Genomic DNA, 112,078 nt, shown 5'->3' on the forward strand with positions numbered 1-112,078 from the left:
AACGACCACTTCATCGACGACGACGAGCGACTGCGGGTGGCGATGGCTCGTCAGTGACGGGGTGGTGGTTCCGCGCCGGCGGACGACGGTCGTTCGTCCGCCGGCGCGGAGTGGTCAGGACTCTTCGTCCGCCTTCGGCTGAGCGGGGCGTCGGCGACCGGTGAGCACGACCACGAGCACGCCGAGCAGAGCGAGCACCACGATCCCGACGCCGATGCCGATCACCAGCGCGATGCTTCCGGAGCCCGAACTCGCGGTCGCCTCGGCGGCCGGGGCCGGACTCGACGTCGCGGCGCCGGTGCTCTGTCCACCCGCTGTGGCCGCACCCGCCGCGCACGCCGGCGGGCCGTCGCTGCCGGGCGCTTCCGCGGTCCCTGCCGGAGGCTGGTAGGTGAACGGGATGGTGCCGGACACGGTGTGCCCGTCCGCCGAGACGATCTGCCAGGTCACCGTGTACGCCCCCGGCGCACCGAGGGCCACCGGAGCCGTGACCGTGCGGTCGGCGATGGTCGGGCATCCGGTCTCGTAGTGACGGTTCGCGGCGTCGGTGACCTGCACCAGCGACGAGGAGCCGTCGCCGCTGAGATCGAGCACGCGGTCGTTGAACGTGAGGGATGCGCTCTCGAGCGGCGTCGACTGGGTGGAGCCGGCCGACGGCGTGCTCTGCACGAGGTAGTCGTGAGCGCTGGCGGCCGCGGCGGGGACGACCGCCAGCAGGCACGCCAGCGCGAAACCGGCAAGAGCGGACACGGCCGAGGGCCGCATCCGGGCGTGGGCTGTCCGGGTCACCCCGTCAGCCCCGCGGGCTCGTCGCCGCGCCGCGGCGCGTGAGGGCGAACACCGCCACGACCAGGGCGATCGCGCCCAGCGCGAGCCCGCCGATCCCGAGACCGATCGCGACGGCGTCGCTGGCCGCGGACGACGCCGTCGGCGCAGGCGCGGCCGGTGTACTCGTCATCAGCGGACCTGTGGCGCCGTCCTCCGCGGGCGGCGCGTCCGTGACGTAGAGGGTCGGGGCCGGGTGCTCCGGCTCTTTCCCGTCGGCGGGGGTCTTCTCATCCCAGTCCACGACCGTGCCGTCGGAGTAGGTCTGCTGGGTGGGCAGCAGGATGCTGCCGGTGTCGGGGACCGCCCCCGCCGAGATGACGAACTGCTGGAACTCGCCAGGTGCGACCTGCACGCCGGGGTCCGCCGTCCAGATCACCTTCACCGGCGCCTCCGTGATGGTGCCGTCATCCGTCTTCACCGGCTTCGCGAGCTTCTCGGTGACGACCTGGGTCGTCCAGCCGGTGAGCGGCTGGTAGGAGACGGAGGTGAACGGGGTCGCGGTGGGCAGATCCACCTCGAGTTTGACCGTGCCGGCGGTGGCGGACTCGGTCGGCACCTTGAAGGTGAGCGTGGCGTAGCTGCCGGGCTGAGCCTGGTCCGGGTTCACCCGGACGTGAGCGCTGGCGGCGAGCGGGAACGAGAGGGCGAGGGCGGCGGCGACCACGGTGGCGGCCGCGCCCGTGAGGAAACGCGTGTTCATGAGAAGGGTCCGATTCTCGACCGCGTGCTGCGGCCGGGTAGGCAGATGGGTGGGAGAACCGCGAGACGCGGCAGACCTCTGCCCGGCGGGGGAGCGGAGAGCTCAGGCCGGGCCCATCAGCGCCGGAGGACCCCGGTGCCGGAGACGCCCGAGCACGACCGTCCGATCGGGAAGGACCACCGGGACCGTCTCGACCCGCGCCTGCGCCACCGGCACGTCGACGACGGCGACCGCGGTCAGCAGTCGCCGCAGCGAGAAGGCGGTGAACTCGGAGACGGCGACGAACACGCGCTCGCCGTAGCGGAGCGCCGCGAGGGTGAGAAGGGCGGCGGCGGCGTGGGCCAGCCACATCCACGATCCGCTGAGCGGCATGGCGGGCATCGGCATGGCGGGTGCACCGTCCATCACCATGGTCAGGTGCGATCCGGGATGGAGGTGGCCGGTCGCTCCCGCGAAATGCGCGGACGGGCTCAACGAGAACAGCGCGTGGAACAGGAACTGGCTGAGCGCGACCGACGAGGCCGACCGCCACAGCGACGACCGCTTGCCGGCGAGGACGATGCAGCCGAGCCCAGAGAACACGAGGCTGAGCGTCAACGCCACCGCGCTCGGCGGCAGCCCTCCGCCCGCGACGTGGAACAGCGCGGCGACGAAGGTCGCGAAGCCGGCGGCGATGAGGCCGCGAGCCACACGTGCGCTGCGCGTAGACATGTCACTCCGTCGAAGGTGGGGGCAGGTCGAGTCTAGCCGTAGGGGTCCGGCGCCGCCCGCGGTGGTGGCTACGCCGCCGCCTGGGCCAGCGCCCAGTCGAGCGTCACGCCGAGGGCGGTCAGTACCGAGATGTGTCCCTCTCGCGGGCGGATCCAGAGCTCGGCGTCGGGGAGGCGTTCGAGGAGGGAGGCCGCGTGCTGGGGAGGGACGACACGATCGGAGTCGCCCTGCACGAGGAGGACCGGCGGCCGGACGGAACGCAGATCGAAGCCCCACGGCGAGACGTAGGCCAGGTCGTCGTCGGCCTCGCCTGCCGGGCCCTCCGCGGCCCCGGCGCCCGCGTCGGCGCCGAGCGGACCCCAGTCGGCATTCAGCGTGTCGTAGTCGCGCGGAGTGAATGACTCGGGATCGAACTCGGCGGTCTCGGCGTAGGCCAGCCGGGCCTCGCGACCGGAGAGGGCGGAGCGCAGACCGCCGGGGGACGCCATCCCGGAGAACCAGTCGGGGGAGCCGTCGAAGGGAGAGAGGCCGGCGAGCGTGACGATCGCGGCCACTCGCGCAGGGTCTAGGGCTCCCAGCGCGAGAGCGTGCGGGCCGCCCCCGGACGCGCCGACGGTGACGAACCGTTCCACGCCGAGGAGGTCGGCCACGGCGAGGATGTCGAGCGCCGCATCCGCGATCGAACGCCCAGGGCGGACGTCCGAGCCGGGATAGCCGGGCCGGGTGACGGAGAGCACGCGCATCCCGCGCGCCTCGGCGGCAGCGGCCACCGGCGCGATCACCGCGCCGGTCTGCGGGGTGCCGTGGTGCCAGACGAGCACCGGGGCATCCGGGGCGCCGCCCGTGTCGAAGAAGCGGAGCGCTCGGCCGTCGGCGGTGCGCACGTCCTGCCGGGTCACGCCTGCCAGCCGTCCAGCTCGGCGAGGAGTTCCGCCTTGCGGACGTCCGACGCGAACGACGCCTCGATCGAGGTGCGGGCGAACCGGCGGGCCTGATCCGCGGAGAGGCCCAGCGCATCCCGGACCGCGGCGAAGTTCTGCCCGACGTAGCCGCCGAAGTACGCGGGGTCGTCGGAGTTCACGGTGACGCGGACGCCCGCCGCATCCAGCCGGTGCAGGGGGTGGTCGCGGAGGTCCGGCGTCGCCTGCAGGCGAACGTTCGAGAGGGGGCACACGGTGAGCGGGATGCGCTCCTCCGCCAGCCGCGCGACGAGCTCCGGATCCTCGATCGAGCGGATGCCGTGGTCGATGCGCTCCGCGTGCAGCAGGTCGAGCGCCTCCCGCACGTACGCGGGCGGGCCCTCCTCGCCGGCGTGCGCGACCGCGTGCAGGCCGCGGGCGCGGGCGCGGGCGTAGACGCCCTCGAAGAGCGACGGCGGGTAGCCGACCTCGGCGGAGTCGAGTCCGACACCGACGATGCGGTCCGTGCGGCGGAGCCCGGCGGTCAGGGCCTCCTCGGCGGAGGCGACCGGCTGATCGCGCAGGAAGCAGAGGATGAGGCCACCGGACATCCCGACCTCGCGCTCGGCCTCATCCAAGGCGTCGCCGATGCCGTCCACGACGTCGTCGAACGCGACACCGCGCGAGGTGTGCGCCTGCGGGTCGAAGAACAGCTCGGCGTGACGGACGCCCTGCGCGTGCGCGCGGCGGAGGTAGCGGCGCGTCAGCTCCGCGAAGTCCTCGCGGGTGCGCAGCACGGCCATCGTCGCGTAATACAGGTCGAGGAACGACTGCAGGTCGTCGAAGTCGTACTGCGCCGACAGCTCCTCGACCGTCGCGTAGGGGAGGTCGATGCCGTTGCGGTCGGCGAGCTCGAACGCGAGCTCCGGCTCCAGCGTCCCTTCGATGTGGAGGTGCAGCTCGGCTTTCGGGAGGGAGTTCAGGGCGTCGTCGGTGAGGGCGTCGTCGGTCATGCTCCGATCCTCCCACCGACGGACGGGGTTGCGCCGCACGGATGACGCGGCGGGAGCGCGGGTCCCGTTAGCCTCGCGTCATGAGACGTCGTATCGCGCTTGCCTGCGTCGGCGTCGCGCTGGTCGTCGTCGGAGTCACCGACGCGCGCGGGATGCACGGAGCGGTCGCGGCCTTCGTCGGCGACGCGCTCTACGCCGCACTCATCGTGGTCGTGATCGCGTTCCTCTCTCCACGTGCGTCCGCAGTGGCTGTGGCCGTTGCCGCCTTCGCCGTGTGCGCCGCCGTCGAGCTGTTCCAGCTGACCGGGGTGCCCGCAGCTCTGGCGGACGCCGTTCCGGCCGTCGCGCTGGTGCTCGGCACGACCTTCCAGTGGACGGACCTGGTGGCGTACGCGATCGGCGCGGCGCTGGCGGGAGCGGTGGATGCGGTCAGCCGACGCGCAGCAGGATCTTCCCGCGGTGGGCCGACGACTCCATCCGCCGGTGCGCGGCCGCCGCATCCTCCAGCGGGAACACCGAGTCGATGACCGGGCGCACGCGGCCGTCGGCCAGCAGCGGCCACACGTTCGCACGCACGGCTGCGATGATCGCGACGCGCTCGGCGAGCGGCCGGGCGCGCAGCGTGGTGCCGTGGATGCTCGCGCGCTTCCGCATGAGCAGCCCCATGTCGACGGCGGCGGGAGTTCGATCGCGGACGGCGATGGACAGGATGCGGCCACCCGTCGTGAGAGCGTCCAGGTCGCGTGCGATGTACGCGCCGCCGACGATATCGAGCACCACATCCACTCCGCGTCCGTCGGTGAAGGCCCGAGCGGCCTCGACGAAGTCCTGCGTGCGGTAGTCGACCGCGGCGTGCGCGCCCACCTCGCGGCAGAACGCCGCCTTCTCCTCGCTGCCCGCCGTGGCGATGACGTCCGCGCCGAGTACGCGGCCCAGCTGGATGGCCATGGTCCCGATGCCGCTCGACCCGCCGTGGACGAGCAGGGCTTCGCCCGCGGCGAGCCGCCCGAGGTCGAAGACGTTCGACCAGACGGTTGCGGCGACCTCGGGCAGTCCGGCCGCCTCGACCAGGTCGACCGAGTCCGGCACGGGAAGGACCAGGCCGGCGTCGACCGTGACCAGCTCGGCGTAGCCGCCTCCCGGGAGCAGGGCGCAGACGCGGTCTCCGACGTGCCAGGCGTCGACGCCGTCTCCGAGCGCGTCCACGACGCCCGAGACCTCGAGCCCCGGCCAGTCGGGTGCGCCGGGCGGCGGGGGATAGTACCCGCGCCGCTGACTCAGATCGGCGCCGTTGAGCCCGGCGGCCGTGACGCGGATCCGGACCTCGCCGGCCGCGGGCACCGGGTCGGGCCGCTCGGCGAGGGTCAGCGCGTCCGCGTCTCCCGGCTCCGGCACGACGACGGCGCGCATCAGGCGCCCCTCGCAGGCTGGGTCGGCTCGACGCGGTCAGCGCGGCGGCCCAGCACATCCCGGATCCGCACCTTGCTCGAGTACTCGATCGATCCGTACCGGAACAGCCGGACGGCGATGCGCAGCACGATGACGGAGAGCACGAAGAGTTCGACGATGATGATGATCGCCTGCCACAGCGGTAGCGACCCGAAGGCGTTGAGGATCAGCGCCGTGATGGGGGCCGTGTACGGGAAGTACGCCAGCAACTGCACGATCGGCGAGTTCGGGGAGCTGATGGCGAAGCCCGACGCATACAGCGGGATGACGACGGCGAAGATCACCACGGAGAACACCGGCGCCGCATCCTTCGCTGTCGGCATGACGGCGCCGACGGCCACCAGCGTTCCGGTGAACAGGGCGAACCCGCCGATCAGGATGAGCGCGCCGACGATCATCTTCTGCGGATCGAACACGAGCCCGCTGAGGTCGAAGTTCGGCAATTGCAACTGATCGCGGAAGAACAGGTACCCGATGAGCATGGGCAGCGCGAACACCGCCAGCTGGATGATGCCGATTGCGAAGAGCGAGATGACCTTGCCGAGAAGCAGGTTCGTCGGGTTGATCGTCGTCAGGATCATCTCCGTGACGCGGTTCTCCTTCTCCTCCAGCGTGGAGTTGAGCATCTGGTTGCCGAGGAACACGATGACGATGAAGAAGGCGGCCAGGAACACGAGGGCCGGGAGGATCGCTTCGAAGCCTGGCGCCCGCTTGCCGTCGGCGAATGTCGTGGTCGAGGTCTTCACATCCCCGCGGAGCACGGCGACATCGGTCGGGCTGTCCAGCTTCTGCTCGACGCTCGCCGAGAGGAGCGACTCGGCGACGGCCGAGTACTTGCTGTTCTGGAAGACGCCGGAGTCCTCACCGTAGACGCGGACGGTCTGCTTCGCGGGATCGGCGGGGTAGGCGAAGTAGGCGGGCGTTCCGCCGATCTGGACCTCCTCGACCCCCTCCGCCTCGGAGGTGATCTGCGTGCCGCCGTACTGCTTCGCGATCGTCGCGTCGATGAGGCCGGAGTCGTCGGTGTAGAGGAACTCGAAGCGCGAGTTCTTCTGCTGGTCGGCGGTGTTCGCGGTCGACACGTTCGAGGCGATGATCAGGCCGCCGAGGCCGAAGACGAGGATCGGGATGATGAGGGTGATCGCCCAGAACCGCCGCTTCGTGATCGTGCGGCGGAACTCGAACGAGATGACGGTGCTCAGATTGTGGCGGGCCATGGTCAGTCCTCCTCGCGGCTCTCGGCGCCGTAGACCTCGACGAAGATGTCGTCGAGCGACTTCCGGGTGGGGGAGAAGCGGGAGACGGGAATGCCCGCATCCACGAGCCCTCGCAGGATCGCCGAGGGGTCGACGCCGTCCACGGCCTCCAGTTCGGCGTGGCCGCTCTCATCCGACAGGATGCGGTAGGCGGGCGAGTCGGGCAGGCGCTCGGTGTCGTGGTCGACCTGGACGATGGTGCCGCCGAACTGCTCCTGCACCTCCTCGACCGTGCCGTAGGCGCGCGCGCCGCCGTCTTTCAGCAGGATGACGCGGTCGCAGAGCCGCTCGACCTCCTCCATCTGGTGGGTCACCATCATGACGGTGGAGCCCGCGCGCTTCTGGTCGTCGATGATGTCCATCAGCAGACGGCGGTTCACCGGGTCGAAGCCCTTCGTCGGCTCGTCGAGGATGAGCAGCTCCGGATCGTTCATGATCGTCACGCCCAGCTGCACCTTCTGCTGCTGGCCGCCGGAGAGCTTGTCGAGCCGCACCTTCTCCTTGTCGCCGATCCCCACGCGTTCGAGATACGAGCGGGACCACCGCCTGGCCTGCTCGGCGCCGAGGCCCTTGAGTCGACCGAAGTAGACCATGACATCGATCACGGACTCCTTCTTGTAGAGCCCGCGCTCCTCCGGCAGGTAGCCGAGGCGCTCGCCGGCCTCCGGGCTGAACGGCTTGCCGTCGATGTGCAGGACGCCCGCCGTCGGCTGGTAGATGCCGAGCAGCGCGCGGATGGTGGTGGTCTTGCCGGAGCCGTTGCTGCCGAGGAACCCGAACGTCTCGCCGCGGTTGATGTCGAAGGACAGATCGCGGATCACCGTCGTACGCCCGAAGTCCATCCGGAAGTTCGCGATGTGGACCAGCGGCTCCGTCGTCGTGGGGGTCTGTGCGCTCATCGGGGTCAGCCTAGGGCAGCGGCCCGGCGTCGGCGAGCGCCTCGAGCAGCGCAGGATGCAGCAGGCCGTTCGAGGCGAGCGACGACCCGTTGCCCGGGCCGGGTGTGCCGTCCACCGACGTGAACGTGCCGCCCGCCTCCTCCACGATGGGGATGAGCGCGGCGAGGTCGTAGGTCTTCACGCCGAACTCGGCCACCGCATCCACCAGTCCCTCGGCCAGCAGCATGTACGACCACATGTCGCCGTACGCGCGGTCGCGCCAGATACGGCGGGTGAGGGCGATGAGGCGGTCGAGGTAGCCGGCTTCGTCCCACTGGGCGATGCTCTGGAAGCTGAGTGACGCGTGCTCGAGGTCGGCGACGCCGGAGACACGGATGCGGCGCGGCTCGGCGCCGGGCGCATCCGTCGTCCATGCCCCGCCGCCGGTCACCGCCCACCAGCGCCGGCCGAGCGCGGGGGAGCTGACGACGCCGACGCGTGGGACGCCGTCAACGGCGAGGGCGATCAGCGCGCCCCAGACCGGCACCCCGCGCAGATAGTTGGCGGTGCCGTCGATCGGGTCGATGATCCACTGACGGGTGGTGTCGCCCTCTGTTCCGTACTCCTCGCCGAGGATGCCGTCTTCCGGGCGCTCGGCGGCGATCGTCTCGCGGATGGCGCGCTCGACCGCGAGGTCGGCCTCCGTCACCGGCGAGCGGTCGGGCTTGGTCTCGACGTGCAGGTCGCGGTCGAGGAAATGCGTCAACGAGATGCGGTCGGCCTCTTCTGCGAGCCGGAGGGCGAGGTCGAGGTCGGCGGCGAGGGCGGTGGATGCGGTGTCGGGCACGATCCGAGCCTAGCGTCGCACCCTTGGCAGCCGGGGTGCCGGAGGGTACCTGTGGAAACATGCGAAAGATCGTGTACGCAGGCTCAACGTTCTATACCGGGGATGCGCTCGCGGAAGCGCTGATGGACTACGCGCGGGCACTCGCCCGGCACGATATCGCCGACACGATCTTCGTGCCGGGACGCACGATGCAGGGAGACACGGACAAGGTGGAGCTGCTCATCGGACCCGCGAGCCAGATCGTGAGCGAGCCGGTCGAGCTCATGGGGGTCGAGATCGAGGACGACGAGCTGGTCGCGCAGTTGCGGAGCCTGACCGCGCAGCTGGCACCGCGGAAGCCCACGGCCGAGCCGGCCGACGGCTCCGGTGACGGGCGCGACGGCCGTCCCTTCGACGACATGCTCTAAGGGGCCGCCCGCCCCGCGCACGACCGCGGCCTCCCGCCGAAGCTTGTTGCCCGGCGCCGCCTCCCAATACGCTCGCGGTAGCCCTGCGGGGCGGAGCGGAGGCACCATGCGTTTCATCCGGCGACCCGTGAGTGCGCGGGAGCGTGCCGCCGCCGCTGCCCCGGAACCCCCGATGCGCCGCAGCCCGTTCCTGTTCGGCTACCTGATCGCGCTCGGGGCCATCGGCGCGGTCGCGACCGGCTACATGCTGTACGGCCTGCGCTCGATCATCTTCTCGGTCTTCCTGGCGATGTTCGCGACCGTCGGACTCGATCCCCTCATCCGCTGGTTCCAGCGCCGCGGGATGCGCCGCGGCTGGGCCATCACCACCGTCATCCTCATCATCGTCGCCGTGCTGGTCGCGATCATCTGGGTGGTGGTGCCGCTCATCGTCCAGCAGATCTCGTTCCTGGCGGCGGCCGTCCCGCAGGAGATCACGAAGCTTCGCGCCGAGGGCTGGTTCGACACCGTCAACGACGCGAGCAACGGGGTGGTCGGGCAGGTCGTCTCGTGGATCTCCGAGCAGGTGCAGAACCCGCAGACGTGGGCGACCATCGGCAACGGGCTCGTCGGGTTCGGCCTGTCGGTGCTGAACGCGGTCACCACCGGCTTCTTCATCGCCATCCTCACCATCTACTTCATCGCCTCCTACGACTCCACCAAGCAGGCCGCGTACCGGCTGGTGCGCCGCTCGCACCGCGACCGGTTCGAGAGCTACGCCGAGCGCATCCTGCAGAACTTCGGCAAGTACCTGAGCGGGATGGTCGTGCTGGCGTTCTGCAACTCGGTCTTCAGCCTCATCCTGCTTCTCGCCACCGGTGTCCCCGGCGCATTCCTCATCGCGCTCGCCGCGTTCTTCATCACGCTCATCCCGCTCATCGGGACGGTGCTGACGACGGCCGTCATGTCGGTGCTCGCGTTCATCCACTCGCCGGTCAGCGGCGTGGTGGTGCTCGTGCTGATGCTCGTCTACATGCAGGTGGAGGCGTACATCCTCACGCCGCGGGTGATGGGGAAGGCGGTGCAGGTGCCCGGATCGGTCGTCCTGATCTCGGCGCTCGCCGGTTCGACGCTGTTCGGTCTGCCCGGAGCGCTCGTCGCCATCCCGATCTCGGCGGGCATCATCCTCATCATCAAAGAGGTCGTGATGCCCCGGAAGGAGCTCCGCTGAACCGAGCGATCCTCGATTGGCGAGAACCGCGAAACGGATGCTAATGTTGAGCCTCGGTTCGGGAAACCGGATCGGATGCGCCTCTAGCTCAATCGGCAGAGCAATTGACTCTTAATCAATGGGTTCAGGGTTCAAGTCCCTGGGGGCGCACCAACGGAAAGCCCGGTCACATGTAGCGTGCGGCCGGGCTTTCTCGTGTGTATTGCGCACCGCGCTCGCAACGCGGCCCTCACTCCGTCTTCGACGCGACCTGACGCAGTTCCAGGAGCGGGCAGCTGAACGGGTCCTTGTCTCCGAGGCCGACCTGGTTGATGTGGCGCGTGACGATCGCGTACGACTGCAGGAGACCCGTCTCGGTGTAGCGGGTGCCGTTCGCGTCGCAGAAGGCGCGGATCATCGGTGCGGCCCGACGCAGGTGCGGGCGCGGCATCGACGGGAAGAGGTGGTGCTCGATCTGGTAGTTGAGGCCGCCCATCAGGAAGTCGATGGTGCGTCCGCCGCGGATGTTGCGGCTCATCAGCACCTGCCGGCGGAGGAAGTCGAGCTTCATGTCGTGCGGCACCAGCGGCATCCCCTTATGGTTCGGCGCGAACGACATGCCCATGTAGAAGCCGAACAGTCCCAGCTGGACGCCGAGGAACGCGGCCGCCTTGCCCGGCGGGAGGACCAGGAGCACGAGGGCAAGGTATCCGAGGATGCGGACCGCGAGGAACGACACCTCCACGGCCCGGCGCCGCAGCTCACCGCGCGCGAACACCCGCCGGACGCTCGACGCGTGCAGCGACAGACCCTCGAGAAGCAGGATGGGGAAGAAGAACCAGCCCTGGTGTCCGATCAGCCAACGCACCGGCCGGGAGCGTTTCGCCGCCACCTGAGCCGGGGTGAACGACATCACCGGGAGCTCGATGTCGGGATCGGCGCCCTCCTGGTTGGGATTGGCGTGGTGGCGCGTGTGCTTGTGCTGCCACCAGCCGTAGCTCATCCCGACGAACAGGTCGCCGACGATGAGGCAGATCCAGTCGTTCCAGCGCCCGGACCGGAAGATCTGGCGATGGGCGGCGTCGTGGCCGAGGAAGGCGATCTGCGTGAAGACGAACGCGAACACCACGGCGGTGGCGAGCTGCCACCAGCTGTCGCCGATGATGACGAACGCGGCGATCATCGCCGCGGTGACGACGGGGACCAGGATGAGTTTGGTCCAGTAGTAGCCGTAGCGGCGGTGCAGGAGACCGGCCTCACGGACCATCGTCGCGAGTTCGGAGTAGCCCCCGTCGCGTGCGGTCGTACGTGCGGTGGTGGTGCGTATGCCCGTGGGCTGCAGGCCCGTCGAGCGTGGAGACAGTTGCGACATTGCGGGCCCCGAATCATTGCGAGTCGCGCCGGGGTCCTGGACGCTGTGACCGCGATTCTACGCCGCCCATCCCCGTTGTGGCGGTGTAGCGGCGACCTCTCAGGTGCGGTTGCGCTTGGCCAGCGTCGAGCGCCGCACCAGGCCGATCACCAGGGTCGCGATCACCAGCACGATGCCGATGATCCCCAGCCACAGCAGCCCCTTGATGGCGAAGCCGACGATCGCGAGGATCAGCCAGAGCACGATGAGGACGATGACCAGGATGAGCATGCCCCGAACGTACTCCGCGGGCGGCCGGAAGTAACCCTGTTCGGGAATCGCAGATACCTAGCGCGCTCCCAGAGACTCACGCTGCGCGAGGGCGAGGACCGTTGCGCGGATGACCAGGCCGGCCGTCGCACCGGACCAGACGGTCGGGTGGATGCCGTCGGCGGTCGTGCCCTCGATCCACCTGCCGTCGGGGGCGCGGACACTCGCCCAGGGGTCGACGAACGACCAGCCGGAGCGGGCGGCGAGCTCGCGGAGGCGGGCATTGAGCGCCGATGTCTGGGCGGGTGCCGCGTTCTTCGGAGCGACGGCGGACAGGATCTTCGTGCGCACGCCGGCCTTCGCGAAGATGGCGGTGATGTTCTGCAGGGTCCAGGCGGTCGGAACGGGATGGCTCCCGTCGCCGATGTCGTTCGTGCCGGCCATGACGACGATGACATCCGCGTCGACCGGCCGGGTCCCCGCCAGCAGCTGCGCCGTGTCGTCGCCCCAGTAGCGGAAGCCGCCGGCATCCACCACGCGGCCCGTCGCCGCGCTGCGCACCCACGACCACCCGGTCGGGGTGCCGACGCGGTCCGTGAAGGCTGTGATCGAGTCCCCGATGGCCGCCATGCGAATGGGAATGGACGGCCCGGCCGCCGCGGGTGTGCAGCAGACGAGGGCCAGCAGGATGGCGACGTTGGCGAGGATCCCGCGGGCGAAGCGCTTCTGGCCGCTTCCGCGTCGCATCGGGTCAGTCGAGTCCCGCGCCGACCGTCGCCGGGCCCGTTACCCGCGGACGCGCGACCAGGCGGTGGTGGAAGCGTCGCGCGAGCGGGCGCTCCAGAGCAAACCACGACACCGTCGCGGCGGCCACCGTGAGGGGGAGCGCCAGCAGGAGGGTGATGTTCGGGTCCGGGGCGAAGCGCACCTGGAGCAGCAGGATGATCGGGTAGTGCCACAGGTACATGCCGTAGGAGATGCGGCCCAGGTAGTCGAACGGCGGCAGCGAGAAGATCCGGGTGAGCAGCGAGCTCTGGTGCGTCACGAGGAAGGCGATGAGCGCGCAGGTCGCGATGCCGACCGCCGGGAGACCGATCGTGTAGTACAGGTAGACCTTCTTCTCGGCGCCGGCCACGTTGAATTCGGGGACGAGCACCGCGACCGCGGCGAGGTAGACGAGCGCCGGGCCCACTGCCCACGCGGAGACGCGGCGGAGGATGTTCCCGGCGCCCGCGTGGAACGCGACCGCCAGCAGGGCGCCCATCAGCAGCATGTCGACGCGGAAGGTGGTCGCGAACGTCTGGTACAGGTTGCTCGGGTCGAAGACGAGGAAGCGCGAGACCACGACCGCCAGCACCAGCACGCCGATGAGGATGGTGAGGGCGCGCAGCGGCCGGCGGAAGCGCAGCGCCAGGATGACCAGCAGCGGCCAGAGGATGTAGAACTGCTCCTCGACGGAGAGCGACCAGAGCGGTCCGAACGCGCCGAGCGCTCCGCTGTTGGTGATGACGATGAGCCAGTTGGAGAAGTAGAACAGCACGCCCGGCGTGGACGACAGGGTCGCCGGGGCGAGCGTCCCGAACCGGCCGGGGAGGAACAGTGCGATGGTGTCGACGACCAGGACGAGCAGCAGGAGCGCGGGAACCAGGCGGAGGATGCGGCGGCCCCAGAAGCGCAGCAGGTCGATGCGTCCCAGCTTCTCGTGCTCCCGGAGCAGCAGCGTCGTGATGAGGTAGCCGCTCAGGACGAAGAAGACGTCGACGCCGAATCCGCCGCCGTGCATCCACGAGACATGGGCGTGCGCTGCGATCACCGCGAGGACGGCGAAGCACCGGATCCCGTCGAGTCCCTTGATTCTCTGCACAGGCAGAGAGTCTAGGTCACGTGGGCTCAGCGGTCGCGCGCGATCACCGAGAAGTCCTTGTCGCCGAGGCCCGCATCCACCGCTCGCTGCAGCTCGGCGGCGACGAGGGCTGCCGCGGGGAGCGGGGTGTCGGCGGTGCCGATCATCAGGCGGAGATCCTTGGCGAGCAGGGAGGCGGAGAATTGGGTGTCGTCGAAGTCGCCCGACGCGACGACGGGTCCCTTCATGCCCGCGATCGGGGCGATCGTGGTCAGTGGCAGCATCGACAGCGCCTCGTCGGATGACAGGCCGCCGGCGGTGCCGAGCCGGAGGGATTCGCTGAGCGCCTCCATCGAGATCGCCAGCGCCAGGTTGGCGACCAGTTTGGCGGCGGCCGCCTTCTCCGGACGATCGAAGGTGCGGATCTTGTCGGGGTCGGCCCAGAGGGCCACGACGGTGCGGGCATCGCGGGCGGCGTCGTGCTCGCCGCCGATCAGCACCGCGAGACTCCCGGCACGTGCGGGCGCGAGCGAACCGACCACCGGCGAGTGGATGTAGCGCACGCCCGCATCCTCGGCCCACGCCGCGAAGTCGGTCGCGTCGGAGGGCGCGACGGTCGTGATGTCGATCCACAGCGCTCCCTCCGGGATCGGGAGGGACGGCTCGAGCACGGTCTCGCGGACGGCCTCCGGGCCGAACAGAACGGTGATGACGGCGTCCGCCCCCTCGACCGCTTCGGCGGCGGAGGACGCGATGCGAGCGCCCCGGCGTCCGACGGCTTCGGCCGGTCCGGGGGAGCGGTTCCACGCGGTGACGTGGTGACCGGCGTCGATGAGGTGGGTGACCAGCTCGCGGCCCATGCGGCCGAGCCCGAGGAAGGCGATGTCCATGGCATCCACTGTGCGCCTGAGACCGCGGGCGGGGAAGGGCCGGTCAGTCCCGCCGCGTGAGGGCGTCCCGTCGCTCGAGCAGGAACGCCCGCTCGGCGTCACCGCCGCACAGCGAGGCGGCGACGCCGTATTCGTGCGCGGCCTCGGCCGTCCGCCCGGCGCGCAGCAGGAGCCCGGCCCGCACGCCGTGGAGCAGGTAGAAGCCGGCGAGCGGTTCGCGCAGCGGGTCCAGCGCGGCCAGGCCCGTATCCGGTCCCTGCACCTCGGCTACGGCGACCGCACGGTTCAGCGCGACCACGGGCGTGGGGGAGGCGCGCAGCAGCTGGTCGTAGAGGGCGACGATCTGCGGCCAGTCCGTGTCCGCGGCCGTCGGGGCGTCGTCATGCACCGCTTGGATGGCCGCCTGCAGCTGATACGGACCCGGCCGCCCGCGCGCCAGGCATTTCCGGACTAGCTCGTGGCCCTCGGCGATCTGCTCCGCGTTCCAGCGGGACCGGTCCTGCTCGGGGAGCGGGACGAGAGCGCCCGCCGCGTCGACCCGGGCCGCTCGGCGCGCATCCACCAGCAGCAGCAGGGCGAGGAGGCCGAGCACCTCCTCCTCGTCCGGCAGCAGGGAACGCAGTTCGCGCGCCAGCCGGATCGCCTCCGTGCACAGCTCCTCCCGTACGAGCCGGTCGCCGGCGCTCGCTGCGTACCCCTCGCTGAACACGAGGTACACCACGGCCAGCACGGACCGTAGCCGGGCGGGGAGGTCGTCGGCGGAGGGGATGCGGTACGGGATGCGCGCGTCGCGGATCTTCGCCTTCGCGCGCGAGATGCGCTGCGCCATCGTCGGCTCGGGCACGAGGAACGCCCGGGCGATCTCGGCGGTGGTCAGCCCGCCGAGCAGGCGGAGGGTCAGGGCGACGCGGGCCTCCGGCGACAGGGCGGGATGGCAGCAGGTGAAGACGAGGCGGAGGCGGTCGTCGGCGATGGCGTCGGCGGGGTCGTCGGCATCCTCGTCGGCATCCGCATGGCCGTCGTCGGTCAGCTGCCGCAGCAGGGCCGCCTCGGCTTCCTTCTCGCGCCCGACCGCATCCCGTCGCAGCCGGTCGATCGCGCGGCGACGGGCCGTCGTGATGATCCAGCCGGCCGGTGCGGGTGGAATGCCGTCGCACGGCCAGCGCTCGGCGGCGACGGCGAAGGCGTCCTGCACCGCATCCTCTGCGCGGTCGAGGTCGCCGAAGACGCGGTACAGCACGGAGACGGCGCGGCCGTACTGTTCGCGGAACACCGACGTGATCGCGTCGGCGTCCGGCAGCGGAACCGTTGCACCGTTCTCCATCCCGGGTGCTCCCGTCACTCCGCGAAGGGCCGCACCTCGATCGGCAGCGTGGTGGCCAGCGCGAGCCGCCTGCCCCACTCGAGTGCCGCATCCAAGTCGGGCGCCTCCACGATCGTGAAGCCGCCGAGATGCTCCTTGCCTTCGGCGAACGGGCCGTCGGTGACCAGGACGTCGCCATCCTGCGGGCGCAGCACGGTGGAGGCGGAGATCGGGAGGAGGCCGTTCGAGAACACCCACGCGCCGGCGGCCCGGATGTCGGCGTTCAGGGCGTCGAGGTCGCGTCCGATGGCGGCGAGCACCTCGGGCGCCGGAGCTGCTCCATCCGGCTGGTAGACGCTGAGCAGGTACTGGGTCATTGTCGTGTTCCTCTCCGGAGCGCCGCTGAGGGGTGCGCTCTCACCGTCTACACGAACACCCTGCCGCATTCTCGACAGCGACGGCGGAATCCGCCGCCGTTCACGCGGTCGCGCGCCGGTGACGGTCCTCCGGCAGGAACAGCGCGGCGATCAGGCCGCCGACGCCGAGGATCGCCAGCACGGCCATCGCGGTGCCGTACGCCGCCCCGCCCGCGTCGATGTTGGCGACGAGGATGGTGCCGGCGATCGCCGTGCCGAGCGTCGATCCCAGGTTGGATACGCTCCGCGACAGCCCGGAGATCTCGCCCTGCGCCTTCTCGGGGAACGCCGATTGCACGACGTTCACCGACGGCGTGAGCATCAGTCCGAGCCCGGCGCCGATCAGGAACAGCCCGGGCACGAACGACCATTCCGTCGTGCTCACCGCCACCAGCCAGATCAGCAGCACCACCCCGGGGATGCAGAGCACGAACCCGGTCAGGATGAGACCCCGCTGCGAGAAGCGCTTCGCCAGCCTCCCGGCCACCAGCGATGTCAGGAGCAGTCCGACCGTCGCCGCGGTGAAGATGACGCCGGTCTCGATGGCGTTGTGACCGCGCACCACCTGGAGGTAGGCGGACACCGTGAACGACGTGCCCATCAGCAGCACCCACTGCAGGTTCTGGGTGATCAGCGCGATGTTCGACACCCGGTTCTTGAATAAGGCAGTGGAGAGCAGCACCTCTTTGCCCGCGCGCTCGCGGCTGCGCACCCACCAGAAGAAACCGGCGAGAATGACGATCCCGGCGAGGACGAGGGCGATCATCAGCGGGACGCTGGTGTCGGCCGCGAGGATGCCGAGCACCAGCACGAACAGTCCGAGGGCGGAGAGCACAGCGCCGACGACGTCGAACGGCCGGTCGGGGTCGGCAGGCACCGGGTCGGTCAGACGACGGCTGAGCAGCAGGATGATCACGATGATGAGCGCCTGGAACAGGAACGCAGCCCGCCAGCTGATCGCGCTGGTGATCAGGCCGCCGATCAGCGGACCGGCGGCGGCGCCGATGCCGCCGAGCGCGCTGATGATCCCGAACGCCCAGGCACGCGTCGCGATGTCCGGCAGGTAGAGGGTGGTCAGGATGTAGACCGGCGGGATCAGCAGCGCCGTCCCGATCCCCTCGAGGATGCTGTTGCCGAGGATGAGCGCCCACAGCCCGGGGGAGAGCGCGCTGATGATCGCGCCGATGCCGTAGACGATGAGCCCGAGGGTGAAGCAGCGTTTCCGGCCGATCTTGTCGGTCAGCTTGCCCGCCGGGATCATCAGGGCGGCCATGGTCAGCAGGAACAGCGTGATGCTGACCTGGATGCCCTGGACGGTCGTGTCGAGATCCTTCGACATGTCGTTGATCATCACGTTCATGTTCGAGCCCGCGAAGCTGCAGATGAACTGCGCGAGCGCGAGCGGCGCGATCAGGCGCCGGACCGATGCGTGCGAGACGCCGACGGCTGCTGCGGTCATGGTGACCTCCGATCGGGAGGGCGGACTCCGCCCGGATGCTAGCTCCGCGGGTGCGCCCTCGGGTAGACGGCAATCCACCGGAGCCGAAGATCTCTCTCGCCGGTCACGTGTCCGCGGGGTTACCATCCCGCCATCGACCGGAGGGGGCACATCATGGCCGCAACCGAGAACGCGTTCCCGGATATCGCCGACCACGGACTGATCGGCGACCTGCAGACGGTGGCCCTCGTCTCGACCGAGGGGTCGATCGACTGGTTCTGTGCACCGCGCTTCGACTCGCCGGCGGTCTTCTCGTCGCTGCTCGACCGCGAGAAGGGCGGCTTCTTCCGCATCCGGGCGGAGGACGACGGGATGCGGATCAAGCAGATGTACTTCCCGCAGACGGCCGTCCTCATCACCCGGTTCATGTGTCCGTCCGGAGTCGGCGAGGTGATCGACTTCATGCCCGTCGCCGACGAGCCCACCATCCCGAGCGACAACCGCATGGTGCTGCGCGGCATCCGGGTGGTCCGTGGCGAACTGGACTTCCACATCGAGTGCCGTCCGCGGTTCGACTTCGGTCGGCGTCACCACACGGCGAGCGCAGTCGACGGCGGCGTGGTGTTCGAGGGCGACGCGGTCCGCGCGTCCCTCACCGGGCTGACGGCGGATGAGCTGGGCGGCCTCGACCTCGCCGGTGGCGATGTGGATGCGACGGTCACGGTCTCCGCGGGAGAACTCCGGCTCTTCGTCTTCCAGACCGCGCCGGAGTCCGGAGCCGAGCCGCTCACCGCGGACGCCGGAGAGACGGCCTTCCGCGAGACCGTGGCGTTCTGGCGCGAGTGGCTTCAGCGCAGCACGTACGCGGGCCGCTGGCGCGAGTCGGTGGAGCGATCCGCCATGGTGCTGAAGCTGCTGCAGTACGCGCCGAGCGGCGGACTGGTCGCCGCGCCGACGGCCGCGCTACCCGAGCAGCTCGGGGGAGTGCGCAACTGGGACTACCGCTACACCTGGATCCGCGACGGCTCGTTCTCCGTCTTCTCGCTGCTCGCGCTCGGCTACACCGAGGAGGCGATCGCGTTCGCGCTGTGGGTCTCCGACCGGGTCGCCGAACAGGCCGGGGAGAGCTCGGGCCCGCTGAAGATCATGTACCGGATCGACGGTTCCTCCGACCTGGAAGAGCGCGAACTGGAGGACTTCGAGGGGTACGCGGGGTCGCGTCCGGTGAACATCGGCAACGGCGCCGCCGACCAGCTGCAGCTCGACATCTACGGGGAGGCGCTCGACGCGCTGTACGCCACCGAGCGCTACCGGCCGATCGGGCATCCCGGCTGGAGCAAGCTGTGCCGGATCCTCGACTGGCTGGTGGCGAACTGGGACCAGCCGGACGAGGGCGTCTGGGAGACGCGCGGCGGCCGCAAGGACTTCACGTACGGACGCATCATGTGCTGGGTCGCCTTCGACCGGGCCATCGCCATCGCCCGCGACCGGGGGCTGCCCGCTCCTCTCGAGGAGTGGCTCGAGGCGCGCGATGCCATCTACGAGCAGGTGTTCACCCGGTGCTGGAATCCGGACCGGCAGGCGTTCGTGCAGTACCCGGGCACCGACGTCGTGGATGCGATCACCCTGCTGATGCCGCTGGTCGGCATGATCTCGCCGCAGGACCCGATGTGGCTGTCGACGCTCGACGCCATTACCGAGGAGCTGGTGACCGACAGTCTGGTGTACCGCTACAACCCGGCCGCGTCGCCGGACGGCCTGCCCGGTGCGGAGGGGACCTTCTCGCTGTGCTCCTTCTTCTACGTGAACGCCTTGACGGATGCGGGCAGGATCGACGAGGCGCAGTACGCCTTCGAGAAGATGCTGACCTACGGCAACCACCTGGGGCTGTTCGCCGAGGAGATCGACCCGGCGGGGCTGCAGCTGGGCAACTTCCCGCAGGCGTTCACCCACCTCGCGCTGATCCGAGCGGCGATCACTCTGGACGCTGCGCTCGACCGGCAGCAGAAGCGAGAGGCGGCTCCTCCGGCCGGCCCGCGGGCGACCTCCGGCCGACCGCGCCGCTGACGCGCAGGTAGACGATGAGCCAGGCGAACACCACGACGCCGGCCACGAGCTCTGTCGCCGTGAGCACGTAGTAGCCGACGACGAAGAACAGCAGGACGGCGACGATCGTCGCGAAGAACACGTAACCGAGCACGAAGAACGCGATCGGAGCCTCCGGCAGTGCAGCCCGCACCCAGAAGACGACGAGCGAGAACACCAGCACCATCCCGACCGCCGACACGTTGTGCAACACCTGCGAGACGTTCAGCGGGAAGAGCCCGACCCCCGCGAGGAGCACCCCGATGAGGATGAGTCCGACGCGCACCCGAATGAGCGCGGCGCGTCGACGGTCGGCGACCGGATCACCCTCCGACACCGGGGCCAGGAAGCGCGTGTCCGTCGCGTAGCGCGCCATCGCCGTGACGATCACGCCGGCGATGATCAGGGTCAGGTTGAACGAGAGCGACGAGATCGACTGGGTCATGCCCAGGGCGCTCAGGTGCAGCATCCACCAGTGCGGGTCCGGGGCGCTGAGCATCGCCGTGAGGATGCCGACGATGACGAAGGCGGCGAGCACCGTGGACAGCCGCATCAGGCTCATGTTGACCGCCGACAGGAACACGGCGTACCCGGTGACGGCCGCCGCGGTCGCGGCGAGTGCGGATGCCGAGAGGAAGTACACCGTCGCGTCCTGGAAGCCGTCGGCGAGCACTGTTCCGAGCACCAGCCAGCCGAGGAGCGCGATGACGCCGTGCGCCACGGCGATGGCGATGGTGTCGAACACGTCGACCGGGGAGACGCCCGGCCGCCGCCGCTCGCCGGAGGCGGCGAACGGGGTGAGACCGTCGCGCATCCACAGCCTCCCGACCACGTACGCCAGGACGGCGACGATCCCGCCCGCGTACGCGACGAACTGGCCGACGGAGTCCGGTCCCGCGATCGGCAGGTCGCGACCCCAGAACAGCGGGAGCGCGACGATGCCCGCGAGGACGAACGCCGCGGCGCCCGCGACAATGGCGGCGCCCTCCGCCTTGAGCAGCGGAGTGCGCCGCATCTGCCCAACGGTGTCGCCCATGTCACCACCTCGCCGGCCGGGAACGCGCTCACTGTACCGCCGTGCGGAGCGCGGGCACCAGGCATCGTTCCCGCCGAGTGCGAGGTGCGGGACGCGGGCGTGACGTCAGTCGGACGAGGGCACCCGCTCTAGCAGCGCGACGCCGATCTTCGAGTCCGCCATGCCGTAGAACACCCAGTCGCGGCCGTCCACCGTCTCGATGGCGGTCGGGAACACGACATTGGGCACGATTCCGCTCCGCTCGTCCTCCGTCTCGGCCGAGAGCAGGGGCTCAGGGGTGCGGTCGAGCACCCGCCACGGCTCGTCGCCGTCGAGGATCATCGCGCCGGCGGCGTAGTTGACGTTCTTCTGCTGCGCGACCCCCGACTCCAGTCGGCCGGTGACACCGTGGTGGATGAGCAGCCAGCCTTCGGGGACCCGGCGCGGCGCCGGGCCCGCACCGATCTTGAGCTCCTCGAACGGGAACTCGGGACCCGCGAGGAACCGGTTCTGCCGCCAGCGCGCCAGCTCGCGCAGGTCGCTCTGCACGGCATCCACGGGGATGAACGCGATCCAGATGCTCGGACGGCTCTCGCCGGCTGGGGGATGCTCGCCCTCGCCCGGACGAATCTCGCCCAGATCCCACACCGGCCGGTGGAGCACGGCGAGGCTCGGCGTGCCGTCGGGCGCGGTGACCGGTTCGGGGAAGAACACGGTGTCCTTGTTGTGGAAGAGCGACAGGTCGATGCCGAGCTCGTCGTCGTACTCGAACGACACCGGGCCGAGCCGCCGCCAGGCGCGCAGGTCGTCGGAGATCGCGACGGCGGTGTGCGGGCCGAGCGGTCCGTAGGCGACGTACGTCATCACGTGCAGCCCGAGCGACGGGATGAACGTGATGCGCGGGTCCTCGACGCCCGCGTTCGATCGGCCGCGCTCGAAGGGGCGGTCCGGTTCGAGGACGACGCCCTGGCGTTCGACGGCGACCGGGACGCCGTCCTCCGTGATCACGCGGGCGAGGCCGACGCGCGAGACGTTGCCCTCGGCGACGAGACGCGGCAGCAGGTACAGGTCGCCGTCGGGGCCGCGGCCGGAGGCGGGGTTGAGCACCCCCTCCGCCTCGAGCGGGTCGCCGGCGACGGGTGTCATCACGACGCCCGCGCGCGAGAGCCGGTACGGGAACGCGCTCATGCGTCCACCTCCTTGTAGAAGTACAGTTCGCGGACCCCGGGCGGAGCATCCCATCCCTGGGCGAATGACCAGCGGTCGTCGAGCTTCTGGAGCCCGCCCCAGGCGAGCGAGCCGCCGCGGTTGAGCTCCAGCTGGGTGAACGGGTCGTCGAGCCGGTACAGCGCTTGCGCTGCGGCGAAGTCGCCGTCGGCGTCGGCGTAGAAGAAGTCGAGCACAAGCCGGTCGCCGTCGACGACGGCGCAGGCGACCTCGAACAGCGTGCCGGGGAGCGGCGACAGGTCGAGGTAGGGCTGCACCTCGAAGCGCCACTCGAGGCCGTCGGTCGAGCGTCCGATCGTGGGCCGGCCGCCGCATCCCTCGGACAGGAACATGAGGTACTCGCCGCCGATGCGCACCGCCCGGCCGTGCTCGTCGCGCGGGATGACGGCTCCCTTCGCCCAGTACTCCGACACCTCGTAGGGGACGACGAGGCCGCGCTTGGTCCAGTGCTCGAGGTCGTCCGAGACCGCGCTCATGATGTCGACGGCGACGGATCCGTCATCCCGTCGCCAGATCGCGTTGTAGAAGAGCACGTAGCCGGTGTCGAGGGCGTAGACCTTCGGGTCCTCGACACCGAGCGTCTCGTTCGCGAGCGTCGGATAGAGGATCGGGTTGGCGGGGGAGTCGTGCCACACGCCGTCCCGCCGGACCGCGTGACCGATCCGGCTGGCGGTCGACTCCTTGCGCGGCGACGCCCGGTAGAACAGGTGCACGTCGTCGCCCCGCTGGATCACGGTCGGGTTGAAGACCGAGTCGCTCGTCCATCCCACCCCGGTCGGGTCGTCCCACTGGCCCTCCGGGCGGAAGGTCAGCGCGTCGTCACGGACGAACGGCCCGATCGCCCAGTCCGGGCGCGCCGGGTAGTGCGCCGAGAACTGGTCGGTCGAGATGCGGTCGGTGAGGGCGTTGGTGTGCGCGAGCGCTTCGCGGTAGCTCGCCAGCAGGGCGTCGTGCTCCGCCGGTGCGGTGTGGACGGTGTCCATGGTCTCCCGTGGTTCGTTTCTGTGGATGGACGCGGTGGGTCAGCCCTTGACGGACGAGCCCAGATCGGTGGAGGTGAAGTAGCGCTGGAACACGATGAACAGGATGACGACGGGTGCGGCCAGCACGACGGCTCCGGAGAGGATCGCGCCGTACGGGTTCGCGGTGGACCCCGCGACCGTCGAGATGTAGTTCGCCAGCGAAACGGCCAGCGGCTGGAGGCTCGCCTCCTTCGTGATCAGGAACGGCCAGAGGAACTCGTTCCACGGGCCGATGAAGGTGAGCAGCAGCACCGTGACGAGAGCAGGTCGCACCAGGGGCAGCGCGATCCGCCAGAGCAGCCGGAACTCGCCGGCGCCATCCACGCGGGCGGCGTCGAACAGCTCCTTCGGGAGCTGCAGGAAGTACTGCCGGAAGATGAGCACGGCCGCCGAGTTGATCGCGAACGGCAGGATCATCCCGAGGTAGTTGTCGGCGAGCCCGTAGTTGCGTGCGATGAGCACGTACAGCGGGATCATCAGCAGCTGGAACGGGATGGTCTGCACCAGCAGCGCCAGGGCGAAGGTGACCCCGCGTCCGCGCCACTGCAGCACGGCGAGCGAGTACCCGGCCAGCACGCCGAACACGACCGTGCCCAGCAGCACGCCGCCGGTGAAGATCCCCGAGTTCACGAGGCCGGTCACCAGGTTGATGCGCGAGTTGATCTCGGCGTAGTTCTGCAGCGTCAGGTTTCCCGGGTTCGGGAAGGCGCCCGCGATCGTCGTGTCGGGGGCCGTCTGCAGCGACCCGACCAGCATGTAGTAGAAGGGGAACAGGAACGCGATGGCGCCGAGCGCCAGCACGATGCCCTGCAGGATCGTCTGCCCGCGGCTCAGCCGCCGCGGAGTCCCCAGGTCCCTCCGGCGCCGTTTCCGTGCCGGTGCGACGGCGCGCGGTGTGGTCTCCGTGGTCATGACTCGTTCCTCCCTCCGACGAAGCGGTTCTGCAGCCAGCCGATGATGAGCACCCCGATGACGAGGATGACCCCGATCGCGGAGGCGTATCCCGGGTGACCCTGCTGGATGCCCTGCTGATAGATCAGCAGCACCGGCGAGGCGGATCGTCCCTCCGGCCCGCCGCCACCGGTGAGCAGATAGGGCTCCGTGAACAGGTTCGCGCCGGTGATCGTCGCGAGCAGCAGCACCAGCACGGTCGCCGGACGCACGCCGGGCACAGTCACCGACATGAACTGCCGGATCTTGCCCGCGCCGTCGGTGGCGGCCGACTCGTACAGCTCGGTCGGCACGTTCTGCAGCGCCGCGAGGTACAGCAGGATGTAGAAGCCGAGACCCTTCCACGTGACGTAGATCGCGATGGAGGGCATGGCGAGGGCCGGGTTCGAGAGCCAGCTCGGGCTCGGCGCCAGCGGACCGAGGATCTGGTTGACGAGTCCGTTCTGGCCGAACAGGAACAGCCAGACGGCGATGGTCGCCACACTCGCTGTCACGTACGGCACGTAGTAGCTCACCCGCAGGAAGGTGCGGAACCGCACGATGCTGTTGAGCCCCGAGGCGAGCAGCAGCGACAGGATGACGGTGAGCGGCACGTTGATGATCAGGAAGATGCCGACGTTGACGAACGACTGCAGCACCTGGGGGTCGGTGAACGCCTGGATGTAGTTGTCGAACCCGACGAACGGGCGATCAACGTTCGCCCCGGGCGCCGCGAAGAAGTAGTCGAAGAACGACATGTACACCGCGAAGCACAGCGGGAACGCGAAGATCGCGAGCACGAAGACGAGGTACGGCGCGCTGAACAGCCAGCCGAGCGGATTGGCGCCCAGGATGCGCTGCACGAGCGGCGGCCGGTGCGTGCGCCCCGACCCGGCGGCGGGCGAGGCGCCCGCCGCCGGCCGTGCGGTGTCAGAACCGCGGACGGAGGTGCTCATGGCTACTTCTGGGCCTGGAGCTTGTCGATCTTGTCGGCTGCCGCCTTGAAGACGTCCTCCACCGATCCGCTGCCGTTCACGACCGCCTTCGTGTAGGCGTCACGCAGGGCCTGCATCTGCGCGATGGTGTTGGTGCCGGTCGGGTCGTCCACCGTGCGAGCGCTCTGCGCACCGAACTCCTTGTACGCGGGGTGCGACTCGAAGTACGACGCGTAGGTGGTGGCCAGGTCCTTGCGGATCGGCATCTGGCCGCTGACGTCGAGCAGCTTGCCGTCCTGCTCCTGGCTGGTCGCGAACTTCAGCACATCCCACGCCGTCCCCTGGTTCTTGCAGGAGGTGTACATGCCGATGTTCTTCGCGTCCGGGAAGGTGTAGGTCTCGTCGGCCGCCTTGCCGTCCTTGGTCGGGACGGGGACGGAGCCCCACTGGACCTTGTCGCCGTAGTACGCGATCGCCCACGGGCCGACGATGGCCATGGCGGACTTGCCGTCCTGGAACGCGTCGCCCTGGTACTGCTCCTTGCCGGCGAGCCCGTCGCTGTAGATGGTCTTCCAGAAGTTGGCGACATCCAGCGAGTCCTGGTCGGCGATGGTGGCCTTGCCGTCCTCGATGAAGGTCTTGCCACCGGTCTGGGCGGCGAGCAGCGGCAGGTAGTCGAAGTTCACCTGGAAGAACTCGCTCGTCGGAGCCGGGTAGATCGCGTACGGCGCTGCGCCGGACGACTTGATCTTCTGCGCGGCGGCCAGGAACTTGTCGTAGGTCGACAGGTCGGGCTTCTCGGGGTCGAGGCCGGCCTTCTGGAAGATGGCCTTGTTGTAGAAGATCATGACGGGGTTCTGCTTCCAGGGCATCTGGTAGTAGTCGCCGTCGGCCGACTTGTACTGGGCCGCGGCGTCACCGCTGCGGGCTTCGATGTACTTGTTGCCGTCCGGGAACTTCGACAGGTCGACGAGGCCGCCCTGCTTCTGCCACTGGCCGGTGGCGGCCGGAAGATTGTTGAACACCAGGCACGGCGTGGTTCCCGCGGTGATGGCGGCGCCGATGACCTCCTCGGTGCTCTTGCCGGCCGGCACCTCCTGCGCCTTGATCTTCTCCTTGGGGTGCGCGGAGTTCCAGGCCGAGACCATGGCCTTGCCCCACTGCACCTCCTGGGTGTTGTTCGAGTACCAGATGGTGATCGGGCCGTGCGCCTTCATGGCGTCCGTGCTGCCGCCTCCGCTCGAGCCGCACGCGGCCAGAGTGCCGGCGACGATGCCGGCCGTGATGAGGGAGATGGCGATCCTGCGCTTTCGCATGTCTCTGCCTTTCGGTGGGTGTGGGGGTGGGGTCGATCAGCCGGCCGACGGCGGGGCGGTGGAGGCGCGCACTACCAGCCGGGCGGGCGGCAGCGCGACGTCGCCGGGTTCGCCGTCCTCCACCAGCCGCAGCAGCGCGGTGGCGGCGGCGGTTCCCCAGCCGGCCGGGTCGTTGTCGAGGGTGGTGAGGGAGGGGTAGACGAACGACCCGATGTGCGAGCCGTCCAGTCCGGTGATGGAGAGCTCGGCCGGGAGGTCGAGCCCTCGCTCATGAGCGACGCCCATGCCCGCGATCGCCATCGGGTCGTTCCCGTAGACGATCGCGGTCGGGCGGTCCTCTGTCTCGAGCAGGGCCTTGGTGGCCTCGGCGCCCTGCTCGGGAGAGAAGTCTGTGGTGACGACGACGGGCGAGATCCCGGCCGCCGCCGCGGCGAGCTCGAAGCGCTCGCGCCTGCGGAGCCCGTGCAGCATCCGCTCGTCGCCCGAGACGTGGGCGATGCGGCGGTGCCCGAGCTGCACGAGGTGCCGGACGAGCTCGTCGATGCCGGAGTCGTAGTCACGGGTGATGACGGGGAAGGGGCTGCCGCCGGGCGGTTCGCCGAGCGACACGGCGTAGGAGCCGAGCCGCGAGATCAGCGGGATGCGTTCGTCCGCGGCCAAGAGGTCGGTGAGCAGGAACCCGTCGACGCGCTTGTCGGCGACGAGCCGCTCATACGCACGTTCCTCGGCAGCGCGGTCGGGCACGACGGTCAGCACGAGCACGTTGCCGCGTTCGGCGAGCACGGTCTCCACTCCCGCGATGAACGAGGCGAAGAACGGGTCCACCTCGATCGTGCGGGGTTCGCGCCGCAGCACCAGCCCGAGGGCGTAGGCGCGCCGGGTGCTGAGCCCGCGGGCGCCGGGATGCGGTGTCCAGCCGAGGTCGCGCGCGGTCTGCAGGATACGCTCCCGCGTCTCGCTCGCGACCCCCGGCCGGGCGTTCAGGGTCAGCGACACGAGCGACTTGCTGACGCCCGCGGCGCGGGCGACGTCGTTGATCGTGACGTTGGCCGGATTCATGCGGCGCTCACTTCGGGGTCACCGTGGTGAAGCCGCCGGGGAGGACCACGATGATGCCGTGGGCTCCGACGGTCTGCGTGCGGCTGACCTGGCGGCCGGACGAGTCGTAGCTGGTCGCGGTGACCGGGCCCGTCGCATCCAGCTTCTGCGGCACCGGCAGCTTCGTCGCGTTGATGTAGACGTCGAGGCTGCTGCTGCCCGCGAGCCCGAGGTGCGACACGACGGGCTGAACGAGCAGGGCGTCCAGCCGGGCGGTCCCGGAGACACGCGCGGTCACCGTCGTGGCCTGGGCGGGAACGGGGATGGGCAGGGTCTGCGGCAGCAGGAACACCGGGCTGGGCGCGATGCCCTGCTCACCGGGGCGGACGTTGTCGGTCCGGCCGAGGGGCAGGGTGAAGCGGCCGACCGAGGCGGTCCAGGAGGTCGTGCCCGCTCCGCCCGGGCCGAGGTCGGCGATCGGCAGGATGCGCGCCGCCGGGTGGCCCGTCGGAAGCGTGACCGTGACGGTGGAGCGGTCGGAGGCCTGCAGGTAGGCGCCGCCCGACCAGTTGGCCGAGCCCGTCCATGCCGACGGCGGCGTGACGGTGGTGACGGTGCCGGTCGTCGTGCCGGACTCCGCCTCGACCACCGTGAGGCCCTGCGTCGCGGTCGTGCGAGTGAGGGCGGTGGCGGCGCGGGCGATGGCGGGATGCGCATCCAGCGCGAGCATGCTCAGCTGGGTGTGGATGACCGACTCGGCTCCGCAGTTGCGGTTGACCGTGCCGTCGGCCGCGATGCCGTCGACGCAGACACCGGTCGCCGGGTCGTACGCCGGAACGCCGGCGCGGTTGGCCCCGAAGTACCAGGCGGCCTGCGCTCCGGCCAGCGCGGCGAGTCCGCCGGCGCCGGTCGCGTCGGCCGCGGCGACGAGTCCCTCGAGTCGCGAATCGACGCCGTAGGCGATCTGGGTGCGGTCGGCCGGGGTCGGCGTCCAGCCGTTGTCCGGTCCGCCGGTCGCGAGCAGTTGGGCGGTGAACTGGGCGAGGTCGGTGGTCGCACTGCGCTGCAGGGAGGCGTCGCCGAGGGTCGTGGACGCCGCGGTGAGGGCGGCGGGCTGCATACCGGCCCAGGCGTGCCAGAAGGTGGGGGAGTTCGCCTCGGGCAGCAGGGCGCCGAACGGCCACTGGCCGATGCCGCCGCTCTGCAGCTTCGCGATTCCCTCCGAGTAGTGGGCGAGGGCGGTGCGCGCGGCTGTGTCCGCCGGACGGGCGGAGACGTACGCGCTCAGGCCGAGCACGGCCTCCGCCGTCGCCCCGGCGCTGCCGACGATCAGCCAGCCGGGGACGGTGACGCCGTTGGCGACCTGCGTCTGCGGGTACTGGGCGAGCGACTGGCGGCCGAGGGCGCCGAGCGCCAGCTGCATCCGGTCGCCGAGGAACGACGCGAAGGCGGGGTCGGCGTCGCGGAAGCCCGCGTAGCCCTCGCCGAGCGCCCAGACGGTGCGGGCGAGCCAGAACGACTCGGCCGAGTCGGACGGGTCGGGCAGCTCCTTCGGGATGGCGGACGGGTTGAGCGTGCCGTCGTGCTGCTGCCAGAGCACCACGTTGCCGGCGTTCGGGCCGTCCGTCGTCTGCAGGTAGGTGAGCGAGCGGAGCAGTTCGTAGGCCGACGTGCGGCTGGATGCCGTGCCGTTCTGCTTCCAATCGCGGAGGTAGACGACCGCGGCGCGGGAGATGTCGTCGGCGTCGTACGCGCCCTGGGCGTACCAGCCGCGCGCGGCATCGGTGATCGGGCCGCCGCCGACGCGGTGGAAGGTGCCGTCGGACTGCCGGTCGGCGTACACCCAGGGGGCGCGGGCCACCGGCTCCTCGGCGGCACGGTACGTAGTGTGGCCGGCGACGCCCGCGAGGAGCGGGACATCGTCGAGCAGGAAGTCGAGGTGCGCCAGATTGGTGAGCTTCGGCGGTGCGGCGTCCGCGGTGGCGGAGGCGCTGCGGACGGTCGCCGGCGCGGTGGTCGCGGCCTGCGCGGGCAGGGCGACGGCGGTCACCGCCAGCGTCGCGCCCAGCGCGAGAGCGAGCGCAGCCCGCGGTGTCTTCAGTTCTCGGTTACGCATCGTCGCGACCCCTCATGGTGGAGCGGCCCCCGAGCGGGGGTCATCATCTAAACCGGTTTAAAGGACGGTAGGCGCGCTGGCGGCAAAAGTCAACGTGAGTCTTGTGAAGGCCCCGGTCGCGCGACGAGACTGGCCGCACCGTACCGCGATCGACCACGCCATGACGGCGGGGCAGGAGGACTTCCGTGGAGTACAAGGACATCCCGACCCAGGCCGACGTCGAACGGATAGCCGGCTTCCGGCAACCCGGATGCGTCAGCGTCTACCTGCCGACCGGGACGACCCCGGCCGAGGCCGACCGCGCCCGCATCGAGCTCAAGAACCACCTGGCGTCGGCGCAGCGGGCACTCGAGAAGCTCGAGGTGCCGCGCTCGCGCATCCAGAGCATCCAGGCGGAGGGGGAGCGGATCCTCGACGACCGCGACTTCTGGCGCTACCAGTCGCGGTCGCTCGCGGTGTTCCTCGACGGCGAGCTGGCGGAGACCTTCCGCCTGCCGAACCGACTGACCACCGCGTGCGAGATCGCGGACCGCTTCTACGTGAAGCCTCTGCTGCGTGCGCTCACGTTCCCGCAGACCGCGCTCATCCTCGCCCTCGCCGGCAACTCCGTGCGCCTGCTGCGGATCACTCCCGACCAGTCGCCCGAGCGGATAGAGGTGGCGGGGATGCCGACGGATGCGGCCTCGGCCGTCGGACTCCCGTCGATCAGTGGACGGCAGGCCGACGGGCGCATCCAGGGCTCCGAGGGCCACAAGGTGCGGATGCTGGAGTACGTGCAGGCGATCGAGCGCGCCCTCCATCCGCTGCTCGCCAACTCGACCGAGCCGCTCATCCTCGCCGCCGCGGAGCCGCTGCTGGGCATCTTCAAGGGGGCGGGGGAGCACCCGCACCTCGTCTCCGAGGTGATCGGCGGCAACCCGGAGGAGAAGACCGACGAGGAGCTCGCTGCGGCGGCGCGGGTGGTGCTCGACCGGCTGTACGCGAGCAAGGTGGCCGCTCTGCGCGAGACGTACGAGGCGCGGATCGCCGCCGGGACGGCCCTCGTCGACCTCAGCGACATCGCGCGCGCTGCGACCTTCGGCGCGGTCGAGTCGCTCGTCATCGACATCGACCGCCGCGTGCCTGGCAGTGTCGACGACGAGACCGGCGCGATCACGTTCGGCGACGACGACAGCCCGGGCGAGTACGGCGTGGTGGATGAGGTCCTCCGCCGCGCGCTGTCCTCCAAAGCGAAGGTGTACGCGCTCCGGGCGGAGGACGTGCCGGGCGGCGGTGCGGCCGCGGCCGCCGTCCGTTTCCCGGTCTGACGTCGCTCCGTTTCTCCTCCGTTTCCGACGCCGACGGAAACGGAGGTACCCAGCCCAGATTCCGCCCGCATCCCCTCCGTTCGCGCCGAAATGGCCCATCCACCGGGCGTTTCTCCTCCGTTCCGCGCGGGAACGGAAACGGAGGACGCCTGGGCCGACACGCCGACGTGAGGCACGAAACGGAGGGTCGGGGACCGGGTACGGGCCGCGTCCACCTCCGTTTCGACGCGCGGGCCGCGCCGCCGGGGGCGTCCTCCGTTTCCGGCGGCGCCGCGCGTCAGCGACGCGGGCGGACCGCCAGCACGAGGAACTCCTGCACCGCGGCCAGCCAGTCGTAGACCGCGCGCTGCATCGCCGACTCCTCGTCGTGGATGTCGCCCTCGTCGCCGTCCTCGTGGATGCCGAGGCGCGCCGCGAGGACCAGCCGGAGGTCGGTGATCGTCCGCAGCCACGCGCTCGCCTCGGCGTCGTCAAGCGCCACCTCGGTGCGTCTGCCGGTCGGCTCGCCGAGCGTCCGCGCCATCAGCCGCGCGTTGTGCTCCTTGCGGTCGGCGAGGCCCTCCGCGGTGAACCGGCGGAACTCGGCCGACGCCTCCGGGTCGTCGGGATATGCGTCGGGCAGCAGGCGTCCGAGCGCCGGATCCGCCTGCGGGCCGTCGGGGGAGGCGGCGGCGCGCGCCAGCTCGGCCGCTTCGTCGGCGAGCGACAGCAGCAGCCGGGCTTCGTCCGCCGCGAAGGAGGCGACCACGCGCCCGTCACGACGCCTGCGGTGGAACGGGATCACGCGTCCGCCTTCTGCAGCGTCGCCCACAGCCCGTACTCGTGCATGGCCTCCACGTGCCGTTCCATCTCCTCGCGGGTGCCCGTCGCGACGACGGCGCGACCCTCGGTGTGCACCAGCATCATGCGCCGTTCCGCCTCCGCGCGGGGGAAGCCGAAGTACGTCTGGAACACGTAGGTCACATAGCTCATCAGGTTGACGGGGTCGTTCCAGACGATCGTCACCCACGGCGAGCCGAGTTCGAGGAGCTCGTCCGTCTGCTCTCGCGTTCCGGTCTGCTCCAGCGTGCCGGCGTCCGTCATCCGGTCGCCTCCGCGATGGCGTCCGCCGCCCGCACCAGCGCCAGGTGGGTCAGTGCCTGCGGTGTGTTGCCCGCGTGGGAGCGCCCGTCGACGTCGTATTCCTCGGAGAGCATGCCGACATCGTTCGCCAGGCCGACCAGCCGGTCCATGAGCCGCGTCGCGTCCGCCAGGCGACCCGAGCGGGCGTACTGCTCGACCAGCCAGAACGAGCAGGCCAGGAAGGGATGCTCGCCGGGCGGCAGCCCATCCACTCCGGATTCGGTGCGGTAGCGCAGCAGCAGGCCGTCGCGCAGTAGGTCCTCCTCGAGAGCGCGCACGGTTCCGAGCATCCGGGGGTCGTCCGCGTCGACGTAGCCGACCTGCGCCAGCTGCAGCAGGGAGGCGTCGACGGCGGTCGTGCCGTAGTGCTGCACGTACGTGCCGCGATGCGCGTCCCAGCCGTTCGCCTCGATGTCGGCGCGGATGGCGTCGCGTTCGCGCTTCCAGCGCTCGACCGGGCCATCCAGCCCGTACTCCTCGACGCCGCGGATCGCGCAGTCGAACGCCGCCCACACGAGCGCGCGGGAGTGGGTGAACTGCTGCGGCTTGTCGCGGATCTCCCAGATCCCGTGGTCCGGATCGCGCCAGTGCTGCTCCAGGTAGCCCATCAGTGCGCGCTGCAGCGCCCACGAGAACCGGGTCTCGGTGTTGCCCGCGCGCCGACCGTGGTCGAGGCCGAGCATGACCTCGCCGATCACGTCCGCCTGGAACTGGGTGGATGCGCCATTGCCGACCCGCACGGGATGCGCGCCCTGGTAGCCGGGCAGGCTGTCGATGATGCGTTCCGAGAGGTCGCGCTCTCCGGCGAGGCCGTACATGATCTGCACGTCGCCGGGATCGCCCGCGATCGCGCGGAGCAGCCAGTCGCGCCAGTGGTCGACGGAGTCGTTGTAGCCGTGCTCGAGCAGCACGCCGATCGTCAGCGACGCGTCGCGCAGCCACACGTAGCGGTAGTCCCAGTTGCGTTGACCGCCGAACGCCTCGGGCAGCGAGGTGGTCGCCGCGGCGACGATGCCGCCGGTCTCCAGGTGCGACAGCGCGCGGAGCAGGAGCAGTGACCGCACGACCTCGTCGCGGTACGGACCCTCGTGGGCGCAGCCGCTGGCCCAGTCGGTCCACCACTCCCGGGTGTGCTGCAGGGCGTTGTCGACGTCGAGCGCGGGCGGCGCCTCGCGGTGCGACGGGAACCAGGTGAGGACGAGGTCGACGGTCTGGCCGGCGCGCACCGTGAACGACCCCTCATGGGAGTGGTTGGCCGCGTGGAGCTCGGAGCCGCGGACGACGATCGCGTCCGGCCCCGCCACCGCGATGAGGGCGTGCGGCCGCTCCTCCTTCTCCTGGCGGACCCAGGGGATGGCGGTCGCGTAGCCGAAGCGGATGCGCAGGTCCTGACGCATCTGCACCGTGCCGCTGACGCCGCGGACGCGCCGGATGATGTCGGCGCGGTGGTCGCCCATCGGCATCGCGTCCACGACCTCCACCTCGCCGTCGGCGGTGCGCCACCGCGTGACGAGGATCATCGTGTCCTTCTCGTAGTGGCGCGTGCTGATCGCCGCGGCGTCGTCCGGCGCGACCAGCCACCGGCCGTGGTCCTCGGTGCCCAGCAGGGCGCCGAACATGGACTGCGAGTCGTAGCGGGGGAGGCACAGCCAGTCGATGCTTCCGTCCTTCCCGACAAGGGCCCCGGTGAAGCAGTCACTGATCAGGGCGTAATCCTCGATGGGGAGCGACATATTCCCAGTATGGACGTACTGTGAACGGCATGACGCAGTCCGTGGACACTCTTGTGATTCTCGGAGCATCCGGCGACCTCACGTCACGGCTCCTGCTCCCCGCCATCGGACAGCTGCTCACCGACCAGCCGGACCGCGCGTTCGCCCTGGTCGGCTCGAGCAGCGACGACCTCGACGACGACGCCTGGCGGAAGATCGTCACGACGTCGTTCGCGACGGTCGACGCGAAGGGGGATGCGGTGGAGCGCCTGCTCGTCGGCACCCGCTACGTGAAGGGCGACGCCACCAGCGCGGATGACCTGAAGTCGCTTCTCGCGAGCGTGGACGGGGTCCCGGCGCTGTACTTCGCGCTGCCTCCCGCCGTGACGGCGAAGGCGTGCGATGCTCTCGGCACCTTCGACCTGCCGAAGGGGCTCACGCTGGCGCTGGAGAAGCCGTTCGGAACGGACCGCGAGAGCGCCATCCGGCTGAACGCGCAGCTCGCGAAGCTCGTGCCGGAGGAGCAGATCCACCGCGTCGACCACTTCCTCGGGCGTTCCAGCGTGCTCAACATCCTCGGCGTGCGGTTCGCCAACAGCATCCTGGAGCCGCTCTGGGACGGCCTGCACATCGAGCGCGTCGACGTCATCTACGACGAGACTTTGGCCCTGGAGGGACGGGCGCGCTACTACGACGGCGCCGGCGCACTCATCGACATGATCCAGAGCCACCTGCTGCAGGTCATGGCGGTCCTGGCCATGGAGCCGCCGTCGACGCTGGGCGAGGCCGACCTGCGCGACGCCAAGCAGCTGGTGCTGCGTGCGACGAAGGTGTGGGGCGGCGACCCGGTCACCGCGAGCCGGCGCGCCCGTTACGCGGCGGGGGAGATCGACGGCAAGAAGCTCCCGGCCTACGCCGACGAGAGCGGCGTCGACCCGGCGCGCGAGACGGAGACACTGGCCGAGGTGACGCTGCAGGTGGACACCTGGCGGTGGAAGGGCGTGCCGTTCACCCTCCGGTCGGGTAAGGCGCTCGGCAGCCGCCGACGTGAGATGGTCATCACCTTCGTGCCGGCCCAGCACGTGCCGACCGGGCTGAAGGGCGCGATGGAGCCGGCCCAGCTCCGGTTGATGTTCGCCCCGGACTCGATGTCGCTCGACATCAACATCAACGGCACCGACAACCCGTACGAGCTCGAGCGCGCCAGCCTCACCGCCGACTTCGGCCCCGGCGCGCTGCTGGCCTACGGCGAGGTGCTGGAGGGCATCCTCGACGGGGATCCGTCGCTGTCGGTGCGCGCGGACACGGCGGTGGAGTGCTGGCGGATCGTGGAGCCGGTGCTGACCGCCTGGCACGACGGCAGCGTCCCGTTGCAGGAGTATCCGGCGGGGTCGGAGGGTCCGGAGGACTGGGCGCCGCTGGGGTGATCCGCGCCCGTGGCGGTGCCGGCTGAACCGGCGCCGGCTCAGGCCGCGGAGCGGTACGAGACGAGCGGGAACTCGCCGGTGACCGGCTTGCGCAGGTCGGTCCACTGCGTGATCGGCGCGGGCTCCCAGCCGAAGGCGGCGGGCTCGGCTTCCGGCGTCGCGACCTCTGCGGCAGCGGTCTCGACGACGGCTGCGGCGGGTGCGGTCTCGACGACCTCGGCCGTGACGACGACGGGTTCGTCCGCGACGGCGGCGGCGAGGTGCTGCGGCTCCGTGAGGCTTTCGCCGGCCTCCAGGCGACGGCGGGCCTCGGCGATCGCGGCGGCGATGCCGACCGAGACCGACTGGGCGAGGATCGAGTGGAAGATGGTGTCGGTGTCGTCGTGAGCGCGGCGGACAACGGTCCACTCGCCCTTCTCTCCGATGAGCTCCGCCACCTTGGTGTGCACGAGCTCGAGGATCTGGGCGTCCGTCAGCTGCGGAACAGGAGCCGCCGGCACTGCCGCAGCGTGTCGCCTCCGACCAAACATCGCGCACCCCTTCCAGGTTCACCGTTGTATACAAGTGTCCTGGACACATGTGTTGCGACACGGCGCAACACGCCGGGGATTTCGGCGGAAATCAGCGGGTCAACGCCCTTTTCGCGAACCCAGCGGCTTGGATTCGCGCTCGGACGCCTCTTTCGACTCCTGCAGCACCGCTCCGATCGCCAGCGTCAGCGAGATCGCCGCGTTGATCCACATCAGCGGGATGCGCCAGTCGCGCGGTCCGCTCTTGGACGACTGGATGGTGGTCCACAGGCCGATCGCCGCACTGATCACGGCTCCGTTGAAGAGGTACTTGCGCATGCCGTTCCTTTCGGGGTCGTCCCGTAGCGTACGCTTCCACAGTCGGGACCGGGAGGAGGAGGATGCGCACCGCTGTCGTGGGCGCCGTGCTCCTCGTGCTCGGCGGAATCGCCGTGGCCACCGGCCTGCTGCCCGTCCCCGAGGCCGTCGAGCTGTGGGACCGCGTCTGGCCCATCCTGCTGTTCGTCGTCGCCATCACGGTCGTCACGGAACTCGCGGCCGAAGCGGGCGTCTTCACCGTCCTCGCGCAGCAGACCGCACGCTGGGGGCGGGGGCGCGCCTGGGTGCTCTGGCTGCTGGTCGTGGTGGTGGCCGCGCTCAGCACGATCTTCCTGTCGCTCGACACCACCGCGGTGCTGCTCACGCCCGTCGTCATCGTCATGGCGCGGCACGCCGGGCTCAACCCGCTGCCGTTCGCGCTGACGACCGTGTGGATGGCGAACGCCGGTTCCCTGCTGCTCCCGGTCTCCAACCTCACCAACCTGCTGGCCCAGCACGCCATGGGCGACCCGACCCCCGCAGCGTTCGCGGCACTGATGCTGGCGCCCGCGCTGGTGGCGATGATCGTGCCCATGATCGTCGTGTTCGTGATCGCCCGGAAGTCGCTGCTGGTCCGCTACGAGACGGGGGAGGAGGACGGCATCGAGGATCCTGTGCTGTTCTGGATCTCGGGCGCCGTGGTGGTGGCGCTCGTCCCGCTCCTCGTCTCCGGTCTGCCGGTGTGGCTGCCGACGAGCATCGCCGCGGTCGTCCTCGCAGTGGTGTTCCTGGTCCGGCGCCGCAGCGTGCTGCGGTTCGGCTTGGTGCCCTGGCAGCTGGTGCTGCTCGCCTCCGGCCTGTTCCTGTTCATCGAGGCGCTGCACGCGGCCGGCCTCGCGACGCTCATGGCCACGATCTCGGGTACGGGGGAGTCGCCGCTGGCGCTGCTGCGGCTGTCGCTGACCGGGCTGGTGGGGGCGAACGCGATCGACAACCTGCCCGCGTACCTGGCGCTGGAGCCGGTGGCCGACAGCCCTGCCCGCCTCGCGGCGCTGCTGGTCGGCGTCAACGCCGGTCCGCTGATCACGCCGTGGGCGTCGCTCGCGACCCTGCTCTGGCACCAGCGGCTGACGTCCTTCGACGTAGAGATCCGCTGGAGCCGCTACATGCTCCTGGGCCTGATCGTTGCGCCGGTGACGGTCGTGCTCGCGACGCTCGCCCTCTCGCTGACCGTCTAGCCCCGGTCCCGGCGGTCTGTGGGCCGCAACACGCCGTTATCGCCCGGCGATAACGGCGTGTTGCGCCCAACGGATGCGGTTACTCGGCCGGCAGCAGCTGCGCGGCGCGCACGACCCGGCGTCGGGCGACGGCGATCAGCGCGAGGGCGAACCCGAACGCGCCCCAGAGCAGAAGTCCGCCCAGGCCGCGCCAGGCGTCTGCCGAGCCGTCGATCGCCCCCTGCAGCGCGGTGATGGCCGGCGCGGTCGGCAGCCAGGGCAGGGCGGCGTCGAAGAATCCGGGAGCGGTCGACACGATGCCCGAGGCGAGGGTCACCACGACGACCAGCATCGACAGGAATCGTCCGACGCCGCCGAGCAGGGCGACCAGGCCGTGGTTGACCGCGGCGAAGGCGATGCCGGCGGCAGCCGCGAGCCCGGCGAAGCCGAACCAGTGGCCCGCGTCGACCGCGAGCGCCGGTGCCAGCACGGCCGCGACCAGCACGCCCTGCACGACGCCGAGCGCGGCGGCGGGAAGGAACCCGTCGAGCGCGATCCGGCCCGCGGCGCGCGACGTCAGCAGCGCGCGGCGCGAGAGCGCCTGGAGCACGAGGAACGTGGCGAGGGCGCCGAGCCACAGCGCGACCGAGGCGAACAGCGGGATGCTCGCCGTGCCGAACGCGGTCTCGCCGGAGGCCTTCTGCGTGACCGGCTCGGCCGCGACCTTCGCGAGGCTGGTCCGCTCACCGCTGTCGTAGCTCGGGAGCTGCTTGACCGCCGTGTGCAGGCCGGAGGCGAGCGAGGACGCGCCGGAGGCCGACTGGTCGGCGCCGGAGGCGAGGGCCGGGATGCCGTCGCTGAGCTGCTTCACGCCGGTCGCGAACTGCTGGGCGCCGTCCGCCGACTGGGATGCGCCGCTCGCGAGCTGCTGCGCCCCGGACGCCGACTGCGACACCCCGCCGGTGTACTGCGCGAGCTGGCCGGCGAAGGTCTGCGTACCCGATGCGAGGCCGGCTCCATAGGCCTGTGCTGTGTTGAGGTCTTTCAGCTGAGCGGACAGCTGGGCGCACAGGGCACCCACGGCGGGGTCGGCCGGCGGCGCGCAGTTCTGAGCGACGGCTGCGTTGATCCCGTTGGTGGCGGCGGTGAGGCTGGAGGACATCGTGGCGGCCGTCCCCGCCAGCTGCTGTGCGCCTCCGTCGACCGCCGCGCCGCTGGACGCGAGCGTGTTCAGTCCGTCGGCCAGCCCCGACGTTCCGTCGGACAGCTGCGAGATGCCGGTCGCGAGCGACGACGCTCCCGTCGAGAGCTGTGCCGCGCCGTCGGCGAGCTGGTGCGTGCCGCTGGCCAGCTGCGTCAGGCCGCCGGAGAGCTGGTCGGCCCCTGTTGCCGCCTTACCGAGCTGCTCGCCGAGGGTGTTGAAGCCGACGTAGACGTTCTCGATGTACGTGGAGGTCAGCTGCTTGTTGAGCACGGAGGTCGCCGTCGTCGTGACCGCCTGGCTGATGGCCGGGTCGACCAGCTTCGAGTCCGGGCCGGTGCGGACGTCGATGGTGGCCTGCGTGGCGTCGGCCGCGGCTCCCGCGGTCGAGGTCGCCGCCTTCGAGAAGTTCTCCGGGATGGTGACCACCGACACGTACTCGCCGCTGTTGATGCCCTTGTCGGCATCCTTCTTGTCCGTCAGCACCCAGGTGAAGTTGTCGTTCTTCGAGTCGAGGAGGCCGGCGGAGAGCTGACGGCCGAGCGGCACCGTCTGCCCGTTCACCTTGACGGGCTGGTCGAGGTTCACCACGGCCGCCTTGACGTCGTGCAGGCGCTCGGTCGGGTTCCACAGCGCCCAGACGAGCAGCCCGCCGATGGTGATGGGGACGAGCAGGAGGCCGACGATCGTCAGCCAGGTGACGCGCTTGTCGGAGCGCATGCGCTCCAGCGAGAACAGCGAGCGCGGGCGGCGGAGGCGGGAGGAGGGGGTGGTCATCAGGCGTTCGTCTTCTCGAGGTGGGCGCCGTGCTCGGCGCGGTCGGGGTCGGTGAGGTCGGGAGCCGTGACGGCGCGCGGGCCGGGGCCGGCGGAGAGGTCGACCTCGGTAGGTTCGGCGCTCTCGGGCAGCAGATCGTCGAGGCCCGCGGGCTCGACGCAGCTGACGACGAGCGCGAACGGGCGCTCCTCGACCCGGGCGCGGCTCAGCGCCGCGGTCAGTTCTGCCCGGATGCGGCGGCGTTCGATCGGGTCGGTGACGGAGTCGACGGCGTCGAGGGCCAGCAGCTGCGGCCGGCCGGCGAGCGCGTGGCGGAGGTCCTCCACCGGCGTCTCGGCCGCGTCCAGCCGCACGATGGCGGTGCGCGAGCGGACTGCGGCGCCCCGGACGGGCAGCACCAGGCCCGCCACCTTGACGGTTCCGCCGTCGACCGGCGTGCGGCCGGTGATCGCCATGAGCAGTGCGACGGCTGCCGTCCGGTCGTCGCCGTGCACGACGAGCACCTCGCCGTCGGCGAGACGGAACGACACGTCGCCCACCAGGCGCCGCTTGCGCGTGCTGACCGTCAGCCCGTCGGCCGCGGCGACGAGGTTCTCCCCGCCCTCGGGCCAGTTCGCGAGCTCCAGCTCCTTCTGCAGGCCGTCGCCCTCCACGTCGAAGGAGGGGAGGATGCGATCGAGCCAGCGCGGCATCCACCAGGCCTTCTCGCCCAGCAGCTGCAGCACCGCCGGGACGACCGTCATCCGCACGATGAACGCGTCGACGAACACGCCGACGGCAAGGCCGAGCGCGATGGGTTTGATGGACGCATCGCCCTCGGGCACGAAGGCGGCGAAGACCGAGATCATGATGATCGCGGCCGCGGTGACCACCTTGGCCGAGCTGACGAACCCGCTCTGGATGGCACGCCGGGCGTCGCCGCCATGCACGTAGTCCTCGCGCATACGGCTGACCAGGAACACCTCGTAGTCCATCGCGAGTCCGAACAGCACGCCCATCAGGATGATCGGCATGAACGAGATGATCGGGCCGGTCTTGTCGACGTGCAGGAGATCGGCCAGCCAGCCCCATTCGAAGACGACCGTGACCGCTCCGAACGCGGCGCCGACCGAGAGCAGGTAGCCGAGTGCGGCCTTGATGGGCACCGCGATCGAGCGGAACACCATCGTCAGCAGGATGAGCGAGAGCCCGACCACCAGGATGCCGAAGGGCAGCAGCGCGCCGGCCAGTCGCGACGACACGTCGATCTGGGCTGCCGTGTTGCCGGTGACCTTGAGATCGACGCCGTACTCGTCGAGGAAGTGCTGGTGCTTCGAACGGATCTCGGCGACCAGGTCGGCGGTCTTCTGGTCGTTCGGCCCGGTGGTCGGGACGACCTGCACGATGCCGGTGTCAGCGGTCGCGTTCGGCGTGGCGAGCGGGACGGAGGCGACGCCGGGAAGATCGGCGATCTCGTCCCCGATCTTCGTCATCAGGCCGACCGGGTCGGTGCTGGAGATGATCGAGCCGGTCACGATCAGGGGACCGTTGTAGCCGGGGCCGAAGTGGTCGGACACCAGGTCGTACGCGACGCGAGCGGGCGCGCCCTCCGGCTGGGAGCCGGCGTCCGGGAGGGCGAGCCGCAGCTGCAGGGCGGGCAGGGCGGCGATGCCGAGGGCGACGATGACGGCGACGACGGTGACGATCGGGAAGCGGATGACGGCACGCACCCAGCCGCGGAAGAACCCCGGCGGGATGTCGGCTTTCGCGGCATGCGCGAACGAGGGTGCGGACGCATCCACGGGTTCGGGGGAGTCTGCGGCGGAAGGAGCGGCCTGTGCCGTTTCGGCCTCCGTCGCCCCGCGCTTCGCGGCGCGCGCCGCCTTCCGGCGACCCGGCGTGAGCCGTGCCCCGGCGAAGCCGAGCAGCGCGGGCGTCATGGTCAGCGCGACGAGCACGGCGACCGCCACGCCGACGGACGCCGCGATGCCCATCGTGGTCAAGAACGGGATGTTGGCGACGGCGAGACCGGCCAAGGCGATGATGACCGTGATGCCGGCGAACAGCACGGCGGATCCCGCTGTCGCGACCGCGCGCGCGGCGGACTCCTCCGGCGGCACCCCCGACTTCAGTTGCGCCTGGTGCCGGGAGATGATGAAGAGCGAGTAGTCGATGCCGACGGCGAGGCCGAGCATCAGGGCGAGCATCGGCGTCGTCGACGAGATCGAGCCGAACAGCGTCGCGATGAAGATCAGGCACATCGAGATGGCGACGCCCAGGATCGCGGTGAGCAGGGGCATCCCGGCCGCGAGGAACGAGCCGAACGTCAGGATGAGCACGACGAGCGCGATGAGCACGCCGACGAGTTCGATGACCGACAGCGTCGGCAGGTTCTGGGAGAACAGCTGACCGCCCACGGCCGACTTCGCGCCGTCGGGCAACTGCTTCGCGAGATCGGCCCCCGCATCCTTGACGGCCGTCTTGGTCGCGTCCGTGACCGTGGTCATCTGGCCCTTCAGCTGGACCGTGATGATGGCCGCCGAGCGGTCGTCGGAGATCAGGTTCTTGACCTGGGTGGAGTAGGGGGAGCTGACGCCGGAGACACCATTGACGTCCTTCAGCTGGTCGACCGTGTCCTCAATCGGCTGCTTGATGTCGTTGTCGTCGACCGTCTGGCCGTCCGGGGCGACCACGACGATCTGCGCGGTCGTACCGCTGACCTGGGGGAACGTGCGGCTCAGCGTGTCGAGCGCGTCCTGCGACTCGGTCCCCGGGATGCTGAAGCTGTTGTCCGTACCCTGATTGAAGAGGAGTGCGCCGCCGCCGAGGAGCGCCAGCAGGCCGATCCAGACGATGACGACGAGGGCACGGGCGCGGTAGGCCCATCGGCCGACCGAATACAGGAGCGAGGACACGCGTTCTCCAGTGGATGAGTACCGAAAAGGGGTGAGGAGCGGTTCGATACACCTTTGTATCCGTACACGACCGTATCGGATACACTCCTGTATCGATAGCTCCTTCAGGAAGGTTTCAGCTTGGAAAGCACGACTCTCAGCGAGGGCGTCGCCGCCGGCGTTCCCGAGGACATCCCGGCCGAGTCGGCCCGGCGTCAGCGCACTCGCGCGCGCCTGCTCGACGCGGCCTTCGACGTGTTCGCGGAGCAGGGCGTCCGCGCCGCCAGCGTCGAGACGATCGCCGAGGCGGCCGGCTTCACGCGCGGCGCGTTCTACTCCAACTTCTCCAGCAAGGAGGAGCTGTTCTTCGCGCTGATGGAGCGCGAGAAGACCATGCGGCTCGAACAGCTGAACACCGGCGTCGCGCAGTTCCTCGCGCCGCTCGTCGGAGCAGAGGGAGCAGGGCTCTCCGACGAGGATGTGCTGCAGACCATCACGCACATCCTGGAGCTGCAGTCCGACGACCGACGCTGGTGGCTCGTGCAGGCCGAGTTCCAGCTGATGGCGTTGCGCGACCACGCCATCGCTGCCGACTATCTGCGGTATCACGACGAGTTCTTCGCCGACCTCACCGAGATCGTCGTCGAAGCGCTCGCGAGCGCACGGCGCCGCTTCACGATCGCCCCGGAGGAGGCCGTCCGCGTGATCGCCGAGCTGTGCGCGAGCGGCGAAGCCCGCGCGGTGCTCGCCGGGGACGAGCGGACCTTCACGGAGCGGCTGTCCGAGTCGGTGCCCGCGATCCTGCTGGCGCTGACCGAGCGCGTTTGAGCGTTCGCCAAGCGTCGGCGACTACCCTCGATGGGATGCGACCCGAAGCATCCCGGACCTCCCGTGCGCTTTTGCGCGCGCCGCGCTCCTCGCGTGTGCTCCGCTCCGTCGCCCTGCTCGCCACGGCGGCCGTCCTCACGGTACTGACGGCGTGCTCGGCCGCGCCCACCAGCGCCGACACACCGCATGCCGAGTCGACCGCCGTCCCGACGCCGACGGCGACCCCCGACCCGTTCCCGAAGGAGCCGCTCACCGCATCCACCCGGTACGTCGCCCTCGGCGACTCGTTCGCCGCGGGCATGGGCGGCGGCGACGAGAAGGGGAAGTGCCGGCTGAGCCCGCGCGCTTACCCCGCCGTGTTCGCCCGCGACGCGGGCATCGACCTCGTGGTCAACGCGGCCTGTGCCGGGGCCACCACCTCCGACCTGCTCAAGCACCAGCTGATCGCGCTCGACGACCGTACCGATCTCGTGACGGTCAGCATCGGCGGCAACGACCTCGGCGTCGCCGCGATCGCGGGAGACTGCGCGGCGGGCAAGGCCGCCGCCTGCCGCAACGAGGTGACGGCCGCCCTGTCGCTGCTCAACGTGCTGCCCGACCGGCTCGACACGGTCTACAGCGCGATCGCGCAGGCCGCGCCCAACGCGCGCATCGTCGTGACCGGCTACACGCTGCTCTACGACGCGTCCGATCCGAACGCGCCCGACTTCGGCACCGCAGCGGCGATCAATGCCGCGACGCTCGGCCTCAACGAGGTGATCCGCCAGGCGGTCGACGAGCAGAGGGCGGCCGGCAAGGCGATGACCTACCTCCCCGTCGACTTCGCCGGCCACGCGATCGGCGACCGGAAACCGTGGCTCAACACGACCGGCCCGGATGTCTTCCACCCGACCGGCGCCGGCTACGCCGAGTACGCGAGCCGGCTCGTCCAGCTGCTCGGGAAGGCGCACTAGCCGCGAGCACCCCGTGAGGGGGCTCGGAGGACGCTGGTACCCTGGCTGGTGTCCACGTCCCGACCCCTCGAGGGAGTTGACCCACCATCACCGCGACGCCTGAATCGACGACGAACACCGCGAGCACGACCACGAACGACGACACGTACGATCTGGTCATCGTGTCCAACCGACTGCCCGTCGACCGGGTGGTCGACGAGAGCGGGAACGCCGACTGGCGGCCATCGCCCGGCGGTCTCGTCGCGGCGCTCGAGCCCGTGATGCGGTCGCAGGACGGCATCTGGATCGGCTGGGCCGGCGTGGCGGGGGAGGAGATCGAGCCCTTCGAGGCCGGCGGCATCAACATCCTGCCCGTCCCGCTCTCCGACCAGGAGCTGCAGGAGTACTACGAGGGCTTCTCGAACGACACTCTGTGGCCGCTCTATCACGACGTCATCGCGCAGCCGAGCTACCACCGCGAGTGGTGGGAGACCTACGTGAAGGTCAACCGCCGGTTCGCCCAGGCCGCCGCCTCCGTCTCGGCGCCCGGTGCCGTCGTCTGGGTGCACGACTACCAGCTGCAGCTCGTGCCCGCGATGCTGCGCGAGCTGCGGCCGGACCTCGTGATCGGCTTCTTCAACCACATCCCGTTCCCGCCGTACGGCATCTACTCGCAGCTGCCCTGGCGCCGTCAGATCATCGACGGCCTGCTCGGAGCCGACGTGATCGGCTTCCAGCGCGTCGCCGACGCCGGCAACTTCTCGCGCGCGGTCCGCCGGCTGAAGGGGTTCGAGACCCGCGGCCCCATCATCGAGGTGCCGATCGACACGGACGACCCGGAGGCCGGCTCGCACCGCCACGTCACGACGGACCGCCGCGGCGGCCTGGTGCGCACGGTGCTCGCCCGCGCGTTCCCGATCTCCATCGACGCCGACCAGTACCAGGAGCTCGCGAGGAAGCCGGAGATCCAGGCCCGCGCCCGCGAGATCCGCGAGGAGCTCGGCAACCCCGAGAAGATCATGCTCGGCGTCGACCGCCTCGACTACACGAAGGGGATCGGTCACCGGCTCAAGGCCTTCGGCGAGCTGCTCGAAGAGGGCCGGCTGAACGCGGAGGACGTCACGCTCGTCCAGGTCGCCAGCCCCAGCCGCGAGCGCGTCGAGACCTACCGGCAGCTGCGCGACGAGATCGAGCTGACCGTCGGCCGCATCAACGGCGACTACTCCACCCTCGGCCACACTGCGATCGCGTACCTCCACCACGGCTACCCGCGCGAAGAGATGGTGGCGCTGTACCTCGCCGCCGACGTCATGCTCGTCACGGCGCTGCGAGACGGCATGAACCTCGTCGCGAAGGAATACGTGGCCACCCGCGTGGACGAGGACGGCGTGCTCGTGCTCAGCGAGTTCGCCGGCGCCTCCGACGAGCTCCGGCAGGCGCTCCTCATCAACCCGCACGACATCGAGGGACTCAAGGAGACCGTGCTGCAGGCGCTCGCGATGCCGCGGCGAGACCGCACGCGGCGGATGCGCGCCCTGCGCAAGAAGGTGCTCACGAACGACGTCGCGCGCTGGTCGGCGTCCTTCCTCGACGCGCTGACCCGCAGCGCGCACGGCGACCACCCGCTGCAGAACCCGCCCGTCAACCGGCGCTGAACCGGCCGGCGCTGACCCGGCCGGCGCTGAGCCGCATCCCTCGCCCCACTCCCTGCAGGAAAGACGCATGACCGACACCGCTTCGCACCGCCCGCCCGCCTCCGCCGTCGCCCTCGCGTCGGCCCTGCAGGAGCTGGCGCGCGCCGACCGGCTGCTGCTCGCCCTCGACTTCGACGGGACGCTGGCCCCCTTCGTGGATGTGCCGCGCGGCGCCCGCGCGCTTCCGGAGTCGAAGGCCGCGCTCGACCGCCTCGAGCACTTGCCGGACACCTGGGTCGCGTACGTTTCCGGTCGCCCGCTGTCGAGCCTCGAAACCGTGACGGAGGCGGACGAGGACGCGCTGCTGATCGGCTCGCACGGCGTCGAGATCCGCTTCGGCCGCGACGGCGTCTCCCTCGACCTGAGCCCGGAGGAGCAGGAGACCCTGGCCCGGCTGGGCGAGGCGCTGCAGGCGCTCGTGGACGACATCCCCGACACCAAGCTCGAGACCAAGCCGGTCGGCTTCGGCGTGCACTACCGACTCGTGGCCGCCGAGCGCGGACCGGAGGTCGTCGCCCGCGCCCGCGAGGCCGCGGCGTCGGTCAGCGATAGCCTCACCATCCGCGACGGCAAGGACATCATCGAGTTCTCCGTCCGCGGCGCGAACAAGGGCGACGGCGTCGAGCGCCTGCGCGAGTACACGCACGCGACCGCGGTGCTGTTCGCCGGCGACGACGTGACCGACGAGGACGGCTTCGCGGTGCTGCGCCCCGAGCACGGCGACGTCGGCATCAAGGTCGGGACGGGTGAGACGGCCGCGCAGTACCGCGTCGCGGACGAGCGCGCGATCGCCACCCTGCTGGGCCTGCTGGCCCAGGCGCGCGAGGCGCGCGTGAACTCGTCCACAGACTGACGCCTTCGCGAGCTCTCCCCAGGCAGGGGACGCATGGTCGGAGCGGCATTCGAGACGTCCTAGAGTTGTTCCATGCCAGAAGTCGATTGGAAGCCGCGTTCGCGCGTCGTCACGGACGGGATCGAAGCCACCACCAGCCGCGGGATGCTCCGCGCCGTCGGCATGGGTGACGAAGACTGGGAGAAGCCGCAGATCGGCATCGCCAGCTCGTGGAACGAGATCACCCCCTGCAACCTCTCCCTCGACCGTCTCGCGCAGGGCGCCAAGGAAGGCGTCCACGCGGGCGGCGGATACCCGCTCCAGTTCGGCACCATCTCCGTCTCCGACGGCATCTCGATGGGCCACGAGGGCATGCACTTCTCGCTCGTGTCGCGTGAGGTCATCGCCGACTCGGTCGAGACCGTCATGATGGCCGAGCGCCTCGACGGCACCGTCCTGCTCGCGGGCTGCGACAAGTCGCTCCCCGGCATGCTGATGGCGGCCGCCCGCCTCGACCTGTCCGCGGTGTTCCTCTACGCCGGCTCGATCGCGCCCGGCTGGGTGAAGCTCTCCGACGGCACGGAGAAGGACGTCACGATCATCGACTCCTTCGAGGCGGTCGGCGCCTGCAAGGCCGGCAAGATGAGCGAAGAAGACCTCAAGCGCATCGAGTGCGCCATCGCCCCGGGCGAGGGCGCCTGCGGCGGCATGTACACCGCCAACACGATGGCCTCCGTCGCCGAGGCGCTCGGGATGAGCCTGCCGGGCTCGGCCGCGCCGCCCTCGGCCGACCGCCGCCGCGACTACTACGCGCACCGCTCTGGCGAGGCCGTGGTGAACCTGCTCAAGAAGGGCATCACCGCGCGCGACATCATGACCAAGGAGGCGTTCGAGAACGCCATCGCGGTCGTGATGGCGTTCGGCGGCTCCACCAACGCGGTGCTCCACCTGCTCGCGATCGCGCACGAGGCCGAGGTCGACCTCACGATCGACGACTTCAACCGCATCGGCGACAAGGTCCCGCACATCGGCGACCTCAAGCCGTTCGGCAAGTACGTGATGAACGACGTCGACCGCCACGGCGGAGTCCCGGTCGTCATGAAGGCGCTCCTCGACGCCGGGCTGCTGCACGGCGACTGCCTCACCGTGACCGGCAAGACGGTCGCCGAGAACCTGGCCGAGATCAACCCGCCCGCGCCGGACGGCGAGGTCATGCGTTCGCTCGACAACCCGATCCACCCGACCGGCGGCATCACCATCCTCAAGGGCTCGATGGCGCCCGAGGGTGCGGTCGTCAAGACGGCCGGCTTCGACGCCGCCGTGTTCGAGGGCCCCGCGCGGGTGTTCGAGCGCGAGCGGGCCGCGATGGACGCCCTCACCGAGGGCAGCATCAAGGCCGGCGACGTCGTGGTCATCCGCTACGAGGGCCCGAAGGGCGGTCCCGGCATGCGCGAGATGCTCGCGATCACCGCCGCCATCAAGGGCGCAGGCCTCGGCAAGGATGTACTACTATTGACGGACGGACGATTCTCAGGCGGCACAACCGGCCTGTGCATCGGCCACATAGCACCCGAAGCGGTGGACGCAGGTCCCATCGCCTTCGTGCGCGATGGTGATCTGATACGGGTCGATATCGCGGCTCGCTCCCTCGACCTACTTGTCGACGAGTCTGAGCTGACCGCCCGCCGAGAAGGCTGGGCGCCTCTTCCTCCGCGCTATACCCGTGGCGTTCTCGCGAAGTTCTCCAAGCTCGTGCGCTCCGCAGCTGAAGGAGCCGTCACCGGGTAGGGGCCGTTCGCACCACCACCCACCACCGCAGTATGTAAGGACTGATGACAGGCATGTCCACGGATGCAACCCCCAGCAGTGTGTTGCCGTCCGCGACGCCGTCCAAGGCGTCGCCCGAGATCCTGACCGGCTCGCAGTCGGTCGTCCGCACCCTCGAGCTCCTCGGCGTCACCGACGTCTTCGGGCTCCCCGGGGGTGCCATCCTCCCCATCTACGACGCGATCATGGACTCCACCCGGATCCGTCACGTCCTCGTCCGTCACGAGCAGGGCGGCGGCCACGCCGCCGAGGGCTACGCGGTGGCGTCCAACAAGGTCGGTGTCGCGATGGCGACCTCCGGCCCCGGCGCCACCAACCTCGTCACGGCCATCATGGACGCCCACATGGACTCCGTCCCGGTCGTGTTCATCACCGGCCAGGTCTTCTCCACGCTGATGGGCACGGACGCGTTCCAGGAGGCCGACATCGTGGGCATCACGATGCCGATCACCAAGCACTCCTTCCTGGTGAAGGACGTCGAGGACATCCCCGCGACGATCGCGGCGGCGTACCACATCGCCGGCACCGGTCGCCCGGGTCCCGTGCTCGTCGACATCACCAAGGACGCGCAGCAGAACACCGCTCCGTTCGTGTGGCCGCCCAAGGTCGACCTGCCGGGGTACCGGCCGATCACCAAGGCCCACGGCAAGCAGGTCCTGGCAGCGGCCCAGCTGCTCGCCGAGGCCAAGAAGCCGGTGCTGTACGTGGGCGGCGGAGTGATCCGCGCCCGCGCTTCGCAGGAGCTGTTCGAGCTCGCCGAGGCCACGGGTGCGCCGGTCGTCACCACGCTGACCGCGCGCGGCGCGTTCCCGGACACGCACAAGCAGCACCTGGGCATGCCCGGCATGCACGGGACGGTGCCTGCCGTGCTCTCGCTCCAGGAGTCCGACCTCATCGTGTCGCTCGGGGCGAGGTTCGACGACCGCGTCACCGGCAACACCTCCCTGTTCGCGCCCAACGCGAAGATCGTGCACGTCGACGTCGACCCTGCCGAGATCTCCAAGATCCGTGTCGCCGACGTCCCCATCGTCGGCGATGCCAAGGACGTCATCGTCGATCTGACCGCCGCGTTCCAGGACGCGAGCCGCTCCGGCAAGCCCGACCTGATCGAGTGGTGGACCTACCTGAACGGGCTCCGCGAGGAGTTCCCGCTCGGGTATTCGGCCACAAGCGATGGCCTGCTCGCTCCGCAGTACGTCATCCAGCGGATCGGTGAGCTCACCGGACCCGAGGGCATCTACACGGCGGGCGTCGGCCAGCACCAGATGTGGGCGGCGCAGTTCATCAAGTACGAGCGGCCGAACTCGTGGCTCAACTCCGGCGGCGCCGGCACGATGGGCTACTCGGTCCCCGCGGCGATGGGCGCGAAGGTCGCCCAGCCGGACCGCGTGGTGTGGTCGATCGACGGCGACGGTTGCTTCCAGATGACCAATCAGGAGCTCGCCACCTGCACGATCAACAACATCCCGATCAAGGTCGCGATCATCAACAACTCGTCCCTCGGGATGGTGCGGCAGTGGCAGACCCTGTTCTACGACGGGCGCTACTCCAACACCGACCTGAACACGGGCCACGACACCGTCCGCGTCCCCGACTTCGTGAAGCTCGCCGAGGCGTACGGCGCCTTGGGCATCCGCGTCACGAAGGAGGACGAGGTCGACGCCGCCATCAAGCTGGCGCTGGAGACCAACGACCGCCCGGTGGTGATCGACTTCGTGGTCAGCGCCGACGCCATGGTGTGGCCGATGGTCCCGCAGGGCGTCAGCAACAGCTACGTCCAGTACGCCCGCGACCACAGCCCGTCGTTCGGAGGGGAGTGACCATGAGCACGCACGTTCTGAGCCTCCTCGTGGAGGACAAGCCGGGTCTGCTGACCCGCGTGGCCGGGCTCTTCGCCCGTCGCGGCTTCAACATCCACTCGCTCGCGGTGGGGACGAGCGAGGTCGACGGGCTCTCGCGCATCACCGTCGTCGTCGACGTCGAGGAGCTCCCGCTCGAGCAGGTGACCAAGCAGCTCAACAAGCTGATCAACGTCATCAAGATCGTGGAGCTCGACCCCGCGCAGTCGGTGCAGCGCGAGCACCTGCTCATCAAGGTGCGGGTGGACAACTCCACGCGTTCGCAGGTGCTCGAGGCCGTGAACCTCTTCCGCGCCCGCGTCGTCGACGTCGCGACCGACGCGCTGGTGATCGAGGTCACCGGCGACAGCGGAAAGACTCAGGCGCTGCTCAAGGTGCTCGAGCCCTACGGCATCAAGGAGATGGCCCAGTCGGGCCTCCTCGCGATCGGCCGCGGCGGCAAGTCCATCACCGAGCGCGTCTTCCGGAATTGAGCCCGCCGCACGGCGAGCCGACCATTCACACGAACCAACCAGCAAGGAGAAGCACCAGTGGCTGAGATCTACTACGACAACGACGCGGACCTCTCGATCGTCCAGGGCAAGAAGGTCGCCGTCATCGGTTACGGCTCGCAGGGTCACGCGCATGCGCAGAACCTCCGCGACTCGGGCGTCGAGGTCGTCATCGGCCTGAAGGAGGGCTCGAAGTCGAAGCCGAAGGCCGAGGAGGCGGGCTTCCGCGTCCTCAGCGCCTCCGACGCCGCGGCGTGGGCCGACGTCATCGTCATCCTCGCGCCGGACCAGGTGCAGCGTCACCTGTATGCCGACGACATCCAGGCCAACCTGCAGGAGGGCAACGCCCTCGTCTTCGGGCACGGCTTCAACATCCGATTCGGCTACATCGAGGCGCCCGAGGGCGTCGACGTGATCATGGTCGCCCCGAAGGGCCCGGGCCACACGGTGCGCCGCGAGTACGAGGCCGGCCGTGGCGTCCCCGTCATCGTCGCCGTCGAGAAGGACGCGTCGGGCAACGCCTGGCCGCTCGTCCTCTCGTACGCGAAGGCGATCGGCGGCCTCCGCGCCGGCGGCATCAAGACCACGTTCACCGAGGAGACCGAGACGGACCTCTTCGGCGAGCAGGCCGTGCTCTGCGGCGGCGTCTCGCAGCTCGTCCAGTACGGCTTCGAGACCCTGACCGAGGCCGGCTACCAGCCGCAGGTCGCCTACTTCGAGGTGCTCCACGAGCTCAAGCTCATCGTCGACCTGATGTGGGAGGGCGGCATCGCCAAGCAGCGCTGGAGCGTCTCCGACACCGCCGAGTACGGCGACTACGTCTCCGGCCCGCGCGTGATCGACCCGCACGTCAAGGAGAACATGAAGGCGGTGCTCTCCGACATCCAGGACGGCACCTTCGCCAAGCGCTTCATCGCCGACCAGGACGCCGGCGCGCCGGAGTTCCTGGAGCTCCGCAAGAAGGGCGAGCAGCACCCCATCGAGGCCACCGGCCGCGAGCTGCGCAAGCTCTTCGCGTGGAACGCGTCGAACGACGACGACTACGTCGACGGCGAGGTCGCGCGCTGATCGCAGCCCGCACCTCCCGCACTGCGCAGTAGTCTCAGGGTGCCGCACGCGACGCGTGCGGCACCCTTCTGCGTCAGGAGCCACATGGGCATCGCCGTCGAGATCGCCGTGCAGGACGTGGTCGGCGTTCGCGTCGCGCTGGCTGGGGGAGCCGACCGCGTCGAGCTGTGCAGCGCGCTCGGGATGGGCGGGCTCACGCCCTCCGCCGCCCTGATCGCCGGCGCGGTCGCGGAAGCGCGCGACGCCGGTCGCGATGGCTTCGTCCACGTGCTCGTCCGCCCGCGTGGCGGCGGGTTCGTCTACGACGCAGACGAGGTGGCGCTGACGGTCGCCGATGTGGGGTTCGCCCGCGAGGCCGGGGCGGCGGGAGTCGTCGTCGGCGCGCTGAACGACAGCGGGGCCGTGGACGCGGAGGCGGTCGGGGCCATCGTCGACGCGGCCGGTCCGCTGACGGTGACGTTCCACCGCGCGATCGACGTCGCGCCGGACCCGGTGCGTGCTGCGGAGCGGCTGGCGGAACTCGGCGTCGCGCGCATCCTCACCTCCGGTGGCGCCGAGCGCAGCATCGACGGCGTCGCGGTGCTGCGGCAGCTGACGGACCGCGTGGCCGGCCGGATGCAGGTGATGGCAGGCGGGGGAGTGCGCGTCGACGACATCCCCGAGATCGTGGCGACCGGGGTGGATGCGGTCCATCTGTCCGCGCGCGACGCGGTGCATGGCGCGCCCAGCGGCCCGGGCGGAGGCGCCGCCACCTACGACATCACGGATGCGCGGATCGTCCGTGCGGCGGTGGAGACGGCGAATCGTCGGCGCTGAGGTGCTGCGGTGTTCGTGCGGCTACAGCGCGCAGAACACGCAGAGCGCGATCAGCACGATCTGCAGGATGAGTCGCGGGACGAGGGGCGTCGCGAAGACCCCGAACCGCTCGGTCTTGCCCGCGGCGTAGGCGTTCGCCGGGAAGACCGCCACCAGGAAGACCGCCAGGCAGAGGGCGGCGGGGACGCGCGTGGCCGGAATGAGCAGCCCGACGCCGCCGAGGATCTCGCAGACTCCGGTGAACGCCACCAGGACGCTCGGACGCACCACCCGCAGGGCCGGCGGGACCATCGCCGCCATGCCGCGAGCCGGTCCAGGGACGAAGTGCAGCGTCCCCATCACGACGAACACCGCCGCGAGCAGGATGCGGACGATGAGCTGTGCGATCTCCAGAAGTGTCACCATGCCATCCTCCCCTGAGGTTGTCCACAGGCGGGCGTAACGCGGCGAAAGGCGGGGGTGGCGTCCCGCTAGAGTTAAGCCGTTCCGCGCCCCACCGACCGTGGCGCAGTCCTCCCAAGCCAGCCCTCGCACTCTGTAAGGAACTGCCACGTGACAAAGCCGGTCGTCCTGATCGCCGAAGAACTCTCGCCCGCCACCGTCGACGCCCTCGGGCCCGACTTCGAGATCCGCTCGGTGGACGGGACCGACCGGCCGGCGCTCCTGTCGGCGGTCGCCGACGCCGACGCCATCCTGGTGCGCTCCGCGACCAAGGTCGACGCCGAGGTCATCGCGGCCGCACCGGTGCTGAAGGTCGTGGCCCGCGCGGGCGTCGGACTCGACAACGTCGACATCAAGACCGCGACCAACGCGGGCGTCATGGTCGTCAACGCGCCCACCTCGAACATCATCTCGGCGGCTGAGCTGACGGTCGGCCACATCCTGAGCCTCGCCCGCCACATCCCGGCCGCGCACAACGCTCTCGCACAGGGTCAGTGGAAGCGCTCGAAGTACACCGGTGTCGAGCTGTACGAGAAGACGATCGGCATCATCGGCCTCGGCCGGATCGGCGCTCTCATCACCGCGCGCCTGCAGTCGTTCGGCACCAACGTCATCGCCTACGATCCCTATGTCACGAGCGCGCGGGCGCAGCAGCTCGGCGTCCAGCTGGTCACCCTCGACGAGCTGCTCGCGCAGTCCGATTTCATCACCATCCACATGCCGAAGACGCCGGAGACGACCGGCATGATCTCCGACGACCAACTGGCGCTGATGAAGAAGACGGCGTTCATCGTCAACGTCGCCCGCGGCGGCCTGATCGACGAGGATGCGCTCTACCGCGCGCTGACCACCGGCACGATCGCCGGCGCCGGCCTCGACGTCTTCGTCTCGGAGCCCCCGCAGGACTCGCCGCTGCTCGCGCTCGAGAACGTCGTCGTCACGCCGCACCTCGGCGCCTCCACCGACGAGGCGCAGGAGAAGGCGGGCGTCTCGGTCGCGCGTTCCGTTCGGCTGGCGCTCTCGGGCGAGCTCGTGCCCGACGCGGTGAACGTCGCCGGCGGCGTCATCGACCCGTACGTGCGTCCCGGCATCCCGCTGGTCGAGAAGCTCGGCCAGGTGTTCTCCGGGCTCGCCAGCAGCCCGGTGACGAGCGTCGACGTCGAGGTGCGCGGCGAGCTCGCCGACTACGACGTCAGCGTGCTCAAGCTCGCTGCGCTGAAGGGCATCTTCACCAACATCGTCAGCGAGACGGTGTCGTACGTGAACGCCCCGCTGCTCGCCGACCAGCGCGGCATCGAGGTGCGCCTCATCACCGACTCGGTGAGCGAGGAGTACCGCAACCTGATCACCCTGCGCGGCGCGCTCAGCGACGGCTCGCAGATCTCGGTGTCGGGCACTCTGACCGGGCCGAAGCAGATCGAGAAGATCGTCGGCATCAACGGCTACGACGTGGAGGTGCCGGTCGCCGAGCACCTCGTGGTCATGGTCTACGACGACCGCCCCGGCATCGTCGCGGTCTACGGCCGCGAGTTCGGCGAGGCCGCGATCAACATCGCGGGCATGCAGGTCGCGCGGACCTCGGCAGGCGGCAAGGCGCTCAGCGTGCTCACCGTCGACTCGCGGGTGCCGGACGGCCTGCTCGAGAAGGTGCGCCTCGCGATCGACGCCGACCTGATGCAGGAGATCGACATCACCGAGTCCTGATCGGTGTCGCGGGTCTCCGGCCGCTGCGGTCGGAGACCCGCGCTCCGCGCCGGCCTCCGCCGGAGACCAGCCCGCTTCCGTCGGACCTCCGCCGGCTTCCGTCGGAGATCCGCGCCGATGCGGTCCGGATATCCATCCGGACCGCGTTGAGTCGGAGATTTGGGGCACTTTCTCCGACGGTGGCTTTTGGGGTCAGAGCCCGTGGTGCGGCTCTGAGACCACGGCCCACAGTCGTCGTGCGACCGGACTCCGGCCTACGCGTCGCCCGCGAACCGGCGGATCAGGGCGACCAGGTCGTCGATGTCCGTCTCGTCGCGAAGCACGTTGTTCGCCGCGGGGAGCAGCGCCGTGTTGTAGTACATCCCGTCGCCGATCAGCATGATGGTCCGCGCGACCAGCGGATCGCCCACCGCCTCCTGCAGCACTTCCAGCCAGCGCCGCTGCGCGCGGGCGAGCGCATCCCGGGCCTGAGGGTCGGCGGCCTGCGCGAGCCGGGCGATCGCCACGATCGCGCGCTCGAAGCGCGAGTCGGTCGGGATGGACGTCCGGAGGAAGTAGTCGACCGGACCGTCCTGCGCGGCGCGCATCGCGGCGACGTCCTCGTCGATGAGGGCGGCGAAGCGGTCGAGCACGCCCGCCGCCAGGGCCTCCTTGGAGGCGAAGTGGTAGAGCAGCCCGCCCTTCGAGACGCCGGCACGCGCGGCGACGGCGTCGAGGGTCGCGGCGCGCTCGCTCTGCTCGGCGAGAAGCTCCTCGAAGGCGTCGAGCACGCGGTCGCGAGCGGACACAGGCGCACTTGACGGCGCTGAGGACGAGGTGGCGGCTGCGGTCGCGGCGCCGGCTGCGGGCGCCGTGTGTGCGGGGGACGCGGCGGACTCGCGCGGTGCGGGGGAGGACGGCGCTGCGGCAGGCGGCATGCCCCCATGGTAGCCGCATGATCTTGCTACTGTACCGTCCAGACGGTACAGTAGAGCTATGACCACGACACCGACCCTCCCGACCCCGGCGATCACGCGTGCGGGCGTGCGCGGCTGGGCGGCACTCGGCGTCCTCATGCTGCCGACGCTGCTGGTCTCGGTCGACAACACCGTGCTCAGCTTCGCCCTCCCGGCCATCTCCGAGGCGCTGCGCCCGTCGGCGACCGGGATGCTGTGGATCGTCGACATCTACCCGCTGGTCCTCGCCGGGCTGCTCGTGGCGATGGGCAGCCTCGGCGACCGCATCGGCCGCCGCCGGCTGCTGCTCATCGGCGCCACCGGCTTCGCGGTCGTATCAGCCGTCGCGGCCTTCGCCCCGACCGCCGAGTCGCTCATCGCCGCCCGCGCCGCGCTCGGCGTCTTCGGCGCGATGCTGATGCCGTCGACACTGTCGCTGCTGCGGAGCATCTTCCTCGACCGCGAGCAGCGCCGTCTCGCCATCGCGATCTGGGCCTCGGGCTTCGCGGCCGGCTCCGCGCTCGGCCCGATCGTCGGAGGCGTGCTCCTCGAGCACTTCTGGTGGGGCTCGGTGTTCCTGCTGGCGGTGCCCGTCCTCATCCCGCTGCTCGTGCTCGCACCCCTGCTCGTGCGCGAGTCGCGTGATCCCGCGCCCGGGCCGGTGGATGTGCCCGGCATCGTCCTCTCGCTCCTGACCATGGCGCCCATCGTCTACGGCATCAAGGCGCTGGCGGTCGACGGCTTCTCGCTCGTCGCCGTGCTGGCGATCGCGCTCGGCGCCGGCTGCGGCTGCCTGTTCGTGCGGCGGCAGCTGCGACGCCCGGTTCCGATGCTCGATATGCGGCTGTTCACGCGACCCGCCTTCAGCGGTGCCGTCGTGGTCAACCTGCTGAGCGTGGTGTCGCTCGTCGGCTTCCTGTTCTTCGTCTCGCAGCACCTCCAGCTCGTGATCGGGCTGACGCCGCTGCAGTCGGGGCTCGTGCTCCTGCCGGGCCTCCTCACGATGATCGTCGCCGGCCTCGTCGTCGTTCCGATCGCCCGTCGCATCCGGCCGGGTCTCGTGATCGCGGGCGGGCTGACGCTCTCCGCCGCGGGCTACCTGCTGGTCGCGCTGACCGGCGGGGGAGCGCCGTGGAGCATCCTGCTGGCCGCCTTCGTGCTGCTGGGTGCGGGGATCGGCGGGGCCGAGACGGTCTCGAACGAACTCGTCATCTCGACCGCTCCTGCCGCCAAGGCGGGCGCCGCATCGGCGGTGTCGGAGACGGCGTACGAGCTGGGAGCCGTGCTCGGGACGGCGACGCTCGGTACGTTGATCACGGCCTCGTACCGGGCGACGCTGGTCGTCCCGGAGGGACTGACCGCCGCGCAGGCCGACGCCGCAGGGGAGACCCTGGGCGGCGCGGTCACCGTCGCGGCCGGCCTGCCCGGCCCGCTCGGCGAGCAGCTGCTGGCCTCGGCGCGCGCTGCGTTCGACAGCGGCGTCGGGATCACCGCGGTGATCGGCATCGTCCTGGTGGCGAGCGCCGCGCTGGTCGCCCTCATCACCCTGCGTCACGTGCGCTCCTGAGCGCGGGTGGATGTCGTGGCGCGGCGATAGGGTGGCACTACCGGTTCCGCCCATCGACCAGCGCAGGAGTGCCATGTCCCGTACCGTCAAGCTCGCCGTCATCCCCGGGGACGGGATCGGTCCGGAGGTCATCGCCGAGGCCGTTACGGTGCTCGACGCGGTGACGGAGGGGAGCGGGCTCGCGTTCGAGAAGACCCACTTCTCGCTCGGGGCGGACCGCTACCTGGCGACGGGCGACGTCCTGACGGACGCCGACCTGGAGTCCATCACGGCCCACGACGCCATCCTGCTCGGCGCTGTCGGCGGCGTGCCGGGCGACCCCCGCCTGGCGGGCGCGAACATCGAGCGCGGACTCCTCCTGAAACTGCGGTTCTCGCTCGACCACTACGTGAACCTGCGCCCGACGACGCTCTTCCCGGGCATCGCCAGTCCCCTCGCGAACCCCGGCGACGTCGATTTCGTCGTCGTGCGCGAGGGCACGGAGGGTCCGTACGTCGGCAACGGAGGCGCGATCCGGCAGGGCACGCCACACGAGATCGCCAACGAGGTCTCGGTGAACACTGCGTACGGCGTCGAGCGCGTCGTCCGCTACGCGTTCGACCAGGCCGCACAGCGGAGGCGGAAGCTCACGCTCGTGCACAAGACCAATGTGCTCACCTTCGCGGGCTCGCTGTGGAAGCGGGTCGTGGATGCGGTGGCCGCCGAGCATCCCGACGTCACGGTCGACTACCTCCACGTCGACGCCGCGACGATCTTCCTGGTCACGGATCCTGCTAGATTCGATGTGATCGTCACGGACAACCTCTTCGGCGACATCCTCACCGACCTCGCGGCCGCGATCAGCGGCGGCATCGGGCTGGCGGCCTCGGGCAACATCAACCCGGCCGGGGCCTTTCCGAGCATGTTCGAGCCGGTTCACGGATCGGCCCCCGACATCGCCGGCCAGCAGAAGGCCGACCCCACCGCCGCCATCCTCTCCACGGCGCTCCTGCTCCGCCACCTCGGCGAGAAGGAGCTCGCCGAACGCGTGGAGCAGGCGGTGACCGCCGACCTCGCCGCCCGCACGGGCGCTGCGCGAACGACCTCCGAGATCGGCGCAGCGATCGCCGCACGAGTGGCGCAGAATTGATTCACCGTCGCATAAAGGACCTGTCATGACTTCGACCAGCATCTCCCTCACCAGCGGACCCACCGAGACCTCGGGCCTGCTCTGGAACGTCACCCGCAACGAGGCCGCCCGAGACGCGGCGACTCGCGCCGAGATCCTCGCGGACCCCGGCTTCGGCAACCACTTCACCGACCACATGGTCGACATCTGCTGGTCGGCCAAGGGAGGGTGGCACCGTCCGCGCGTGTCGCCCTACGGCCCCATCCAGCTCGAGCCGTCGGCCGCGGTGTTCCACTACGCGCAAGAGATCTTCGAGGGCCTGAAGGCGTACCGCCACGAGGACGGCTCGATCTGGGGCTTCCGCCCGGAGGCGAACGCCGCCCGCATGCAGCGCTCGGCCTACCGCCTCGCGCTTCCCGAGCTGCCCGTCGAGCACTTCCTCGACTCGATCAAGCAGCTCATCGCCGTCGACGGCGACTGGGTGCCGGACGCCCCGGAGACGAGCCTGTACCTCCGGCCGTTCATGTTCGCCAAGGAGGCGTTCCTCGGTGTGCGCCCGGCCAACAAGGTCGCGTACTACCTGATCGCGAGCCCGGCGGGCGCGTACTTCCCGAGCGGCGTCGCCCCGGTGTCCATCTGGCTGTCCGACCGCTGGTCGCGCGCCGGCAAGGGCGGAACGGGTGCGGCAAAGACCGGCGGCAACTACGCCTCGAGCCTGCTCCCGCAGTCGGAGGCGTACGAGCACGGTTGCGCCCAGGTGCTCTTCCTCGACTCGGTCGAGGGCAAGTACCTCGAAGAGCTCGGCGGGATGAACGTGGTGCTCGTGCGCAGGGACGGCACGCTGGTCACGCCCGAGTCCGACAGCATCCTCGAGGGCATCACCCTCGACTCGGTGTTGCAGCTCGCCCGCGACCGCGGTCACGCCGTCGAGCGCCGCAAGGTGACGCTCGACGAGTGGCGCGACGGCGTGGAGTCGGGCGACATCGTCGAGGTGTTCGCGTGCGGCACGGCCGCGGTGATCACCCCGATCGGCGAGCTGAAGTCGGACACGTTCACCGTCGGTGACATCACCGCGCCTCCCGGCGAGCTGACGATGTCGCTGCGCCAGGAGCTGACGGACATCCAGTACGGCCGCGAGCGCGACCGCCACAATTGGATGTACCGCCTCGACGCGTAGTCCGCGGCTGTGCGGACGGAGGAGTTTCTGCTCCGTCGGTCGGCGTTTCGCGTGAAAGGGAGGAGTCTGCGGCCGGTTCGGCCGCAGACTCCTCCTTTTCGCATACCTGCGGAACGCCATGCCCTTGGGCCGAACCCTGGCTAGCATCGAGGCATGGGTGACGGGACCGTGTTCGCCGTCGTCGGACCGGGCGCGGTCGGCGGCCTCCTTGCGTGGTTGTTGCACCGGGCCGGACACGACGTGGTCGCGGTGGGTCGCCCGGCCACGGTCGAGGCGATCCGGCGCGACGGCATCGAGGTGCGGAGCGAGCTCTTCGGCGACGGGATCGAGCGTGTCCCGGCCGTGACGGAGGTGCCCGCCGGGGCGAGCGTCCTGCTCGCGACGAAGGCCTACGGGCTGGATGACGTGCTCCCCGGCGTCGTAGCGGCGCGACCCGCCGAGGTGATCTCCTTCCTCAACGGCGTCGAGCACATGGAGCCGCTGCGTTCTGCGCTTCCGGGTGTGCCGGTCGCGGGCGCATCCATCGCGGTGTCGGCGCTGCGCGCATCCACCACCGTCATCGACCACCGGAGCCCGTTCGTCGGCATCGAAGCGCCCCAGGCGGCGGCCGGCTTCGCCTCGGTTGTCGCGCTCACCGACGCCGGGCCGAGCGTCCGCGTCGGCGGGAGCGAGGCGGAGGTCCTCTGGGCGAAGTTCCGCCTGCTGGCCTCCCTCGCCCTCCTCACCTCGTATTGGCGGCAGCCGGCCGGGTCGGCCCTCAGCGAGGACCCCGAGCTGACCGAGGGGGTCGTCCGTGAGGTGGTCGCCTGCTCGGCCGCCGAGGGGGTCCCCACGTCCGAGCTCGACCTGGTCCGCGCCCTCCGCAGCGTGCCCGGCGGGATGCGCACCTCGCTCCAGGAGGACCTCGCCGCCGACGCCCCGAGCGAGCTCGACGCCATCGGCGGAGCGCTCCTGCGCATCGGCGAGCGGCACGGCATCCCGACGCCCTCCCTTGCGCGCATCCTGTCGGCGCTAGGCTCGAACGCGTGAAGATCGCACGTTTCAGCCACACCCGCGAAGGCTCATCGACGCCCGCCATCGACTACGGCATCGTCGACGAGGACGCCCTGGTCGTGCTCGCCGGCGACCCGATGTTCGTGGGATTCGAGACCACCGGGGAGCGCGTCCCGCTGGGCAAGGTCGGCTCGCTGCTCGCTCCGGTCATCCCGCGCTCGAAGGTCGTCGCGGTCGGCAAGAACTACCGCGAGCACGCCGCCGAGATGGGCGGGGAGGCGCCGGGGGAGCCGTTGCTGTTCCTGAAGCCGAACACGGCCGTGATCGGCCTCGGCGACGCGATCGTGGTGCCGCCGCAGTCCGAGCGCGTCGACTATGAGGGCGAGCTGGCCGTGGTGATCGGCAAGATCGCCCGCAACGTCCGTGCGGAGGACGCCGCCGGCCACATCTTCGGCTACACCGTCGCGAACGACGTCACCGCCCGCGACCTGCAGGAGAAGGACGGCCAGTGGACGCGCGCGAAGGGCTTCGACACCTTCTGCCCGCTCGGCCCGGTGATCGAGACCGAGCTCGCGCCCGACGCCGTGCTGCGGACCCGCCTCAACGGCGAGCTCAAGCAGGAGGCGCCGATCTCGGACATGGTGCACGACATCCCGTCGATCATCGCGTACGCGTCGAGCGTGTTCACGCTGCTGCCGGGCGACGTCATCCTCACCGGGACGCCGTCCGGGATCGGCCCGATGAAGGCCGGCGACACCGTCGAAGTGGAGGTCGAGGGCGTCGGGTCGCTGGTGAATCCGGTGCGCGCCCCGAAGTAGCCTCCCCGGTAGGATCGAAGACGTATGTCTGACTCGATCGCTCACCCGTTCTCCGAGGCCACCGGCGCCGATGTGCGCGTGCGCTTCTGCCCGTCGCCGACCGGTACTCCGCACGTCGGCCTGATCCGCACCGCCCTGTTCAACTGGGCGTACGCGCGCCACACGGGCGGGAAGATGGTGTTCCGCATCGAGGACACCGACGCCGCCCGCGACAGCGAGGAGAGCTACCAGCAGATCCTGGATGCGCTGCGCTGGCTGCGCCTCGACTGGGACGAGGGCATCGACGTCGGGGGCCCGCACGGCCCGTACCGGCAGTCGCAGCGGTACGGCATCTACAGCGACCTCATCCAGAAGCTGCGCGATTCCGGCCACATCTACGAGAGCTTCGCGACGGCGGAGGAGATCGAGGCGCGCAACGTGTCGCTCGGCCGCGACCCGAAGCTCGGCTACGACAACTTCGAGCGCGACCTCACCGACGAGCAGAAGGCCGCCTACCGCGCCGAGGGCCGCGAGCCGGCCCTGCGCCTGCGCGTGCCGGACGACGACCTGAGCTTCGACGACCTGGTGCGCGGCGAGATCACCTTCAAGGCCGGGTCGTTCAGCGACTTCGTCGTGGTGCGCCCCAACGGCCACCCGCTGTACACGTTCGTGAACCCGGTCGACGACGCGCTCATGGGCATCACGCACGTGCTCCGCGGCGAGGACCTGCTGTCGTCGACCCCGCGCCAGATCGCGCTCTACCACGCGCTGATCGACGCGGGAGTGACCACGTTCGTCCCGCGGTTCGGCCACCTCCCGTACGTGATGGGGGAGGGCAACAAGAAGCTCTCCAAGCGCGACCCCGAGTCGAACCTGTTCCATCACCGCGACCGTGGTTTCATCCACGAGGGCCTGGTGAACTACCTGGCGCTGCTCGGCTGGTCGCTGACGCACGACCGCGACGTCTTCTCGCTGGAGGAGATGGTGGCGGCGTTCGACGTGAAGGACGTCAACCCGAACCCGGCGCGCTTCGACCTGAAGAAGGCGGAGTCGATCAACGGCGACCACATCCGGCTCTTGGATGTGGCCGACTTCGCCGAGCGCACCATCCCGTACCTGGCCGCGGCCGGCGTGGTCGAGGAGCCGCTGACGCCCGCCCAGCACGAGGTGCTCGCGCAGGCGGCGCCGCTGGTTCAGGAGCGCGTGCAGCTGCTGGGCGAGACGCCCGGGATGCTCGGCTTCCTCTTCACCGACGCCGCGTCCCTCGCGGTCGAGCCCGACGCCCGCGCCTCGCTGCCGGACAACGCGGGCGAGGTGCTGGCCGCGTCCCTCGGTGCGCTGGAGCTGGTGCCCGAGGCGGAGTGGAACCACGAGGCCATCGAGTCCGCGCTGCGCGACGCCCTGGTCGAGGGGATGGCGCTGAAGCCGCGCGTCGCGTTCGGCCCGCTGCGGGTGGCGCTCTCGGGCCGCCGCGTGTCGCCGCCGCTGTTCGAGTCGATGGAGATCCTGGGCAAGGCGGAGACCATCGCGCGGCTCGACCGGCTGTCGGCGGACCTGGGCTAGCGCGATGACCGGTGTGACCGCGACGCCGGCTCTCGAGCCGTCCTACGAGGTCGTCGTCATCGGGGGTGGCCCCGCTGGGCTGTCCGCGGCACTGAACCTCGCTCGCGCCCGGCGACGCGTGCTCGTGGTCGACGGAAATCGCCCGCGTCACGCGGCGACCCTGCTCGCCCACGGGTTCCTCACCCGCGACGGTGTCAGCCCGCTGGAGCTGCGCCGGATGGGCCGGGAGGAAGTGGACGCGTACGACAACGCGACCGTCGTCTTCGCCCAGGTCGGCGCGGTCTCGGTGGAGGGCGACGGCTTCCGGGTCACGGCCCGCGGGGTGCGCGGGGGCGCGGACGTCGACGTGCGCACGGACACCGTGCTCATCGCGACCGGTGTGACGGAGACGATGCCGGCCATCCCGAGCATCCGCGCGTTCTACGGCACCCAGCTGCACAGCTGCATCGAGTGCGACGGCTTCGAGTCTGCCGGTCAGCCGCTCGCCCTGATCGGCGAGACCGACGACCTGGCTGAGCGCGCCCTCCTGCTCACCCAGTGGACCGACGATCTGATCGTCTTCACCAACGGCGTCGCGCCCGTCGGCGAGGACGAGGAGCGCACACTCGCCCGCCTCGGAGTGCGGGTCGAACGCCGCCCGATCGACGACGTGGTCGGCGAGAAGGGCGTCATGACCGGCGTCAGGCTCGCGGACGGCACGGTCGTCGAGCGGGCCGGCGGATTCCTGCGCCCGGTGTGGTCGCCCTCCCTGTCGTTCGTGGATGCCCTGGACCTCGATCGAGACGCCGACGGCTACCTGCTGACCGACGCGGACGGCCGCACGTCGCTGCCCGGCGTGTACGCGGCGGGGGAGACGACGGCACCCGGACCGCAGCAGCTGATCGTCGCCGCGGGCTCCGGAGCGGTGGTCGCGGCGGCCGTCAACCGCGACCTCATCGGGCTCTCGCTGGAGGACGCCCCCGTTTTGTAGTCCGGCCTGCCGGTAGGATAGAGTTGTTTCTCGTGCCCGGACTACGGTTCAGGCCGGTGGGGTATGGTGTAATTGGCAACACGGCTGATTCTGGTTCAGTTGTTCTTGGTTCGAGTCCAGGTACCCCAGCAAGAAGCGCCCCGGTTCTCCGGGGCTTTTTTGTTGCCCTTCTGAGCGGTCAGGCGGCCCATCGGGCCGCGGCAAGGATGAGGTCGGAGACCTCCGCCGGATGCGAGACGAGCGAGACGTGGCTGGCGGCGATTTCGATGGTGGTGGCGCCCATCCGTTTCGCCATGAAGCGCTCGAGGTCGGGGTTGATCGTCCGGTCCTCCGTCGAGACCGCGTACCAGCTCGGCTTGTCGCGCCAGGCGGCGTGCGTGGTCCTGCCGGAGAAAAGCGTGTCGGAGATCGGTCCCTGCACTGCGTACAGAACCCGCGCCTCCTCCGGCGGGAGGTCGCCGGCGAAGTCGCGCAGGAAGGCCTCCTCGCTGAGACGACCCCGTCCCTCGGACCACACCACCCCGGCGGATGCGGGCGGTAGAGGGTAGGTCTTGGCGAGCGCGCCGTAGTCCTCTCCGGCGTCGGGCGCCCGAGCCGCGACGTACACGAGCGCTGAGACGGCCGGGTCGATGCCGGCCTCTGTCACGATCATTCCGGCGAACGAGTGCCCGACGAGCACGGTCGGGCCGGGGTTCAGGGCGATGGCGCGCCGGGTGATCTCGACGCCGTCCTGGAGTGTGGTGAGGGGATGTTGCACCGCCGTCACCCCCAGACCAGCGGCCTGTAGGCGGGGGATCACCTTCGACCAGGACGAGCCGTCGGCGTAGGCGCCGTGGACGAGAACGACGTTGGGTGCAGCTTCAGGCATTCCGACCTCTTTCAGCCGAGCGGGTGGAGCGTGGCAGCACGGTAGCAGGGTCACCCGCCGCGACAACAGAAGCAGATCGTGACGGATCTGGTGGAGCGCGGGCGGAACCTGCTACTTTGACGGCCACCCGAACGAGCACCGCTCCGGCACCATCGCCCCAGGAGAGAGCGACCCATGACCGAAGAACCGTCTCCGATCGGCTCGATGTGACCGGTACGCCGGAACTCGTCCAGTCGACTCATCCCGGACGGGTGCGCCGCATCCACCTGGCCCTGATTCTGCTGTCCTTCTCGGCGGGCGCGGCCGATGCCTTCGCTTTCCTCGCCCTCGGCGGGATCTTCACGGCGAACATGACGGGCAACCTGATCCTGAGCGGCATGTTCACCCGGCCGCAGTTCGCGCTGACCCTTCTGACGGCCGGCGTGGCCATCGTCTCGTTCGTGGGCGTGCTCTATACCGCATTCCGGCTCACGCGCGCCCCGACGACCGTCTCAGCGACGGCACGACGGGCGTTCCGTCGACTGGTGCTGCCGTCCGTGGGCGTGCAGACGGTCGTCGTCGTGATCTGGATGGTGCTGCCCGGCGCCGACAGCACGGTGGAGCGTTGCGTGGTCATCGCTCTCTCCGCGGCAGCGCTGGCACTGCAGACCGTGGCGGCGAAGAAGCTCTCCGATGTGGATGGAGTGACCACCACCTACGTCACGGGAACGCTGACCACCACGATGCAGGATCTTGCGCTGCGCACCGCCCACGGCCAGGGCATCCGAGTGCTCTCGGTGCTCGCTCTGCCGGTCGGCGCCGTGTGCGCGACGGCCGCGCTGGCGCTCGCACCGCTCCTCGGCCCGGTCGTCGCATGGGTGGCGGCGCTCCTCGCGACGAGCCTGCTCATCCCCGGCCCCGGTTCGGACGTCGGCGAGTGACGATGGCTGACTGGGGTGTGTTCGCCACCATCGTCGGCGGTGCGGCGGCGGCCCTCCGCGGCCTGCTCTTCGTGGCCGTGTCCATCCGGATCCAGGTCATCGCCGGATCCATGGAACTGCGTCTCCGGGCGGCCCAGACGCTGAGTCTCTTCACCTCGATGCTGCTGGTGGCGGTCCTCCTCGCCGTGCCCGGTCAGCCTGCGAGGGCTCTCGGCATCGAGGTGATCGCCCTCGCGGTGCTGACAGCCGTGACGCTGCTCGTGCTGGACCGGCGGGCCACCGGGCCGTCGCCCACCCCGCTCGGGCGCGCGATTCAGCGGGTCAACCCGAACGTGGTGACCTCCGTGACTCTGCTCGCCGCAGGCATCCTCATGGTCGTCGTCGGTGAGGCCGGCATCTATGTGCTCGTCCCGGCGGTGTTCGTGGCCTTCGTGGGCGGGGTGCTCAGCGCGTGGGTGTTCCTCATCCACGTCGACGCGTGAGTCGGTCGGGCCGGAAGCTCGCCGAAGTGCACGTTGTGGCGGTCTCGCACGGCGTGTCGACCGCAACAACGTGCACCTCGGCGCAGAAAGGGGCGAGGGCTTAGGGGGTGACGTCCTCGGCGGCCTCCTCGGCCTGCTCGCCGTGCTGGACGATGTCGCCGTCCTGGAACAGGATGCCCCTGGCGGTCTCCCGCCACTGCGGCTCGGCCCGCAGCAGGAACTCGAGCTCCATGCTGAAGTGCTTGTACTCCTCCGCCAGCGAGTCGAGCATGATCGCGCGCGCTACGTCGTCCTTCTCAACCGCGATGCGCTGCTCGTACCAGCCGATCGCCTCCGCCTCCTCGGAGAGGCTGGCGCACATCCGAGCGAACGTCCTCGTCTCCGCGCTGAGCTCCTCGGGGGGCTCGTGGTACTGATCCGTTGACATGGATCTCCCTTCGTCGACACCATCCAATGCCCGGCGATAGGGCCCGGCAAGGCTTCCTGGCCGGTCGCCGCGCCGCTAGGGTGTGGACAGGGGGTGGCGTATGAACGCACTGATGGCTGAACTGCAGCGGGACGAGCGGCGGCGCCGGAGGACTGCGCTACTGGTGGTGCTGGCGATTCTCGCGGCTGCCGGAGCGTGGCTGACGGGGCCGTGGGGCGTTGTGCTGCTCACCCGGGGCGAAGCGGTCGGCTGGCTGCTCGTGGCGAGCGGTGTCGTGCTGCTCGCGGCCGCGGTGGCTGCCATCATCGCGGCGCGGCGTCTGCGCGTGCCGGTTGAGAGCCTCCGGGGCAAGGCGAACCCGCGTTTCGACGAGCCGGAGCCCTCCCGCAACCCGAACGGCGGGTACTCGCTGGCCGGATCGCAGTTGGGGTCGCACTAGCCTCGACCGGCGCATGGATGAGGGTCTCGGAGGCCCTCACTCCCCGTTGCGGAGGTCGGCGAGGCGGTCCTGTCGGAGTGCGATCCTGTCGAAGGTCGCGGTGCAGGTGTCGCCCATCGGCGCCTGCGACAGGAAGCCGAGCTTCCAGGCGCCTGCGCCGGCATCGAGTCGGAACAGGCGGACGAAGTCCCAGTGGATGCCGTCAGCCGACGAGTGGAACGCCCACGCCTCCCCGACGCGCGCGACGCGCAGGAAGACCTCGCCGCTGGTCACGCAAGTGCTGTTGCAGTCGTCCGAGTACCGGTCGGTGACGACGCTCACCACCATCGGCTGACCCTGCGGCGAGTACTCGAAGCACAGCTTCGCCCAATGGTCGTCGTCGCTCCACAGCACGAGCGCACCGGCGTCGAAGGTGGTGCGCGGCCCGGTGACGCGGATCCGCGCGGACAGCGTGAAGTCGCCGGCCGGGCCGCCGAAGGTGAGGGCGGTTGCGGCGTGCTGCGAGTGCGCGCCGAGCGCGTCGTTGGACCAGTCGACTCCCGCTGCCGCCGTCAGAGTCAGCGCCTCGGTCGAGGGGTCGTACTCGGCGTCGCCGGAGGTGTGGGTCCAGGAGAGCTCGGGCAGGGCGGGGATGCTGATCGACATACCGAGAACGCTACGGCACGCGCTCCTCCGCGTCGTCTTCCGGCACGACGCCGAGGCTCGTCCGCCAGGCGCGCCGAGCGCGTTTCGTGTTGGCCAGGATGAGGCCGGTGAGCGCCAGCGCCAGGAGGACGGCACCGAGGGTGACGAACTCGGGTTGCGCGACTGCACGCTCATTCCGACCCGGGAGCATCCCCAGCCCCCACAGGACGAAGACGACGCCGAACAGCAGACCGCCGAGCGGCGAGACGATCCGGAACCACAGCTCGACAGCCCGATGGAGGAAGACCATCAGCGCTTCCGATCCTGGTCGGAGGGTCGCCGTCGCAGTCCGACGGCGACCACCAGGCCGATGACCACGAGCGCGACGAACTGACTGCGCGGCCGACGCGGATTCATGCGGCGACACTACGCCTGCGCCCGCCCGCCTGCCGACCGTCGTAGGGTGGCGGGATGGGCGATGTCGAGGTGCGGTCGGCGCGGCCGACGGAGTGGGCGGCCGTAGGCGGATTGCGCTGGGATTCGGTGTTCGAGTTCGGGGGAGAGGCCCTCGATCCGCGCGACGTGTTCGCCGAGCAGTTCGCCGAGTGGGCCGGCGATCACCAGGACACCCACGAGTGCTTCGTCGCGGTCGCGGACGGCGAGGTGATCGGGATGACGTGGCTGGCCGTCATCCCGCGGGTCCCGAGTGCGCGGGCCCTCGACCGCGCGTCCGGCGACCTGCAGTGCGCGTACGTCGCCCCCGAGCACCGTGACCGCGGGATCGGCGGTCGGCTGATCGACGCGGTCGTTGAAAGGGCTCGCCAGCGCAGGCTGGAGCGTGTGACCGTGCACTCCAGCCCGCGGGCGGTGCCCGTGTACGAGCGGCACGGCTTCAGCTCGGAGGGGCGACTGCTCCACGTCTACGTCGTGCACCCGGATGCGCCGACGACACCGGCCTGAACGCGTCGCGCGTCAGCGTCTCGCCGGATCGAGGGTGATCTCGACGTCGTACTTCAGTTGCGGCTCCGGGGAACCGAACAGGAGGGCTGGGTTCAGCCAGACGAGCTCGACCTCGGTGAGACCGAAGCGACGCGAGACGGCGAAGAGGGTGTCGTACGGGTTGGGGACGTAGCCGGTCAGCACGCCGTCCTCCACGATCGCCTTCCCCCGGGCGAAGGACACGGGGCCGTGGTCGACGGCCTGGAGCTTCGGAAAGGGGGAGGGCAGGGTCCACGTCAACGGCGCGGCCGCGATGACGCCGGAGCCGCCGACCGTCTCCTCGATGGAGTGCAGGTACGACGGATCGCCTTCGGACGTGAAGCCCGGAGGGATGGGCAGCACGAGCTCGCCGTCGGGCGTGACGCTGACGAGGTCCGAGTCCAGGCCGAACACCATGGGCTGCACCGGACCCGGCTTGCCATCGTGGCGGGCGTTCGTCACGAGGAGGGAGTAGCCCTGCAGGCGGGATGCGTCGGCGCTCCCCTCCGGCAGCGGGGCGTCGGGCCGCACGTGCACCTCGACCCGGAGCCACGAGTTGACGACCACTCGCACCGCGCCGGTCAGCGGTGGCGCTGCAGGCATCCCGTCGCCGGGGTCGTGCTCGACGGCCTGCAGCTGACCTGTCGCGATGGTCTGCCCGGCCACGCGGAGGTCAGGGAGCTGCTGCGCGATGGGGACGGGATCAGAGGTCTCGGTCGGCGTCGGCGTCGGGCGGGACGCGGCAGGCGCGAGCAACGAGCATCCCGAGACGGCCACAGCGACGGCCGCGATGAACAGAGCCGCGGCGCCGCGACCCACACCGCCGCGACCTACCCCGCCGCGACCCACCCCCCGATGAATCATGGCTCGACCCTAGCGCACGCGGCCGGCCCACGCAGAAGCAGCCCGCTCGTGCACCGGACTACACCTGCGCCCCGAGCTTGAAGCCCTGCGCCTCCTCGCCCTTCCGGGTGTACGAGAAGCCGTCCGCGCCGATGGTGACCTCCATCTCGGAGTCGTCGGTGCGGGTCGTCAGCGGCTGCGGGTTGCCGTCGAGGTCGAGGACGGTGGACGCCTCCGTGTACCAGGACGGCACGACGGGGTTGCCCCACCAGTCCCGGCGCTGGTTGTCGTGCACATCCCACGTCACGACCGGGTTGTCCGGGTCGCCGGTGTAGTAGTCCTGCGTGTAGATCTCGACGCGGTGGCCGTCGGGGTCGCGCACGTACAGGTAGAACGCGTTCGAGACGCCGTGACGGCCCGGTCCGCGCTCGATGCAGTCGCTGCGGCGCAGGGCGCCCAGCTTGTCGCAGATCGCGATGATGTTGTGCTTCTCGTGGGTGGCGAACGCGACGTGGTGCATGCGCGGGCCGTCGCCGCCGGTCATCGCGGTGTCGTGCACGGTCGGCTTGCGACGCATCCACGCGGCGTAGGTCGTGCCGTGCTCGTCCTGGATGTCCTCGGTGACGCGGAAGCCGAGGTCCTCCATGTACTTCACGGCGCGCGGCACGTCCGGCGTGACCTGGTTGAAGTGGTCGATCCGGACGAGCGCCCCGGGCGTGTACAGGTCGTAGCGCCAGGCGAGGCGCTCCACGTGCTCCACCTCGTAGAAGAACTCGTACGGGAAGCCGAGCGGGTCCTCGACGCGGACGGAGTCGCCGACGCCCTTCGTGAAGCCCTCGGCGCGACGCTCCACCCGGCAGCCCAGCTCGGTGTAGAACGCGACGGCGCGGTCCAGGTCCTCCGGCGTCCGCACGCGGTACGCGAACGCGGCGACGGCGGCGACCGGACCCTTCCGCAGCACGAGGTTGTGGTGGATGAACTCCTCGAACGACCGCAGGTACACGGCGTTCTCGTCCTCCTCGGTCACGACGAGGTCGAGCACGTCGACGTAGAACTCACGGCTGGCGGCGAGGTCGGTGACGACGAGCTCCATGTAGGCGCACCGCACGACGTCCGGCGGCGTGGCCTTCGGCGTCGGGATGCGGTCGGTTGGCGCCGGGATGGGGTCGGTGCCGGTCACGGTGGGCTCCGGCGAGTCGGGGGTGATGGTCATGGTGGTGCGTCCTCTGCGTTGAGTCTGTGGCGTTGAGTCTGTGCGGGTTGAGTCTGCGTGGGCTTGAGTGATGGATGCGCGGTCAGGCGTCGCCGGCGTCCTCGGCGGCTTCCGTCGCCTCCTCCGGCTGATGCGCACTCGCACCGAACCGGGCGGTGTGGACGGGGCCCAGCGTGATGTGCACGGCCTGCTGGTCGGTGTAGAAGTCGATCGAGCGGTATCCGCCCTCGTGCCCCAGCCCGGAGGCCTTCACGCCGCCGAACGGCGTGCGCAGGTCGCGGACGTTGTGCGAGTTGAGCCACACCATCCCGGCCTCGACGTTCTGCGCGAAGGTGTGCGCGCGCTCCAGGTCGGTGGTCCAGATGTAGGCCGCGAGACCGTACTTCACGCCATTGGCGAGCTCCAGCGCCTCCTCGTCCGAGTCGAACGGGGTGATCGCGACGACCGGGCCGAAGATCTCCTCCTGGAAGATCCGCGCGTCGGGCGCGACGTCGGCGAAGACGGTCGGCGCGACGTAGTTGCCGTGCTCGAGACCCTCCGGGCGTCCGCCGCCCGCGAGGAGACGTCCCTCCTGCTTGCCGAGCTCGACGTACGACATGACCTTCTCGAAGTGCTCCGGGTGCACGAGCGCGCCGACCTCGGTCTTCGGGTCGTGCGGGTCGCCGACGACGATGTTCTTCGCCCGTTCGGCGTAGCGCTCCAGGAACTCGTCGTAGATCGGACGCTCGACCAGGATGCGGGAGCCGGCCGTGCAGCGCTCGCCATTGAGCGAGAACACACCGAACAGCGTCGAGTCGATCGCCGCATCCAGGTCCGCGTCGGCGAACACGACGGCGGGCGACTTGCCGCCCAGCTCCATCGACAGGCCCTTCAGGAACGGCGCGGCGTTGGCGAAGATCAACTGCCCGGTGCGGCTCTCGCCGGTGAACGAGATGAGCGGGACGTCGGGATGCTTCACCAGCGCGTCACCCGCCTCCTCGCCGAGCCCGTTCACCAGGTTGAACACCCCGTCCGGCACGCCGGCCTCACGGAAGATCTCCGCCCACAGGCTCGCGGACAGCGGCGTGAACTCAGCCGGCTTCAGCACGACCGTGTTGCCGGTCGCGAGCGCCGGAGCGAGCTTCCAGCTCTCCAGCATGAACGGGGTGTTCCACGGGGTGATGAGCCCGGCGACGCCGATCGGCTTGCGGTTCACGTAGTTGAGCTGGCTGCCCGGCACCTTGTAGGCGTCGTCGGCCTGCGCGACGATCAGGTCGGCGAAGAAGCGGAAGTTCTCCGCGGCACGCTGCGCCTGACCGAGTGCCTGGGTGATGGGGAGGCCAGTGTCGAAGGTCTCGAGCTCGGCGAGGCGCGCATCCTGCTCTGCGACCGCGTCGGCGATGCGGTTCAGCACCCGCGCCCGCTCGCGCGGCTTCATCCGCGGCCACGGACCCTCGCGGAAGGCGCGGCGGGCGGCGGCCACGGCCAGGTCGATGTCCTCCTTCTGACCGGCCGCAGCCTGCGCGTACGTCTCGTTCGACACCGGGTCGAGCACGTCGAACGTCGCGCCCGACACGCTGTCGACGAAGCGGCCGTCGATGAAGTGCCGGATGGTGTCCGGGAGGTTCTCGGGGATGTGGTGCTGCGCCATGCGCGGCCTCCTGTCGGTCGTAACGGTCACGGCTGCTGCTGTTCGCTCGCGGCCCCCTGCTCCTGGCGGCGGTGGAGGGCGTCCAGGGTGGCGAGCCGGTGGCGCCGGGCGGCGAGTTCGATCTCGAGCGGCTCGGCGCCGGATTCGATCAGCTCGACGATGCGCTCGTGCTCGTCGACGGACTCGCGGGCACGGCCGGGCACGAAGCTGAACGTCGAGTCGCGGAGAACGGTCAGGCGGTTCCAGCCGCGGTGCACAAGGTCGAGGATGTGCGGGTTCGGGCACTCCTCGAAGAGCACGGCGTGGAACTGCTGGTTGAGCTCGGTGAACCGGTGCGGGATGAAGTCGTCGAGGCACGCGATCATCTCGCGGTTGATCGCCCTGGCCCGCTCCAGGTGGTCGGCGGTGAGCAGGGGAGCGGACAGCTGGGTCGCGGCGCCCTCGACGAGGGCGAGCGTCTCCATCGTGTACGTGTACTCGGCCTCGTGCAGCAGGGCGACCTGGGCGCCGACGTTCTTCTCGAACGTCACCAGCCCCTCCGCCTCCAGCCGGCGGATGGCCTCCCGCACGGGCACGACGCTGATGTCCAGCTCCCCGGCGATCTGCCCGAGCACGAGCCGGAAGCCGGAGACGTACCGGCCGTCGTCGATGCGGGCCCGGATGAACTCGTACGCGAGCTGCGACTTGCTCGGGGCCGCTGCCTTCAGTGCTGCGTCCGCCATGCGCGGTACCTCTCTCTCCACTCGGCGTTCATCGGGAACAGCCCGTCGACCGGATGGGCGGCCGCCACCTGCTCGGCGATGAACTCCTCTTCGCGCTCCTGCTCGATCGCGTCATCCACGACCTCCTCGACCAGGGCGGGCGGGATGACCAGCAGCCCGTCCGCGTCGCCCACGATCACGTCGCCCGGCTGCACCGAGGCCCCGCCGCAGGCGATGGTCACGTCGGTGTCCCACGGCACGTGCTTGCGGCCGAGCACAGCCGGATGCGGGCCGTTGTGGTAGGTCGGGATGTCGAGGGAGGCGACGACCGCGAGGTCGCGCACGCCGCCGTCCGTGACGATCCCGGCCGCGCCGTTGACCTGCGCCCGCAGCGCGAGGACGTCGCCGACGGTTCCGCTTCCGCGCTCGCCGCGGGCCTCGATCACCAGCACCTCGCCCGGTCCGACAGAGTCGAACGCGCGCTTCTGCGCGTTGTACCCGCCGCCGTGCGTGGAGAAGAGGTCCTCCCGGTTCGGGATGTAGCGGAGCGTCCGCGCCGTGCCCACGACCCGGGTACCGGGCCGCGTCGAGGTCAGGCCGTCGATGGAGACGTTGTCGAGACCGCGCTTGCGGAGCTGCGAGCTGAGGGTGGCGGTGGCGACGCTCGCGAGCTTCTCCCTCAGCTCGTCGGTCAGCCGCCAGGCCGGGGTCGGCGGAGTGCCCCAGGCTTCCGCGCGCTGCGTGTCGTCGACGCTGGGCTTCGTCCCGAAGTCGCCGAACGGAATGCGGCCCTCGGTGATGCGGGTGATCAGGCGGCCGGTGGTCGGTGCGCTCGGCGCTGTGGGCGCATCCACTTCGACCTCGACCGTGTCGCCGGGAACGGTCACCGACGAGCCCGCCGGGGTGCCGGTCAGGATGACGTCGCCGGGCTCCAGGGTCATCAGCTGGGAGAGGTCGGCGACGAGGCGGCCGAACGGGAAGAGCAGGTCGTCGGTCGTGCCCTCCTGCACCAGGTCGCCGTTGAGCCAGGTGCGGACGCGGAGGGCGTCCGGGTCGAGGCCGGCGGCCGGGAGGACCGCGGGCCCGAGGGGTGTGAAGCCGTCGCCGCCCTTCGAGCGGACGTTGGAGCCCTTGTCGGCGGCGCGGAGGTCGTAGAGGCCGAAGTCGTTCGCGGCGGTGACGCCGGAGACGGCCGCCCAGCCGTCCTCGGGGGAGACCCGGCGGGTCGGGCGGCCGATGATCAGCGCGATCTCGCCCTCGAAGGCGAGGAGTTCGGTGCCGGCGGGGCGCTCCAGCTCGCCGCCCGATTCGGCGACAGAGGAGGAGGGCTTGAAGAAGTAGGAGGGCTGCGCGGGGGTGCGTCCGCGCTGTGCGGCGCGCGAGCGGTAGTTCAGGTGCACCGCGATGATCTTGCCGGGGCGGGGGATGTCCGTCACGGGTGGTGCCTCCTCATCGTCGGGGACGGTCTGGGACCGTATTCGAGATCATATACAATCTGTCGAACCTGTTCAAGCTAGTACGCAGCCGGGGTGGGAGAGTCGGGCGTCGCGCCGTTGAAACGGTCGGCGAGCGCCTCCGACGCCCGGGCGAGCAGGGTGACGTCGGCGCCGACGAGCAGATAGGCGGCGCCAGCTGCCGCGTAGCGGTCTGCCGTCGCCGGGTCGAAGGCGTTCACGCCGACGGGTGTGCCCGCCGCGCGGCCGGCGGCGATCACCGACTCGACGGCCGCGACGACGTCCGGATGGTTCTGCTGTCCGAGCAGGCCCATCGAGGCCGCGAGGTCGGCGGGGCCGACGAGGAGCGCATCCACGCCGTCGATGGCCGCGATCGCCGCTGCCTGCTCGAGCCCCTCGGTCGTTTCGATCTGCACGGTCAGCGAGACGAGGTCGTTCGCGCGGGCGAGGTAGTCGGGGATGCGGCTCCAGCGCGACGATCGTGCGAGTGCGCTGCCGACGCCGCGGACGCCGTGCGGCGGGTAGCGCACCGCGCGCACCATGGCCTCGGCGTGGGCGACACTGTCGACCATCGGAACGAGGATGTTCTGGGCGCCCAGGTCGAGGAGCTGCTTGATCACGACCGGATCACCGATCGGCGCCCGCACCACCGGGACAGCCGGGTACGGCGCGACCGCTTGCAGCTGGGCGAGGATCGACTCGAGGTTCACGGGGGAGTGCTCCCCGTCGATCAGCACGATGTCGAGCCCGCTGCCGGCGCAGATCTCGGCGACCAGCGGGCTGCCCGCGCAGGACCACATCCCGAACAGCGTGCGGTCCGCGGATCGCAGGCGGTCGGCGAATGTCGGCGCGGGCTCTAGACGAATCGGCATGTGACGGCTCCCAGGGTTCCGTAGTCGGCGTGGACGGTGTCGCCGCGCTCAACCCACATCGGGCGGGTGAACGAGCCGGCGAGGACGATGTCGCCGGCTTCGAGGCGGCTGCCGTGCTGCGCGAGCTTGTTGGCGAGCCAGGCGACGCCGGTGGCGGGATGGTCGAGCACGGCGGCGGCGACGCCGGACTCCTCGATGGTCTCGTTGCGGTACAGCAGGGCGGAGACCCAGCGCAGGTCCACCGCATCCACCGCCACCGGCCGGCCTCCGACGACCATGCCGCCCATCGCCGCGTTGTCAGAGATGGTGTCGACGATCGTGCGGCCCTGCATCTCGATCCGCGACGACAGGATCTCGAGGGCGGGGACGACGTAGCGGGTGGCGCTGAGCACGTCGAACAGGGTGACGTCGGGGCCTTCGAGCGGCTCGGCGAGGACGAACGCGAGCTCGACCTCGATGCGCACGTTCGAGAACTGGTCGAGCGGGATGACGGAACCGGTCTCGTGGACCATGTCGGCGAAGATCGCGCCGTAGTCGGGCTCGGTGATGCCGGTCGCCTGCTGCATGACCTTCGACGTGAGGCCGATCTTGCGGCCGACGAGCCTGCGTCCCTCGGCGAGTCCGCGTTCGACCCACAGACGCTGGACCGCATACGAATCCTCGACGGTCATGTCTGGATGGCGGGCGGTGAGCAGCGGGACCGTCGTGCGGTCGCGTTCGGCGGTCGCGAGTTCGTCGGCGATGGCCTGGATGGTCGGGCGATCGAGCACTCGGAGTCCCTTCGACGTCGGAGGAAGGGCGCGATGGCCCCCGAGTGGATCGTATATCTTCCTACCCGACGAGGGGCGAGTAGATGCGGGAATTCGTGCCGAATTTCGACCTCTACTCGCACCTCGGCGGAGAAGCGGAAGCTCAGGCGGCGGGGGTGGGGAGTGCCGCGCGGATGAGGACCTGGGCTGCGGCGCGCGCGTCGGCGGCGGCGTCGGGCGTTCCGGCGATTGCGGCCGTGGTCTGTGCGCCCTCGGCGAGGATCGCGAGTTGCGGCGCGAGCGACGGCGACGCCCCGGCCCCCGCGGCGAGCTCGGCGACGAACGTCTGGAATGACTCCTTGTGCCGCCGGGCGGCCTCCGCGACGCGCGGGTCTGCCGCGCCGAGCTCGCCGAACGCGTTGATGAAGCCGCAGCCGCGGAAGGTGTCCTCGACGAACCAGTCCGCCAGGTAGTCGTAGATCGCGAGCAGCTTCGCCTCGGCGCCGTCGACGGTCGCGACCCGGGCGGCGACGCCGTCGGTCCAGAGGTCGTGACGCTTCGCGAGCACCGCGAGCACGAGGTCGTCCTTCGAGGGGAACAGCTGGTACAGGCGTCGCAGCGACACGCCCGCCGCATCCCGCACCTGGTCCATGCCGACGGCGTGGAAACCGCGCGCGTAGTAGAGCGCGTCGGCAGCGTCCACGATCCGGGTCCGCATCTCTTCATCCGCCATTCTCTGATTGTAGCTTGACTGAGAACGACAGTTCTCGCTAGAGTCGGATCACCGGCGAGAACGATCGTTCTCGCGCCAGTCGAAGAAAGGATGCGACACGATGTCGTACATCACCGTCGGGACCGAGAACAGCACCCCCATCGAGCTCTTCTACGAAGACCACGGCTCCGGCCAGCCGGTCGTGCTGATCCACGGGTTCCCGCTCGACGGCCACTCGTGGGAGAAGCAGACCGCCGCGCTGCTCGACGCCGGCTACCGCGTGATCACGTACGACCGCCGCGGATTCGGCCGTTCCAGCCAGGCTGCGACCGGCTACGACTACGACACCTTCGCCGCCGACCTGAAGGTCGTGCTCGACACCCTCGACCTGCGGGATGCCGTGCTCGTCGGCTTCTCGATGGGCACCGGCGAGGTCGGCCGCTACCTCGGCCTGTACGGCTCGGAGCGCGTCGCCAAGGTCGCCTTCCTCGCCTCGCTCGAGCCGTACCTGCTCAAGACCGACGACAACCCCGACGGCGCCGCCCCGCGCGAGTTCTTCGAGGACATCGTGGATGCGGTGAAGGCCGACCGCTACGCGTACTTCACGCAGTTCTACAAGGACTTCTACAACCTCGACGAGAACCTCGGCACCCGCATCAGCGAGGAGGCCGTGCGCAACAGCTGGAACGTCGCCGCCGGCAGTGGGGCGGTGGCTTCGGCAGCCGCGCCGCTCACCTGGTTCACCGACTTCCGCGCCGACATCGCCAAGATCGACGTCCCTGCGCTCATCCTCCACGGCACTGCCGACAACATCCTCCCGATCGACGCGACCGCCCGTCCCTTCCACAAGCTCCTGCCGCAGGCGGACTACGTGGAGGTCGAGGGCGCGCCGCACGGCCTGCTGTGGACCCACGCGGCCGAGGTCACCGAGGCGCTCCTGACCTTCCTCCGGAAGTAACCCGCCCCCGGGCCAGGAGTGGGCGCGGCGCGGACCTCGGGCGGTCCGCGCCGCGCTTTGTCATGTCCGCAGGCGTCTGCGCTCGGCCCACACGTACAGCGCGGCGTAGACGACGAACGAGCCGACGAGGCCCCAGACGAGCAGGGCGGCGGACGGCCGCGACCACAGTAGCTCCCCTCCGCGCAGCAGGAGGGCGAGCAGCATCAGCGCCAGCGCGACGAGCTGCGCCTGGAAGATCTGCCGGAACGCGCTCCACCGGGCATCGCCCAGCATCCACAGGTTGACCATGCCGGGAAGGGTCAGGATGGCGCCGCAGACGCGGGCGGTCAGCGGCGTCAGCGGCCATGCCCACACCGCGATCGCCAGCTGCGGTGCGACGAACAGCACCAGCCCGACCGCCAGCGAGCAGATCCCGATGAGGGCGAGCAGGATGCGTACCCAGCCGGGCAGGACCGCATCCTGCTGTTCGACCGCTCCGGAGTCCTCCCCGCGGTTCACGATCATCGCGGCCAGCACCAGGAACGGCGTCGTCACGTACAGCGTCACCCAGACGATGAACGACAGGTGGCCGAAGTGGAAGCGGTCCCAGTGCAGGAAGGTCGCGACCGCGAGCAGCGTGGCGAACAGCAGGACGGCGGGGAAGCCGTGACGGACGGCGTGCCACCGGTTCGGCCGCACGACGTGGGCGAAGAAGACGATGCCGCCCGCATAGGCGCTCCCGAGCAGCATCGCGGTGATCGGCGGGCGGATCGTCCAAGCGAACAGCCGGTCGGTGGTTTCGGCCAGCGGGTAGAGCAGCACGAAGGCGGCGACCAGGAACGGGATGATGATCGCGCCGACCACGCGCGTGTAAGAGTGCACGCGGTCGGTCATGAGTCGTGCCCCTCCGCCTCGGCGACGGCGCGGTCGGCGGGCAGGGAACGGCCCTCGGCGACGGCGGCATCGAAGGCGTCGGCGACGGACGCGCCGGCTTCCGCGGGGGAGTCCGCCGCGAGCATCCGGTCGACGAAGAGCTGGTGGAAGGAGAACGCGGGCGCGTTGTACAGCCCGGTGCGTTCCCGCAGCGAGCGAGACGCCCCGAGCAGGCGGCCGGCCCGGCGGACGTCGCCCGAGAGGGCGGCGACCGCGACCATCCCCTCCAGACCGTAGGCGATGCCCTCGACGTGGCCGAGCCTGCTGGAGAGCGCAAGGCACGCCGAGAAGTCGGATGTCGCCCCGGCCGCATCGCCGAGCAGCAGCCGTGCCCACCCGCGGTGGTGCTGGGCGATCGTCACGCCCAGCTCGTCGCCGTTGTCGTGGGCGAGGGCCAGGCTCTCCTCGAAGTGTCCGAGCGCCGCATCCACTCGTTCGCGCAGCAGAGCGACCCTGCCGAGCATGACGAGCGCCATCGCCTGGCCCCAGCGGTCGCCGGCGTCGCGGAACAGGCGCAGGCTCGTGTCCATCGCGTCGTCCGCGGCGGCCGGATCGGGCTGCGGCGAGGCCAGGACGGCGAGAGCGAACGAGATGAGCGCGAGCGCCTCGCCGTCCGGATCGTCGGAACTGCGGAAGAGTCCGGCGCTCTCCGTGAGGCTGGCGGCGACCGTCCCACCCGGGTCCTGCCAGAAGGTGATCGCCTGGGTGAAGTACAGGGCGATGGCACGGGTGCGGTCGTCAAGCTGGTCGTCGGCGGCGAGCACCTCGTCCATCCATCCGCGCACTTCGCCGAGCAGGCCGGCGACCCACCAGTACACGTAGAGCGCCCACGCCAGGTGCGCCGCCCGCGCCCAGTCGCGCCGGTCGAGGAGGTGCCGGACAGCGGCCCGCAGGTTGCCGGTGTCGGCTCCGAGCCGCACCACCCAGTCGTGCTGCGCGGCGCCTTCGAGGCCCGCGTCCGCCCGGTCCCCGAGCCCGAGGAAGAACGCTGCGTGGGCGTCGCGGACGTCAGCGAGTGTTCCCTCGCGTTCCAGCTGTTCGAGGCCGTACTCGCGGACGACCGCGAGCACGGAGAATCGTGCGGCGGCGGTGTCCTCATGCTGGCGCACCAGGCTGTTGTCGACCAGCACGGCCAGCGCGGAGAGGACATCGGGCGTGCGGCCGTCGGCCGACACGGCCTGAGCGACGGACTCCGCCGCCTCCAACGAGAAGCTCGCCGAGAACACGCCGAGCTTGGCCAGGAGAGCGCGCTCCGGCGGGTCGAGCAGCTGGGCGCTCCAGTCGATGGTGGCGCGGAGGGTCTTCTGGCGCTCGGGCAGATCGCGAGCACCTCCGACGAGCAGCGGCAGCCGGTGGTCGAGCCGCCGCGCGAGTTCGGCCGGCGGCAGCACCCGCACGCGCGCGGCGGCCAGTTCGAGCGCCAGGGGCACGCCGTCCAGCGCCGAGCAGATCCGGTCGACGTCTCCGCGGTTCGACGTCGTGACCTCGAAATCCGGACGGACGGCGTGGGCGCGTTCCACGAACAGCGTCATCGCGTCGTCCGGCGGCAGAGGGTCGAGCTCGTAGCGCCGCTCGCCGCCGACGCGGAGCAGCGACCGGCTGGTGACGATCGCGGAGACGCCGGGCGCGGCGGCCAGCAGGGAGGTGACGACCGGCGCCGCGGGGAGCGCCTGCTCGAAGTTGTCGAGCACCAGCAGCACCCGGCGGTCCCGCAGTGCGGTGGTGACCTTGTCCACGAGGGGTGCGTCGCCGGTGTCCCGCACCCCGAGGGCCTGCGCGAGGGCACCGACGACACCGGCCGCATCGTGCGCGGGCGAGATGTCGACGAAGACGGCTCCATCGGGGAAGCGGTCGCCGGGATCGGAGGCGGTGGCGATCGCGAGCCGGCTCTTGCCCATCCCGCCGGGACCGGTGATCGTGACGAGGCGCGCGCCGCCGCCGAGCATCGCGCGGACCGCCTCGACGTCGGCCGCGCGCCCGATCAGGCGGGTCAGCGGCGAGGGCAGCGCGGGGGTCGCGCTGGGCGCGGTCGACGCGACCGGATGCGGCGGTGAGGTCGCGAGCCTGCTCAGCTCGAAGCGCTCGGCGAGGAGGGTGGCCAGATCCGCCTCCAGCAGCACCTGCAGCTCCTGCGCCGACTCGATGTACTTGAAGGAGGCGCGGTCGTCGGCGCGGATGCGGTCGAGCAGCTCGGTCAGCCGCGGCTCGCGGCCGGGGGCCGGATCCTTGATGTAGATGAGCCGCGGCAACTGCGGCGGGCACAGGTTGTACTCGTCCTCGAGCCCGGAGACCTGCTCGTCCGGCGCGACCCAGCCGTACCGCTCCCAGTACAGCCCGACGAACACGTCGCTCTGGTCGAGGTAGGCGCGGTACAGCTCGCGCGGGGGATGCGGACGAGCGCCCAGCTCGAACATGACCGGCGCCAGATGCAGGCGCTCGATCGCGGCTCGTGCGGCCCGACGTTCCGGGGCGAGCTCTTTGAGGGTCGAACTGACGAAGACCCGCAGCCGCTGGTCCGGTGTGCGGATCACCCGCGGGGCGCCGTTCATGCACGCATTCTGTTGCACGCACCCCGTGGTGCACCAGAGGTCTGTCTGCGGGCGGCCGTCTCAGCGGCGGCGGCGGGCTCAGTGCGAGCGGCCGGCTCAGTGCGCGCGGCGGGACGACCGGGCGGGGGAGGCCTCGGCCGGAGTCGCCGCCGATGCGGCGGATGTCGTCGCGCGCAGTTCGCGCAGCGCCGCGGCGGACGCCGACCCCGCCTCGGCGTGATAGATCACCAGCAGCTGCCCGTCCGAGTCGCCGATCGGGAGCTTCTGCCTGCTGAGCTCCAGCATCCCGAGCCGGGGGTGGTCGAGCCGCGCGGCGCCCCCGCCGAGCCCGCGCACATCGTGGCGCGCCCACAGCTTGCGGAAGTGCTCGCTGCCGAGCGAGAGCTCGCCGACGAGCTGGGCGATGCGCGGGTCGTCGACGTCGCTGCCGATCGAGGCGCGGAACGACGCGATCAGTCCGGCGGTGGCCTGCTCCCAGTCCGGGTACAGCGCCCGCTCGTCCTCGTCGAGGAAGAGGGAGCGCAGCCGATTCGCTCCGGGGCGGATGCTGGGGGAGAGGGCGGTCGCGAGCGGGTTCGCCGCCAGCACGTCGAACATCCGGTCCTCCACGAACGCGGGAAGCTCGATCACCTCCAGCAGCTGGAGGATGCCCTTCGGCACGGTGCGACGGGCCGCGCGGCGGACGCGCCCGGGCAGCGGCTCGCCCAGGCTCAAGAGGTACTCGGTGGCCGCCGCGTCGAGGTCGAAGACGCGCGCGAGCGCGGTCAGCACCTGCGCGGACGGGTGACGGTCGCGCCCCTGCTCGAGCCGCAGGTAGTAGTCGGCGCTGATCCCCGCGAGCGTCGCGACCTCCTCACGGCGGAGTCCCGGCGTGCGGCGGACGCCCGTGACCCGGAGGCCGACGGAGGCCGGGTCGACGAGCTCGCGCCGGGCGCGGAGGTACTCGCCGAGGGAGTTCGGTTCAGAGCGGGAGGTGGCCACAGCGCGAGTCTAAGAGGACGCGGCGCGAGCATCCAGGTCCTCCCATCCCCAGGATCATCGCGGTACTGCCTGGCGTGCCCGCGACGCCGGAGAGTGGATGCCATGACAGACATCGACACCACTCGCGCCGCCCTCCCCGGCGGCACCTACCGCACCGGCGACCTCGACCTCACCCGCTTCGGCTACGGCGCCATGCAGCTCGCCGGCCCGGGCGTGTTCGGCCCGCCGGCCGACCGTGACGGAGCCATCGCGGTGCTCCGCGGGGCCGTGGAGGCGGGCATCACGCACATCGACACGGCCGAGTTCTACGGCCCCCACGTGACCAATGAGCTCATCCGCGAGGCGCTGGCGCCGTATCCCGACAGCCTCCACATCGTCACGAAGGTCGGGGCGGAGCGGGATACGGAGGGGAACTGGCCGCACGCGCGCTCGCCGCAGCAGCTGCGCGATCAGGTGCACCAGAACCTGCGCTCGCTCGGGCTCGAGACGCTGGACGTCGTCAACCTGCGCGTCGGCGGCTTCGACCGTCCGGAGCCCGGTTCGCTCGCCGAGCAGTTCGGCGCCCTCGCCGACCTGCAGCGGGAGGGGCTCATCCGGCACCTGGGGCTCAGCACGGTGAGCGCGGAGCAGCTGGCGGAGGCGCAGGCCATCGCGCCGGTCGTCACCGTGCAGAACTTCTACAACATCGCCAACCGGGAGGACGACGCGCTGGTCGACCAGACCGCGCGCGAGGGGATCGCGTACGTGCCATACTTCCCGCTCGGCGGCTTCACGCCGCTGCAGTCCGACACGCTCGCATCGGTCGCCGGGCGGCTCAGCGCGACGCCGCTCGCCGTCGCGCTGGCGTGGCTGCTGCACCGCTCGCCGAACATCCTGCTGATCCCGGGCACGTCGTCGGTAGCGCACCTGCGCGACAACATCGCGGGTGCTGGGCTGCAGCTGCCGCAGGACGTCATCGCCGAGTTGGACGCGGTCGGCTGACCACCCGGGGGATGTGCTCGCGCCATCTTCAGCGCCCCATTGCTTCGAATGCGAAATCGTATATCATTGGCGGATCGGAGCGCCGCTCCGGGACAACGATGTCGCAGCACTGGGAGTACACAACGATGAGCACATCCCCCTTCACGCCAACGGGCAGCATCCGCTCGCAGACGGATCGCCGCCGGGTCGTCTTCGCCACCGTCATCGGAACGACGGTCGAATGGTACGACTTCTTCATCTATGCCTCCGCGGCCGGCCTCGTCTTCGGCCAGCTGTTCTTCGCGCCTGCCGGGCCGCAGTTCGCCACGGTGCTGTCGTTCCTGACGGTCGGGGTGAGCTTCCTGTTCCGTCCGCTGGGCGCGTTCCTCGCCGGACACTTCGGCGACCGGTACGGCCGTCGCCAGGTGCTGGTCGTCACCCTGATCCTGATGGGGCTCGCCACCGCCCTTGTCGGCCTGCTGCCGACGTACGAGGCGATCGGCATCGCGGCGCCCATCTTCCTGGTGCTGCTGCGCGTGCTGCAGGGCATCTCGGCCGGCGGCGAGTGGGGCGGCGCCGTCCTGATGGCGGTCGAGCATGCGCCGACCGCCCGGCGCGGCCTGTTCGGCGCGTCGCCGCAGATCGGCGTGCCGCTCGGCCTGCTGCTCGCCTCGGGTGCGATGGCCCTGATGACGGTCATCGCCCCCGGTGACGCGTTCCTCGCCTGGGGTTGGCGGGTGCCGTTCCTGTTCTCCGTGGTGCTCATCGCGATCGGATACTGGGTGCGGCGCCGCGTCGAGGAGAGCCCCGTCTTCACCGAGATCGCGGAGCGCCGCGAGCGCACCCGGATGCCGATCGTGAAGGTGTTCCGCAAGCACGCGCTGCTCGTGGTCGTCGCCGCCCTGGTCTTCGCCGGCAACAATGCGGTGGGTTACATGACGACCGGGGGATACATCCAGAACTACTCGACCGACCCCGAGGGGCCGCTGAAGCTCGAGCGCGGCCCCGTGCTGTGGGCGGTCGCGGCCTCCGCCGTGACCTGGCTGGCCGCCACCTGGTTCGCAGGCTGGCTGAGCGACCGCATCGGCCGCCGCACCACCTACATCATCGGGTGGATCCTGCAGCTGGTCGGCGTGTTCGCGCTCTTCCCGCTGGTCAACACGGCGAACGTCGGCCTGCTGTTCGTCGGTCTCGCCATCCTCACGATCGGGCTCGGGTTCACGTACGGACCGCAGGCGGCGCTGTACTCGGAGCTGTTCCCGGCATCCATCCGCTTCTCGGGCGTCTCCATCTCGTACGCGATCGGGGCCATCCTGGGCGGGGCGTTCGCCCCGACGATCGCGACCGCGCTGGTGCAGGCGACCGGGAGCACGCTGTCGGTCACCTGGTACCTCGCCGGCATGACGCTCCTCGGTCTCATCGCGACGCTGCTGCTGCGCGATCGCACGGGCATCCCGCTCGGTCCCGACCACGAGGCGGAGCAGGCGGCGAGCCCGATCCGCGGCGTCGGCCGCCGCGCCGAGGCGCCGGAGCCCGTGCGCAACTGACGCGCCCCCTCGTCTCGCCCATCGGGCCTAAGATTTGCGCCAAATCTCGGTTTTGAGCGCCCCAAAACCGAGATTTGCGCCAAATCGTGACGCGGGGTGTCCTGGGAGGGGTGAGATTCGTGCCGAATGTGCGGAATGGCGCGCTGAAAGCGCACATTCGGCACGAATGTCGTGGGGTTAGCCCGCGACGAAGTGGATGAGGTGGTGCGCCACCGCCTCGCCCGACACGTCGTGCGTCTGGCCGGCCACGATCGCGAACTCGCCGTCCTGAGCGGCCGCGGCCACGCCCTCCGCACCGAAGCGCAGGAAGCCGGGGCTCTGCTCGCCCGCGAGGCCGAGCACCGGCACGCTGATCGCCTGCAGCAGGTCGTCCGGGATGCGGCTGTCGCCCATCGCGGCATCGTCGTACGCGAGGGTGGGGGCGAGCGCCAGCGTGCTCTCCCACCCGGGCGAACGGCGCATCCCCTCGATTCCGGCATCCGGCACGCCGACGCGCCGGAGGAACAGCTCGACGGCGCCGGCGCGGTCGTCCGCCGCGAGCGCCTCCGCGAGCTCGCTCGTGTAGGCGGTCGCCGAGGAGAGCATCGGGTCGGGCAGGTACGGCGGCTCGTAGACGGCGACGCGCGGGATGCGGTCCGGACCGAGGGCTGCGGCGGCGGCCAGGGCGAGGGCGCCACCCGACGACATGCCGAACAGCGTCGCCGAGCCGCCCGCAGCATCCACGAGGGCGGCGATGTCCTCGATCTCGCGCGCGACCGCGTCGGCTCGTGCGGACGGATCGCCCAGCCGGTCGCTGCTCTCGCCGCGCCCGCGGCGGTCGTAGAGGACGACCGTCAGCCGGGCGCGGAGGGCGGCGGCGATCGGGCGCATCGGCCCGGCATCCCGGAAGCACATCGCGCCGTCGACCAGGATCACGGCGGGGCCTGTGCCGTCGATCTCGTATGCGATCGTGCTGCCGTCGGCGGAGGCGAGGGTGCTCATGGTGTGCAGCGTATCCCCTGCGCTCAACCGGACGGGCTCAGCGCCCCTGTCGCCGCCGCACGCCGAACCCGATCAGCACCGCTCCGCCGATCGCCACGAGCACGCCGGCGCCGCGCACGAGCCACTGCGTCTCACCGGTCAGCGCATCCACCAGCAGCGGACCCGCGAGCCCGATGACGACGAGCGCGACTCCCAGGATGAAGAACCAGGGGGAACCGTTCGTCCGCTCGACCATGCTCCGAGCCTATCCGGGCGCGGATGGTTCGGTCACGGCCGAGCGGACGGCGGTTTACGGCAGGTAGTACGTCGGGTTCGGCAGCTTGACGGTCCGGTCGGCGTAGCCGCCGATCAGGTCGCTGTACTGGTCGCCGAAGTTCGCGACGATGTCGTAGCGGCCGCCGGAGGGCGACTCGATGTGCGCCCGCGTCTGCGACTTGTACTCGATGGTGGTGCACTTGGCCGTCGCGCAGGTGATGTACGACGGCTGCTGCGAGGCGCCGACGCCCGTCCACTTCGTGTAGAAGTTCTGCGCGGTGAAGCCGGTGTAGCCGACCTTCGCGAGGTTGCCGAGCGTCGCCGCCTTCTGGTCGTCGTTGCGGCCGGTGAGGCCGATCAGGGTGCACCCGGCCTTCTGGGCGACGGCCGCCAGGGTCGTCATGTGCGGCGTGGCCGGGAAGCGCTGCTGCTGGACCCACACATCCTGCTCGGCCGGGTTGAACTGGAAGTGCATGTCCGCGACCTCCATGTCGTACGTCCAGAGCGTGGTGTCGTCCGTGTCGAGCACGATCGCCGGGTTCTTGTGCAGCTTCTTCTCGACGAAACAGGTCGCGGCCAGCACCGGCGCCTGGCGGAGCACGATGGAGCGGAGCTCACGGATGTAGGGCGAGTCGGTCTTGTTCGCGATGCCCGTGCCCGGGTCGCCGTAGTACGTGGCGATGGTCTTCTTGACGGAGTCGATGTTCGGGATGCCCTCGCCGCCCTCCGTGGCCCCGCTCGAGCCGTCGGGCGCCATGGTGAAGTGAGTGCGCGGGGCGAGCTGCGGCTCGGAGACGCCGGGCAGGTCCGCCGACGGCAGGTAGTAGGTCGGGTTCGGGAGCTTCAGCGCCTCCTCCGCGTAGCCGCCCTGGAGGTCCGACCACTGGTCGCCGATGTTGAGGGTGATCGTGTAGCCGAGGTCCTGGATGTGCTTCCGCGTCAGCGCCTTGTACTCGACGGTCGTGCAGCTGGCCGCCGCGCACGTGAGGTACGAGGGCTGCTGGGAGGCGCCGGTGCCGGTCCACTTCGTATAGAACCGGTCGGCCGTGAACGCGGTGTACCCGACCTTGTCGAGATTGCCGAGGGTGGCGGCCTTCTGATTGTCGTTTCGCCCGGTCAGCCCGAACACCGTGTACCCGAGCGCGGCGGCCTGGTTCACGAAGTCGACCATTCCGGGAGTGGCGGGGAAGCGCTGGCCCTGGACCCACACATCCTGCTCGGCCGGGTTGAACTGGAAGTGCATGTCCGCGACCTCCATGTCGTACGTCCAGAGCGTGGTGTCGTCCGCGTCGAAGACGATCGCGGGCTTCTGGCCCTGCTGCACGGCGCGGTCGTACTCGGCCTTGAGCTCCGCCTTCTCGCGGCCGAGGATGCCACCGAGCTCGCGGATGTACGGCGAGTCGGTCTTGTTCGCGATGCCGGTGCCGGGGTCGCCGTAGTACGTGGCGATCGTCTTCTTGACGGAGTCGATGTTCGGGATGCCTTCGCCCCCCTGGGTCGCTCCGCTCGAGCCGTCGGGCGACATGGTGAACGAGGTGCGCGGCGCGAGTGCGGCGTCACCATGGCCGTGTCCGTTGCCGGGCCCCGGATCCCAGGCGAGTGCTGCCGGAGCATCCGCCAGGCCGACGCCGAGCGCGAGCACGAGAGCGCTCGCGGCGCCGACGAACACGCGGCGGAACCGGGAGGGGGAGTGGAGGGAGTCGGACATGATCGCACCTTCGCCATCGGGCGGCCGTCGTGAGGCCTGGATGTCTGCCCCCGTTCGGGGGCCGGGAGCAGCCTAGCGAAGCGTCGACGGGAGCGAAAGCGAAGGGACGTCGGAGGCGGTCGCGAAGCGAACGACACACTCAGCGGGATTGAAGTGGACCCCGGTAACGTTGACGCCCGTATGCGCACCGACACCCTCGACACGGCCGCCCTCCGTGCGGACTTCCCGATCCTCTCGCGAGAGGTGAACGGGCACCCCTTCGTCTACCTCGACTCCGGCGCCACGTCGCAGAAGCCGCGCCAGGTGCTCGACGCCGAACGCGAGTTCGCCGAGCGCTTCACCTCGGCCGTGCACCGCGGGGCGCACACGGTGGCGGGCGAGGCGACCGAGCTGTTCGAGGACGCCAGGGCGCGCGTCGCCGGCTTCGTCGGCGCACAGCCGGAGGAACTGGTCTGGACCTCCAACGCGACCGAGGGCATCAACCTGCTGGCGTACGGGATGTCGAACGCCTCCCTCGGGCGCGGTGGCGCGGCGGCCGAGCGCTTCCGTCTCCGCCCGGGCGACGAACTCGTCGTGACGGAGGCGGAGCACCACGCCAATCTCATCCCCTGGCAGGAGCTCGCCGCGCGCACGGGCGCGACCCTGCGCGTGATCGGCCTGACCGACGAGGGGATGCTGCGGCTCGACCAGGCCGCCGAGATCATCGGCCCGCGCACGCGCGTTGTCGCGTTCGCGCACGTCTCCAACGTGCTCGGCGGCATCAACCCCGTCGCCGAGCTCGTCGCGCTGGCCCACGAACACGGCGCGCTCGTCGTGCTGGACGCCTGCCAGTCCGTCCCGCATCTGGCGGTCGACCTGCCCGCTCTGGACGTCGACTTCGCCGTGTTCTCGGGCCACAAGATGCTCGGCCCGACCGGCGTCGGCGCCCTCTACGGCCGCAGCGAGCTGCTGAACGCCCTCCCGCCCTTCCTCACCGGCGGTTCCATGATCACGCAGGTGACGCTGGAGGGCGCCGAGTACCTCCCGGCACCGCAGCGGTTCGAGGCCGGGACCCAGCGCGTGTCGCAGGCCGTCGCCCTCGCCGCCGCCGTCGACTACCTCGATGCGGTCGGAATGCCCGCGATCGAAGCGCACGAGGAGGCGCTGGGGGAGCGGCTGCTCGCCCGCCTCGCGGAGGTCGAGGGCGTGCGCGTGCTCGGCCCGGGTGCCGGTGTGCCGCGGGTCGGCCTCGCGAGCGTCGTGGTGGACGGCATCCACGCGCACGACGTCGGCCAGTTCCTCGACGACCGCGGCATCGCGGTGCGGGTCGGCCACCACTGCGCGCAGCCTGTGCACCGCAGGTTCGGCGCGACGGCCAGCACGCGCATCAGCACCTACCTCTACAACGCGGCGGACGAAGTGGACGCGGCCGTCGAGGCGATCGCCGACGCCCGCGTCTTCTTCGGCGTCACGAGCGGGGGAGTCCGATGAGCGACCTGCAGAACCTGTACCAGCAGGTCATCCTCGACCACGCCCGCGAGAAGCACGGCTACGGAATCGCGGGCGACGAGGCCGCGACCTCGCACCAGTTCAACCCCACCTGCGGCGACGAGGTGACGGTCGGCGTGCGCACCGCGGCCGACGGGCGCATCCTCTCGATCGGCTGGGAGGGGCACGGCTGCTCGATCTCGACGGCCTCCGCGTCGCTGCTGAGCGACCTCGTCGAGGAGGTGGACCGCGAGCGGCTGGCCGCATCCATTGCCGCTTTCCGCGAACTCATGCACTCGAAAGGCGCGCTGGAGGGCGACGAGGAACTGCTCGGCGACGCGGTCGCCCTCGCCGGCGTCTCCAAGTACGTCACGCGGGTGAAGTGCGCGATGCTGCCGTGGGTGGCCCTCGAGGACGCGCTGCTCAAGTCCGCCTGATCGGCGCGGTCGCCGTCAGGGAACCGGTGCCAGATCCACCTCGTCGGCGATCGCCTCCAACGCTGACGGCAGTGACGGGAACGTCGTGCCGTAGACGAGACCCGAGGGACCGGCGGCCGTCCACGCCTGCGCGCCCCGGGTGACGCGCCCGACGAGGTAGCGGCGGTGGCCGCCCAGCACCTGACGCTGGGCGAGCGGCAGCGTGAGCGGAAAGGCGTACACGTCGCCCTGCGGGCTGACGACCAGCTCCCAGCGGGCCCGTCCCGGACTGAACTTGCTCGTGAAGATGCGCGACATGATCGACCGTTTGTACCGCGTGGCCGCGCGCCGTCGCCACGAACATGACGACCTGTTGCGAAAACCTGCGCCGCGTTACGCCGGAGGTGTGTCGGGGCGTCTTCCGCGGGTGCTGTCGGGCACCGGTCACGGCTCCAGCCGGGAGAGCCAGACGGTGAGGATGCGCTCGAGCTCGGCGGCATCCCGTGGGCTCAGTTCGTCGATGAGGCGGCGCTCGTTGGCGAGGTGATCCGTGAAGGCGGCGTCGATGGTCTCGCGTCCGCGCGAGGTGAGCGCCACGACCCGGCCGCGGCCGTCGGTCTCGGAGGCGCGGCGGGTGACGAGACCGGCGCGCTCCAGGCGGTCGATGCGTTTCGTCATGCCGCCGGTGGTGATCATGGTGTGCTCGGCGAGTTCGCCGGCCGTCCGCTCGTAGGGTGCTCCAGCGCGGCGCAGGGTGGCGAGTACGTCGAAGTCGCCCTCGGCGAGACCGTGCGCCTCGTAGACGGCCACCAGCTCGTCGGTGAGCCGGGCGGCGACGCGGTGCAGTCGACCGATGACGCCCTGCGGCGACGGGTCGAGGTCCGGACGCTCGCGGCGCCACTCGGCCTGGATGCGCGCGACGGCGTCGGTCTTCTCTGCGGGTTCCTGGTCCATCCCTTCACAATACCTTCCATGGAAGCTAAAGTAGCTTCCATGGAAGATAACCGACCCACCTCGACCTGGCGGTGGATGCTCGTCACCGCCATCGCGCCCGTCGCGTGGGGCTCCACGTACGTCGTCACGCGGGCCGTGCTGCCCGACGATGCGCTCTGGGGAGCCGTCATCCGCGCCCTCCCGGCCGGAGTGATCCTGCTGGCGATCAGTCGTCGCCGTCCGCACGGTGCCTGGTGGTGGCGGTCCGCCGTGCTGGGCGTGCTGAACACCGGCGGCTTCTTCGCGCTGGTCTACGCGGTGGCGCAACGCCTGCCCTCCGGCGTCGCCTCGACGGTCATGGCGGCGTCACCGCTCGTGATGATGGCGGCCGGCCGGATCATCCTCGGGCAGCGGCCGCGCGCGCTGGCACTCGCGGGAGGTGCGGCGGGCATCGTGGGCGTCGCGCTCATGCTGTTCGGGGGAGCGGATGCGGTCGACGGACTCGGGGTCGTCCTCGCGGTGACCGCCCTGGTCGGCTCGGCGATCGGCTACGCGCTCGCGACGCGCTGGGGAGCGGTCGACCTGATCGCGTCCACCGCCTGGCAGCTGCTGGCCGGCGGGCTGCTCGTGCTGCCGGTCGCCGTGATCGTCGAAGGCGCGCCTCCGGCGCTGGACGGCGCGGCGATCGCCGGGTTCGCCTACGTCACCGTGATCGCGACCGCACTGGCGTTCGTCGCGTGGTTCGCGGGCCTGCGGCACCTGCCGGCCGGAACGGTCGGACTGATCGGGCTGCTCAACCCCGTCACCGGCGTGGTGCTCGGCGCGCTGGTCGCGGGGGAGGCGCTGAGCGGGCGGCAGCTGGTGGGACTCGCGATCGTGCTGGCGGGCATCGCGCTCGGTCGGCTGCCGAAGGACTCCAGGAAGCTGCGGGTCGGCGCGCAGAACGTCGAGCCGGTCGAACCGGTCGAGAAGTCGAGGATGCGGTCGTAGTTGCCCTTCGGGTCGCCGGCGAACATCCGCTCCAGCATCCGCTCGATCACCCAGAGCGCACGGGAGTAGCCGAAGAAGTAGGTGTCTTCGAGCCGGGCTCAGTGAAGGGTGATGCGCTCACTCCTGAATGAGCGTCACTCCTCCGTCTCCCGGGTCAGAGACGGTTGCGGCGGTAGCCACGCCCAGTGCCACCGCGAAAGCGATCGACAAGCTGAGCGCGACAATCGCGGTGGTGAGCAGTGCCACCGACCGAGGTCGCTGTCGGGCCAATCGCACCGAGACCCAAACGAGGAGGACGGCCGCACCGATAAGAGCGGGCCACACGACCGGGGCAAGTACGCTGACCGCTATGGAGGCGACCAGGAGCCATCGGTCGGTCACAGCGGGCTCGGTTCTGGTCGTTGCCGGGGCGATCATGGTCAGACGTTCTTCAGGGTCGCGCTGGTGAGCCGGGTGCCCTTGTAGATGAGCTGCTGCTGCTTGTTGGCGCTGAAGAGAGAGCCCTTGAAAGCGAGCGCCATGTTGTACCTGACGGTGCATGCGCCCGAACCGCCGGAGACGTAGTTGCTCTGGCTGGTGCTGATGTTCCAGACTCCGGCTGCCCCGGTGAACCACCCCGTGCACTCCAGATTGCGGGTCACGTTGGTGGATGTTGCTTCGAAGACGTATCGCATGGTGAAGGTGCCGGTCGTGACCCCGAACAGGCTTGCGTTCACCGGGTAGGTCGCCGTGTACCGGGGGTTGGAGGCGGCAGTCTGAATGTGGGGTGCACTCGCGGCGTTCCGCGCCGTCGCTCGCTTGCTGTCGGGGACGCTGTGTTGCGACGCCGTCGTGATGGAGCCGGCACTGGTGCGTGCCGGCGCCGGCAGTGCGACGGTTGCACTGCCCGAGGTCAGGGTCGGGGCACCCGAGCTGAATTGCATCAGCGACAGCGGGTCCTCCTCGATCGCGTCGGCGACCCGCTCCTGTTCAGCCGCAGGCAGCTGGTCGAACGTCTGGTCGAGGGCGGCATCGGCGGCGTCGCTGACGTTCAATGCGTCCACGAAGTCGCTGAACAGGGCCTCGGCCGAAGCCGGTTCCTCGTCCGCATTCGCCGCGGTGATCCCCGTCCCAAGAACCAGGCCCAGCACAATGCCGCTTGCCGACGCCACCTTCGTCAGTCGGTTCATCTGAGTCTCCGATTCGCACATCTTCCAACGCGCGGGTTCGCGCGAACGTCCGGGGCCAAGGCCCTTCCTTACCCAGGTAGACGACGGCGTCTATCGAATCGTGACGCGCAGACAGCCGAGCTGCTCGGCTATGAATGCAACCGCCGGCCGCGGACTCCGAACGGCGGTTTGTGACGCTGTCGGCCCCGCGGGCTATGCCTCACCCTGTTCGCGGAGCCGCTGGATCGAGCGCCCGGTCAGCTGCCGAGCGACTCCAGGAAGCTCCGCGTCGGCGCGAAGAACGTCGAGCCGGTCGCCGCGGTGGAGAAGTCGAGAATGCGGTCGTAGCTGCCCTCCGGGTCACCCACGAACATCCGCTCCAGCATCCGCTCGATCACCCAGAGCGCGCGGGAGTAGCCGATGAAGTAGGTGCCGAACTCGCCGTGTCCCGGACGGCCGAAGGGCATGTTGTCGCGCAGGATGTCGTGCTCGACCTCTGCCTCGTCGACGATCGTCGCGAGGGTCTTGTGCGACTTCTGGCCGTGCTCGGCGTCGTCCAGCTCGATGTTCTCGACCTTGGTGCGGCCGATCACGCCCTCCTGCGACGGCACGGGGAGGCGGTTCCACGCCCCCAGGTCGTGCAGGTACTTCTGCACGACGACGTAGCTGCCGCCCGCGTGATCCGGGTCCTCGTCGCCGACGACGGTCGCCTGCGTCATGTCGCCACCCGCCGGGTTGGCGGTGCCGTCGACGAAGCCGAGCAGGTCGCGCGCGTCGAAGTAGCGGAAACCGACCACCTCATCCACGACCTCGACAGCACCGGCGAGGGAGTCGAGGAGCTGGCGCTCCAGCTCGAACGTGAAGTCGCTCCGCTCGGCGCGGATGTGGAACAGCAGGTCGCCCGGCGTCGAGACGGCGGTGTGCACCGACCCGGCGATCTCGCGGAACGGGTGCAGCTCGCGCGGGAGCGGCATGTCGGTGAGGCGCGGCCAGAGCGTGGCGCCGATCCCGACGTTGCACGAGAGCCGGGCGCCGAGGTCGCGGAATCCGACCGTCTTCACCTGGTCGGTGATGCCGCCGAGCACATCCTTCACGGTGGCGAGCGCCTCCGGCGTGTCGTCGACCGTCACCACCAGGAAGACCGCGGCGCGCGAGAGCGGTGCGTCGACGCTCTGCGGATCGATGGGGACGCGCTGCCAGGGCTGGTCGCCGGTGTTCGCCATGCCGCCATGCTGCCGTATCGGGGCGTCGCGTCGCCACTCGCCCGGACGCACGGGCGTGCCGTTCCGCTCCGACCTAGGCTGGAGGGATGAGCCTGCCCTCCATCGACACCGCTGTCACCTATCCCGACGGCGATCTGACCTCCACCGGGACCGTCGTCCTCGTCCAACCGCTGCCGGACGGCCGCTCGGCCGTGGTGCTCGATCGGACGGCGTTCCATCCGATCGATCCGGTGTGGCCGGATCAGCCCGCCGACGCCGGGACGCTGACCGTCGACGGGCGTGCCTACGAGGTGGTGGATGCGGTGATCGGCGCGACCGACGGCACCACCCTGCACGTCGGCGACGCGCCGGTCCGCACGGGAACAGACGGCTGGGCCTTCGTCGTGTGCCACCTGGTCGAGGATGCTGCGGGCATCGAGCCGGGAGGGGCCGTCGTCGTCAGCGTCGACCCGGCTCGTCGTGGCGCCCTCTCCGCCGGGCACACCGCCTGCCATCTGGCGTCGCTCGCGCTGAACGACGCGCTCGCCGGCCTGTGGACGAAGGAGGTCGCCGTCGACGGCCGCGGACGCCCGAACTTCGATCAGCTCGCGATCACGAGCTCGCACATCCTCGAGGGCGGCTCGCTCGACGAGTACCGCATCGGCAAGAGCCTGCGGAAGAAGGGATTCGCGGCGGCCGATCTCCCCGCGCAGCTGGCCGAGGTGACCGCCGCCGCGAATCGCACGCTCACCGACTGGATCGCGAGCGGCGCCGCCATCTCGATCGTGCGCGAGGGAGGACGCCAGGGCCTCGGCGACCGGCGCCGCTGGCGGGCCGAGCTGCCGGAGGGGGCGGTCGAGATCCCGTGCGGCGGCACCCACCTGCGGTCGCTCACCGAGCTCACCGGCGCCGAGATCGCTCTCGACCTCGCCGACGCCGAGGGTGCCGTCACCGTGACGATGCGCACCACAGCGCACCTCGCGTAACCCCGCGTCGTCCCTCCCGCCATCAGCTCCTGACTTTTTCGGCCTTTCGTCGCCGAAAACGCGGAAAAACTCAGGAGCTGTCGGCGTGGGTCGGCGTGGTCGTCAGTGGGGGAGGAACGGGAGGGCGGCAGCGGCGAGGGCGAGTCCGGCGGCGAGACCCCAGCCGGCGCGCACCAGCTGCGCGCTGCGCACCTCACGCTCGATCGCGCCGAAGCGCTCCGCGGTATCGCCAGGCGAGGCGACGGTCCGCCAGCTGGCCGGGTCGTCGAACAGGCGGGCCGCCCGTGCGGCGGTCTCCTCATCCAGAGCCGCCGGCCGGCGGGTGAGCCAGCGCACGAGCCCCTCGGAGTGCACCACGGCGGTGCGGACCGGCTTGCGGTGGATGCGTACCTCCTTCGCGCCGACCACTACGATCGCCGCGTGGACGGGCGCTTCGATCCCGGCCCGCATCAGCAGGCCACGGACGCGCGAGGCCTCGAGGTCGGAGTTCCGCAGGTAGGGCTGCTTGACGCCGTTGACCAGCACGGACCGGTCGTAGACCGACACACGTGCGCCGCGATGGTGCTTCGTGTTGATGACGAACACGCCGCCCGGGCCGACGACGAGGTGGTCGACATCCGCCTCTCCTGAGCCGACCGGGACGGCGTGGAACGCAGTCCATCCCTTCGGCAGCCGCCCCAGCGTCGCACCGACCTGGCGCTCGCCCAGAGCACCGGCGAACCACGGCTGGGCGCCAGCCGGAAGCGGATCCATCCCGAACGCCCGGGCCAGCGGTGAGCGCGGCGGAGCCGCCTCCTGCAGGCGGACCACCTGCTCCATCACGGCCGTCCCGGGGGCGCGGTCTCGCATCCGCTGTGCACTCATCCGGCCACGCTATCGAGCGCACCGGCGGCGCCCCCAGTCCCCGGTCGGGGACGGATCGACGCGGCTACCCCTGCCCGGGGGTCCCGTGAGTGCGGGGGAGTTCGCTGCTGTCGGGGAGACGTTCCTCCAGCGAGTCGTTGTGCTCCTGCACCGCCTCCAGGCGGTCCGTGTCGGTCTTGCCGAGGTCGCTCACGGCGTCGGTGAGCTCGTCGGCGTCGCGGGGTGCTGCGGTGTCATCCGGTCGATCGGTCATGCGGCGCACTGTACCCGCGTCGGTCGCGCCGGCCCACGCCCGGCGCCCGGGCCCGGATCGGGGACCCGGTTGACGATTCGCGGCCGGGACGGGCTAGCATGCGGCACATGAGCCGCATTGAAACCGGGATCGTCTCCTACACGCTGTCCGGCGACTACTACGCGCGCGTCGGCGCCGACTTCGACACCGAGGCGGTGGATGACGCCATCCTGGCCGAGCTGAACAGGATGCTGCCGCGCGGCGTCGTGGTGGAGCGCTCCGGGCGTGTGCTCGCCGACGAGGAGGTCGCCGACGAGGCACGCGCCATCGACTGGGAGGCCCTGCTGCGCAGCATCGACGTGGATCAGATCCTCGCGGAGCACGGGCGCTGAGCCCGCGGCCGCGGCCGTTTCAGCGTGAGCGCTTGACGTCGTCGTAGGCGGCGAGGGCCGCCCTGCGCGTCTCGGCGAGGTCGACCATCGGCTCGGGGTAGTCCGGAGTGTCCCACTCGGGCACCCAGCGGCGCACGTAGTCGCCGTGCGGGTCGAACTTCTGTCGCTGCAGCTCCGGGTTGAAGATGCGGAAGTACGGCGCGGCGTCCGCGCCGCTGCCTGCGACCCACTGCCAGTTGAAGGCGTTGTTGGCGGGATCCGCGTCGACCAGGGTGTCCCAGAACCACTGCTCGCCGTGGCGCCAGTCGATCAGCAGGTTTTTGATCAGGAACGACGCGGTCACCATGCGCACCCGGTTGTGCATGACTCCGGTTCTCCACAGTTCGCGCATCCCCGCATCCACCAGGGGCACGCCGGTGCGACCCTGTTCCCAGGCCCGGAGTGCAGACGGATGCAGCCGCGGCCACGGGAAGGAGTCGTACTCGCGATGGATGTTCACGGTCGCCAGGTCCGGGTGCTCGAAGAGCGTGTGATAGGCGAACTCGCGCCAGCCGACCTCCGAGAGGAAGGTCGACGCGCTCTGGGCCGTGGCGCCCTGGCGCTTCTCGATGGTGGCGTGCCACACCTGGTGCGGACTGAGCTCTCCCCAGCGCAGCCGGGGAGAGAGGCGCGAGGTCGCATCCACACCGGGTACGTCGCGCTGCTCGCGGTAGTCGCCGAGATCGTCGGCGAGAAAGCGCTTCAGTTGCTCGTGCGCCGCCTTCTCGCCCGGTTCCCAGGTCTCGCGCAGGCCGCCAGCCCAGTCAGGATGCGTCGGCAGGAACCCGAGGTCGTCGAGCGCCACGGTCTCGAGGGACCGGGGCGCGGTTCCTCCAGGCACTTCACGGGGCGCGGGTCCGGGTTTCCGCGGCGCGGGGGCCGCGAGACAGGCCCGCCAGAACGGCGTGTAGACCGAGAACGGGGTGTCCTGCCCGGTCCGGATCGTCCACGGCTCGAAGAGCAGGTTGGCGGCGAAGCTCGTGGCCTCGACGCCCGATGCACGTGCCGCGGTCTTCACCGCTTCGTCGATGCGCCGCTCCGCCCCGCCGTAGCGCCGGTTCCAGAAGATCGCGGACGCGTGGGTCTCGCGCAGCACCGTCTCGATCACGGTCTCGCTCCGCCCGCGCAGCAGGACGAGGCCGGCGCCCAGGCGCTCCAGCGACTCGGTCAGCGACGCCAGACTGTGGTGCAGCCACCACCGGCTGGCGGCGCCGGGCGTCCGGAGCTCCGGCGTCTCGTCGTCCCACACGAAGACGCAGAGCACCGGGCTGCCGGTCTGGATGGCCGCGTGCAGAGCGGGGTTGTCCGCGATCCGCAGGTCGTCGCGGAACCAGACGACCGCCGGGCGGTCGCTCACAGGTCGAGGGAGTCGCCGGGCTCCAGCGGGTAGAAGGTGCCGCCGTTCTGCTCGGTCGCCCATGCCAGGCGCCCGTTCGACATGTCCTTGCCCGCCCGGGAAAGTACCATCTCGTGGATGGGGAAGGCGCGCTTCGGCTTCACCGCGAGCACGTAGTCCATGGTCTCGGCGATCTTCATCCAGGGGGCGCCGGCGGGGGCGGCCAGCACATCCACCTCGACGCCCTCCGGGGCCGAGAACGAGTCGCCCGCGTAGTAGAGCACGTCGTTGACGAGCACTCCGACGTTGTCGACCACCGGGATGCTCTCGTGGATGACGGCGTGGCGCCCGCCGAAGAAGCGGAGGGTGAACGGGCCGGCCTCCACCGTGTCACCGGGGTGGACGACCGTGATGTCGAAGTCGGAGGCGGCGGCGGCCACGCCTTCCGGGCCGAAGATCGTCACGTCGGGGGAGAGGTCGAGAACGCGATTCAGCTGCTCCGGGGTCCAGTGGTCGGGGTGCTCGTGCGTGATGACCACGGCGACGGCGTTCGCGGTGTCGGTGAGCGGAGAGGTGAAGCTGCCCGGGTCGACGAACAGCTTCTGTCCGTCCTGCTCGAGGAGGAGGCCGGCGTGCTCGAACTTGGTGAGTCTCATGGTTCCCAGGAAATACCGGATGGGATGCGCATGCAAGGACGACACGTTTGAGGAATATACCCCTAGGGGGTACCGTTGCTCGTGACATGGACGAGAAGAACGAGCACACGACGGTCCACGACCACGGCGAGCACGATCACGCTGCGCACGACCACTCCGGTCACGCGGAGCACGAGCACGCCGCACACGATCACGCCGGGCACGACCATTCCGGTCATGCGGGCCACGACCCCGCGATCTTCAAGCGGAAGTTCTGGCTGACGCTGGTCTTCACCATCCCGACGCTGGTCTTCTCGCAGGGCCTCCAGGAGATCCTCGGGCTCGACGGGCCGCGCTTCCCGGGCAGCCAGTACATCCCCGCGGTCTTCGGCGTCATCATCTTCTTCTACGGCGGGCTCGTCTTCCTGCGCGGCGCCGTGGACGAACTGAGAGCCAAGCAGCCGGGCATGATGACCCTGATCTCGCTGGCCATCGTGGTCGCCTTCGGCTACAGCGTCGCCGTGACCCTGGGCCTCCCCGGCATGGACTTCTGGTGGGAACTCGCCACCCTGATCCTGATCATGCTGCTCGGTCACTGGATCGAGATGTCCGCCGTCATGGGCGCACAGGACGCGCTCGGCGAGCTCGCCAAGCTCCTGCCCGACACGGCCGAGCGGCTGCCCGACATCCACGCCGAGCCCGTCTCCGTACCGGTCTCCGAGCTGCGCGTCGGCGAGCTGGTCCGCGTCCGTCCCGGATCGGCCGTGCCCGCCGACGGCGAGATCGTCGACGGCCGCAGCGATCTGGATGAGTCCCTCCTCACCGGGGAGTCGAAGCCGGTGACGCGCGGGCCGGGGGAGCAGGTCGTCGCCGGAAGCATCTCGGGGAGCGGCTCACTCGTCGTCCGGGTCGGGCGCACGGGCGGGGACACCGCGCTCGCCGGCATCATGAAGCTCGTCGCGGACGCCCAGGCCAGCAAGTCGGGCACCCAGGTGCTCGCCGACCGCGCGGCCGCGTGGCTGTTCTACGTCGCGCTCGCCGTCGCCACCGTCACCCTGATCGCGTGGACGCTGCTGCGGCCGGGTGACCCCGCGTTCATTCTCGAGCGGGTCGTCACCGTGCTCATCATCGCGTGCCCGCACGCGCTCGGCCTCGCCATCCCGCTGGTCGCCCAGATCTCCACCGCCATCGGCGCCCGCAACGGGCTGCTGATCCGTGACCGTCACGCCATGGAGGACGCCCGCCGCGTCGACGTCGTCCTCTTCGACAAGACCGGGACGCTCACCGAGGGCCGCCAAGGCGTGGCCGCGGTGGTCGCCGACGACGGCGATGCCGACGCCCTGCTCGCGCTCGCCGCGTCCGTGGAGGCGCCGGCGGAGCACCCGATCGGCGCCGCCATCGTCCGCGAGGCGCGTCAGCGCGGCCTGACGATCGAGCCGGTGTCCGGGTTCGAAGCCCTCGGGGGACGCGGAGCCGCCGCGACCGTCGACGGCGAGCGGGTCGCCGTCGGCGCCCCCCGGTTGCTGACCGAGGGCGGCCTGACCCCCGGGGACGCGGTCCGCGCGGGCGCCGACCGGGCCTCGGCCGAGGGACAGACCGTCGTCTACGTCCTGCGCGGCGACCGTGTCGCCGGCATGATCGCGCTCGCCGATGTCGTCCGACCGGAGTCGCGGGAGGCCGTCCGGTCGCTGCGGGATCGCGGTGTCCGGGTCGCCATGCTGACCGGCGACGCGCAGGCCGTGGCCGACGCTGTCGCCGCCCAGCTGGGCATCGACGAGGTGTTCGCCGAGGTCCTGCCCGGGGACAAGTCCGGCACGGTGGCCCGGCTCCAGGCGGACGGCTCCCGCGTGGCCATGGTCGGTGACGGCGTCAATGACGCCCCGGCCCTCGCGCAGGCGGACGTCGGGATCGCGATCGGCGCCGGCACAGACGTGGCCATCGAGTCGGCCGGGGTCGTCCTCGCCTCCAGCGACCCGCGCGGCGTCGCGAAGGTGATCACACTCTCCGCCGCGACCTACCGGAAGATGCTGCAGAACCTAGCCTGGGCGACCGGCTACAACGTGATCGCGCTGCCGCTGGCGGCGGGTGTCGCGATCGGGGTCGGCATCGTGGTGTCGCCCGCGTTCGGCGCGGTGCTCATGTCGCTCTCGACGATCGTGGTCGCGATCAACGCCCAGTTGCTGCGACGCGTCCGTCTCTGACGGCCGGCCGTCTGCTCCGACGCACCGGCGCCCCGCCTTCGGCAGGCGGGGCGCCGCCTGTGCCATCATCGGGTCCGTGACCGCACTCCCGCGGGCCGTGGTCGTCGCGGTCAACCCCATGGCGTCCTTCGGCCACCGCCGCGAGGTCGGCCCGCGTGTCGTCGAGCGCCTGCGCGACGCCGGTCACCGCGTCGTCGCGATGGGGGAGGCGAACATCGAGCTGCTCCGTCGCGAGACCGCCCGCGTGCTGGCGGACGGCGCCGACGCGCTCGTCGTCGTGGGCGGCGACGGGATGGCCAACCTCGGCATCGACCTCGTCGCGAACACGCGCATTCCGCTCGGCATCGTCCCCAGCGGCACCGGCAACGACCTCGCCGACGGCCTCGGCATCCCGATCGACGACACGGAGGCGGCCATCGACCGGCTCCTGGATGCGCTGCAGCGCGAGCCGCGCACGATCGACGCCGGAACGATCCGCCACGGCGAACTGACCACGTGGTTCGGTTGTGTCGTCTCCGCCGGTTTCGACGCGACGGTCAACGAGCGCGCCAATCTGATGTCGCGACCGCGGGGCCGCAGCCGCTACATCATCGCGCTTCTCCGAGAGCTCGCGACGCTGAGACCGCGGCCTTACCGCATCCACGCCGACGGCCGCACGATCGAGGTGGATGCCATGCTCGTCTCGGTCGCCAACAACCGCTCGCTCGGCGGCGGCATGCGCATCGTCCCGGACGCGGACCTCTCCGACGGCCTCCTCGACTTCTTCATCGTCGGGCCGATGTCGCGCGTGCGCTTCCTCCGCATGTTCCCGAAGGTCTTCCGTGGTGAGCACACCGGCCTTCCGGAGGTCAGCATCCTCCGTGTCGCGTCGGTGCGGATCGAGGCGGAGGGCGTCATCGCCTACGCCGACGGCGAGCGCATCGGACCGCTCCCGGTGGAGGTCTCGGTCGCCGCCGGCGCGCTCCGGGTGCTCGCCTAAGCGACGCGCCCGGGACGCCGGCCCCGTTTTGGCACAGCACGCCCATCTGTGGCATGATCTTCTAGTTGCCAGACGGCCCCATCGTCTAGCGGCCTAGGACGTCGCCCTCTCACGGCGGTAACGCGGGTTCAAATCCCGCTGGGGTCACCAACAGCCCGGATGCCAGTCATTTACTGGCATCCGGGCTTTTTCCTGGGGTTGAACCGGGCCGTCGGGAGCTTCCCACGCGTGGTCCTGCGGCCAGCCGTTCGGGATCTTCCCGGTTGTGCGGCGATGCAGCCGGCCGGCTTCGTCCACCCGGACATGCATTGCGGTAGACCGTCGGATAGGTCGGGCCCAAAAACCACGCCACGGGGTTGACCAGCTCGAGGGCGACGCGCCAGGCGGGCGGGGTGACGAGGTGGAGCATCCGCATCTCCGCGGAGCCCATCTCGCCGTCGAGGTGCCAACCGTCATTCATGCGGCGCAACATCTCCTCGCGGAGTCTCTGCGCCGATGTCGTGTACATGTCGACAATCATGCACGGCGGATGTACAGAGCGGCTTCCCACGTTCGAGGCATCACGGGGGCGACGGAGGTGAGCAGCAGGTGCCTCACAGCGTGATGACGCTGACCTGGTCCTTTCCGCGGTCCTTGGACCGGTACATCGCCTTGTCGGCGACCCGCAGCAGTTCCGGGCCGCTGAGGACGCGCGAGGGTCCGGCCGCGTGCACGGTGACGCCGACGCTGGCGGTGATGACGCGCTGCCAGCCGTCGTCGTGGAGAGGCTGCTTGATCGCGACCCGGATGCGTTCGGCGATCGCGGACGCGCGCTCGTGGTCGGTGTTCTGGCAGACGATGATGAACTCGTCGCCGCCGTAGCGGCACACCAGGTCGTCGCCGCGCACGGCGGAGACCAGCCGGGCGGCGATCAGCTTGAGCACGGTGTCGCCGGCGGTGTGGTCCAGCTCGTCGTTGACCGACTTGAAGTCGTCCAGGTCCACGAAGATCAGGGCGAGCGGCTCCTGGCGCTCTATCGCCGACGCGACGCTGGCCGTGATGTGGCTGCGCAGCAGCACGCGGTTGGCGAGCCCGGTGAGCGGGTCGTGCAGGGCGATCGCGGCGAGCTGCGCCTGCAACTGGAGGCGCGCGACCGTCTGCGTCGCTTGGCGGCACAGCGAGCCGAGCAGTTCGACGGCGTGCTCGTCGAGCTCCGGAGGCCGCGAGAAGTAGCAGGCCAGCGTCCCGATCGAAGCGCCCGCGTGGATGAGCGGAGCGGTCAGCAGGGAGTCGAGCCGAGCCGCGCGGAGGGCCGCCGCCACGTCCGGGTGGGCCAGTTCATCCCGGACGGACCAGGTCGCGAGCGCGGGGCCGACCGGGCCGAGCGCGGGGAGCCCGCCGGGGAGCAGCGCGGCATCCAACGGGACGGTCCCGCCGACCAGGTGCGGTTCGTGGCCGTCGAGGAAGACGGCGGCCGCCATCGCGCCCAGACCCTGCTGCGCGCTCTCCGCCAACGCCTGCGCGAGCATCTCCACGGTGTCGCTCTCGCCGAAGGCGGTGGTCGCGTTCTGGAGCACGCGGGTGCGCGCCTCCGACCCCTCCGCGATGCGGCGGGCGGCGAGCAGCTGGCGCTCGTAATCCTGGCGGCGGCTGGCGTCGAAGACGGCGACGTGGATGAGAGGGCCGGCCTCGGCCTCGTCGACCACCGCGTTGACGAGCACGGGCAGCGCGTCGTCGTGGGTCGTACGGAACGACAGGGCGACCTCGCGCACCTCGCCCTGGAGGTGGAGGACCGGGAGGAAGCGGGTCTCGTAGAAGATCCGCGCACCCGGCTCGAGCAGGTCTGTGAGCGCCGCCCCGACGAGCTCGTCCGCCGCACGGCCCGTCCACGCGGCGAAGGTGGCGTTGACGCGCAGGATGCGGCCGCCCTCGGTCAGCGTGACGAGACCGCACGGCGCGCGGTCGTAGAGCGCATCCGCCGGGAGTCCCTCCGACGTGATCTCCTCCGCCGTCATGCCAGCGAGCTCCGGATGGCCGCGGCCAGCTCGTCGGGTCCGGACAGGTTCGGGCAGTGCCCGGTGGCGTCGAGCTGCACGAACACACTGCCGGGGATCTGCGCGTGAACGTAGCGCCCGACCGGCCCGGGCGCGATCGCGTCCTCCGAGCACTGCAGCACGACGGTGGGCACGGTGACCTCGGGAAGGTCGGCGCGGTTGTCGGAGAGGAACGTGACGCGGGCGAAGTGCCCGGCGATCGCCGGATCGGTCCGGCAGAAGCTCGCGGTCAGCTCGGCGCCGAGCTCCGGCCGGTCGGGGTTGCCGGCGATGACGGGCGCTATCGCCTCCGACCACCCCAGATAGTTGTCGTCGAGGGTGTCGAGCAGGCCCTCGATGTCGGAGCGGGTGAAACCGCCGACGTAATCGCCTTCGTCGATGTAGCGCGGCGACGGACCGACGAGCACCAGGCGGCCGAAGCGCCCGGGGGAGCGGTTGGCGGCCAGCACGCCGATCATCGCGCTGACGGAATGGCCGACGAAGACGGCGTCGTGGAGGTCGAGGGCCTCGAAGATCTCGAGCACGTCGTCGGCGTAGCCGTGAAGCGAGTCGTACTTGGCCCGGTCGTAGGCGCTCACATCGGAGTCGCCCGCGCCGACGTGGTCGAAGACGATCACCCGGAAGTCGGACTCGAAATGCGGGACCACCCGCCGCCACATCTCCTGGCTGCAGCCGAAGCCGTGCGCGAAGACGATCGGACGGCCGGACGGATCACCGGACTCGCGGACGCTGTTGCGACGTCGGACGTCGACAGCATCGGTCGGTTGCAGCATCCAGGGTCCCATCTTCGGTGTGAGGAACGGCCCCTCTCCGGCGTCAATGGGCCGTCTCCGCATCCCGAGCTTATCCGGGATCGCGCCGCACCGGGATCGTGCCGTTCACCGGGTCGCTGCTCCCGGCATCCACTCCTCCGGGTAGTGATCGCGCACCGCGGCGTTGAAGTAGGAGCCCGCCGACTCGGCGGCTCGCAGCTCGCGCCACACCCGCGCGGGCACGAGGAAGTAGCGGTACACCTCGCCCGACACGAACTCGACCTCCAGCGTCCGCACGGAGGGGTCGTACCCCGCCGTCGCGATCACCGTGCTGTCGAATGCCACCCGCTCCACGTCCGCACCCTACGCCGGACCTCCGACGGCACTAGGATGTCCGAAGCGAAGGGGAGTATCCCGGACGGCTCGGCGGCAGGTGCGAACCTGTGACCGGCCGGCGCTGTGCACGTCAGCACGGTCTGCGAAGCAGCGGACCCGGGCACAGCGGCACCGACGAGGTGCAGGAGAGACTTTCGGTGCTTTTCCGCGCCCTCCGAAAGGTCTCCCGTTGCACACTGCGCTTCCCCTCTGGTTCGAGATCGGCTCCTTCGTCGTCCTCCTGCTGATCCTCGCCTTCGACCTGCTGATCATCTTCAAGAGGCCGCACATCCCGAGCCCGCGCGAGTCCGCGCTCTGGGTCGCCTTCTACGTTGCGCTGGCGCTGATCTTCGCCCTGCTGATGCTGGTGGTGGGGGATGCGGAGCACGCCGGGCAGTTCCTCGCCGGGTGGTTGACGGAGTACAGCCTCAGCATCGACAACCTGTTCGTGTTCGTGATCATCATGGGCCGGTTCGCGGTGCCGAGGAAGTATCAGCAGGAAGTGCTGATGGTGGGCATCATCCTGGCGCTGATCTTCCGCGGGGTGTTCATCCTGCTGGGAGCCGGTCTGATCGCGAGCTTCAGCGCGATCTTCTACCTGTTCGGCGCGTTCCTGCTGTGGACGGCGTTCAACCAGGCCTTCGGCAAGCATGACGACGAGGGCGCGGAGGACTCCTGGTTCATCAAGTTCGCCCGCAAGCACCTGAAGGTGTCGACCCAGTACAACGGCAACAAGCTGCGCACGGTGGTGGACGGCCGACGGATGTTCACGCCGCTGATCATCGTGTTCATCGCCCTGGGCACCACCGACCTGCTGTTCGCCCTCGACTCCATCCCGGCGATCTTCGGCATCACCCAGAGCCCGTTCATCGTCTTCACGGCCAACGTGTTCGCGCTGATGGGCCTCCGGCAGCTGTACTTCCTGCTCGGGCACCTGCTCGACAAGCTGGTGTACCTCAAGTACGGGATCGCGTTCATCCTCGCCTTCATCGGCGTGAAGCTGGTGTTCCACGCGATGCACGAGAACGAGCTGCCGTTCATCAACGGCGGCGAGCACATCGAGTGGGCGCCCGATATCAGCACCTGGACCTCGCTGCTGGTGATCGTCGGCGCCATGGTTGTCGCTACGATTGCAAGTCTGGTGAAGCTGCGGATGAGCGGCACCAGCGTCGCCGAGGCCATCCACGGTGACGAATCCGACGAGGACGAGGCCGAGGAAACGGTCGTCGACGGCACGCAGGAGGACCCCCGCACATGAGCTCTCTCGTCGGCGTGACCGTCCGCAGCGACACGGGCGCGGTCCGGCACGTCAACGAGGACAGCGCTCTGGCGCAGGATCCGGTGTTCGTCGTCGCCGACGGCATGGGCGGTCACGCGCGCGGCGACCTGGCCAGCCGGACGGCCGTGGAGAGCCTCGCGCGCACCCTGCAGCCGGGCTCGCGGCCGACACCGGATGAGGTGATCCGCGCCATCGACGAGGCGAACGCCGCCGTGCGGTCGCTCTCCGGCGCCGACGAGTCGGGTGCTGCGGTGGCGGGCACCACGCTGGCCGGGATCGTGCGCGTCCGCGTGCCGGAGCTGGCGGCGGAGCAGTGGATGGTCGTCAACGTCGGCGACTCGCGCGTCTACGCGTGGGACGGCCGGCAGCTGCGCCAGCTGACCGTGGACCATTCCGCCGTCCAGGAGCTGGTGGATGCCGGCCTCATCAGCGAGGCGCAGGCCGCGGTGCACCCCGAGCGCAACGTGATCACGCGAGCCCTCGGGGCCGAGGATTTCGTGGACACCGACAGCGAGCTGGTCGCCGAGAGCGGCCGGCAGATCTTCCTCATCTGCTCCGACGGCCTGACGCGCGAGCTCAGCGACCAGCGGATCGCCGAGATCCTCGCGCAGGGCCCCTCCGACCCGGCGTCCGCCCTGGTGGACGCGGCGAACGAGGCCGGCGGCCACGACAACATCACCGTGATCGTGGTTGAATCGGTGACCGGGGAGGACACCACGGCCCCCGTCGACACGCGAGAACGCGCCGACGGAAGCGGCCGGGAGTTCGAAGACACGCAGCCGAGGGAGTAGGTCGTCCGTGTTCGAAGTGCAGCAGGCGGCAGCCGGGCAGTGGGCGGTCGTCGCGGGGGGTGCGCGGGCGCTGCTGGTGGCCGAGACCGACCCTGCGCGGCTGCGGGCGCTCTTCGAGGCGGTCCGCGCGGGCTTCGCCGAGACACTGGATGCGCTGGTCGCCCGGGGGCTGAGCCGTACGCCGTCCTTTGCGCTGCTGGACGCATCCACCGGGCCCGTGCTGCTGGCCGTGCGCGGGACGGCCAGCGCGACGATCGCTGACGGCGGAGCCGAACGCACGGTGCGGGCCTCCGGGGTCTCGTCGTGGGTCGAGACGCAGCTGACCGACGCGACCGCTGTGACCCTGGGCGCTGCCGCGGGGGAGACGCTCCCGCTCGGGGAGGGCGTCGTGCGGTCCGGCGGCGTCGTCTGGTCCGCCGCGGAGCAGGCGGAGGATGTCGGCGCGACCGTCGCGGCCCCGCCCCGTCGTGAGCGCGAGACCGGACCGGTGGATGCGCTGGCCCTGGATGGCGGCGCGGTCGGCTCAGAATCGGCAGCCACCGGGCAGGTCGATCCCGAGCCGGTGATCGCCGGACCGGCCGTCGAGGCGTTCGAGCCCGCGCCGGCTCCAGTCGAGCCCGATCCGCACACGCGCGTCCCCGAGGCGACCTTCGCCGACGTCCCGTCCGCCGACGCGGCACCGGCGCCCGCGCAACCGTCCGAGGCGCCCGGCTACGACCACCTCTTCGGGGCGACCATGGTGCGGAGCGTCGAGGACGCCGCCGTCCGCCCGGAGGAGGAGGACGCGGCCCCGCCGAAGATCGACCTCCCCGGCTTCATCACCGACTCCTTCCCGCCGGCCGCGGGGCGCCTCGCGGGCGATCACGACGGGCTCACCGTCATGAGCGGAGACCTGCCGCAGCGTGCGCGACCCACGGAGACCGAGCAGGAGCCTGCGCGCGAGCCCGCGCCGCAGACGTTCGCCGTGCTGCTCTCCGACGGCCGCCGGGAGCCGCTGTCGGCACCGGTCGTCGTCGGCCGTGCGCCGAGCGTCTCGGCCGTCCCCGCCCTCCGCGGCGCCCGTCCGGTCACGCTGACCACCGCCGAGGACGACATCTCGCGCTCCCACGTCGCGGTCGCGGTCGAGGGCGACAGTGTCGTCGTCACCGACCTGCACTCGCGCAACGGCACCTTGATCGTGCTGCCCGGCAAGACACCGCAGAAGCTTCGCAGCGGCGAGCCGACCACCGTCGTCCTCGGAACCGTGATCGACCTCGGCAGCGGGGCGACGCTGACCGTCGAGGCAGCCGGATGAGGCGCATGGCCTCGCAGCCGCCCGAGCTCGACGGCTTCCATTTCATCCGTCTGCTCGGATCCGGTGGGTTCTCGGACGTCTTCCTCTACGAGCAGCAGCTGCCGAAGCGCAGCGTCGCCGTGAAGGTGCTGCTGACGGACGGCGTGGACGAGTCGGCGCGAGCCCGCTTCGTCGCCGAGGCGAACGTGATGGCCCGGCTCTCCGCGCATCCCTACATCGTCACGATCTTCCACGCGGGCGTGGCCGGAGACGACCGCCCCTTCCTCGTCATGGAGTACTGCTCCGGTCCGTCGCTGGCCGACCGGCTGAAGCGCGAGCGGATCGGCGTCGAGGACGCCCTGCGCACCGGCGTGCGGCTGTCCAGCGCGGTCGCGACCGCCCACGCGGCCGGCATCCTCCACCGCGACATCAAGCCCGCGAACGTGCTCACCAACGCGCTCGGCTGGCCGGCGCTGACCGACTTCGGCATCGCCTCCGCGCTCGAGGAGCTGCCGGTGCACACGACGACGCTGTCCGAATTGCGCAGCTCGCCGTCGGACACCGCGACCTCCGGCAGCCGCAGCGTCGGTCTCAGCGTGCCCTGGTCGCCGCCCGAGATGTTCTCCGACGACCCGGATCCGGATGTGCGCAGCGACATCTTCTCGCTCGCCGCGACCGTGCACACGCTCCTCGCCGGGCGGACGCCGTTCGAGGTCCCCGGACGCTCGAACGGCACCCTCGACCTGATGGGACGCATCGAGCGCGGGATGATCACGCCGCTCGACCGGCCGGATGTTCCGGCGTCGCTGGCCTCCGTCCTGCGGCGGGGCATGGCCACCCGCCGTGAGGACCGCTACCAGACCGCCGTCGACTTCGCCCGGGCTCTGCAGCGCGTCGAGCTGGAGCTGGGCCTCGCGCCGACCAGCATCGACGTGCCGAACCTCAGCGTGGGGGATGCGCGCCCCGGCCCGTCGTCGGACGGCGGGGAGCAGGAGACCCGCGCGCGGTCGGTGGCCACGATCCGGGCGCAGCAGCCGGCGCCCGCGCCGACTGCGGTCGACGCGCGGTCCGCCGAGCGACAGGCCGCCCCTGCCGTGCCCGCGGCGCCTGAGCCCGAGGCCACCCGCGTCCGCGGCGTCGTGCCCATCTCCGCACAGCCGCCCGCGCGCTCCGCCACGACCGACGAGCACCCGTCGGCCGAGCCGGTGCAGGACCACACCATCCTCCGCTCACGCCCTTCGGCCGAAGAGGGCGACGGGACGCCGCGGGACGGTGCGGACGACGCATCCGGCCCGGACGCACCGGCCCCTGTGCGCGACCCGCGACGACGCCTCCTCACCTGGATCGGCGTCGGCGCCGCGGCCGTGGTCGTCCTGGCGGTCGCGGCGGCCGTCGTGGCCAACCTCGTCGCCGCTCCCTCCACATCCACCGGCCCGGGCGCCCAGCCGAGCGACGGCGGCAGCATCGCCGTCACGGTCGTGCCGCTGCCGGTGCTGGTCTCCGCCGTCCGCGCCCCGGACGGCGCCAGCGCGACCTTCACGTGGAAGACGGCGGACGCCCAGAAGGGCGACCAGTTCACGTGGCAGCAGGAGGGCACGACCAACGGTCCCTCCGTCACGGCCGAGCGAAAGGTCACCCTCGCGAACCTCACACCGGGCGTCCCGGTCTGCATCGACGTCGCGACGGTCCGCGCCGGCCGCACCTCCGAGCAGCTGAAGGCGTGCGCGCCGTGACCGCCGCGAAGCCGCTCACGGTCGAGTTCTGCGGCGAGCTCTACAGCGTCGAGCCGGGCAGCGAGTTCGGCATCGGGCGCGAGGCCGAGCTCACCATCGACGACAACCCGTACCTGCATCGCCGCTTCCTCACGGTCGGGCACGACTACGGGATGTGGTGGCTGAGCAACGTGGGCACCCTGCTGACCGCGACGGTCACCGATGCGACCGGCACGATGCAGGCGTGGCTCGCGCCGGGCGCGAAGCTGCCGATCGTCTTCCAGACGATGCACGTCATGTTCAGCGCGGGCGCGACGACGTACGACTTCACCATCTCGAGCGACGAGGACTACTTCAATACCGCGGTCCAGGTGGATGCGGCGGGCGGCTCCACCACGGTCCTCCCGGTGACGCTCACCACCAGCCAGCGCCAGCTGATCGTCGCCCTCGCCGAGGGGGTGCTGACGCAGACCGTTCCCGGCCGCGGCACCATCCCGACCTCCGCCGAGGCCGCCGAGCGCCTGGGCTGGAGTATGACGACCTTCAACCGCAAGCTCGACAACGTCTGCGACAAGCTCGACAAGCTGGGCGTCGCCGGGCTGCGCGGCGGCCGCGGGAAGCTGGCGACGAACCGCCGGGCCCGGCTCGTCGAGTATGCGGTGACGACCCGTCTCGTCGGCGTCGAAGACCTCCCGCTGCTCGACCGGCACGACGACACCGATGCCGACGCCGCACTTGACCGGACGCCCTCCGGGGAGGACGGTGGCACGGACGACTGAGGCGCTTCCCGCGTGGCCCGGCGGGATCGAACCGGCCTGATGGGGAGTGCTCCCCATACCGGACGCGTCGGGGGGTCGTGTTAGCGTAGACGCGTTTTCCGGCCCGAGGGATTGCAGAGTCTTGGTTTCAGTGAGTGCGTGGTTCCGGCAGCGGAAGACCGCCGCCGTGATCACCGCACTCGCGGTCGTCGCGGGGGTCCCGCTGACGATCGCCGTCCTCCACAAGGGCTTCCCCGTCAACGCGGTCGAGCTCGACACCCGCGACGTCTGGGTCACCAACGGCGAGAAGCTGCTCGGCGGTCGGCTCAACCACCAGATCGACGAGCTGGATGCCGCGGTCACGGGCGCGAGCGCCGATCTGGACGTCCTGCAGGACGGATCCGCGTACTTCCTCACCGACCTCCCCCACGGAACCGTGGACAGGATCGACCCGGCCTTCGTCTCGCTCGGGGGACGCATCCAGGTTCCGGAGGACTCGCAGGTCGGCTACGGCGGGACGACGCTCTCCGTGCTCGCGCCGAACGGCAACCTCTGGGTGCTGGATGCGTCGGGCCGCCTCGACTTCGACAAGACCAAGACCAAGCCGGTCGTGAAGGCGGGAGCCGGCGCGAAGCTCGCCGTCGCGAAGTCGGGCACGACGTTCGTGGTCGCGCCGAAGGGCAAGCGGCTGATCACGGTCGACGGGCCCGGCGCGAAGCCGGAGACCCGCGACTTCGCGGTGCCCGGCGCGTTCCAGGTGAGCGCCGTGGGCGACCAGGCGGTCGTGCTCGACACGCAGCGCAACCGGATGATCACCGGTGGCGGCACGACGGTCGACCTTCCCGCCAAGGGACTCCGGTTGCAGCAGCCCGGGCCCGACGACCGGGCCGCCGTCGTCGCCACGGCGAACAGCCTCCTGAGCGTCCCGCTCGGCGGCGGGACCGTAACCGCGAGCCCGGCCGGCGCGACCTCGAAGGGCGGCGCTGACGCGGTGTCGGCCCCCGTGCGTCTCGGCGCCTGCTCGTACGGCGCGTGGTCCGGCTCCGGCCGCTACCTCTACGCGTGCGACGGCAAGAAACCGGTCGGCATCGACATCGACCAGCCGGTCGCGGGCGACGACCTCGAGTTCCGTGTCAACCACGGCGTCATCGCGCTGAACAACCTGCGCGACGGCAACGCGTGGGTCGTCTCCTCCAACATGCGTCTGGTGCAGAACTGGGCGCAGCTGAAGCCGAACGACACCACCGTGCAGGGCGAGACCGGCGAGGAGAAGCCGGTCGTGCAGTCCTTCGCCGACACCCTGGCGCAGCGGACCGATCAGAACCGGCCGCCGATCGCCGTGAACGACACCTATGGCGTGCGCCCGGGCCGATCCACAGTGCTCCACGTGCTCACGAACGACACGGATCCGGACGGCGACGTCCTGACGATCTCGGACGTGTCGGCGATCCCGGTGGATCAGGGCGTGCTGCAGCTCGTCGAGGGCGGCCGCGCCATCCAGTTCACGCCGAAGGACGGCCTGAGCGGCACGATCTCGTTCCGCTACTCGGTCGACGATGGCCGCGGCGGAACGTCATCCGCCCAGGTGGATGCGACGCTCAAGCAGCCCGCCGTGAACGAGGCTCCCGCATCCACCCGGTCGAGCACGGCCCAGACCGAGGTCGGCCAGTCGGTCACCTATAACGTGCTGAACGACTGGACGGATCCGGACGGCGACGACCTCAGCCTGGTCGCCGCCTCCGCGACCACCGAGGACGACGTGCGGTTCAAGCCCAACGGCGACGTCACCTTCACCAGCAAGACCGGGCAGGCGGGCTCCAAGGAGGTGCGCGTCACCATCTCCGACGGCCGCGCCTCGGCGACGGGCAGCCTGATCGTGACGGTGAAACCCGCGGGGACGCTCGACCCGGTCGCCGTGACGGACTTCGCCGACGGGTTCACCGGTCGTCCGGTGGTGCTGCATCCCCTCGACAACGACCAGTCGCCGTCGGGTGAGCCCCTGTCGCTGGTCGGCGCGGGCCTCGACGGCGGGAGCGGCGCCCAGGTCACCGCGGACAGCTCGCGGGGCACGATCACCGTCCGCAG

The 112,078-nt window shown here is 70.5% G+C and carries 109 protein-coding genes and 3 tRNA genes (2 of these 112 running past the window's edge); 48 read left to right on the forward strand and 64 right to left on the reverse strand.

The annotated features are described in order from the left end of the window. Positions 1–57, forward strand: the 3' end of a protein-coding gene (locus tag J2Y42_RS11260; protein ID WP_309858408.1) for an arylsulfatase. It extends 2,310 nt beyond the left edge of the window; the window shows 57 of its 2,367 coding nt (coding positions 2,311–2,367); the start codon falls outside the window, past its left edge; its stop codon occupies positions 55–57. Between the two features lie 57 nt (positions 58–114). Here the strand turns inward: J2Y42_RS11260 and J2Y42_RS11265 are convergent, their stop codons facing one another. The 5 genes from J2Y42_RS11265 to J2Y42_RS11285 form a co-directional block, all read right to left on the reverse strand. Beyond that, a complete protein-coding gene (locus J2Y42_RS11265; protein WP_309858411.1) occupies positions 115–789 on the reverse strand; it encodes a copper resistance protein CopC in 675 nt (224 codons plus the stop codon). 4 nt (positions 790–793) lie between these two features. After that, on the reverse strand, positions 794–1,528 hold the full coding sequence (locus tag J2Y42_RS11270) for a YcnI family protein (RefSeq protein WP_309858414.1): 735 nt from the start codon (positions 1,526–1,528) through the stop codon (positions 794–796). A 102-nt stretch (positions 1,529–1,630) separates the two neighbouring features. After that, complete coding sequence (locus J2Y42_RS11275; protein ID WP_309858416.1) at positions 1,631–2,239, reverse strand: hypothetical protein; 609 nt, start codon at positions 2,237–2,239, stop codon at positions 1,631–1,633. 68 nt (positions 2,240–2,307) lie between these two features. Next, positions 2,308–3,138 (reverse strand): alpha/beta fold hydrolase, encoded by an 831-nt coding sequence (locus tag J2Y42_RS11280; RefSeq protein WP_309858419.1) that lies wholly within the window; start codon positions 3,136–3,138, stop codon positions 2,308–2,310. Beyond that, positions 3,135–4,151 (reverse strand): adenosine deaminase, encoded by a 1,017-nt coding sequence (locus J2Y42_RS11285; protein WP_309858421.1) that lies wholly within the window; start codon positions 4,149–4,151, stop codon positions 3,135–3,137. Before J2Y42_RS11285 ends, J2Y42_RS11280 begins: the two co-directional genes overlap by 4 nt. A gap of 80 nt (positions 4,152–4,231) precedes the next feature. On the opposite strand from J2Y42_RS11285, the gene J2Y42_RS11290 reads away from it, so the two are divergent. Then, a complete protein-coding gene (locus tag J2Y42_RS11290; protein ID WP_309858424.1) occupies positions 4,232–4,678 on the forward strand; it encodes a DUF2809 domain-containing protein in 447 nt (148 codons plus the stop codon). Here J2Y42_RS11290 and J2Y42_RS11295 read toward each other — a convergent pair. Genes J2Y42_RS11295 through J2Y42_RS11310 form a run of 4 tightly spaced genes read right to left on the reverse strand, consistent with a single transcriptional unit; the run spans position 4,581 to position 8,581 of the window. Continuing rightward, a complete protein-coding gene (locus tag J2Y42_RS11295) occupies positions 4,581–5,561 on the reverse strand; it encodes an NAD(P)H-quinone oxidoreductase (protein ID WP_309858428.1) in 981 nt (326 codons plus the stop codon). The two genes, J2Y42_RS11290 and J2Y42_RS11295, sit on opposite strands and share 98 nt — an antisense overlap. After that, positions 5,561–6,817: an ABC transporter permease gene (locus J2Y42_RS11300; RefSeq protein ID WP_309858431.1), complete on the reverse strand. Its 1,257-nt coding sequence runs from the start codon at positions 6,815–6,817 to the stop codon at positions 5,561–5,563. Before J2Y42_RS11300 ends, J2Y42_RS11295 begins: the two co-directional genes overlap by 1 nt. 2 nt (positions 6,818–6,819) lie before the next feature. Next, entirely contained in the window at positions 6,820–7,755 is a 936-nt protein-coding gene (locus J2Y42_RS11305; RefSeq protein ID WP_309858435.1) for an ABC transporter ATP-binding protein, read from the reverse strand. A 10-nt stretch (positions 7,756–7,765) separates the two neighbouring features. Further along, entirely contained in the window at positions 7,766–8,581 is an 816-nt protein-coding gene (locus tag J2Y42_RS11310; RefSeq protein WP_309858438.1) for an inositol monophosphatase family protein, read from the reverse strand. Between the two features lie 59 nt (positions 8,582–8,640). Between J2Y42_RS11310 and J2Y42_RS11315 the strand changes: the two genes are divergently transcribed. The 3 genes from J2Y42_RS11315 to J2Y42_RS11325 all read left to right on the forward strand — a co-directional run bounded on the left by J2Y42_RS11315 (position 8,641) and on the right by J2Y42_RS11325 (position 10,351). Then, on the forward strand, positions 8,641–8,988 hold the full coding sequence (locus J2Y42_RS11315; protein ID WP_309858440.1) for a hypothetical protein: 348 nt from the start codon (positions 8,641–8,643) through the stop codon (positions 8,986–8,988). Positions 8,989–9,094: 106 nt separating this feature from the next. Beyond that, complete coding sequence (locus J2Y42_RS11320) at positions 9,095–10,198, forward strand: AI-2E family transporter (protein ID WP_309858443.1); 1,104 nt, start codon at positions 9,095–9,097, stop codon at positions 10,196–10,198. A 77-nt stretch (positions 10,199–10,275) separates the two neighbouring features. Beyond that, positions 10,276–10,351: transfer RNA gene (locus J2Y42_RS11325), tRNA-Lys, on the forward strand. Positions 10,352–10,427: 76 nt separating this feature from the next. On the opposite strand, the gene J2Y42_RS11330 is transcribed toward J2Y42_RS11325, so the two are convergent. From J2Y42_RS11330 to J2Y42_RS11365, 8 genes are all read right to left on the reverse strand, one after another. Next, positions 10,428–11,549 carry an acyl-CoA desaturase gene (locus J2Y42_RS11330; protein WP_309858446.1) on the reverse strand — a complete coding sequence of 374 codons (1,122 nt, stop codon included), beginning with the start codon at positions 11,547–11,549 and terminating at the stop codon, positions 10,428–10,430. 99 nt (positions 11,550–11,648) lie between these two features. Next, complete coding sequence (locus tag J2Y42_RS11335; RefSeq protein WP_018190543.1) at positions 11,649–11,819, reverse strand: hypothetical protein; 171 nt, start codon at positions 11,817–11,819, stop codon at positions 11,649–11,651. A gap of 57 nt (positions 11,820–11,876) precedes the next feature. Beyond that, positions 11,877–12,545, reverse strand: a complete 669-nt coding sequence (locus J2Y42_RS11340) for an SGNH/GDSL hydrolase family protein (protein ID WP_309858449.1) — start codon at positions 12,543–12,545, stop codon at positions 11,877–11,879. A 4-nt stretch (positions 12,546–12,549) separates the two neighbouring features. Further along, positions 12,550–13,662: an acyltransferase gene (locus J2Y42_RS11345; RefSeq protein WP_309858452.1), complete on the reverse strand. Its 1,113-nt coding sequence runs from the start codon at positions 13,660–13,662 to the stop codon at positions 12,550–12,552. A gap of 26 nt (positions 13,663–13,688) precedes the next feature. Beyond that, entirely contained in the window at positions 13,689–14,531 is an 843-nt protein-coding gene (locus tag J2Y42_RS11350; RefSeq protein ID WP_309858455.1) for an NAD(P)-dependent oxidoreductase, read from the reverse strand. Positions 14,532–14,574: 43 nt separating this feature from the next. Then, positions 14,575–15,855 (reverse strand): sigma-70 family RNA polymerase sigma factor, encoded by a 1,281-nt coding sequence (locus J2Y42_RS11355; RefSeq protein WP_309858459.1) that lies wholly within the window; start codon positions 15,853–15,855, stop codon positions 14,575–14,577. 14 nt (positions 15,856–15,869) lie between these two features. Then, positions 15,870–16,211 (reverse strand): YciI family protein, encoded by a 342-nt coding sequence (locus tag J2Y42_RS11360; protein ID WP_309858463.1) that lies wholly within the window; start codon positions 16,209–16,211, stop codon positions 15,870–15,872. Positions 16,212–16,311: 100 nt separating this feature from the next. Continuing rightward, positions 16,312–17,709, reverse strand: a complete 1,398-nt coding sequence (locus J2Y42_RS11365) for an MFS transporter (protein ID WP_309858466.1) — start codon at positions 17,707–17,709, stop codon at positions 16,312–16,314. A gap of 153 nt (positions 17,710–17,862) precedes the next feature. Here J2Y42_RS11365 and J2Y42_RS11370 point away from each other — a divergent pair, with 153 nt between their 5' ends. Continuing rightward, the gene (locus tag J2Y42_RS11370) at positions 17,863–19,755 is read left to right on the forward strand and encodes a glycoside hydrolase family 15 protein (protein WP_309858469.1); all 1,893 of its coding nucleotides are present in this window, start codon (positions 17,863–17,865) and stop codon (positions 19,753–19,755) included. Here the strand turns inward: J2Y42_RS11370 and J2Y42_RS11375 are convergent. From J2Y42_RS11375 to J2Y42_RS11410, 8 genes are all read right to left on the reverse strand, one after another. Then, positions 19,664–20,809, reverse strand: a complete 1,146-nt coding sequence (locus tag J2Y42_RS11375) for a hypothetical protein (RefSeq protein ID WP_309858471.1) — start codon at positions 20,807–20,809, stop codon at positions 19,664–19,666. The genes J2Y42_RS11370 and J2Y42_RS11375 overlap by 92 nt on opposite strands. A 105-nt stretch (positions 20,810–20,914) precedes the next feature. After that, complete coding sequence (locus J2Y42_RS11380; RefSeq protein WP_309858474.1) at positions 20,915–21,976, reverse strand: glycosidase; 1,062 nt, start codon at positions 21,974–21,976, stop codon at positions 20,915–20,917. Next, entirely contained in the window at positions 21,973–22,998 is a 1,026-nt protein-coding gene (locus tag J2Y42_RS11385; RefSeq protein ID WP_309858477.1) for a hypothetical protein, read from the reverse strand. Before J2Y42_RS11385 ends, J2Y42_RS11380 begins: the two co-directional genes overlap by 4 nt. 39 nt (positions 22,999–23,037) lie before the next feature. Further along, entirely contained in the window at positions 23,038–23,949 is a 912-nt protein-coding gene (locus J2Y42_RS11390) for a carbohydrate ABC transporter permease (RefSeq protein ID WP_309858479.1), read from the reverse strand. Beyond that, complete coding sequence (locus J2Y42_RS11395; RefSeq protein WP_309858482.1) at positions 23,946–24,923, reverse strand: sugar ABC transporter permease; 978 nt, start codon at positions 24,921–24,923, stop codon at positions 23,946–23,948. Before J2Y42_RS11395 ends, J2Y42_RS11390 begins: the two co-directional genes overlap by 4 nt. A gap of 2 nt (positions 24,924–24,925) precedes the next feature. After that, positions 24,926–26,218 carry a sugar ABC transporter substrate-binding protein gene (locus J2Y42_RS11400; RefSeq protein ID WP_309858483.1) on the reverse strand — a complete coding sequence of 431 codons (1,293 nt, stop codon included), beginning with the start codon at positions 26,216–26,218 and terminating at the stop codon, positions 24,926–24,928. Positions 26,219–26,254: 36 nt separating this feature from the next. After that, positions 26,255–27,277 (reverse strand): LacI family DNA-binding transcriptional regulator, encoded by a 1,023-nt coding sequence (locus tag J2Y42_RS11405; protein ID WP_309858486.1) that lies wholly within the window; start codon positions 27,275–27,277, stop codon positions 26,255–26,257. 7 nt (positions 27,278–27,284) lie between these two features. Next, the gene (locus J2Y42_RS11410) at positions 27,285–29,372 is read right to left on the reverse strand and encodes a hypothetical protein (RefSeq protein WP_309858488.1); all 2,088 of its coding nucleotides are present in this window, start codon (positions 29,370–29,372) and stop codon (positions 27,285–27,287) included. A gap of 185 nt (positions 29,373–29,557) precedes the next feature. Here J2Y42_RS11410 and J2Y42_RS11415 point away from each other — a divergent pair, with 185 nt between their 5' ends. Then, positions 29,558–30,679 (forward strand): hypothetical protein, encoded by a 1,122-nt coding sequence (locus J2Y42_RS11415; RefSeq protein WP_309858491.1) that lies wholly within the window; start codon positions 29,558–29,560, stop codon positions 30,677–30,679. A 277-nt stretch (positions 30,680–30,956) separates the two neighbouring features. Here J2Y42_RS11415 and J2Y42_RS11420 read toward each other — a convergent pair whose 3' ends face one another. From J2Y42_RS11420 to J2Y42_RS11430, 3 genes are read right to left on the reverse strand one after another with little or no spacing between them, the layout of a single operon-like run. Next, on the reverse strand, positions 30,957–31,490 hold the full coding sequence (locus tag J2Y42_RS11420; protein ID WP_309858494.1) for a DUF2017 family protein: 534 nt from the start codon (positions 31,488–31,490) through the stop codon (positions 30,957–30,959). Further along, complete coding sequence (clpS, locus tag J2Y42_RS11425; RefSeq protein ID WP_309858497.1) at positions 31,460–31,762, reverse strand: ATP-dependent Clp protease adapter ClpS; 303 nt, start codon at positions 31,760–31,762, stop codon at positions 31,460–31,462. Before clpS ends, J2Y42_RS11420 begins: the two co-directional genes overlap by 31 nt. Further along, a complete protein-coding gene (locus tag J2Y42_RS11430; protein WP_309858502.1) occupies positions 31,759–33,534 on the reverse strand; it encodes a glycoside hydrolase family 15 protein in 1,776 nt (591 codons plus the stop codon). Before J2Y42_RS11430 ends, clpS begins: the two co-directional genes overlap by 4 nt. Positions 33,535–33,563: 29 nt before the next feature. On the opposite strand from J2Y42_RS11430, the gene J2Y42_RS11435 reads away from it, so the two are divergent. Next, positions 33,564–34,940 (forward strand): glucose-6-phosphate dehydrogenase, encoded by a 1,377-nt coding sequence (locus J2Y42_RS11435; protein ID WP_309858505.1) that lies wholly within the window; start codon positions 33,564–33,566, stop codon positions 34,938–34,940. Positions 34,941–34,978: 38 nt separating this feature from the next. Here J2Y42_RS11435 and J2Y42_RS11440 read toward each other — a convergent pair whose 3' ends face one another. Both J2Y42_RS11440 and J2Y42_RS11445 read right to left on the reverse strand, forming a co-directional pair. After that, positions 34,979–35,440, reverse strand: coding sequence for a hypothetical protein (locus J2Y42_RS11440; protein WP_309858507.1), 462 nt, complete (start codon positions 35,438–35,440; stop codon positions 34,979–34,981). 129 nt (positions 35,441–35,569) lie between these two features. Then, positions 35,570–35,788, reverse strand: coding sequence for a hypothetical protein (locus J2Y42_RS11445; RefSeq protein ID WP_309858510.1), 219 nt, complete (start codon positions 35,786–35,788; stop codon positions 35,570–35,572). A gap of 62 nt (positions 35,789–35,850) precedes the next feature. On the opposite strand from J2Y42_RS11445, the gene J2Y42_RS11450 reads away from it, so the two are divergent. Further along, a complete protein-coding gene (locus tag J2Y42_RS11450; protein WP_309858513.1) occupies positions 35,851–37,005 on the forward strand; it encodes an SLC13 family permease in 1,155 nt (384 codons plus the stop codon). Between the two features lie 79 nt (positions 37,006–37,084). Here J2Y42_RS11450 and J2Y42_RS11455 read toward each other — a convergent pair whose 3' ends face one another. Both J2Y42_RS11455 and J2Y42_RS11460 read right to left on the reverse strand, forming a co-directional pair. After that, the gene (locus tag J2Y42_RS11455) at positions 37,085–38,962 is read right to left on the reverse strand and encodes a YhgE/Pip family protein (RefSeq protein WP_309858516.1); all 1,878 of its coding nucleotides are present in this window, start codon (positions 38,960–38,962) and stop codon (positions 37,085–37,087) included. After that, complete coding sequence (locus J2Y42_RS11460) at positions 38,962–41,856, reverse strand: MMPL family transporter (RefSeq protein WP_309858518.1); 2,895 nt, start codon at positions 41,854–41,856, stop codon at positions 38,962–38,964. Before J2Y42_RS11460 ends, J2Y42_RS11455 begins: the two co-directional genes overlap by 1 nt. A gap of 120 nt (positions 41,857–41,976) precedes the next feature. Between J2Y42_RS11460 and J2Y42_RS11465 the strand changes: the two genes are divergently transcribed. The 9 genes from J2Y42_RS11465 (at position 41,977) to J2Y42_RS11505 (ending at position 52,182) form a co-directional block, all read left to right on the forward strand. Further along, a complete protein-coding gene (locus J2Y42_RS11465) occupies positions 41,977–42,663 on the forward strand; it encodes a helix-turn-helix domain-containing protein (protein ID WP_309858520.1) in 687 nt (228 codons plus the stop codon). Between the two features lie 35 nt (positions 42,664–42,698). After that, positions 42,699–43,616 (forward strand): SGNH/GDSL hydrolase family protein, encoded by a 918-nt coding sequence (locus tag J2Y42_RS11470; RefSeq protein ID WP_309858523.1) that lies wholly within the window; start codon positions 42,699–42,701, stop codon positions 43,614–43,616. Positions 43,617–43,777: 161 nt separating this feature from the next. After that, positions 43,778–45,250, forward strand: a complete 1,473-nt coding sequence (otsA, locus tag J2Y42_RS11475) for an alpha,alpha-trehalose-phosphate synthase (UDP-forming) (RefSeq protein WP_309858525.1) — start codon at positions 43,778–43,780, stop codon at positions 45,248–45,250. Between the two features lie 67 nt (positions 45,251–45,317). Then, the gene (gene otsB, locus J2Y42_RS11480; protein WP_309858528.1) at positions 45,318–46,142 is read left to right on the forward strand and encodes a trehalose-phosphatase; all 825 of its coding nucleotides are present in this window, start codon (positions 45,318–45,320) and stop codon (positions 46,140–46,142) included. A gap of 72 nt (positions 46,143–46,214) precedes the next feature. Then, the gene (ilvD, locus tag J2Y42_RS11485) at positions 46,215–47,909 is read left to right on the forward strand and encodes a dihydroxy-acid dehydratase (RefSeq protein WP_309858532.1); all 1,695 of its coding nucleotides are present in this window, start codon (positions 46,215–46,217) and stop codon (positions 47,907–47,909) included. Positions 47,910–47,953: 44 nt separating this feature from the next. Next, positions 47,954–49,768: an acetolactate synthase large subunit gene (locus J2Y42_RS11490; protein WP_396427152.1), complete on the forward strand. Its 1,815-nt coding sequence runs from the start codon at positions 47,954–47,956 to the stop codon at positions 49,766–49,768. A gap of 2 nt (positions 49,769–49,770) precedes the next feature. After that, positions 49,771–50,280, forward strand: a complete 510-nt coding sequence (ilvN, locus tag J2Y42_RS11495) for an acetolactate synthase small subunit (RefSeq protein WP_309858537.1) — start codon at positions 49,771–49,773, stop codon at positions 50,278–50,280. Positions 50,281–50,337: 57 nt separating this feature from the next. Beyond that, a complete protein-coding gene (gene ilvC / locus J2Y42_RS11500; protein ID WP_309858540.1) occupies positions 50,338–51,366 on the forward strand; it encodes a ketol-acid reductoisomerase in 1,029 nt (342 codons plus the stop codon). A gap of 84 nt (positions 51,367–51,450) precedes the next feature. Then, the gene (locus J2Y42_RS11505; RefSeq protein ID WP_309858544.1) at positions 51,451–52,182 is read left to right on the forward strand and encodes a copper homeostasis protein CutC; all 732 of its coding nucleotides are present in this window, start codon (positions 51,451–51,453) and stop codon (positions 52,180–52,182) included. A 21-nt stretch (positions 52,183–52,203) separates the two neighbouring features. On the opposite strand, the gene J2Y42_RS11510 is transcribed toward J2Y42_RS11505, so the two are convergent. Continuing rightward, positions 52,204–52,587 carry a DoxX family membrane protein gene (locus J2Y42_RS11510; RefSeq protein ID WP_309858547.1) on the reverse strand — a complete coding sequence of 128 codons (384 nt, stop codon included), beginning with the start codon at positions 52,585–52,587 and terminating at the stop codon, positions 52,204–52,206. Positions 52,588–52,734: 147 nt separating this feature from the next. Between J2Y42_RS11510 and serA the strand changes: the two genes are divergently transcribed. Next, a complete protein-coding gene (serA, locus tag J2Y42_RS11515; RefSeq protein WP_309858550.1) occupies positions 52,735–54,327 on the forward strand; it encodes a phosphoglycerate dehydrogenase in 1,593 nt (530 codons plus the stop codon). A gap of 254 nt (positions 54,328–54,581) precedes the next feature. Here the strand turns inward: serA and J2Y42_RS11520 are convergent, their stop codons facing one another. After that, a complete protein-coding gene (locus J2Y42_RS11520; protein WP_309858553.1) occupies positions 54,582–55,115 on the reverse strand; it encodes a helix-turn-helix domain-containing protein in 534 nt (177 codons plus the stop codon). Positions 55,116–55,302: 187 nt separating this feature from the next. Between J2Y42_RS11520 and J2Y42_RS11525 the strand changes: the two genes are divergently transcribed. From J2Y42_RS11525 to J2Y42_RS11560, 8 genes are all read left to right on the forward strand, one after another. After that, on the forward strand, positions 55,303–56,829 hold the full coding sequence (locus J2Y42_RS11525; protein ID WP_309858556.1) for an MFS transporter: 1,527 nt from the start codon (positions 55,303–55,305) through the stop codon (positions 56,827–56,829). 73 nt (positions 56,830–56,902) lie between these two features. After that, complete coding sequence (locus J2Y42_RS11530) at positions 56,903–57,958, forward strand: 3-isopropylmalate dehydrogenase (RefSeq protein ID WP_309858559.1); 1,056 nt, start codon at positions 56,903–56,905, stop codon at positions 57,956–57,958. Positions 57,959–57,983: 25 nt separating this feature from the next. Continuing rightward, the gene (locus tag J2Y42_RS11535; protein WP_309858563.1) at positions 57,984–59,114 is read left to right on the forward strand and encodes a branched-chain amino acid aminotransferase; all 1,131 of its coding nucleotides are present in this window, start codon (positions 57,984–57,986) and stop codon (positions 59,112–59,114) included. 153 nt (positions 59,115–59,267) lie between these two features. After that, positions 59,268–60,143: a 2-dehydropantoate 2-reductase N-terminal domain-containing protein gene (locus J2Y42_RS11540; protein ID WP_309858566.1), complete on the forward strand. Its 876-nt coding sequence runs from the start codon at positions 59,268–59,270 to the stop codon at positions 60,141–60,143. Continuing rightward, a complete protein-coding gene (locus J2Y42_RS11545; protein ID WP_309858569.1) occupies positions 60,140–60,925 on the forward strand; it encodes a fumarylacetoacetate hydrolase family protein in 786 nt (261 codons plus the stop codon). The genes J2Y42_RS11540 and J2Y42_RS11545 overlap by 4 nt, the downstream gene beginning before the upstream one ends. A 24-nt stretch (positions 60,926–60,949) precedes the next feature. Continuing rightward, positions 60,950–62,467 (forward strand): glutamate--tRNA ligase, encoded by a 1,518-nt coding sequence (gltX, locus tag J2Y42_RS11550; RefSeq protein ID WP_309858571.1) that lies wholly within the window; start codon positions 60,950–60,952, stop codon positions 62,465–62,467. Positions 62,468–62,471: 4 nt separating this feature from the next. Beyond that, positions 62,472–63,437, forward strand: a complete 966-nt coding sequence (locus tag J2Y42_RS11555) for an NAD(P)/FAD-dependent oxidoreductase (RefSeq protein ID WP_309858574.1) — start codon at positions 62,472–62,474, stop codon at positions 63,435–63,437. A 57-nt stretch (positions 63,438–63,494) separates the two neighbouring features. Next, positions 63,495–63,566 (forward strand) — tRNA-Gln (locus J2Y42_RS11560). 49 nt (positions 63,567–63,615) lie between these two features. Here J2Y42_RS11560 and J2Y42_RS11565 read toward each other — a convergent pair. Continuing rightward, positions 63,616–64,305 (reverse strand): alpha/beta hydrolase, encoded by a 690-nt coding sequence (locus J2Y42_RS11565; RefSeq protein ID WP_309858577.1) that lies wholly within the window; start codon positions 64,303–64,305, stop codon positions 63,616–63,618. Positions 64,306–64,511: 206 nt separating this feature from the next. Between J2Y42_RS11565 and J2Y42_RS11570 the strand changes: the two genes are divergently transcribed. Beyond that, complete coding sequence (locus tag J2Y42_RS11570) at positions 64,512–65,225, forward strand: DUF1275 family protein (protein ID WP_309858580.1); 714 nt, start codon at positions 64,512–64,514, stop codon at positions 65,223–65,225. Positions 65,226–65,227: 2 nt separating this feature from the next. Next, entirely contained in the window at positions 65,228–65,707 is a 480-nt protein-coding gene (locus J2Y42_RS11575; protein ID WP_309858582.1) for a hypothetical protein, read from the forward strand. Positions 65,708–65,807: 100 nt separating this feature from the next. Here the strand turns inward: J2Y42_RS11575 and J2Y42_RS11580 are convergent, their stop codons facing one another. Continuing rightward, complete coding sequence (locus J2Y42_RS11580; RefSeq protein WP_309858584.1) at positions 65,808–66,134, reverse strand: hypothetical protein; 327 nt, start codon at positions 66,132–66,134, stop codon at positions 65,808–65,810. A gap of 112 nt (positions 66,135–66,246) precedes the next feature. On the opposite strand from J2Y42_RS11580, the gene J2Y42_RS11585 reads away from it, so the two are divergent. Next, complete coding sequence (locus tag J2Y42_RS11585; protein ID WP_309858587.1) at positions 66,247–66,573, forward strand: hypothetical protein; 327 nt, start codon at positions 66,247–66,249, stop codon at positions 66,571–66,573. Positions 66,574–66,609: 36 nt separating this feature from the next. Here J2Y42_RS11585 and J2Y42_RS11590 read toward each other — a convergent pair whose 3' ends face one another. Together J2Y42_RS11590 and J2Y42_RS11595 are read right to left on the reverse strand one after the other, a co-directional pair. Further along, positions 66,610–67,218 carry a DUF1349 domain-containing protein gene (locus J2Y42_RS11590; protein ID WP_309858589.1) on the reverse strand — a complete coding sequence of 203 codons (609 nt, stop codon included), beginning with the start codon at positions 67,216–67,218 and terminating at the stop codon, positions 66,610–66,612. Positions 67,219–67,228: 10 nt separating this feature from the next. Beyond that, the gene (locus J2Y42_RS11595; protein ID WP_309858592.1) at positions 67,229–67,507 is read right to left on the reverse strand and encodes a hypothetical protein; all 279 of its coding nucleotides are present in this window, start codon (positions 67,505–67,507) and stop codon (positions 67,229–67,231) included. A gap of 161 nt (positions 67,508–67,668) precedes the next feature. Between J2Y42_RS11595 and J2Y42_RS11600 the strand changes: the two genes are divergently transcribed. Next, positions 67,669–68,157 (forward strand): GNAT family N-acetyltransferase, encoded by a 489-nt coding sequence (locus J2Y42_RS11600; RefSeq protein ID WP_309858595.1) that lies wholly within the window; start codon positions 67,669–67,671, stop codon positions 68,155–68,157. 12 nt (positions 68,158–68,169) lie between these two features. Here J2Y42_RS11600 and J2Y42_RS11605 read toward each other — a convergent pair whose 3' ends face one another. The 8 genes from J2Y42_RS11605 to J2Y42_RS11640 form a co-directional block, all read right to left on the reverse strand. Then, positions 68,170–69,039: a hypothetical protein gene (locus J2Y42_RS11605; protein WP_309858598.1), complete on the reverse strand. Its 870-nt coding sequence runs from the start codon at positions 69,037–69,039 to the stop codon at positions 68,170–68,172. 58 nt (positions 69,040–69,097) lie between these two features. Continuing rightward, positions 69,098–70,231 (reverse strand): 3,4-dihydroxyphenylacetate 2,3-dioxygenase, encoded by a 1,134-nt coding sequence (gene hpaD, locus J2Y42_RS11610; RefSeq protein WP_309858600.1) that lies wholly within the window; start codon positions 70,229–70,231, stop codon positions 69,098–69,100. Positions 70,232–70,313: 82 nt separating this feature from the next. Then, entirely contained in the window at positions 70,314–71,861 is a 1,548-nt protein-coding gene (gene hpaE / locus J2Y42_RS11615) for a 5-carboxymethyl-2-hydroxymuconate semialdehyde dehydrogenase (RefSeq protein ID WP_309858602.1), read from the reverse strand. 26 nt (positions 71,862–71,887) lie between these two features. Continuing rightward, complete coding sequence (locus J2Y42_RS11620) at positions 71,888–72,583, reverse strand: GntR family transcriptional regulator (protein ID WP_309858605.1); 696 nt, start codon at positions 72,581–72,583, stop codon at positions 71,888–71,890. After that, complete coding sequence (locus J2Y42_RS11625; RefSeq protein ID WP_309858608.1) at positions 72,565–73,998, reverse strand: fumarylacetoacetate hydrolase family protein; 1,434 nt, start codon at positions 73,996–73,998, stop codon at positions 72,565–72,567. The genes J2Y42_RS11620 and J2Y42_RS11625 overlap by 19 nt, the downstream gene beginning before the upstream one ends. Positions 73,999–74,075: 77 nt before the next feature. Next, positions 74,076–74,888, reverse strand: coding sequence for an HpcH/HpaI aldolase/citrate lyase family protein (locus J2Y42_RS11630; RefSeq protein WP_309858611.1), 813 nt, complete (start codon positions 74,886–74,888; stop codon positions 74,076–74,078). Continuing rightward, positions 74,873–75,658, reverse strand: a complete 786-nt coding sequence (gene hpaH, locus J2Y42_RS11635) for a 2-oxo-hept-4-ene-1,7-dioate hydratase (RefSeq protein ID WP_309858613.1) — start codon at positions 75,656–75,658, stop codon at positions 74,873–74,875. Before hpaH ends, J2Y42_RS11630 begins: the two co-directional genes overlap by 16 nt. A gap of 142 nt (positions 75,659–75,800) precedes the next feature. Continuing rightward, the gene (locus J2Y42_RS11640; RefSeq protein WP_309858616.1) at positions 75,801–76,370 is read right to left on the reverse strand and encodes a TetR/AcrR family transcriptional regulator; all 570 of its coding nucleotides are present in this window, start codon (positions 76,368–76,370) and stop codon (positions 75,801–75,803) included. A gap of 100 nt (positions 76,371–76,470) precedes the next feature. Here J2Y42_RS11640 and J2Y42_RS11645 point away from each other — a divergent pair, with 100 nt between their 5' ends. Continuing rightward, a complete protein-coding gene (locus J2Y42_RS11645; protein ID WP_309858619.1) occupies positions 76,471–77,307 on the forward strand; it encodes an alpha/beta hydrolase in 837 nt (278 codons plus the stop codon). 60 nt (positions 77,308–77,367) lie between these two features. Here J2Y42_RS11645 and J2Y42_RS11650 read toward each other — a convergent pair whose 3' ends face one another. The 3 genes from J2Y42_RS11650 to J2Y42_RS11660 form a co-directional block, all read right to left on the reverse strand. Further along, positions 77,368–78,180: a hypothetical protein gene (locus J2Y42_RS11650; RefSeq protein WP_309858622.1), complete on the reverse strand. Its 813-nt coding sequence runs from the start codon at positions 78,178–78,180 to the stop codon at positions 77,368–77,370. Next, positions 78,177–80,768 (reverse strand): DUF4062 domain-containing protein, encoded by a 2,592-nt coding sequence (locus J2Y42_RS11655; protein WP_309858625.1) that lies wholly within the window; start codon positions 80,766–80,768, stop codon positions 78,177–78,179. Before J2Y42_RS11655 ends, J2Y42_RS11650 begins: the two co-directional genes overlap by 4 nt. A 96-nt stretch (positions 80,769–80,864) precedes the next feature. After that, positions 80,865–81,749 carry a helix-turn-helix transcriptional regulator gene (locus tag J2Y42_RS11660; RefSeq protein ID WP_309858628.1) on the reverse strand — a complete coding sequence of 295 codons (885 nt, stop codon included), beginning with the start codon at positions 81,747–81,749 and terminating at the stop codon, positions 80,865–80,867. A 102-nt stretch (positions 81,750–81,851) separates the two neighbouring features. On the opposite strand from J2Y42_RS11660, the gene J2Y42_RS11665 reads away from it, so the two are divergent. Both J2Y42_RS11665 and J2Y42_RS11670 read left to right on the forward strand, forming a co-directional pair. Continuing rightward, positions 81,852–82,730, forward strand: coding sequence for an oxidoreductase (locus J2Y42_RS11665; RefSeq protein WP_309858631.1), 879 nt, complete (start codon positions 81,852–81,854; stop codon positions 82,728–82,730). A gap of 125 nt (positions 82,731–82,855) precedes the next feature. Next, positions 82,856–84,256: an MFS transporter gene (locus J2Y42_RS11670; RefSeq protein WP_309858634.1), complete on the forward strand. Its 1,401-nt coding sequence runs from the start codon at positions 82,856–82,858 to the stop codon at positions 84,254–84,256. Positions 84,257–84,433: 177 nt separating this feature from the next. On the opposite strand, the gene J2Y42_RS11675 is transcribed toward J2Y42_RS11670, so the two are convergent. The 3 genes from J2Y42_RS11675 to J2Y42_RS11685 are packed head-to-tail and all read right to left on the reverse strand — an operon-like array spanning position 84,434 to position 87,200. Further along, positions 84,434–85,237 carry an alpha/beta hydrolase gene (locus tag J2Y42_RS11675; RefSeq protein WP_309858637.1) on the reverse strand — a complete coding sequence of 268 codons (804 nt, stop codon included), beginning with the start codon at positions 85,235–85,237 and terminating at the stop codon, positions 84,434–84,436. A gap of 37 nt (positions 85,238–85,274) precedes the next feature. After that, positions 85,275–85,472: a hypothetical protein gene (locus J2Y42_RS11680; RefSeq protein WP_309858640.1), complete on the reverse strand. Its 198-nt coding sequence runs from the start codon at positions 85,470–85,472 to the stop codon at positions 85,275–85,277. Between the two features lie 54 nt (positions 85,473–85,526). After that, a complete protein-coding gene (locus tag J2Y42_RS11685; protein ID WP_309858643.1) occupies positions 85,527–87,200 on the reverse strand; it encodes an HAD family acid phosphatase in 1,674 nt (557 codons plus the stop codon). A 180-nt stretch (positions 87,201–87,380) separates the two neighbouring features. On the opposite strand from J2Y42_RS11685, the gene J2Y42_RS11690 reads away from it, so the two are divergent. Together J2Y42_RS11690 and sufU are read left to right on the forward strand one after the other, a co-directional pair. Continuing rightward, a complete protein-coding gene (locus tag J2Y42_RS11690; RefSeq protein ID WP_309858645.1) occupies positions 87,381–88,670 on the forward strand; it encodes a SufS family cysteine desulfurase in 1,290 nt (429 codons plus the stop codon). Next, on the forward strand, positions 88,667–89,104 hold the full coding sequence (gene sufU / locus J2Y42_RS11695; RefSeq protein ID WP_309858646.1) for a Fe-S cluster assembly sulfur transfer protein SufU: 438 nt from the start codon (positions 88,667–88,669) through the stop codon (positions 89,102–89,104). Before J2Y42_RS11690 ends, sufU begins: the two co-directional genes overlap by 4 nt. A gap of 15 nt (positions 89,105–89,119) precedes the next feature. Here sufU and J2Y42_RS11700 read toward each other — a convergent pair whose 3' ends face one another. Both J2Y42_RS11700 and J2Y42_RS11705 read right to left on the reverse strand, forming a co-directional pair. Beyond that, on the reverse strand, positions 89,120–89,401 hold the full coding sequence (locus J2Y42_RS11700) for a hypothetical protein (RefSeq protein WP_018190622.1): 282 nt from the start codon (positions 89,399–89,401) through the stop codon (positions 89,120–89,122). A 126-nt stretch (positions 89,402–89,527) separates the two neighbouring features. Continuing rightward, positions 89,528–90,037: a MarR family transcriptional regulator gene (locus J2Y42_RS11705; RefSeq protein ID WP_309858650.1), complete on the reverse strand. Its 510-nt coding sequence runs from the start codon at positions 90,035–90,037 to the stop codon at positions 89,528–89,530. A gap of 75 nt (positions 90,038–90,112) precedes the next feature. Between J2Y42_RS11705 and J2Y42_RS11710 the strand changes: the two genes are divergently transcribed. Continuing rightward, positions 90,113–91,006, forward strand: a complete 894-nt coding sequence (locus J2Y42_RS11710; protein WP_396427156.1) for a DMT family transporter — start codon at positions 90,113–90,115, stop codon at positions 91,004–91,006. A 419-nt stretch (positions 91,007–91,425) separates the two neighbouring features. Here the strand turns inward: J2Y42_RS11710 and J2Y42_RS11720 are convergent, their stop codons facing one another. Continuing rightward, positions 91,426–92,175, reverse strand: coding sequence for a hypothetical protein (locus tag J2Y42_RS11720; RefSeq protein ID WP_309858654.1), 750 nt, complete (start codon positions 92,173–92,175; stop codon positions 91,426–91,428). A 236-nt stretch (positions 92,176–92,411) separates the two neighbouring features. After that, positions 92,412–93,377: a Dyp-type peroxidase gene (locus J2Y42_RS11725; RefSeq protein ID WP_309858657.1), complete on the reverse strand. Its 966-nt coding sequence runs from the start codon at positions 93,375–93,377 to the stop codon at positions 92,412–92,414. Between the two features lie 86 nt (positions 93,378–93,463). Between J2Y42_RS11725 and J2Y42_RS11730 the strand changes: the two genes are divergently transcribed. Continuing rightward, the gene (locus J2Y42_RS11730; RefSeq protein ID WP_309858660.1) at positions 93,464–94,342 is read left to right on the forward strand and encodes a metal-dependent hydrolase; all 879 of its coding nucleotides are present in this window, start codon (positions 93,464–93,466) and stop codon (positions 94,340–94,342) included. Between the two features lie 102 nt (positions 94,343–94,444). On the opposite strand, the gene J2Y42_RS11735 is transcribed toward J2Y42_RS11730, so the two are convergent. Further along, positions 94,445–95,206 (reverse strand): nuclease-related domain-containing protein, encoded by a 762-nt coding sequence (locus J2Y42_RS11735; RefSeq protein WP_309858661.1) that lies wholly within the window; start codon positions 95,204–95,206, stop codon positions 94,445–94,447. Positions 95,207–95,270: 64 nt separating this feature from the next. Further along, positions 95,271–95,459, reverse strand: coding sequence for a hypothetical protein (locus J2Y42_RS11740; protein ID WP_309858665.1), 189 nt, complete (start codon positions 95,457–95,459; stop codon positions 95,271–95,273). Between the two features lie 107 nt (positions 95,460–95,566). On the opposite strand from J2Y42_RS11740, the gene J2Y42_RS11745 reads away from it, so the two are divergent. Beyond that, positions 95,567–95,830: a hypothetical protein gene (locus J2Y42_RS11745; protein ID WP_018190629.1), complete on the forward strand. Its 264-nt coding sequence runs from the start codon at positions 95,567–95,569 to the stop codon at positions 95,828–95,830. Positions 95,831–95,849: 19 nt separating this feature from the next. Here the strand turns inward: J2Y42_RS11745 and J2Y42_RS11750 are convergent, their stop codons facing one another. Together J2Y42_RS11750 and J2Y42_RS11755 are read right to left on the reverse strand one after the other, a co-directional pair. Continuing rightward, the gene (locus J2Y42_RS11750; RefSeq protein WP_309858669.1) at positions 95,850–97,226 is read right to left on the reverse strand and encodes a deoxyribodipyrimidine photo-lyase; all 1,377 of its coding nucleotides are present in this window, start codon (positions 97,224–97,226) and stop codon (positions 95,850–95,852) included. Further along, positions 97,223–97,861: an MBL fold metallo-hydrolase gene (locus J2Y42_RS11755; protein ID WP_309858671.1), complete on the reverse strand. Its 639-nt coding sequence runs from the start codon at positions 97,859–97,861 to the stop codon at positions 97,223–97,225. Before J2Y42_RS11755 ends, J2Y42_RS11750 begins: the two co-directional genes overlap by 4 nt. Positions 97,862–97,947: 86 nt before the next feature. On the opposite strand from J2Y42_RS11755, the gene J2Y42_RS11760 reads away from it, so the two are divergent. The 3 genes from J2Y42_RS11760 to J2Y42_RS11770 all read left to right on the forward strand — a co-directional run bounded on the left by J2Y42_RS11760 (position 97,948) and on the right by J2Y42_RS11770 (position 101,170). Then, a complete protein-coding gene (locus J2Y42_RS11760; protein WP_309858674.1) occupies positions 97,948–100,041 on the forward strand; it encodes a copper-translocating P-type ATPase in 2,094 nt (697 codons plus the stop codon). A gap of 76 nt (positions 100,042–100,117) precedes the next feature. After that, the gene (locus J2Y42_RS11765) at positions 100,118–101,020 is read left to right on the forward strand and encodes a diacylglycerol kinase family protein (RefSeq protein WP_309858676.1); all 903 of its coding nucleotides are present in this window, start codon (positions 100,118–100,120) and stop codon (positions 101,018–101,020) included. 74 nt (positions 101,021–101,094) lie between these two features. Then, positions 101,095–101,170, forward strand: a tRNA-Glu gene (locus tag J2Y42_RS11770). 16 nt (positions 101,171–101,186) lie between these two features. Here the strand turns inward: J2Y42_RS11770 and J2Y42_RS11775 are convergent. From J2Y42_RS11775 to J2Y42_RS11790, 4 genes are all read right to left on the reverse strand, one after another. Further along, positions 101,187–101,528 carry a hypothetical protein gene (locus J2Y42_RS11775; protein WP_309858679.1) on the reverse strand — a complete coding sequence of 114 codons (342 nt, stop codon included), beginning with the start codon at positions 101,526–101,528 and terminating at the stop codon, positions 101,187–101,189. Between the two features lie 85 nt (positions 101,529–101,613). Next, positions 101,614–103,014 (reverse strand): diguanylate cyclase, encoded by a 1,401-nt coding sequence (locus J2Y42_RS11780; RefSeq protein WP_309858682.1) that lies wholly within the window; start codon positions 103,012–103,014, stop codon positions 101,614–101,616. Continuing rightward, positions 103,011–103,826, reverse strand: a complete 816-nt coding sequence (locus tag J2Y42_RS11785; RefSeq protein WP_309858684.1) for an alpha/beta hydrolase — start codon at positions 103,824–103,826, stop codon at positions 103,011–103,013. The genes J2Y42_RS11780 and J2Y42_RS11785 overlap by 4 nt, the downstream gene beginning before the upstream one ends. 105 nt (positions 103,827–103,931) lie before the next feature. Next, entirely contained in the window at positions 103,932–104,159 is a 228-nt protein-coding gene (locus J2Y42_RS11790; protein WP_309858687.1) for a KTSC domain-containing protein, read from the reverse strand. A gap of 211 nt (positions 104,160–104,370) precedes the next feature. Here J2Y42_RS11790 and J2Y42_RS11795 point away from each other — a divergent pair, with 211 nt between their 5' ends. The 6 genes from J2Y42_RS11795 to J2Y42_RS11820 form a co-directional block, all read left to right on the forward strand. Further along, entirely contained in the window at positions 104,371–105,438 is a 1,068-nt protein-coding gene (locus tag J2Y42_RS11795) for a TerC family protein (protein ID WP_309858689.1), read from the forward strand. After that, positions 105,435–106,250: a protein phosphatase 2C domain-containing protein gene (locus J2Y42_RS11800; RefSeq protein ID WP_309858692.1), complete on the forward strand. Its 816-nt coding sequence runs from the start codon at positions 105,435–105,437 to the stop codon at positions 106,248–106,250. The genes J2Y42_RS11795 and J2Y42_RS11800 overlap by 4 nt, the downstream gene beginning before the upstream one ends. Positions 106,251–106,257: 7 nt before the next feature. After that, complete coding sequence (locus tag J2Y42_RS11805) at positions 106,258–107,544, forward strand: FHA domain-containing protein (protein ID WP_309858694.1); 1,287 nt, start codon at positions 106,258–106,260, stop codon at positions 107,542–107,544. A gap of 5 nt (positions 107,545–107,549) precedes the next feature. After that, positions 107,550–109,256: a protein kinase domain-containing protein gene (locus J2Y42_RS11810; RefSeq protein WP_309858698.1), complete on the forward strand. Its 1,707-nt coding sequence runs from the start codon at positions 107,550–107,552 to the stop codon at positions 109,254–109,256. Next, the gene (locus J2Y42_RS11815; protein WP_309858700.1) at positions 109,244–110,014 is read left to right on the forward strand and encodes a hypothetical protein; all 771 of its coding nucleotides are present in this window, start codon (positions 109,244–109,246) and stop codon (positions 110,012–110,014) included. The genes J2Y42_RS11810 and J2Y42_RS11815 overlap by 13 nt, the downstream gene beginning before the upstream one ends. A gap of 130 nt (positions 110,015–110,144) precedes the next feature. After that, positions 110,145–112,078, forward strand: the beginning of a protein-coding gene (locus J2Y42_RS11820) for an Ig-like domain-containing protein (RefSeq protein ID WP_309858703.1). It continues 3,340 nt past the right edge of the window; 1,934 of the gene's 5,274 nt are visible here — the first part of the coding sequence; its start codon is at positions 110,145–110,147; the stop codon falls past the right edge of the window.

This window comes from Leifsonia sp. 1010 (assembly GCF_031455295.1).
Classification (GTDB): Bacteria; Actinomycetota; Actinomycetes; order Actinomycetales; family Microbacteriaceae; genus Leifsonia.

Bases quoted from the DNA above. Each gene is read 5' to 3' on its own strand.
- J2Y42_RS11735 (WP_309858661.1), bottom strand. From the start codon at position 95,206: ATGAGTGCACAGCGGATGCGAGACCGCGCCCCCGGGACGGCCGTGATG.
- J2Y42_RS11305 (WP_309858435.1), bottom strand. From the start codon at position 7,755: ATGAGCGCACAGACCCCCACGACGACGGAGCCGCTGGTCCACATCGCG.
- J2Y42_RS11725 (WP_309858657.1), bottom strand. From the start codon at position 93,377: ATGGCGAACACCGGCGACCAGCCCTGGCAGCGCGTCCCCATCGATCCG.
- J2Y42_RS11640 (WP_309858616.1), bottom strand. From the start codon at position 76,370: ATGGCGGATGAAGAGATGCGGACCCGGATCGTGGACGCTGCCGACGCG.
- J2Y42_RS11555 (WP_309858574.1), top strand. From the start codon at position 62,472: ATGACCGGTGTGACCGCGACGCCGGCTCTCGAGCCGTCCTACGAGGTC.
- J2Y42_RS11605 (WP_309858598.1), bottom strand. From the start codon at position 69,039: ATGATTCATCGGGGGGTGGGTCGCGGCGGGGTAGGTCGCGGCGGTGTG.
- J2Y42_RS11275 (WP_309858416.1), bottom strand. From the start codon at position 2,239: ATGTCTACGCGCAGCGCACGTGTGGCTCGCGGCCTCATCGCCGCCGGC.
- J2Y42_RS11655 (WP_309858625.1), bottom strand. From the start codon at position 80,768: ATGAACGGCGCCCCGCGGGTGATCCGCACACCGGACCAGCGGCTGCGG.
- J2Y42_RS11470 (WP_309858523.1), top strand. From the start codon at position 42,699: ATGCGACCCGAAGCATCCCGGACCTCCCGTGCGCTTTTGCGCGCGCCG.
- J2Y42_RS11285 (WP_309858421.1), bottom strand. From the start codon at position 4,151: ATGACCGACGACGCCCTCACCGACGACGCCCTGAACTCCCTCCCGAAA.
- hpaD (WP_309858600.1), bottom strand. From the start codon at position 70,231: ATGACCATCACCCCCGACTCGCCGGAGCCCACCGTGACCGGCACCGAC.
- J2Y42_RS11755 (WP_309858671.1), bottom strand. From the start codon at position 97,861: ATGAGACTCACCAAGTTCGAGCACGCCGGCCTCCTCCTCGAGCAGGAC.
- J2Y42_RS11360 (WP_309858463.1), bottom strand. From the start codon at position 16,211: ATGACCCAGTACCTGCTCAGCGTCTACCAGCCGGATGGAGCAGCTCCG.
- J2Y42_RS11390 (WP_309858479.1), bottom strand. From the start codon at position 23,949: ATGACCACGGAGACCACACCGCGCGCCGTCGCACCGGCACGGAAACGG.
- J2Y42_RS11405 (WP_309858486.1), bottom strand. From the start codon at position 27,277: ATGAATCCGGCCAACGTCACGATCAACGACGTCGCCCGCGCCGCGGGC.
- J2Y42_RS11800 (WP_309858692.1), top strand. From the start codon at position 105,435: ATGAGCTCTCTCGTCGGCGTGACCGTCCGCAGCGACACGGGCGCGGTC.
- J2Y42_RS11315 (WP_309858440.1), top strand. From the start codon at position 8,641: ATGCGAAAGATCGTGTACGCAGGCTCAACGTTCTATACCGGGGATGCG.
- J2Y42_RS11295 (WP_309858428.1), bottom strand. From the start codon at position 5,561: ATGCGCGCCGTCGTCGTGCCGGAGCCGGGAGACGCGGACGCGCTGACC.
- J2Y42_RS11335 (WP_018190543.1), bottom strand. From the start codon at position 11,819: ATGCTCATCCTGGTCATCGTCCTCATCGTGCTCTGGCTGATCCTCGCG.
- J2Y42_RS11785 (WP_309858684.1), bottom strand. From the start codon at position 103,826: ATGCTGCAACCGACCGATGCTGTCGACGTCCGACGTCGCAACAGCGTC.
- J2Y42_RS11710 (WP_396427156.1), top strand. From the start codon at position 90,113: ATGCTCGTCACCGCCATCGCGCCCGTCGCGTGGGGCTCCACGTACGTC.
- J2Y42_RS11410 (WP_309858488.1), bottom strand. From the start codon at position 29,372: ATGCGTAACCGAGAACTGAAGACACCGCGGGCTGCGCTCGCTCTCGCG.
- J2Y42_RS11650 (WP_309858622.1), bottom strand. From the start codon at position 78,180: ATGACCGACCGCGTGCACTCTTACACGCGCGTGGTCGGCGCGATCATC.
- otsB (WP_309858528.1), top strand. From the start codon at position 45,318: ATGACCGACACCGCTTCGCACCGCCCGCCCGCCTCCGCCGTCGCCCTC.
- J2Y42_RS11585 (WP_309858587.1), top strand. From the start codon at position 66,247: ATGGCTGAACTGCAGCGGGACGAGCGGCGGCGCCGGAGGACTGCGCTA.
- J2Y42_RS11435 (WP_309858505.1), top strand. From the start codon at position 33,564: ATGACGCAGTCCGTGGACACTCTTGTGATTCTCGGAGCATCCGGCGAC.
- J2Y42_RS11510 (WP_309858547.1), bottom strand. From the start codon at position 52,587: ATGGTGACACTTCTGGAGATCGCACAGCTCATCGTCCGCATCCTGCTC.
- J2Y42_RS11530 (WP_309858559.1), top strand. From the start codon at position 56,903: ATGTCCCGTACCGTCAAGCTCGCCGTCATCCCCGGGGACGGGATCGGT.
- J2Y42_RS11680 (WP_309858640.1), bottom strand. From the start codon at position 85,472: ATGGTCGAGCGGACGAACGGTTCCCCCTGGTTCTTCATCCTGGGAGTC.
- J2Y42_RS11720 (WP_309858654.1), bottom strand. From the start codon at position 92,175: ATGAACCGACTGACGAAGGTGGCGTCGGCAAGCGGCATTGTGCTGGGC.
- J2Y42_RS11525 (WP_309858556.1), top strand. From the start codon at position 55,303: ATGACCACGACACCGACCCTCCCGACCCCGGCGATCACGCGTGCGGGC.
- J2Y42_RS11760 (WP_309858674.1), top strand. From the start codon at position 97,948: ATGGACGAGAAGAACGAGCACACGACGGTCCACGACCACGGCGAGCAC.
- J2Y42_RS11685 (WP_309858643.1), bottom strand. From the start codon at position 87,200: ATGTCCGACTCCCTCCACTCCCCCTCCCGGTTCCGCCGCGTGTTCGTC.
- J2Y42_RS11535 (WP_309858563.1), top strand. From the start codon at position 57,984: ATGACTTCGACCAGCATCTCCCTCACCAGCGGACCCACCGAGACCTCG.
- J2Y42_RS11620 (WP_309858605.1), bottom strand. From the start codon at position 72,583: ATGGCGGACGCAGCACTGAAGGCAGCGGCCCCGAGCAAGTCGCAGCTC.
- J2Y42_RS11745 (WP_018190629.1), top strand. From the start codon at position 95,567: ATGAGCCGCATTGAAACCGGGATCGTCTCCTACACGCTGTCCGGCGAC.
- J2Y42_RS11810 (WP_309858698.1), top strand. From the start codon at position 107,550: ATGGCCTCGCAGCCGCCCGAGCTCGACGGCTTCCATTTCATCCGTCTG.
- J2Y42_RS11340 (WP_309858449.1), bottom strand. From the start codon at position 12,545: ATGCGACGCGGAAGCGGCCAGAAGCGCTTCGCCCGCGGGATCCTCGCC.
- J2Y42_RS11730 (WP_309858660.1), top strand. From the start codon at position 93,464: ATGAGCCTGCCCTCCATCGACACCGCTGTCACCTATCCCGACGGCGAT.
- J2Y42_RS11600 (WP_309858595.1), top strand. From the start codon at position 67,669: ATGGGCGATGTCGAGGTGCGGTCGGCGCGGCCGACGGAGTGGGCGGCC.
- J2Y42_RS11645 (WP_309858619.1), top strand. From the start codon at position 76,471: ATGTCGTACATCACCGTCGGGACCGAGAACAGCACCCCCATCGAGCTC.
- J2Y42_RS11630 (WP_309858611.1), bottom strand. From the start codon at position 74,888: ATGCCGATTCGTCTAGAGCCCGCGCCGACATTCGCCGACCGCCTGCGA.
- hpaE (WP_309858602.1), bottom strand. From the start codon at position 71,861: ATGGCGCAGCACCACATCCCCGAGAACCTCCCGGACACCATCCGGCAC.
- clpS (WP_309858497.1), bottom strand. From the start codon at position 31,762: ATGACGGACGCCGGCACGCTGGAGCAGACCGGAACGCGAGAGCAGACG.
- J2Y42_RS11700 (WP_018190622.1), bottom strand. From the start codon at position 89,401: ATGTCGCGCATCTTCACGAGCAAGTTCAGTCCGGGACGGGCCCGCTGG.
- J2Y42_RS11565 (WP_309858577.1), bottom strand. From the start codon at position 64,305: ATGCCTGAAGCTGCACCCAACGTCGTTCTCGTCCACGGCGCCTACGCC.
- J2Y42_RS11445 (WP_309858510.1), bottom strand. From the start codon at position 35,788: ATGCGCAAGTACCTCTTCAACGGAGCCGTGATCAGTGCGGCGATCGGC.
- J2Y42_RS11455 (WP_309858516.1), bottom strand. From the start codon at position 38,962: ATGACCACCCCCTCCTCCCGCCTCCGCCGCCCGCGCTCGCTGTTCTCG.
- J2Y42_RS11270 (WP_309858414.1), bottom strand. From the start codon at position 1,528: ATGAACACGCGTTTCCTCACGGGCGCGGCCGCCACCGTGGTCGCCGCC.
- J2Y42_RS11575 (WP_309858582.1), top strand. From the start codon at position 65,228: ATGGCTGACTGGGGTGTGTTCGCCACCATCGTCGGCGGTGCGGCGGCG.
- J2Y42_RS11675 (WP_309858637.1), bottom strand. From the start codon at position 85,237: ATGAGCACCCTCGCCTCCGCCGACGGCAGCACGATCGCATACGAGATC.
- gltX (WP_309858571.1), top strand. From the start codon at position 60,950: ATGTCTGACTCGATCGCTCACCCGTTCTCCGAGGCCACCGGCGCCGAT.
- J2Y42_RS11505 (WP_309858544.1), top strand. From the start codon at position 51,451: ATGGGCATCGCCGTCGAGATCGCCGTGCAGGACGTGGTCGGCGTTCGC.
- J2Y42_RS11395 (WP_309858482.1), bottom strand. From the start codon at position 24,923: ATGAGCACCTCCGTCCGCGGTTCTGACACCGCACGGCCGGCGGCGGGC.
- J2Y42_RS11300 (WP_309858431.1), bottom strand. From the start codon at position 6,817: ATGGCCCGCCACAATCTGAGCACCGTCATCTCGTTCGAGTTCCGCCGC.
- J2Y42_RS11375 (WP_309858471.1), bottom strand. From the start codon at position 20,809: ATGGGCGACACCGTTGGGCAGATGCGGCGCACTCCGCTGCTCAAGGCG.
- J2Y42_RS11580 (WP_309858584.1), bottom strand. From the start codon at position 66,134: ATGTCAACGGATCAGTACCACGAGCCCCCCGAGGAGCTCAGCGCGGAG.
- ilvD (WP_309858532.1), top strand. From the start codon at position 46,215: ATGCCAGAAGTCGATTGGAAGCCGCGTTCGCGCGTCGTCACGGACGGG.
- J2Y42_RS11450 (WP_309858513.1), top strand. From the start codon at position 35,851: ATGCGCACCGCTGTCGTGGGCGCCGTGCTCCTCGTGCTCGGCGGAATC.
- J2Y42_RS11665 (WP_309858631.1), top strand. From the start codon at position 81,852: ATGACAGACATCGACACCACTCGCGCCGCCCTCCCCGGCGGCACCTAC.
- J2Y42_RS11370 (WP_309858469.1), top strand. From the start codon at position 17,863: ATGGCCGCAACCGAGAACGCGTTCCCGGATATCGCCGACCACGGACTG.
- sufU (WP_309858646.1), top strand. From the start codon at position 88,667: ATGAGCGACCTGCAGAACCTGTACCAGCAGGTCATCCTCGACCACGCC.
- J2Y42_RS11490 (WP_396427152.1), top strand. From the start codon at position 47,954: ATGACAGGCATGTCCACGGATGCAACCCCCAGCAGTGTGTTGCCGTCC.
- J2Y42_RS11330 (WP_309858446.1), bottom strand. From the start codon at position 11,549: ATGTCGCAACTGTCTCCACGCTCGACGGGCCTGCAGCCCACGGGCATA.
- ilvN (WP_309858537.1), top strand. From the start codon at position 49,771: ATGAGCACGCACGTTCTGAGCCTCCTCGTGGAGGACAAGCCGGGTCTG.
- J2Y42_RS11540 (WP_309858566.1), top strand. From the start codon at position 59,268: ATGGGTGACGGGACCGTGTTCGCCGTCGTCGGACCGGGCGCGGTCGGC.
- J2Y42_RS11670 (WP_309858634.1), top strand. From the start codon at position 82,856: ATGAGCACATCCCCCTTCACGCCAACGGGCAGCATCCGCTCGCAGACG.
- J2Y42_RS11355 (WP_309858459.1), bottom strand. From the start codon at position 15,855: ATGGAGAACGGTGCAACGGTTCCGCTGCCGGACGCCGACGCGATCACG.
- J2Y42_RS11740 (WP_309858665.1), bottom strand. From the start codon at position 95,459: ATGACCGATCGACCGGATGACACCGCAGCACCCCGCGACGCCGACGAG.
- J2Y42_RS11690 (WP_309858645.1), top strand. From the start codon at position 87,381: ATGCGCACCGACACCCTCGACACGGCCGCCCTCCGTGCGGACTTCCCG.
- J2Y42_RS11705 (WP_309858650.1), bottom strand. From the start codon at position 90,037: ATGGACCAGGAACCCGCAGAGAAGACCGACGCCGTCGCGCGCATCCAG.
- J2Y42_RS11400 (WP_309858483.1), bottom strand. From the start codon at position 26,218: ATGCGAAAGCGCAGGATCGCCATCTCCCTCATCACGGCCGGCATCGTC.
- J2Y42_RS11430 (WP_309858502.1), bottom strand. From the start codon at position 33,534: ATGTCGCTCCCCATCGAGGATTACGCCCTGATCAGTGACTGCTTCACC.
- J2Y42_RS11350 (WP_309858455.1), bottom strand. From the start codon at position 14,531: ATGGACATCGCCTTCCTCGGGCTCGGCCGCATGGGCCGCGAGCTGGTC.
- J2Y42_RS11595 (WP_309858592.1), bottom strand. From the start codon at position 67,507: ATGGTCTTCCTCCATCGGGCTGTCGAGCTGTGGTTCCGGATCGTCTCG.
- J2Y42_RS11380 (WP_309858474.1), bottom strand. From the start codon at position 21,976: ATGAGCGCGTTCCCGTACCGGCTCTCGCGCGCGGGCGTCGTGATGACA.
- J2Y42_RS11385 (WP_309858477.1), bottom strand. From the start codon at position 22,998: ATGGACACCGTCCACACCGCACCGGCGGAGCACGACGCCCTGCTGGCG.
- J2Y42_RS11320 (WP_309858443.1), top strand. From the start codon at position 9,095: ATGCGTTTCATCCGGCGACCCGTGAGTGCGCGGGAGCGTGCCGCCGCC.
- J2Y42_RS11290 (WP_309858424.1), top strand. From the start codon at position 4,232: ATGAGACGTCGTATCGCGCTTGCCTGCGTCGGCGTCGCGCTGGTCGTC.
- J2Y42_RS11590 (WP_309858589.1), bottom strand. From the start codon at position 67,218: ATGTCGATCAGCATCCCCGCCCTGCCCGAGCTCTCCTGGACCCACACC.
- J2Y42_RS11365 (WP_309858466.1), bottom strand. From the start codon at position 17,709: ATGACCGCAGCAGCCGTCGGCGTCTCGCACGCATCGGTCCGGCGCCTG.
- J2Y42_RS11780 (WP_309858682.1), bottom strand. From the start codon at position 103,014: ATGACGGCGGAGGAGATCACGTCGGAGGGACTCCCGGCGGATGCGCTC.
- J2Y42_RS11775 (WP_309858679.1), bottom strand. From the start codon at position 101,528: ATGTACACGACATCGGCGCAGAGACTCCGCGAGGAGATGTTGCGCCGC.